At 66.2% G+C, this 108,665-nt stretch carries 116 protein-coding genes, 1 other RNA gene and 1 pseudogene (2 of these 118 cut by a window edge); 68 read left to right on the top strand and 50 right to left on the bottom strand.

All coding sequences use genetic code 11. From position 1 onward, the window contains the following. From BOO69_RS04945 to BOO69_RS04960, 4 genes are all read right to left on the bottom strand, one after another. Positions 1-907, bottom strand: the 5' portion of a protein-coding gene (locus BOO69_RS04945; protein ID WP_071970848.1) for a toxic anion resistance protein. The gene continues 290 nt to the left of window position 1, outside the view; 907 of the gene's 1,197 nt are visible here — the first part of the coding sequence; the start codon lies at positions 905-907; its stop codon lies off the left edge, out of view. Positions 908-946: 39 nt separating this feature from the next. Further along, positions 947-1,837 carry a 5-bromo-4-chloroindolyl phosphate hydrolysis family protein gene (locus BOO69_RS04950; RefSeq protein WP_071970850.1) on the bottom strand — a complete coding sequence of 297 codons (891 nt, stop codon included), beginning with the start codon at positions 1,835-1,837 and terminating at the stop codon, positions 947-949. 2 nt (positions 1,838-1,839) lie between these two features. Then, complete coding sequence (locus tag BOO69_RS04955; protein ID WP_071970852.1) at positions 1,840-2,070, bottom strand: hypothetical protein; 231 nt, start codon at positions 2,068-2,070, stop codon at positions 1,840-1,842. A gap of 282 nt (positions 2,071-2,352) precedes the next feature. Next, entirely contained in the window at positions 2,353-3,183 is an 831-nt protein-coding gene (locus BOO69_RS04960; protein ID WP_071970854.1) for a pseudouridine synthase, read from the bottom strand. Between the two features lie 62 nt (positions 3,184-3,245). Between BOO69_RS04960 and BOO69_RS04965 the strand changes: the two genes are divergently transcribed. Genes BOO69_RS04965 through BOO69_RS04975 form a run of 3 tightly spaced genes read left to right on the top strand, consistent with a single transcriptional unit; the run spans position 3,246 to position 4,774 of the window. Next, the gene (locus BOO69_RS04965; protein WP_071970856.1) at positions 3,246-3,704 is read left to right on the top strand and encodes a nucleoside deaminase; all 459 of its coding nucleotides are present in this window, start codon (positions 3,246-3,248) and stop codon (positions 3,702-3,704) included. Further along, entirely contained in the window at positions 3,705-4,325 is a 621-nt protein-coding gene (locus BOO69_RS04970) for a DUF5671 domain-containing protein (RefSeq protein ID WP_071970858.1), read from the top strand. It abuts the gene before it with no gap. After that, positions 4,322-4,774: a hypothetical protein gene (locus BOO69_RS04975; RefSeq protein WP_071970859.1), complete on the top strand. Its 453-nt coding sequence runs from the start codon at positions 4,322-4,324 to the stop codon at positions 4,772-4,774. The genes BOO69_RS04970 and BOO69_RS04975 overlap by 4 nt, the downstream gene beginning before the upstream one ends. Here the strand turns inward: BOO69_RS04975 and BOO69_RS04980 are convergent. Continuing rightward, on the bottom strand, positions 4,764-5,456 hold the full coding sequence (locus tag BOO69_RS04980) for a metal-dependent hydrolase (protein WP_071970861.1): 693 nt from the start codon (positions 5,454-5,456) through the stop codon (positions 4,764-4,766). The genes BOO69_RS04975 and BOO69_RS04980 overlap by 11 nt on opposite strands. Before the next feature lie 146 nt (positions 5,457-5,602). On the opposite strand from BOO69_RS04980, the gene gatC reads away from it, so the two are divergent. The 7 genes from gatC to BOO69_RS22970 all read left to right on the top strand — a co-directional run bounded on the left by gatC (position 5,603) and on the right by BOO69_RS22970 (position 10,003). Next, complete coding sequence (gene gatC, locus BOO69_RS04985; RefSeq protein ID WP_071970864.1) at positions 5,603-5,890, top strand: Asp-tRNA(Asn)/Glu-tRNA(Gln) amidotransferase subunit GatC; 288 nt, start codon at positions 5,603-5,605, stop codon at positions 5,888-5,890. Next, positions 5,890-7,377, top strand: coding sequence for an Asp-tRNA(Asn)/Glu-tRNA(Gln) amidotransferase subunit GatA (gene gatA / locus BOO69_RS04990; RefSeq protein ID WP_071970868.1), 1,488 nt, complete (start codon positions 5,890-5,892; stop codon positions 7,375-7,377). Before gatC ends, gatA begins: the two co-directional genes overlap by 1 nt. A gap of 38 nt (positions 7,378-7,415) precedes the next feature. Further along, the gene (locus BOO69_RS04995) at positions 7,416-8,165 is read left to right on the top strand and encodes a hypothetical protein (protein ID WP_071970870.1); all 750 of its coding nucleotides are present in this window, start codon (positions 7,416-7,418) and stop codon (positions 8,163-8,165) included. Positions 8,166-8,177: 12 nt separating this feature from the next. After that, positions 8,178-8,819 (top strand): N-acetylmuramoyl-L-alanine amidase, encoded by a 642-nt coding sequence (locus BOO69_RS05000; protein ID WP_071970872.1) that lies wholly within the window; start codon positions 8,178-8,180, stop codon positions 8,817-8,819. Positions 8,820-8,914: 95 nt separating this feature from the next. Beyond that, an RNA gene (gene rnpB, locus BOO69_RS05005) (RNase P RNA component class A) lies at positions 8,915-9,336 on the top strand. Between the two features lie 190 nt (positions 9,337-9,526). Then, positions 9,527-9,694: a 50S ribosomal protein L33 gene (rpmG, locus tag BOO69_RS05010; RefSeq protein WP_007119221.1), complete on the top strand. Its 168-nt coding sequence runs from the start codon at positions 9,527-9,529 to the stop codon at positions 9,692-9,694. A 162-nt stretch (positions 9,695-9,856) separates the two neighbouring features. After that, on the top strand, positions 9,857-10,003 hold the full coding sequence (locus BOO69_RS22970; protein WP_156874861.1) for a hypothetical protein: 147 nt from the start codon (positions 9,857-9,859) through the stop codon (positions 10,001-10,003). A gap of 92 nt (positions 10,004-10,095) precedes the next feature. On the opposite strand, the gene BOO69_RS05015 is transcribed toward BOO69_RS22970, so the two are convergent. Continuing rightward, positions 10,096-10,872 carry a Bax inhibitor-1/YccA family protein gene (locus BOO69_RS05015; RefSeq protein WP_071970874.1) on the bottom strand — a complete coding sequence of 259 codons (777 nt, stop codon included), beginning with the start codon at positions 10,870-10,872 and terminating at the stop codon, positions 10,096-10,098. Between the two features lie 680 nt (positions 10,873-11,552). Here BOO69_RS05015 and BOO69_RS05020 point away from each other — a divergent pair. From BOO69_RS05020 to BOO69_RS05030, 3 genes are all read left to right on the top strand, one after another. Then, positions 11,553-11,927, top strand: coding sequence for a helix-turn-helix domain-containing protein (locus tag BOO69_RS05020; RefSeq protein WP_071970876.1), 375 nt, complete (start codon positions 11,553-11,555; stop codon positions 11,925-11,927). Positions 11,928-11,991: 64 nt separating this feature from the next. Continuing rightward, a complete protein-coding gene (hisN, locus tag BOO69_RS05025) occupies positions 11,992-12,792 on the top strand; it encodes a histidinol-phosphatase (RefSeq protein WP_071970878.1) in 801 nt (266 codons plus the stop codon). A 112-nt stretch (positions 12,793-12,904) separates the two neighbouring features. After that, positions 12,905-14,245, top strand: a complete 1,341-nt coding sequence (locus BOO69_RS05030; RefSeq protein ID WP_071970880.1) for an 8-oxoguanine deaminase — start codon at positions 12,905-12,907, stop codon at positions 14,243-14,245. A 120-nt stretch (positions 14,246-14,365) separates the two neighbouring features. Here BOO69_RS05030 and guaD read toward each other — a convergent pair whose 3' ends face one another. Further along, positions 14,366-15,670 (bottom strand): guanine deaminase, encoded by a 1,305-nt coding sequence (guaD, locus tag BOO69_RS05035; protein WP_071970882.1) that lies wholly within the window; start codon positions 15,668-15,670, stop codon positions 14,366-14,368. Positions 15,671-15,770: 100 nt separating this feature from the next. Between guaD and mgtE the strand changes: the two genes are divergently transcribed. The 5 genes from mgtE to BOO69_RS05060 all read left to right on the top strand — a co-directional run bounded on the left by mgtE (position 15,771) and on the right by BOO69_RS05060 (position 21,816). Further along, positions 15,771-17,177: a magnesium transporter gene (mgtE, locus tag BOO69_RS05040; protein ID WP_071970884.1), complete on the top strand. Its 1,407-nt coding sequence runs from the start codon at positions 15,771-15,773 to the stop codon at positions 17,175-17,177. Continuing rightward, positions 17,174-17,737, top strand: coding sequence for a 5-formyltetrahydrofolate cyclo-ligase (locus BOO69_RS05045; protein ID WP_071970886.1), 564 nt, complete (start codon positions 17,174-17,176; stop codon positions 17,735-17,737). The genes mgtE and BOO69_RS05045 overlap by 4 nt, the downstream gene beginning before the upstream one ends. A gap of 135 nt (positions 17,738-17,872) precedes the next feature. Then, complete coding sequence (locus BOO69_RS05050; RefSeq protein ID WP_156874862.1) at positions 17,873-19,063, top strand: hypothetical protein; 1,191 nt, start codon at positions 17,873-17,875, stop codon at positions 19,061-19,063. 49 nt (positions 19,064-19,112) lie between these two features. After that, positions 19,113-19,925, top strand: coding sequence for a TIGR00282 family metallophosphoesterase (locus BOO69_RS05055; protein ID WP_071970888.1), 813 nt, complete (start codon positions 19,113-19,115; stop codon positions 19,923-19,925). A 118-nt stretch (positions 19,926-20,043) separates the two neighbouring features. Then, complete coding sequence (locus BOO69_RS05060; RefSeq protein WP_071973646.1) at positions 20,044-21,816, top strand: SLC13 family permease; 1,773 nt, start codon at positions 20,044-20,046, stop codon at positions 21,814-21,816. Here BOO69_RS05060 and BOO69_RS05065 read toward each other — a convergent pair. Continuing rightward, on the bottom strand, positions 21,813-22,847 hold the full coding sequence (locus tag BOO69_RS05065) for a hypothetical protein (RefSeq protein ID WP_071970890.1): 1,035 nt from the start codon (positions 22,845-22,847) through the stop codon (positions 21,813-21,815). The two genes, BOO69_RS05060 and BOO69_RS05065, sit on opposite strands and share 4 nt — an antisense overlap. Before the next feature lie 333 nt (positions 22,848-23,180). Between BOO69_RS05065 and BOO69_RS05070 the strand changes: the two genes are divergently transcribed. Next, positions 23,181-24,677 carry a serine-rich family protein gene (locus BOO69_RS05070; RefSeq protein ID WP_071970892.1) on the top strand — a complete coding sequence of 499 codons (1,497 nt, stop codon included), beginning with the start codon at positions 23,181-23,183 and terminating at the stop codon, positions 24,675-24,677. Between the two features lie 68 nt (positions 24,678-24,745). On the opposite strand, the gene BOO69_RS05075 is transcribed toward BOO69_RS05070, so the two are convergent. After that, positions 24,746-26,518 carry an SLC13 family permease gene (locus BOO69_RS05075; RefSeq protein ID WP_071970894.1) on the bottom strand — a complete coding sequence of 591 codons (1,773 nt, stop codon included), beginning with the start codon at positions 26,516-26,518 and terminating at the stop codon, positions 24,746-24,748. 152 nt (positions 26,519-26,670) lie between these two features. Here BOO69_RS05075 and BOO69_RS05080 point away from each other — a divergent pair, with 152 nt between their 5' ends. Continuing rightward, positions 26,671-27,417 carry a YebC/PmpR family DNA-binding transcriptional regulator gene (locus BOO69_RS05080; RefSeq protein ID WP_071973647.1) on the top strand — a complete coding sequence of 249 codons (747 nt, stop codon included), beginning with the start codon at positions 26,671-26,673 and terminating at the stop codon, positions 27,415-27,417. An 84-nt stretch (positions 27,418-27,501) separates the two neighbouring features. Here the strand turns inward: BOO69_RS05080 and BOO69_RS05085 are convergent, their stop codons facing one another. Together BOO69_RS05085 and BOO69_RS05090 are read right to left on the bottom strand one after the other, a co-directional pair. Beyond that, entirely contained in the window at positions 27,502-27,747 is a 246-nt protein-coding gene (locus BOO69_RS05085; protein WP_071970896.1) for a hypothetical protein, read from the bottom strand. Between the two features lie 73 nt (positions 27,748-27,820). Further along, positions 27,821-28,734 (bottom strand): annotated as a pseudogene (locus tag BOO69_RS05090) (LysR family transcriptional regulator ArgP). A 91-nt stretch (positions 28,735-28,825) separates the two neighbouring features. Between BOO69_RS05090 and BOO69_RS05095 the strand changes: the two are divergent. The 7 genes from BOO69_RS05095 (at position 28,826) to BOO69_RS05125 (ending at position 36,681) form a co-directional block, all read left to right on the top strand. Then, complete coding sequence (locus tag BOO69_RS05095) at positions 28,826-29,422, top strand: LysE/ArgO family amino acid transporter (RefSeq protein ID WP_071970898.1); 597 nt, start codon at positions 28,826-28,828, stop codon at positions 29,420-29,422. 37 nt (positions 29,423-29,459) lie between these two features. Then, on the top strand, positions 29,460-30,362 hold the full coding sequence (locus BOO69_RS05100) for a DMT family transporter (protein WP_071970900.1): 903 nt from the start codon (positions 29,460-29,462) through the stop codon (positions 30,360-30,362). 86 nt (positions 30,363-30,448) lie between these two features. Continuing rightward, positions 30,449-31,024 carry a choline-binding transcriptional repressor BetI gene (gene betI, locus BOO69_RS05105; protein ID WP_071970902.1) on the top strand — a complete coding sequence of 192 codons (576 nt, stop codon included), beginning with the start codon at positions 30,449-30,451 and terminating at the stop codon, positions 31,022-31,024. Next, positions 31,021-32,529 carry a choline-sulfatase gene (gene betC, locus BOO69_RS05110; protein WP_071970904.1) on the top strand — a complete coding sequence of 503 codons (1,509 nt, stop codon included), beginning with the start codon at positions 31,021-31,023 and terminating at the stop codon, positions 32,527-32,529. Before betI ends, betC begins: the two co-directional genes overlap by 4 nt. A 60-nt stretch (positions 32,530-32,589) precedes the next feature. Beyond that, positions 32,590-34,047 carry a betaine-aldehyde dehydrogenase gene (betB, locus tag BOO69_RS05115; RefSeq protein WP_071970906.1) on the top strand — a complete coding sequence of 486 codons (1,458 nt, stop codon included), beginning with the start codon at positions 32,590-32,592 and terminating at the stop codon, positions 34,045-34,047. Between the two features lie 261 nt (positions 34,048-34,308). Then, positions 34,309-35,967 (top strand): choline dehydrogenase, encoded by a 1,659-nt coding sequence (betA, locus tag BOO69_RS05120; protein ID WP_071970908.1) that lies wholly within the window; start codon positions 34,309-34,311, stop codon positions 35,965-35,967. Positions 35,968-36,045: 78 nt separating this feature from the next. After that, positions 36,046-36,681: a thermonuclease family protein gene (locus BOO69_RS05125; protein WP_472573270.1), complete on the top strand. Its 636-nt coding sequence runs from the start codon at positions 36,046-36,048 to the stop codon at positions 36,679-36,681. Here the strand turns inward: BOO69_RS05125 and BOO69_RS05130 are convergent, their stop codons facing one another. Further along, positions 36,682-38,082, bottom strand: coding sequence for a helix-turn-helix domain-containing protein (locus BOO69_RS05130; RefSeq protein ID WP_071970912.1), 1,401 nt, complete (start codon positions 38,080-38,082; stop codon positions 36,682-36,684). Positions 38,083-38,157: 75 nt separating this feature from the next. After that, entirely contained in the window at positions 38,158-39,393 is a 1,236-nt protein-coding gene (locus BOO69_RS05135; protein WP_071970914.1) for a multidrug effflux MFS transporter, read from the bottom strand. A 171-nt stretch (positions 39,394-39,564) separates the two neighbouring features. Between BOO69_RS05135 and BOO69_RS05140 the strand changes: the two genes are divergently transcribed. The 9 genes from BOO69_RS05140 (at position 39,565) to BOO69_RS05175 (ending at position 46,530) form a co-directional block, all read left to right on the top strand. Continuing rightward, complete coding sequence (locus BOO69_RS05140) at positions 39,565-41,097, top strand: acyl-CoA carboxylase subunit beta (RefSeq protein ID WP_071970916.1); 1,533 nt, start codon at positions 39,565-39,567, stop codon at positions 41,095-41,097. 137 nt (positions 41,098-41,234) lie between these two features. Beyond that, on the top strand, positions 41,235-41,489 hold the full coding sequence (locus tag BOO69_RS05145; RefSeq protein ID WP_071970918.1) for a DUF7218 family protein: 255 nt from the start codon (positions 41,235-41,237) through the stop codon (positions 41,487-41,489). A 31-nt stretch (positions 41,490-41,520) separates the two neighbouring features. Then, complete coding sequence (locus BOO69_RS05150) at positions 41,521-41,916, top strand: cupin domain-containing protein (RefSeq protein WP_071970920.1); 396 nt, start codon at positions 41,521-41,523, stop codon at positions 41,914-41,916. Beyond that, entirely contained in the window at positions 41,913-42,293 is a 381-nt protein-coding gene (locus tag BOO69_RS05155; protein ID WP_071970922.1) for a DUF6497 family protein, read from the top strand. Before BOO69_RS05150 ends, BOO69_RS05155 begins: the two co-directional genes overlap by 4 nt. A gap of 214 nt (positions 42,294-42,507) precedes the next feature. Beyond that, complete coding sequence (locus BOO69_RS23195; RefSeq protein WP_172839498.1) at positions 42,508-42,654, top strand: hypothetical protein; 147 nt, start codon at positions 42,508-42,510, stop codon at positions 42,652-42,654. A 78-nt stretch (positions 42,655-42,732) separates the two neighbouring features. After that, entirely contained in the window at positions 42,733-43,080 is a 348-nt protein-coding gene (locus tag BOO69_RS05160) for a hypothetical protein (RefSeq protein ID WP_071973648.1), read from the top strand. 313 nt (positions 43,081-43,393) lie between these two features. After that, the gene (locus BOO69_RS05165; protein WP_237267564.1) at positions 43,394-43,627 is read left to right on the top strand and encodes a hypothetical protein; all 234 of its coding nucleotides are present in this window, start codon (positions 43,394-43,396) and stop codon (positions 43,625-43,627) included. A 117-nt stretch (positions 43,628-43,744) separates the two neighbouring features. Next, positions 43,745-45,745 carry an acetyl-CoA carboxylase biotin carboxylase subunit gene (locus BOO69_RS05170; protein WP_071970924.1) on the top strand — a complete coding sequence of 667 codons (2,001 nt, stop codon included), beginning with the start codon at positions 43,745-43,747 and terminating at the stop codon, positions 45,743-45,745. An 8-nt stretch (positions 45,746-45,753) separates the two neighbouring features. Then, on the top strand, positions 45,754-46,530 hold the full coding sequence (locus BOO69_RS05175; RefSeq protein ID WP_071970926.1) for a hypothetical protein: 777 nt from the start codon (positions 45,754-45,756) through the stop codon (positions 46,528-46,530). An 85-nt stretch (positions 46,531-46,615) separates the two neighbouring features. On the opposite strand, the gene BOO69_RS05180 is transcribed toward BOO69_RS05175, so the two are convergent. Continuing rightward, positions 46,616-47,077: a DUF4174 domain-containing protein gene (locus BOO69_RS05180; RefSeq protein ID WP_071970929.1), complete on the bottom strand. Its 462-nt coding sequence runs from the start codon at positions 47,075-47,077 to the stop codon at positions 46,616-46,618. Between the two features lie 99 nt (positions 47,078-47,176). Here BOO69_RS05180 and BOO69_RS05185 point away from each other — a divergent pair, with 99 nt between their 5' ends. Both BOO69_RS05185 and scpA read left to right on the top strand, forming a co-directional pair. Continuing rightward, complete coding sequence (locus BOO69_RS05185) at positions 47,177-48,169, top strand: hypothetical protein (RefSeq protein WP_237267566.1); 993 nt, start codon at positions 47,177-47,179, stop codon at positions 48,167-48,169. Then, positions 48,138-50,261, top strand: coding sequence for a methylmalonyl-CoA mutase (gene scpA / locus BOO69_RS05190; protein ID WP_071970933.1), 2,124 nt, complete (start codon positions 48,138-48,140; stop codon positions 50,259-50,261). Before BOO69_RS05185 ends, scpA begins: the two co-directional genes overlap by 32 nt. Positions 50,262-50,321: 60 nt before the next feature. Here scpA and BOO69_RS05195 read toward each other — a convergent pair whose 3' ends face one another. Both BOO69_RS05195 and BOO69_RS23200 read right to left on the bottom strand, forming a co-directional pair. Next, complete coding sequence (locus BOO69_RS05195) at positions 50,322-50,960, bottom strand: phage tail protein (RefSeq protein ID WP_216637007.1); 639 nt, start codon at positions 50,958-50,960, stop codon at positions 50,322-50,324. 94 nt (positions 50,961-51,054) lie between these two features. Beyond that, entirely contained in the window at positions 51,055-51,252 is a 198-nt protein-coding gene (locus tag BOO69_RS23200; protein WP_172839499.1) for a hypothetical protein, read from the bottom strand. Between the two features lie 45 nt (positions 51,253-51,297). Here BOO69_RS23200 and BOO69_RS05200 point away from each other — a divergent pair, with 45 nt between their 5' ends. The 4 genes from BOO69_RS05200 to BOO69_RS05215 all read left to right on the top strand — a co-directional run bounded on the left by BOO69_RS05200 (position 51,298) and on the right by BOO69_RS05215 (position 54,107). Continuing rightward, positions 51,298-51,912, top strand: coding sequence for a VOC family protein (locus BOO69_RS05200; RefSeq protein ID WP_083545454.1), 615 nt, complete (start codon positions 51,298-51,300; stop codon positions 51,910-51,912). A 67-nt stretch (positions 51,913-51,979) separates the two neighbouring features. Next, positions 51,980-52,660 carry a molecular chaperone DjiA gene (locus BOO69_RS05205; RefSeq protein WP_071970935.1) on the top strand — a complete coding sequence of 227 codons (681 nt, stop codon included), beginning with the start codon at positions 51,980-51,982 and terminating at the stop codon, positions 52,658-52,660. After that, positions 52,660-53,703 carry an endonuclease/exonuclease/phosphatase family protein gene (locus BOO69_RS05210; RefSeq protein WP_071970937.1) on the top strand — a complete coding sequence of 348 codons (1,044 nt, stop codon included), beginning with the start codon at positions 52,660-52,662 and terminating at the stop codon, positions 53,701-53,703. The genes BOO69_RS05205 and BOO69_RS05210 overlap by 1 nt, the downstream gene beginning before the upstream one ends. Positions 53,704-53,732: 29 nt before the next feature. After that, a complete protein-coding gene (locus BOO69_RS05215; protein WP_071970939.1) occupies positions 53,733-54,107 on the top strand; it encodes a hypothetical protein in 375 nt (124 codons plus the stop codon). Between the two features lie 34 nt (positions 54,108-54,141). Here the strand turns inward: BOO69_RS05215 and BOO69_RS05220 are convergent, their stop codons facing one another. The 8 genes from BOO69_RS05220 to BOO69_RS05255 form a co-directional block, all read right to left on the bottom strand. Next, positions 54,142-55,710 (bottom strand): Ppx/GppA family phosphatase, encoded by a 1,569-nt coding sequence (locus tag BOO69_RS05220; protein WP_071970941.1) that lies wholly within the window; start codon positions 55,708-55,710, stop codon positions 54,142-54,144. 84 nt (positions 55,711-55,794) lie between these two features. Continuing rightward, positions 55,795-57,969 (bottom strand): RNA degradosome polyphosphate kinase, encoded by a 2,175-nt coding sequence (locus BOO69_RS05225; RefSeq protein ID WP_071970944.1) that lies wholly within the window; start codon positions 57,967-57,969, stop codon positions 55,795-55,797. Between the two features lie 51 nt (positions 57,970-58,020). Continuing rightward, positions 58,021-58,701 carry a P-loop NTPase family protein gene (locus BOO69_RS05230; protein ID WP_071970946.1) on the bottom strand — a complete coding sequence of 227 codons (681 nt, stop codon included), beginning with the start codon at positions 58,699-58,701 and terminating at the stop codon, positions 58,021-58,023. Between the two features lies 1 nt (position 58,702). Next, positions 58,703-59,773: an AI-2E family transporter gene (locus BOO69_RS05235; protein WP_071970948.1), complete on the bottom strand. Its 1,071-nt coding sequence runs from the start codon at positions 59,771-59,773 to the stop codon at positions 58,703-58,705. 58 nt (positions 59,774-59,831) lie between these two features. Beyond that, positions 59,832-60,443: a ferric reductase-like transmembrane domain-containing protein gene (locus BOO69_RS05240; protein ID WP_071970950.1), complete on the bottom strand. Its 612-nt coding sequence runs from the start codon at positions 60,441-60,443 to the stop codon at positions 59,832-59,834. Between the two features lie 3 nt (positions 60,444-60,446). Then, entirely contained in the window at positions 60,447-60,944 is a 498-nt protein-coding gene (locus BOO69_RS05245) for a peptidase associated/transthyretin-like domain-containing protein (RefSeq protein WP_071973652.1), read from the bottom strand. Between the two features lie 194 nt (positions 60,945-61,138). Then, on the bottom strand, positions 61,139-63,193 hold the full coding sequence (locus tag BOO69_RS05250; protein ID WP_071970952.1) for a response regulator: 2,055 nt from the start codon (positions 63,191-63,193) through the stop codon (positions 61,139-61,141). 7 nt (positions 63,194-63,200) lie between these two features. Next, positions 63,201-63,731 carry a methanogen output domain 1-containing protein gene (locus tag BOO69_RS05255; RefSeq protein ID WP_071970954.1) on the bottom strand — a complete coding sequence of 177 codons (531 nt, stop codon included), beginning with the start codon at positions 63,729-63,731 and terminating at the stop codon, positions 63,201-63,203. A gap of 201 nt (positions 63,732-63,932) precedes the next feature. On the opposite strand from BOO69_RS05255, the gene pepT reads away from it, so the two are divergent. Next, positions 63,933-65,168: a peptidase T gene (gene pepT, locus BOO69_RS05260; protein WP_071970957.1), complete on the top strand. Its 1,236-nt coding sequence runs from the start codon at positions 63,933-63,935 to the stop codon at positions 65,166-65,168. A gap of 149 nt (positions 65,169-65,317) precedes the next feature. On the opposite strand, the gene BOO69_RS05265 is transcribed toward pepT, so the two are convergent. Continuing rightward, on the bottom strand, positions 65,318-66,958 hold the full coding sequence (locus BOO69_RS05265) for an ABC transporter substrate-binding protein (RefSeq protein WP_071970959.1): 1,641 nt from the start codon (positions 66,956-66,958) through the stop codon (positions 65,318-65,320). Between the two features lie 179 nt (positions 66,959-67,137). On the opposite strand from BOO69_RS05265, the gene proS reads away from it, so the two are divergent. The 7 genes from proS (at position 67,138) to BOO69_RS05300 (ending at position 73,577) form a co-directional block, all read left to right on the top strand. After that, positions 67,138-68,478, top strand: a complete 1,341-nt coding sequence (gene proS, locus BOO69_RS05270) for a proline--tRNA ligase (protein WP_071970961.1) — start codon at positions 67,138-67,140, stop codon at positions 68,476-68,478. 59 nt (positions 68,479-68,537) lie between these two features. After that, positions 68,538-69,494: a serine hydrolase domain-containing protein gene (locus BOO69_RS05275; protein WP_071970963.1), complete on the top strand. Its 957-nt coding sequence runs from the start codon at positions 68,538-68,540 to the stop codon at positions 69,492-69,494. Further along, complete coding sequence (locus tag BOO69_RS05280; RefSeq protein WP_071970965.1) at positions 69,491-69,985, top strand: DUF2937 family protein; 495 nt, start codon at positions 69,491-69,493, stop codon at positions 69,983-69,985. Before BOO69_RS05275 ends, BOO69_RS05280 begins: the two co-directional genes overlap by 4 nt. 47 nt (positions 69,986-70,032) lie before the next feature. Beyond that, positions 70,033-71,322 (top strand): lipoprotein-releasing ABC transporter permease subunit, encoded by a 1,290-nt coding sequence (locus BOO69_RS05285; protein ID WP_071970967.1) that lies wholly within the window; start codon positions 70,033-70,035, stop codon positions 71,320-71,322. Then, positions 71,315-71,998: an ABC transporter ATP-binding protein gene (locus BOO69_RS05290; protein ID WP_071970969.1), complete on the top strand. Its 684-nt coding sequence runs from the start codon at positions 71,315-71,317 to the stop codon at positions 71,996-71,998. Before BOO69_RS05285 ends, BOO69_RS05290 begins: the two co-directional genes overlap by 8 nt. Positions 71,999-72,091: 93 nt before the next feature. After that, on the top strand, positions 72,092-73,072 hold the full coding sequence (locus BOO69_RS05295; protein ID WP_071970971.1) for an Ldh family oxidoreductase: 981 nt from the start codon (positions 72,092-72,094) through the stop codon (positions 73,070-73,072). A 94-nt stretch (positions 73,073-73,166) separates the two neighbouring features. Then, a complete protein-coding gene (locus BOO69_RS05300; protein ID WP_237267569.1) occupies positions 73,167-73,577 on the top strand; it encodes a c-type cytochrome in 411 nt (136 codons plus the stop codon). Here BOO69_RS05300 and BOO69_RS05305 read toward each other — a convergent pair. The 4 genes from BOO69_RS05305 to BOO69_RS05320 all read right to left on the bottom strand — a co-directional run bounded on the left by BOO69_RS05305 (position 73,574) and on the right by BOO69_RS05320 (position 77,905). Next, positions 73,574-74,251: a hypothetical protein gene (locus tag BOO69_RS05305; protein ID WP_071970973.1), complete on the bottom strand. Its 678-nt coding sequence runs from the start codon at positions 74,249-74,251 to the stop codon at positions 73,574-73,576. The genes BOO69_RS05300 and BOO69_RS05305 overlap by 4 nt on opposite strands. Before the next feature lie 49 nt (positions 74,252-74,300). Next, the gene (locus tag BOO69_RS05310; RefSeq protein WP_071970975.1) at positions 74,301-74,702 is read right to left on the bottom strand and encodes a PaaI family thioesterase; all 402 of its coding nucleotides are present in this window, start codon (positions 74,700-74,702) and stop codon (positions 74,301-74,303) included. A gap of 525 nt (positions 74,703-75,227) precedes the next feature. After that, positions 75,228-75,947 (bottom strand): hypothetical protein, encoded by a 720-nt coding sequence (locus BOO69_RS05315; RefSeq protein ID WP_156874864.1) that lies wholly within the window; start codon positions 75,945-75,947, stop codon positions 75,228-75,230. Next, positions 75,944-77,905 carry a DNA gyrase/topoisomerase IV subunit B gene (locus BOO69_RS05320; RefSeq protein ID WP_071970979.1) on the bottom strand — a complete coding sequence of 654 codons (1,962 nt, stop codon included), beginning with the start codon at positions 77,903-77,905 and terminating at the stop codon, positions 75,944-75,946. The genes BOO69_RS05315 and BOO69_RS05320 overlap by 4 nt, the downstream gene beginning before the upstream one ends. 138 nt (positions 77,906-78,043) lie before the next feature. Here BOO69_RS05320 and BOO69_RS05325 point away from each other — a divergent pair, with 138 nt between their 5' ends. Then, positions 78,044-78,727 carry a dimethylsulfonioproprionate lyase family protein gene (locus tag BOO69_RS05325; RefSeq protein WP_071970981.1) on the top strand — a complete coding sequence of 228 codons (684 nt, stop codon included), beginning with the start codon at positions 78,044-78,046 and terminating at the stop codon, positions 78,725-78,727. Position 78,728: 1 nt separating this feature from the next. Here the strand turns inward: BOO69_RS05325 and BOO69_RS23545 are convergent, their stop codons facing one another. The 4 genes from BOO69_RS23545 to BOO69_RS05340 form a co-directional block, all read right to left on the bottom strand. Continuing rightward, positions 78,729-78,860 carry a hypothetical protein gene (locus BOO69_RS23545; protein WP_257786727.1) on the bottom strand — a complete coding sequence of 44 codons (132 nt, stop codon included), beginning with the start codon at positions 78,858-78,860 and terminating at the stop codon, positions 78,729-78,731. Positions 78,861-78,958: 98 nt separating this feature from the next. Further along, positions 78,959-79,837, bottom strand: a complete 879-nt coding sequence (locus BOO69_RS05330) for an alpha/beta fold hydrolase (protein ID WP_071970983.1) — start codon at positions 79,835-79,837, stop codon at positions 78,959-78,961. Positions 79,838-79,859: 22 nt separating this feature from the next. Further along, positions 79,860-80,996 carry an alpha/beta hydrolase family protein gene (locus tag BOO69_RS05335; RefSeq protein WP_071970985.1) on the bottom strand — a complete coding sequence of 379 codons (1,137 nt, stop codon included), beginning with the start codon at positions 80,994-80,996 and terminating at the stop codon, positions 79,860-79,862. A gap of 54 nt (positions 80,997-81,050) precedes the next feature. Further along, a complete protein-coding gene (locus BOO69_RS05340; RefSeq protein WP_071970987.1) occupies positions 81,051-81,911 on the bottom strand; it encodes a LysR family transcriptional regulator in 861 nt (286 codons plus the stop codon). Between the two features lie 100 nt (positions 81,912-82,011). On the opposite strand from BOO69_RS05340, the gene BOO69_RS05345 reads away from it, so the two are divergent. Both BOO69_RS05345 and BOO69_RS05350 read left to right on the top strand, forming a co-directional pair. Then, positions 82,012-82,398, top strand: coding sequence for a DUF4260 domain-containing protein (locus BOO69_RS05345; protein WP_237267571.1), 387 nt, complete (start codon positions 82,012-82,014; stop codon positions 82,396-82,398). A 55-nt stretch (positions 82,399-82,453) separates the two neighbouring features. Then, positions 82,454-83,812 (top strand): MATE family efflux transporter, encoded by a 1,359-nt coding sequence (locus BOO69_RS05350; protein WP_071970989.1) that lies wholly within the window; start codon positions 82,454-82,456, stop codon positions 83,810-83,812. Positions 83,813-83,841: 29 nt separating this feature from the next. Here the strand turns inward: BOO69_RS05350 and BOO69_RS05355 are convergent, their stop codons facing one another. Both BOO69_RS05355 and BOO69_RS05360 read right to left on the bottom strand, forming a co-directional pair. Next, complete coding sequence (locus tag BOO69_RS05355; protein ID WP_071970991.1) at positions 83,842-84,243, bottom strand: hypothetical protein; 402 nt, start codon at positions 84,241-84,243, stop codon at positions 83,842-83,844. An 11-nt stretch (positions 84,244-84,254) separates the two neighbouring features. Next, a complete protein-coding gene (locus BOO69_RS05360) occupies positions 84,255-85,457 on the bottom strand; it encodes a pyridoxal phosphate-dependent aminotransferase (protein ID WP_071970994.1) in 1,203 nt (400 codons plus the stop codon). A gap of 97 nt (positions 85,458-85,554) precedes the next feature. On the opposite strand from BOO69_RS05360, the gene BOO69_RS05365 reads away from it, so the two are divergent. The 3 genes from BOO69_RS05365 to BOO69_RS05375 all read left to right on the top strand — a co-directional run bounded on the left by BOO69_RS05365 (position 85,555) and on the right by BOO69_RS05375 (position 86,911). Then, positions 85,555-85,953 carry a helix-turn-helix domain-containing protein gene (locus BOO69_RS05365; protein ID WP_071970996.1) on the top strand — a complete coding sequence of 133 codons (399 nt, stop codon included), beginning with the start codon at positions 85,555-85,557 and terminating at the stop codon, positions 85,951-85,953. Next, positions 85,946-86,221 carry a succinate dehydrogenase assembly factor 2 gene (locus BOO69_RS05370; protein ID WP_071970998.1) on the top strand — a complete coding sequence of 92 codons (276 nt, stop codon included), beginning with the start codon at positions 85,946-85,948 and terminating at the stop codon, positions 86,219-86,221. The genes BOO69_RS05365 and BOO69_RS05370 overlap by 8 nt, the downstream gene beginning before the upstream one ends. A gap of 189 nt (positions 86,222-86,410) precedes the next feature. After that, positions 86,411-86,911, top strand: a complete 501-nt coding sequence (locus BOO69_RS05375) for a MarR family winged helix-turn-helix transcriptional regulator (protein ID WP_071971000.1) — start codon at positions 86,411-86,413, stop codon at positions 86,909-86,911. Here the strand turns inward: BOO69_RS05375 and BOO69_RS05380 are convergent. From BOO69_RS05380 to BOO69_RS05400, 5 genes are read right to left on the bottom strand one after another with little or no spacing between them, the layout of a single operon-like run. Beyond that, positions 86,905-87,633 carry a DUF1194 domain-containing protein gene (locus BOO69_RS05380; protein ID WP_071971002.1) on the bottom strand — a complete coding sequence of 243 codons (729 nt, stop codon included), beginning with the start codon at positions 87,631-87,633 and terminating at the stop codon, positions 86,905-86,907. The genes BOO69_RS05375 and BOO69_RS05380 overlap by 7 nt on opposite strands. Continuing rightward, positions 87,630-88,331: a DUF1194 domain-containing protein gene (locus tag BOO69_RS05385; RefSeq protein WP_071971003.1), complete on the bottom strand. Its 702-nt coding sequence runs from the start codon at positions 88,329-88,331 to the stop codon at positions 87,630-87,632. Before BOO69_RS05385 ends, BOO69_RS05380 begins: the two co-directional genes overlap by 4 nt. Then, positions 88,325-88,759 carry a VOC family protein gene (locus BOO69_RS05390; protein ID WP_071971005.1) on the bottom strand — a complete coding sequence of 145 codons (435 nt, stop codon included), beginning with the start codon at positions 88,757-88,759 and terminating at the stop codon, positions 88,325-88,327. The genes BOO69_RS05385 and BOO69_RS05390 overlap by 7 nt, the downstream gene beginning before the upstream one ends. Positions 88,760-88,783: 24 nt before the next feature. Further along, positions 88,784-90,124, bottom strand: coding sequence for a surface lipoprotein assembly modifier (locus BOO69_RS05395; protein WP_071971007.1), 1,341 nt, complete (start codon positions 90,122-90,124; stop codon positions 88,784-88,786). After that, on the bottom strand, positions 90,124-91,005 hold the full coding sequence (locus tag BOO69_RS05400) for a hypothetical protein (RefSeq protein ID WP_156874865.1): 882 nt from the start codon (positions 91,003-91,005) through the stop codon (positions 90,124-90,126). Before BOO69_RS05400 ends, BOO69_RS05395 begins: the two co-directional genes overlap by 1 nt. Before the next feature lie 200 nt (positions 91,006-91,205). On the opposite strand from BOO69_RS05400, the gene thyX reads away from it, so the two are divergent. The 4 genes from thyX to BOO69_RS05415 all read left to right on the top strand — a co-directional run bounded on the left by thyX (position 91,206) and on the right by BOO69_RS05415 (position 94,961). Continuing rightward, entirely contained in the window at positions 91,206-92,120 is a 915-nt protein-coding gene (gene thyX / locus BOO69_RS05405; protein WP_071971011.1) for an FAD-dependent thymidylate synthase, read from the top strand. A 268-nt stretch (positions 92,121-92,388) separates the two neighbouring features. Further along, positions 92,389-93,051 (top strand): hypothetical protein, encoded by a 663-nt coding sequence (locus tag BOO69_RS22975; protein WP_156874866.1) that lies wholly within the window; start codon positions 92,389-92,391, stop codon positions 93,049-93,051. A gap of 347 nt (positions 93,052-93,398) precedes the next feature. Then, positions 93,399-94,598 carry a cytochrome P450 gene (locus BOO69_RS05410; RefSeq protein WP_071971013.1) on the top strand — a complete coding sequence of 400 codons (1,200 nt, stop codon included), beginning with the start codon at positions 93,399-93,401 and terminating at the stop codon, positions 94,596-94,598. A gap of 69 nt (positions 94,599-94,667) precedes the next feature. Then, positions 94,668-94,961 (top strand): hypothetical protein, encoded by a 294-nt coding sequence (locus tag BOO69_RS05415; RefSeq protein WP_237267572.1) that lies wholly within the window; start codon positions 94,668-94,670, stop codon positions 94,959-94,961. Between the two features lie 56 nt (positions 94,962-95,017). Here the strand turns inward: BOO69_RS05415 and BOO69_RS05420 are convergent, their stop codons facing one another. Then, on the bottom strand, positions 95,018-95,224 hold the full coding sequence (locus BOO69_RS05420) for a cold-shock protein (protein ID WP_071973656.1): 207 nt from the start codon (positions 95,222-95,224) through the stop codon (positions 95,018-95,020). A 164-nt stretch (positions 95,225-95,388) separates the two neighbouring features. Between BOO69_RS05420 and BOO69_RS05425 the strand changes: the two genes are divergently transcribed. Next, positions 95,389-95,709 carry an arsenate reductase family protein gene (locus BOO69_RS05425; protein ID WP_071971014.1) on the top strand — a complete coding sequence of 107 codons (321 nt, stop codon included), beginning with the start codon at positions 95,389-95,391 and terminating at the stop codon, positions 95,707-95,709. Positions 95,710-95,720: 11 nt separating this feature from the next. Here the strand turns inward: BOO69_RS05425 and BOO69_RS05430 are convergent, their stop codons facing one another. The 5 genes from BOO69_RS05430 to thrS form a co-directional block, all read right to left on the bottom strand. Then, entirely contained in the window at positions 95,721-96,269 is a 549-nt protein-coding gene (locus BOO69_RS05430) for a DoxX family protein (protein ID WP_071971016.1), read from the bottom strand. 13 nt (positions 96,270-96,282) lie between these two features. Then, entirely contained in the window at positions 96,283-97,023 is a 741-nt protein-coding gene (locus BOO69_RS05435; RefSeq protein ID WP_071971018.1) for an HvfC/BufC N-terminal domain-containing protein, read from the bottom strand. Continuing rightward, positions 97,020-97,868, bottom strand: coding sequence for an MNIO family bufferin maturase (gene bufB / locus BOO69_RS05440; protein WP_071971020.1), 849 nt, complete (start codon positions 97,866-97,868; stop codon positions 97,020-97,022). The genes BOO69_RS05435 and bufB overlap by 4 nt, the downstream gene beginning before the upstream one ends. Positions 97,869-97,930: 62 nt before the next feature. Then, positions 97,931-98,233, bottom strand: a complete 303-nt coding sequence (locus BOO69_RS05445; protein WP_071971023.1) for a BufA1 family periplasmic bufferin-type metallophore — start codon at positions 98,231-98,233, stop codon at positions 97,931-97,933. 199 nt (positions 98,234-98,432) lie between these two features. After that, complete coding sequence (gene thrS, locus BOO69_RS05450) at positions 98,433-100,418, bottom strand: threonine--tRNA ligase (protein WP_071971025.1); 1,986 nt, start codon at positions 100,416-100,418, stop codon at positions 98,433-98,435. Positions 100,419-100,608: 190 nt separating this feature from the next. On the opposite strand from thrS, the gene BOO69_RS05455 reads away from it, so the two are divergent. The 3 genes from BOO69_RS05455 (at position 100,609) to BOO69_RS05465 (ending at position 103,070) form a co-directional block, all read left to right on the top strand. After that, positions 100,609-101,418 (top strand): creatininase family protein, encoded by an 810-nt coding sequence (locus BOO69_RS05455; RefSeq protein ID WP_071971027.1) that lies wholly within the window; start codon positions 100,609-100,611, stop codon positions 101,416-101,418. 67 nt (positions 101,419-101,485) lie between these two features. Continuing rightward, positions 101,486-102,739 carry an MFS transporter gene (locus BOO69_RS05460; RefSeq protein WP_071971029.1) on the top strand — a complete coding sequence of 418 codons (1,254 nt, stop codon included), beginning with the start codon at positions 101,486-101,488 and terminating at the stop codon, positions 102,737-102,739. An 85-nt stretch (positions 102,740-102,824) separates the two neighbouring features. After that, positions 102,825-103,070 (top strand): hypothetical protein, encoded by a 246-nt coding sequence (locus BOO69_RS05465; RefSeq protein WP_071971032.1) that lies wholly within the window; start codon positions 102,825-102,827, stop codon positions 103,068-103,070. A 2-nt stretch (positions 103,071-103,072) separates the two neighbouring features. On the opposite strand, the gene BOO69_RS05470 is transcribed toward BOO69_RS05465, so the two are convergent. Further along, complete coding sequence (locus BOO69_RS05470) at positions 103,073-103,507, bottom strand: MAPEG family protein (protein ID WP_071971034.1); 435 nt, start codon at positions 103,505-103,507, stop codon at positions 103,073-103,075. Positions 103,508-103,537: 30 nt separating this feature from the next. Further along, positions 103,538-104,284 carry an ArsR/SmtB family transcription factor gene (locus BOO69_RS05475; RefSeq protein WP_071971036.1) on the bottom strand — a complete coding sequence of 249 codons (747 nt, stop codon included), beginning with the start codon at positions 104,282-104,284 and terminating at the stop codon, positions 103,538-103,540. A gap of 111 nt (positions 104,285-104,395) precedes the next feature. Here BOO69_RS05475 and BOO69_RS05480 point away from each other — a divergent pair, with 111 nt between their 5' ends. Genes BOO69_RS05480 through BOO69_RS05495 form a run of 4 tightly spaced genes read left to right on the top strand, consistent with a single transcriptional unit; the run spans position 104,396 to position 107,014 of the window. After that, on the top strand, positions 104,396-105,148 hold the full coding sequence (locus BOO69_RS05480; RefSeq protein WP_071971038.1) for an alpha/beta hydrolase: 753 nt from the start codon (positions 104,396-104,398) through the stop codon (positions 105,146-105,148). Between the two features lie 4 nt (positions 105,149-105,152). After that, complete coding sequence (locus BOO69_RS05485) at positions 105,153-105,581, top strand: VOC family protein (RefSeq protein ID WP_071971040.1); 429 nt, start codon at positions 105,153-105,155, stop codon at positions 105,579-105,581. 17 nt (positions 105,582-105,598) lie between these two features. Next, positions 105,599-106,270 (top strand): hypothetical protein, encoded by a 672-nt coding sequence (locus BOO69_RS05490; protein WP_071973657.1) that lies wholly within the window; start codon positions 105,599-105,601, stop codon positions 106,268-106,270. Between the two features lie 33 nt (positions 106,271-106,303). After that, positions 106,304-107,014: an alpha/beta fold hydrolase gene (locus BOO69_RS05495; protein ID WP_071971042.1), complete on the top strand. Its 711-nt coding sequence runs from the start codon at positions 106,304-106,306 to the stop codon at positions 107,012-107,014. On the opposite strand, the gene BOO69_RS05500 is transcribed toward BOO69_RS05495, so the two are convergent. Together BOO69_RS05500 and phaZ are read right to left on the bottom strand one after the other, a co-directional pair. After that, entirely contained in the window at positions 107,011-107,601 is a 591-nt protein-coding gene (locus BOO69_RS05500) for a DUF6151 family protein (protein WP_071971043.1), read from the bottom strand. The two genes, BOO69_RS05495 and BOO69_RS05500, sit on opposite strands and share 4 nt — an antisense overlap. Further along, positions 107,598-108,665, bottom strand: partial view of a polyhydroxyalkanoate depolymerase gene (phaZ, locus tag BOO69_RS05505; RefSeq protein WP_071971045.1) — the 3' portion only. The gene runs 267 nt beyond the window's last position; the window shows 1,068 of its 1,335 coding nt (coding positions 268-1,335); its start codon lies off the right edge, out of view; its stop codon occupies positions 107,598-107,600. Before phaZ ends, BOO69_RS05500 begins: the two co-directional genes overlap by 4 nt.

A 108,665-nucleotide genomic window follows, 5' to 3' on the forward strand; every position in this document is an offset into this window, starting at 1 on the left:
TCAGGTCGTTCGCCTCGCGCACGGCGCCCGCGGCTTCGGCGGACCGCTGGATCGTCACCGCCTGCGCCAGCTGGGTCTCCCACAGCGGCACCGTGTTCACGAGGGTCGAGTTGATCTTCGTCACCAGCGACTTGTCGTTCTCCTGAACCAGCCGGATCGAGGGCAGGGACTGCATGGTGACCTGCCGCGTCAGCTTGAGGTCGTGCACCCGGCGTTCCAGGTCGTCGCGTGCGGCGCGGATATCGCGCAGCTCCTGTGCCAGCATCACCTGGTCGTCCTCGGCGGCGGCGTTCATCTCCTGCTCCTTGGCGGGGATGTCGGTGCTGTCGATCTCGGCCAGCTTGGCCTCGCCCGCGGCGATGTAGAGCGCGAGCTCGTCGTAGAATTGCAGCGTCTTCTCATAGAGCATGTCGAGCGACTTGATGTCCTTGAGCAGCCTGTGCTCGTGCGTGAGCAGGTTGTCGGTGATCTTGTCGATCTGGGCCTGGACCTGCTCGAATTGGGCGGTGAACTTGGCGAAGGGCGCGGCGCGGCCCAGCAGTTTTTCCCACCAGCTACGCTCGCGGCGCACGTCGAGTTCCGAGACGGAGAATCCGCGGATGGTGGTCACGATGCTGCGCAGGCTGTCGCCCGCGGGGCCCACGTCCTTGTTGCGCACGTCGGCCAGCATCGCCTGGCTGATCTCCTGCAGTTCGGCCTGGGCGGCCGAGCCGAAGGAAACGATGGACTGCGTGTCCGTCATGTCGATCTCGGCCATGCGCGACCGGATCTCGTCGCCCAAGGGCTTGTCGGCCTGCTCCAGCGGCACCACCGCGTTGGCATCAGATGGCTCCGGCAGGACCAGCGCCGTCACCTCTTCGACCATTTGCCGCGATTGGTTCGCTTTTTCTTTCACACTATCAGACATGTACGGGCCTTCCTTGAGATTTTGAATGAATGCGCCGGATCATTTCAGCCGGACGCCTTCGCGCGACAGCCGCTCGCGCAGCACGTCGATTTCGACGGTCAGGTCGCTGCGGTCGTCCAGCAGCGATTTCTCGGTTCTGGCGGCAAAGTTCCGTTCCAGATCCTCGAGCAGTGCGAGGTAGTCGTCGCGCGCGTCCGCGTCGCCGGTTCGGGCATAGATGTCGGCGAACTTCACCGTCGCGTCCCGCGCGCCGCGCAGGTAGACGCTGAGATACTTGCGCGCGGCAGTAAGATCGCGCGGATCTTCCTCGACCGTGCGGATCAGGGTGCGGGCCGTCTCCTGAAACCCGGCCAGCCGCGACTCGGCCCTGCGATCGTTCGCGCGGGCGATGGCGTCGGACATTTCGGCGAGGGTCTTCTCCGCCTCGTCCACGACCCGCGCCACGCGGTCCTGCTGAAAGGTGTCGATCCCTTCCATGCCCTTGGACCTCAGCGGGTCGATGCCGAAAGCGGCGACGTGCAGGGCGCCGCCGCAGAGGCCGAACAGCACCGGCGCCATGACCTCGGACAGGCCGGACTGGTGTGCCGCGACGGCCAGCGCGGTGCCCACGCCGGTCACGACCCCCGCAAGGATCTTTCGCGGCAGGGCAGGGCGGTGCGCCACCTTGCGTTCGGCATAGGCCGCTTCGGCGCGCAATCCTTCCCGCAACAACCATGCGCCGAGCGCCAGCGCGCCGGCACCCGTCAATCCCAGTGCAAGGCTCGCAGCCCCGCCGCCGAGGGTGGTGGCGATCAGCACGACGGGGGGCACGAACATCAGGTTCGCGCGGCCACCGACCGGATCGACCGTGACCCTTGCCTTGGGCGAGGGCCGCGCGCCTGCCTGCGCCGCGCCATCGGGGCTGTACTTGCCGCCAAAACGTCTGGCCATGCCTACATGCCCCCCAAAAGGCCGGACGCCGTACCAAACAGCAGGGCGATCAGCGCCACGTAGGCGACTTTCTGCAGTCCGTTGGGTGCCATCACACCATCCTTGGTCGGGCCGAAGACCGGTTTGAGGGCACGGCGGCCCTGATCCATCGTGCTGTTCCAGATTGATCCCAAAATGACAACGATGGCAACGATAACGCCCACGAAAAGCGCGAATAGAAGCACTCTGCCCATATCGACCTCACTGAGTTGAACATAGGTCCTTTTCCCCGGTCTTGCTAGGGACGCACCGCCAGGCAAGGTCGCGGGAGAGTTCTGCCGCCGCACCGCCGGCCGGGTGGTGCCGTCGGGGGGCAGGGATTGGTTTTTCAGGCGTCATACTGGCCTCGCTTCGGGGGTGCGCGCCTGTCGCGGGCCAGCACCGATCAATGTGATGTGCCGTTCCGGGGTTCACGGCGATGTGCCGGTGTCGAGGTCAGGGAAGGGCGCAAGACCTTCCCGCCATCCGGCGATCGCTCAACGCCGTGGGGGCCGGTTCGGTTTCTTGCGGGGCGGGCGCTGCACCGATTTCGGCTTCTTCACGGCGGTGCCGCTGTTGTCGGGCAATTCCAGTCCCAGCTGGTCGCGCACGATCTTGCGGCGAATCTCCTCGACCTCCCCGGCTTTCAGCTCGCCCAGCTGGAAAGGGCCATAGCTGACGCGGATCAGGCGGTTCACGGTCAGGCCCACGGCCTCCATCGCGCGGCGGATCTCGCGGTTCTTGCCCTCGCGCAGGCCGACTGTCAGCCATGCGTTCGCGCCCTGCTGGCGGTCAAGCGTGACCGACATGGGCTGGAAACGTTCGCCTTCGATCACCAGCCCCTTGCGCAGCGGCTCCAGCGTCTTGTCCTCGGGCCGGCCGTTGACCCTGACGCGGTACTTGCGCAGCCAGCCCGTGCTGGGCAGTTCCAGCTTGCGCTTGATGCCGCCGTCGTTGGTGAGCAGCAATAGCCCCTCGGAGTTGATGTCGAGCCGTCCCACGGACATGACACGCGGCATGTCATCGGGCAGGGCGGCAAAGATCGTCTCGCGGTCTTTCTCGTCCCGGTCGGTGCTGACCAGTCCGACGGGCTTGTGGTAAAGCCACATGCGCGGCGGTTCGGGCGCTGAAACGTCCTTGCCGTCCACGGTGAGTTGATCGGTGGAGGTGACATTCAGCGCGGGCGAGGTGATCTGGGTCCCGTTCACGCTGACCCGGCCCGCCTCGATCATGCGCTCGGCCTCGCGGCGCGAGGCGACGCCGGCGCGGGCAAGCACCTTGGCGATGCGGTCGCCCTTGGGGGGATCGGATGGCGTTGACCTGTTCATCGCTTCCGCTTAACCGGTTTGCGCCGCTTGCGAAAGGGCGGCGTTTGCAGACATGGTGCGGCATGACATTCCGGTCCTTCATGGAGGTCGCCCTGGCGGAGGCCCGTGCCGCCGCCGTGCGCGGCGAGGTGCCCGTGGGTGCCGCCGTCGTGGCGCCCTCTGGCCGGGTCGTCTCGCAGGCCGGCAACCGCACGCGCGAACTGCACGATCCCACCGCGCACGCTGAAATTCTGGCGATACGGGCCGCCTGCGCCGATCTCGGGTCGGAGCGGTTGGTGGGGCATGATCTTTACGTGACCCTCGAACCCTGCGCGATGTGCGCCGCCGCCCTTGCAGCGGCCCGGATCGGCCGGTTGTATTACGGTGCCGCCGATCCCAAGTCCGGCGGGGTCGGGCAGGGCGCGCGTGTTTTCGCGCATCCGCAGTGCCACCACGTGCCCGAGGTCTATGACGGGATCGACGCCGTCGCGTCGGAGAAATTGCTGAAGGCATTCTTTGCCGACAGAAGGGAAGGAAACTGAATGGCCGTGAACAAGCAGCTTTCGCGTTTCGTGCGCGACGCCCTCTCGGCGGGCAAGACGCGGGCCGAAATATCGCAGGCCCTGACAGACAGCGGCTGGAGCAGGTCCGAGGTGGCGGATGCGCTGGACGCCTGGGCCGAGACCGTCTTTGCCCCGCCGGTGCCGCGCCCGCAGGCCACCGTCTCGGCGCGGGATTTCTTCATCTATGCGCTGACATTCGGGGTGATGATCTTTGCCGCCATCCACGTCGTCCAGCTTTTTCACGCGCTGATCGACTTCGTGCTGGAGGAAAACCGGTACCGCTGGGCGGGCGGCATCCGGTGGTCCATGTCCGTGCTGATCGTCACGACGCCGGTGTATCTGTGGCTCACAGTGCGCGAGCGGCGCAAGCTTGCCGAAGATCCGGCGCTGCACCGTTCCGCCATCCGGCGCTGGCTCATGTATGTCACGCTGCTGCTGTCGGCGGCGGTGATGCTGGGCGACGGTGTCGCGGTCATCTACGCTTTTCTCAGTGGTGATTTCACGCTGCAGTTTTTCCTCAAGGCCTTGGTCGTGGGCGGTGTCGCCGGGATGATCTTCCTGTTCTATCTGTCCGACATCCGCCGGGGGGACAGGGCATGAACCGGGTGCTGCTCATCGTGGCCGTGCTGGTCGTGGGTGGCGGCCTGATCGCGGGCTTCGCCATCGTGGGCGGGCCGCAATACGCCAGAATGGAACGGCACGACAACGAGCGCGCGAACGATCTGCGCGCGCTGGCGGACTACCACCGTTGCAGGATCGCGGCAGAAGACGGCAATGCGGGCACCGCCGCAACGCCGGGCTGCCTCGGCTATGAACGGGCGCCCGATCTCGTGGACCCGGTCACCGGCGCCCCCTACCGCTACGAAGACACGGGCCGCGACGGGTTCCGCATCTGCGCCACGTTCGAGACCGAAATGCTGCGGCGTGAAACGGCAGGGCCGCCGTCCTCCTTCCTGACCTTCGATGGCCGGGAAGGGTGCGTGGAGCATGGAGTGCGCTCCGGTGACGATGCCGCCACCGGTACAACGCCCGACCGGTCTAGAGACTGATCGGCTGCATCACCTGCGGCTCGATCACGTCGACGCCCGGAAGCCCTTCTGCCAGCGCCTTTGCATCCTGTTCCAGCGCGGGGAAGGTCCGGTAATGGCAGGGGATCACGGTCTTGAAGTCGAAGTACCGCTTCGCCGCATAGGCGGCCTCGGCCATGCCCATCGTGAAATGTCCGCCCGCCGACAGGATGCCGATGTCGGGTTTGTAGTAATCGCCGATCCAGTCCATGTCGGCCATGATGCCGGTGTCGCCCGAGAAATAGATCGTCCGGCCTTCGCCCTTCAGGATGAACCCGGTTTCGCCGCCCGTGTAGACCGGGCCGCTGTCGCTGCTGATCGACGACGAATGCGATGCCGGGACCATCGACACGGCCACCTTTCCGCAGGTGATGGTGCCGCCCTTGTTGAAGCCGGTCGTGTTCTCGATGCCCTGGCCCTCGAACCAGCCCATCAGCTCGACCATCCCCGCCATCGGCGCGCCGGTCTTTTCCGCCACCATCTTGAGGTCGTTGGTGTGGTCGAAGTGCCCGTGCGTCACCAGTATCTGCGTGGCACCTTTCAGGGCCGCGTCGTACTGTCCCTCTTCGATCAGGGGGTTGTCGGTCAGCCAGGGGTCGATCAGGATGATCTGGTCTTCGATCTCGATGCGAAAGGACCCGTGGCCCAGCCATGTGATATTCATGTTCAGTCTCCTCTTTGCCTGCAAGACTAGCGCGGTGATGCGATTTGGGGAGCAATTTTTCCCCCCGTGTCGCAGATGGGCAGGCCGCGCCCTTGCGAGGCGGGGACAGCAAGGGTACATGCACCGCAAAGAGATGGAGAGCGTTCATGTCAATCGACGAGAGCACCGCCGCCCGCGTGGCGAAACTGGCACGGATCAAGGTCGACCCCGAGGCGCTTCCGGCGCTGGCGCAGGATTTCAACGGCATCCTCGGGTTCATCGAACAGCTGAGCGAAGTCGACGTGGACGGGGTGGAGCCGATGACTTCCGTAACCCCGCAGCGGCTGAAGCGGCGCGAGGACGTGGTCACGGACGGCGACCGGCAGGACGCCGTTCTCAAGAACGCGCCGGACGCGCGCGAGGGTTTCTTTGCCGTGCCGAAGGTGGTTGAATGATGAGCGATCTGAACAAGATGGGCCTTGCGGAAGCCCGCGATGCCCTGCGTGCGGGCGAGACCAGCGCGCGGGAACTGACCGAAGCCTGCCTGAAAGCGATCGAGGGCGCGGGCGCGCTCAACGCCTTCGTGCATCATACGCCCGACATCGCCATGACCCAGGCCGATGCCGCGGACAAGCGGATCAAGGCGGGCGATGCGCCGGCCATGTGCGGCCTGCCGATCGGGATCAAGGATCTCTTCTGCACCAAGGGCGTGCCGAGCCAGGCCGGATCACGTATCCTGCAGGGCTTCCTGCCGGAATACGAAAGCACCGTCAGCCAGAACCTGTTCGACGCCGGTGCGGTCATGCTGGGCAAGCTCAACATGGATGAATTCGCCATGGGGTCGTCGAACGAAACCTCGGTTTACGGCAACGCCGTGAATCCCTGGCGGCGCGGCAACGATGACAGCGCGCTGACGCCGGGCGGTTCGTCGGGCGGCTCCGCCGCCGCGGTGGCGGCCGATCTCTGCCTTGCGGCCACGGGAACGGACACGGGCGGGTCGATCCGCCAGCCCGCCGCGTTCACCGGCACGGTCGGGATCAAACCGACCTATGGCCGCTGCTCGCGCTGGGGCATCGTCGCTTTCGCCTCCAGCCTCGACCAGGCCGGACCGATGACCAAGTCGGTCCGCGACGCCGCCATCATGCTGGGCACGATGTGCGGGCACGACCCCAAGGACAGCACCTCCGCCGATCTGCCGGTCCCGGACTTCGAAGCGGCCCTGACCGGCGACATTCGCGGCAAGAAGATCGGCATTCCGAAGGAATACCGGATGGACGGCATGCCCGAGGAGATCGAGAAGCTGTGGTCCGACGGGATCGCCATGATGCGCGACGCGGGCGCCGAGATCGTGGACATTTCCCTGCCGCACACCAAGTACGCGCTGCCGGCCTACTACGTGATCGCCCCCGCCGAAGCCTCTTCGAACCTCGCGCGGTACGACGGCGTGCGATACGGCCACCGCGCCAGGCTCGAACAGGGTGACGGCATCACGCAAATGTACGAAAAGACCCGCGCCGAAGGTTTCGGAGCCGAGGTCCAGCGCCGCGTCATGATCGGCACCTACGTGCTTTCCGCAGGTTTCTACGACGCCTACTACAACCGCGCCCGCAAGGTCCGCACCCTGATCAAGCGTGACTTCGAAAACGTTTTTGCCGAGGGCATCGACAGCATCCTGACCCCCGCGACCCCCTCGGCCGCCTTCGGTCTGGGCGAGATGGCTGATGCCGATCCCGTGGCGATGTACCTCAATGACGTGTTCACCGTCACCGTGAACTTGGCGGGTCTGCCCGGAATCGCGGTGCCGACGGGGCAGGACAGCCGGGGTCTGCCGCTGGGACTTCAGCTGATCGGGCGTCCGTGGGAGGAAGCCGACCTGCTGTCTTCCGCCTATGCGCTGGAACGCAGCGCCGGGTTTGTGGCCAAGCCCGACAAATGGTGGTAGACCGCCCCTCGTTCTTTCCGAAATGCGAAGCTGAGCCCATGATTGCACGTTCCCTTATTCTTGTCGCCACTGGCGTGGCGCTTGCCGCCTGCCAGCCCGCCGTGCCCGATTCCGGCCGCGGGGTGGGCTTTGGCGACAGCGACCGCGCCCAGCGGCAGGCCCGTGACGCCGCGCTGGCGGGCGGCACCGTGCCGGCCCCGGCGGCCGTCACCGCCGCCCCGCTTCCGACACCTGCCGAAGGGTCTGCCGAAGCGACGGCCGCCGAAACCGCGCGCGTGCTTGCCGCGACGCGTCCCGGCGCCGGCAATGGCATCGGCAACGACGCCGCGACCAATTCCGGCGTGGCGCCGGTGAACGCCAGCCCCTCGAACCCGCCGCCCGCCGTCCTGAACAGCGCGGGCATTTCCAACGAGAACAACTTCGACGCCGTGTCGGGACAGCGCAGCATCGGCGATGACGCCGCGCGTCTGGCCGCCAACCGCGCGCAGTACCAGGTCGTCCAGCCCCAGGCGCTGCCCGACCGTGCCGACGCGGGCCCCAACATCGTGGCCTACGCGCTGCGCACCACCAACGCGCGCGGCACGCAGGTCTACCGCCGCATCGGCCTGAACAAGGCGTCCAAGTTCGCCCGTGCCTGCGCGCAGTATTCCCACCCCGATCAGGCGCAGATCGCCTTTCTCGAGGCAGGCGGACCGGAAAAGGACCGCAACGGCATGGACCCCGACGGCGACGGTTTCGCCTGCAACTGGGATCCGACACCGTTCCGCCGGGCAGCCCGGGCCGGCTGAGCCCGCGCCGGGATGGCGGTCGCCTCCTCTCCGAACTTCGGGCCGCGGCGTGACGGGCTCACGCCCCGGCTGATCGTCATCCACTATACCGCGATGCAAAGCGCCGAGGCCGCGCTGGCGCGGTTATGCGATCCGCAGGCCGAGGTCTCGGCCCATTACCTCATCGCCGCCGATGGCCGCTGCCTGCAACTGGTGGCCGAGGAGATGCGCGCCTGGCACGCCGGCGCCGGGGAATGGGCGGGACAGCAGGACATCAATTCGCGCTCCATCGGCATCGAACTCGACAACCGGGGCGACCACCCGTTTTCGGAACCGCAGATGCAGGTGCTGGAAAAGCTGCTGCGCGATCTCATGGACCGATGGGGTATTCCCGCCGCCGGGGTGCTTGGCCATTCCGATATCGCGCCCGGGCGGAAACAGGATCCCGGCCCCCGCTTCGACTGGCAACGCCTTGCCCTGAGAGGGCTCGCCGTGCCGACCCCGGCACCAAGGGAGACACGGGTCAGCGAAGCTGCCTTTCGCGCGGCGGCCCGGGCCGCCGGCTACACCGCCGATGTGCCGTTCGACACGCTGCTTGCCGCGACACGCCTGCGGCACGGGCCCTGGCGCCACGGGCCCCTCTGTGACGCCGATTTGGCGCTGCCGCCGGTCTGAGACGCGACTCCTCGCTTCTTTATGCTGCAAATACTCGAACGCCCGGCTTCCCATCCTTGACGCGGTCGGCATGATGCGCCTATTCCGAACGTCGCGCGGAAGGCTGGATGGCCGCTTCGCCGCATTCGCTCCGGCGGATGCGCGGGGAGGAAAGTCCGGACTCCGAAAAGTGACGGTGCCGGGTAACGCCCGGGCGGGGCAACCCGACGGAAAGCGCCACAGAGACGAAACCGCCCCGCCGCAGGTCGGGTGACCGAAACCGCTGCGGGGTAAGGGTGAAAAGGTGGGGTAAGAGCCCACCGCGCCGCTGGCAACAGGGGCGGCATGGCAAGCCCCACCGGGAGCAATGCCAAATAGGGACCGCGCGCCACCGGCCTTCGGGCCGGGGCGGGGCCGCTTTTGCCCCAGCAGGTCCGGGTTGGCAGCTGTAGCCCTGCGGGCAACCGCAGGGTCAGAGGAATGGTCATCCAAGGGGGCAACCCCGGGACAGAATCCGGCTTACAGGCCTTCCGCGCGTTTGTGTCGGGGTCCGGATTTTTTCAAGAAATCCGGACCGGAAAATTGCAATTTTCCGCCCCCGCGCGGGCCCGGCGCCGAGATTGGAATTCTTGCGCCTTTTGCTGTTGACTCGGGGGCGCATCCGGGTAAAAGCCGGGGTTCAGAATTCACGCCTGACCCCCGGAGCGGTCGGCAGCAGGAGAAGCAAGATGGCAAAGCCAACCACGATCAAGATCCGTCTGAACTCGTCCGCGGGCACAGGCCATTTCTACGTCACCAAGAAGAACGCGCGCACCATGACCGAAAAGATGGTCATCAAGAAATACGATCCCGTTGCGCGCAAGCACGTCGAATACAAGGAAGGCAAGATCAAGTAAGATCGCCTCGACCAGGGTTTGCAGGGCCGCGCGTTTCGCGCGGCCCTTTGCATTTCCGGGTGCCACGTCCCGGTCCGGTGGCGGGGCCTAGGACGACTGTGCTTGCGGTCTACGGGGCAAGCGGCGATAGTCGCGGGGTCCCTAGCTGCCAAGGAACGTCACATGAGCAAGATGATCGCTGTCCTGACCCTTGTGGGTCTGGTGTCCGCCTGCAACGGAAAACTCGGCGGTCCCCCGCCGGCGCCGATCTACGGTGGTGCCTATTCCCACAGCATCGGTTTCACGGGTGTCGGTACCGAACCCTTCTGACCCGGGTGAGGGCGCCACACCTTTGGGCGTGGCGCAAGAAAAAGGGCCGGCCCTTTCAAGGCCGGCCCCGCATCGCACCATGTGCGTGTGGATTATTCGCGATTGCCGAACAGCTGCAGCAGCATCATGAACATGTTGATGAAGTTCAGATACAGGCTCAGCGCGCCCATGATCGCGGCCTTGCCAAGCCACTCGCTGTCGCCGTGGCTGGCATGGGCCAGGTACTCGGACTTGATCCGCTGGGTGTCGTAAGCGGTCAGACCGGCGAAAATCAGGACACCGATCGCCGAAATGGCGAACATCAGCGCAGGCGAGCCGAGGAAGATGTTCACGATCGACGCGACGATCAGGCCGATGACGCCCATGATGAGGAAGCTGCCCCAGCCGGAAATGTCCTTCTTCGTGGTGTAACCCCAGAGCGACAGGCCCGCGAACGCGATCGAGGTGATCAGGAAGATCTGCGCGATGGAGTACCCCGTGAAAACGAGGAAGATCGAGCTGATCGACACGCCCATGACGGCGGCGAAGATGTAGAAGACGGTCTGCGCGGTCGCAGCCGACATCTTGTTGATCGCGGCACCGAAGCCGAAGACGAACAGGAGGGGGGCGAACATCACCAGCCACTTGAGCGGCGAGGCGTAGAGCGCGTAGCCGAAGTCCGTCAGGTAGCGGTCCGCACCGATCTGGCCTGCCGCCCCGGATGGATCATTCGTGACCGCAAGGCCCGAAATCGCCCAGGCGGCGGCAAAGGTGATCAGCATGCCTACGGACATCGTGCCGTAGACCTTGTTCATATGGGCGCGCAGCCCCTCGTCGATTGCGGCGGCGCGGGTTCCGGTCTGTGTCCGGATTGTATTCACGTCGGCCATTCATGGACCTCCAATTGGCTAAGTGTGTCTTACCACGCGGGATGCGGACGGTATCCCGTCGAATATCGGGACTGCCGCCCGGCATTTCAAGTAGCAATCGCGTGTCCGGCAGGCGCGATTTATGCAGGCATTCGTTGTTTTTAGCGCGGATTTGGCCCGTGCGACGGAACGTCCCAGTGGGCGGTGTCGCCGCCATCCGGCCAAGGTCGCTGCCCTGCGGGCCCCCGACGACCGACCGTGCGCCGCGGAAAGTGGCGCGACCACGGCAGCTCCTTGGCGGTGCTGACCGGACCTCGCATCAGCGCTTCGGGGGCGAATCGGAGGCACATCGAAGGGCACGGTCGATCCGGCTTCGTGCTGCCTCGCCCCGGCAAGAGGGGCGCGAAGGCGCGATTGGTCGCCATAACCATCCGGGGAATTTGCCAAAGGCCGCTGCCGGGAAAGATGTTTTTATTGCGGCAAAACGGTGTCAGCGCGAAAAATGTAACCAGCATGTGAACCAAATCGGCTCGTTTCCATTATGTTAATAGCGTAGATGGCAGATGGTGAGAATTCCTTTCCAAGGAAAGCAAAGTTGCATAGGGTACCCTGCAGGAACGACAAGTTGTCGTCTTGATATGTGTAATCAGCGTGGTGCCGCCAGGCGCGTGTTAGCAAGTGAAAAGTAAGGAAGAAGCGAGATGGCACATAAAGTAGACGTGCATGTCGGGAAGAGAATTCGTCAGCGCCGCTGGCTGACGGGTATGACGCAACAGAAATTGGCCGAACTGGTCGGCATCAAGTTTCAGCAAATCCAGAAATACGAAACGGGCGCCAACCGGGTCAGCGCATCGCGTCTGTGGGATATTGCAGACGCCCTCGACGTGACGGTCGCGTACTTCTTCGACGGTCTCGAACAGGGTGAGGCCTCCGCCGCGACGCAGGATAGCGCCGTGCCTGTCGATCTGCTGAGCGACAAGGAAGCGATGGATCTCATCCGCTCCTACTACGCGATCCCGCAGAACCAGCGCCGCCGCCTTTTCGAGCTGGCCCGCGTCCTGAGCGACGTCGCCTGACCGGAGCGTCGCCACCCGACATCAGAGGCTTGCGCGTCCCGATCCAAGCTGGCACTGACGGCGCATGACCACCCGCACTTCCTTCGATACCGATATCCGGCGCGTGGCGCACCTGCTTGCGGATGCGGCACGCGAGGCGATCCTGCCGCATTTCCGCGGCAGCGCGCTGCTGGCCGAAAACAAGCTGGATACCGGTTTCGACCCGGTCACCATCGCGGACAAGGCGGCGGAACACGCAATGCGTGACATCCTGCGCCGGGAAAGGCCCGACGACGCCATCCTGGGCGAGGAATTCGGCCAGCAGGAGGGGCAGTCCGGCCTGACCTGGGTGCTCGACCCCATCGATGGCACGCGTGGTTTCATCAGCGGAACGCCCACCTGGGGCGTGCTGATCGCCGTGAGCGATCTGCAGGGGCCGTTCTATGGCATCATCGACCAGCCCTATATCGGCGAACGTTTCGAGGGCGCACCTGACGGCGCGGGGATGAGCGGGCCCGCGGGACCGCGCGCGCTGGTGACGCGGCCCCCCCGGGACCTGTCCGAGGCGGTGGTCTTCACGACGTTTCCGGAAGTCGGCGCCGACAGCGATCGCGCGGGTTTCCACGCGGTCGCGGCCCGCGCCCGGCTGACCCGCTACGGGATGGACTGCTACGCCTACGCCCTTCTTGCGGCGGGGCAGGTGGACCTCGTGATCGAGGCCGGTCTGGCCCCTTATGACATACAAGCGCCCATCGCCGTGGTGCAGGCGGCCGGCGGTATCGTCACCGACTGGCAGGGCGCACCGGCGCATCTGGGCGGACGCGCCCTGGCCGCGGCAAACCCCGAGATCCACGCCCAGGCGCTGGAGATCCTGCGCGGCTATTGAGCATCGTCTTGACCGGCGGCAGGGCGCGCTGTTATCTGGTCGCCTGTCGGTTCTCGGGCCCGCTTTCCATCGGCAGGAAGTCACCCCTGAGGCGGGCACGAGAGATCCGACCTTGTCCGAAACCCTGATCCGGAATGCCGGCCACATCCTCACCATGGATGACGCCCGGCACGAATTGCGCGATGCCGACCTGCGCCTGGCAAACGGCGAGATCGTCGAGATCGGTCGCGGTCTGCATACCCAGGGAGAGGTGATCGATGCCTCCGGCTGCCTCGTGACGCCGGGTCTGGTGAACACGCATCACCACCTCTATCAGACGCTGACCCGGGCGGTTCCGGCGGCGCAGGATGCGCTGCTGTTCGGGTGGCTCAGCGCGCTCTATCCGATCTGGGCGCGGTTCACGCCCGATCACGTCTACACCTCCGCACTGGTGGGGCTGGCGGAACTGGCGCTTTCGGGATGTACGCTCAGTGCCGATCATCTCTATCTCTATCCGAACGGATCCCGGCTCGACGATACGGTGCAGGCCGCGCGCGACGTTGGGCTGCGCTTCCAGCCGACCCGCGGCGCCATGAGCATCGGCGAAAGCCAGGGAGGGCTGCCGCCGGACGTGCTGGTGGAGGACGAAACGGCGATCCTCGCGGACTGCATCCGCGTGATTGACGCGTTTCACGATCCTGCGCCCGGTTCCATGTGCCGGGTGGCAATTGCCCCCTGTTCGCCGTTCTCGGTCAGCCGGGACCTGATGCGCGAGGCGGCGCTTCTGGCGCGGGACAAGGGGGTGATGCTGCACACGCACCTGGCGGAGAATGACGAGGACGTCGCCTATTCGCTGGAAAAATTCGGCTGTCGGCCGGGGCAATACGCGCAGGACCTTGGCTGGACCGGGCCGGATGTCTGGCACGCCCATTGCGTGAAGCTGGACGAGAGCGAGATCGCCCTGTTCGCCGCGACCGGTACGGGTGTCGCGCATTGTCCCTGCTCCAACTGCCGGCTGGGATCGGGCGTGGCGCCTGTCAGGGCCATGCGGCTGGCCGGGGTCCGCGTGGGGCTGGGGGTGGACGGATCGGCCAGCAACGACGCGGGCAACCTCGTGGCCGAGGCGCGCCAGGCCATGCTTCTGCAGCGGGTGGTGTCGGGAGCCGATGCCATGTCCGCCCGCGAGGCGCTGGAAATCGCGACCCGGGGCGGGGCGGACGTGCTGGGTCGCCCGGAGTGCGGCCGGCTGGCGGTCGGCAAGCGCGCGGATGTCGCGATCTGGGACATGCGGTGGATCGAAGCGGCCGGAAGCTGGGACCTTGCCGCCCTGCTGCTGGCAGGTCCGACCACGGTCCGCGACCTCCTGGTCGAGGGGCGCGCGGTGGTGCGGGACGGGCAGATCACCCGTTTCGATCTGGGCGCGGCCATCGCCCGCCAGAACAGTCTCGCGCGGGCCCTGCAGCAACAGGCGTGACCCGGCGGAGCGGCTGTGCCGCACGCCATTCCGGGTGCCTGTTGCGGGCCTGAGCCCCGGGGGCCGTATGTGCCGCACGTTTGGTGGCGTCGTGCCGGTGTATTTAAGGAACAATGAAGGCTAGGGGCGCGCCCGGACCTGCCGGCCCGAGACCCAGACATCCGCGATGGCGCGGTCGTCGCCCATCATGATCGTGGCGAAAAGGCTTTCCCACATGTCGGCGGCACGGGCATGGCGCTGCGCGATGGCCGGGCTCGAGGCGAGGTTCAGCACCGCAAGGTCGGCGTCATGTCCCGATTCGATGCTGCCGATCCGGCCCTGCAGGTGCAGGCTCCGCGCGGATCCCGCCGTGGCGAGCCAGACAAGCTGCGCCGCGTGCAGGGGCGTGCCGCGCAACTGTCCGATCTCGTAGGCGGCGGCCATGGTGCGCAGCATCGAGAAGGAGGAGCCGCCGCCGGTATCCGTCGCCAGCCCCAGGGGCACGCCGCGCGCCGACAATCCCGCCAAGTCGAACAGGCCCGAGCCGATGAAGGTGTTCGACGTGGGGCAATGCACAAGCGCCGCCCCCGTTTCCGAGAGGCGGTCGATTTCGCGGGGCTCCAGGTGAATGGCGTGCCCGTAGACGGCGCGGTCGCCCAGCAGCCCGTGCGCCTCGTAGGTGTCGAGGTAGTCGCGCGCCTGCGGGTAGAGGCCGCGCACCCAGGCGATTTCGTCCGTCTGCTCGCTGAGGTGGGTCTGCATCAGGCAGCCGGGATGCGCCTGCCAGAGGGCACCGAGCGCCGCCAGCTGCTCCGGCGTGGACGTGGGGGAGAACCGCGGCGTGATCGCGTAGGTCGCGCGCCCCCGCCCGTGCCAGCGGCCGATCAGGGCGTTGCTGTCATCGTAGGCCGATTGCGGTGTATCCCGCAGCCCTTCGGGGGCGTTCCGGTCCATGCAGGTCTTGCCCGCCACGACCGCCATGCCCCGCGCCGCCGCCGCCTCGAAAAAGGCATCGACGCTGTGGGGGTGGATCGTGCAATAGCTCGCCACCGTGGTGGTCCCCTCCGCGAGGACGAGGTCGAGGTAGCGCGCGGCGATTTCCCCGGCATAGTCCGGATCGGCCAGGCGCATTTCCTCGGGAAAGGTATAGCTGTTCAGCCAGTCGATCAGGCGCTTGCCCCATGACGCGATGATGGCGGTCTGCGGATAATGCACATGGGCATCGACGAAACCGGGGCAGATCAGGTGGTCTGCGCTGTACCGGACCTGCCGCGCCTGCGGGTTCGCCGCGATCAGCGCGGGGGCCTGTCCGACCTGCGCGATGCGGCCGTCCCGCAGCAGCACTGCCCCTTCGGTGTCGATCCGGACCGCGTCGGACCACGGGGTCGCGAACGGGTCGGCGGCATAGCGCAGGAGGGGACCGATGAGGAGGATTCCGGCTGTCATGTCGGCACATTAGGCAGGTCGCACCCCATGCACAACGCCCAAGCATTGTGTCCCCCGGACCGCTTGAATATGGTCCTCCGAGGCAAGGGGAGTCACCGGTATGTCTGATCAGGTCGAGTTGCAGGAAGACGCCCCCGAAGAGGAGGCGGAGCGCACGGATTACGCGCTCGAGCCCAAGAAGGTCGCCGCGGTTCTCTATGCCGTGGACATCGAGGATCGCGACAAGCTCGTCGAGTTGATGGAGCCTCTGCACCCGGCCGATATCGCCGACCTTCTGGAGCAGGTGAACGCCTTTGACCGCAGCCGGTTGATCCGGCTTTACGGGATGGAATTCGACGGCGACATCCTGTCGGAGCTGGATGAGAGCATACGCGAGGACGTCATCGCGGTGCTGACGCCGCAGGTGCTGACGCAGGCGGTGCGCGACCTCGACAGCGACGACGTGGTGGACCTGATCGAGGACCTGGAGGATGCGCAGCAGGAAGCGATCCTCGGCGCGCTGGAAGACACCGAGCGTGCGGCGGTCCAGCAGTCGCTGAGCTATCCCGAGTATTCCGCGGGCCGCCTGATGCAGCGCGAGGTCGTGATGGCGCCGGAACACTGGACCGTGGGCGAGGCCATCGACCATCTGCGCAATACGCCCGAGGAAGACCTTCCCGACCAGTTCTACCACATCATCATGGTGGACCCGCGCCTGCATCCGGTGGGCAACGTGACGCTGGGCAAGCTGATGCGGTCCAAGCGCGCGACACCCCTCAAGGACCTGCTGGAGCAGACCTTCCAGGTCATTCCGGCGATGCGGGACGAGGGGGACGTGGCCTACGCCTTCAACCAGTATCACCTGATTTCCGCCCCTGTCGTCGATGACGAGGGGCGCCTGATCGGGGTCATCACCATCGACGACGCCATGGCCGTGCTGGACGAGGAACACGAGGAGGACATCCTGCGGCTGGCCGGTGTGGACGGTGAATCGACCCTGTCGGACTCGGTGCGTGCGACCACCCGCCGCCGGCTGCCCTGGCTGGCGGTCAACCTCGTGACGGCGATTGCCGCGTCGATCGTGATCTCCTTCTTCGAGGAGGCGATCGCGCAGGTCGTGGCCCTTGCCGTGCTGATGCCCATCGTCGCCTCCATGGGGGGCAACGCGGGCACCCAGAGCCTGACCGTGGCGGTGCGGGCCATCGCGACCAAGGACCTCACGGGGTCGAACGTCTGGCGGGTCATCCGCCGCGAATGCGCGGTCGGGCTGATCAACGGCGCGGTGTTCGCGGTTGTCATGGGGATCGTGGGACTGGTCTGGTTCGGCTCGCCCGCGCTGGGCTACGTGATCGCGGCGGCCATGGTGATCAACATGGTGATCGCCGGGCTGGCTGGCACCGGGATCCCGGTGCTGCTCGAGAAGGTCGGTGTGGACCCGGCGCTCGCCTCGGGGGCCTTCGTCACCACGGTGACGGACGTCGTGGGCTTCTTCGCCTTTCTCGGACTGGCGGCGGCGGTGCTTCTGTGACCGATCTGGCAGCGGTCAAGGCGGCGGCGCGCAAGGCCGCCTTCGCCCGGCGCAAGCCGCTTTACGACAGCGCGACCGCCGCGCAGGCAGGCTACCTCAGCGAAGTGCTGGCAGGCTATCGCGGTGTGCCGCTGTCAGGTTTCATGCCGATCCGGACGGAAATCGACCCGACGCCGGCCATGGCCGAGGCGGCGGCCCACGGACAGGTGGGCGTGCCGGTGATCGAGGCGGCAGCACAGCCGCTGAAATTCGCCTCCTGGCAGCCGGGAACAGAAATGGTCCCGGGCGCCTTCGGGGCGCTGATCCCGGCGCTGCCGGCATTCTTCGAACCCGAGATCCTGATCGTGCCCCTGCTGGCGTTCAATCGCGCGGGCGGTCGGCTTGGCTATGGCGGCGGCTTCTACGATCGCACGCTGCAGATGCTGCGCGACCGGCGTCCGACGATGGCCATCGGCTTTGCGTTTGCGGGGCAGGAGGTGGATGACCTGCCGCTCGAACCCACCGACGAGCGGCTGGACCTCATCGTGACCGAAGCCGGCGTGATCGAGATCTCCGGCTGAACCGGACAGGCCGCGCGCGGACCGGGCAGGGCAGGGACCGCGACAGGGGGCGACCCCGCGGGGGATTGCATCAGCCGAAAACCGGGTTCAAGAACACGCCGCAGGGACCGCCCTGCGGAATGTCCGGTCGCCCTCATGCTGCTCAATCTCTTGATCTTCGCCGCCGTCGCCGCTGCCTCCGCGATCCTGTGGTGGCCGCGCCTGCGGTCCTCGGCCATCTGGCGGGCGATGACCACGCCGCTGGCCTCCATCATCGGCAGCGGCTTTCTGGTGCTGGGGCCGATCCTGACCAACGCCTACGGCGCCTATGCACCTGCCGTCATGGCAGCGCTCTGCCTTGGCAGCTACCTGCTGGGCGGTGCCATACGCTACAACATGCGCGCGGCCGACGCCCGCGATGCCCCGTGGCCGGACGGGATCGAAACCGTCGCCTCCTGGGCGCTGGCGTTCGCCTACATCGTGTCCGTGGCCTATTACCTCAATCTCTTCGGTGCATTCGCCGTCAGCTTGACCCGCTTCGACGATCCGATCTTTGCCCGATCCGTCACGACGGCGGTCTATGCCATCATCTGCGGTGTCGGCTGGACCAGCGGGTTCCGCTCGCTCGAGGCGATGGAGTACCTTTCCGTCAGCATCAAGCTGGCCATCATCGCCGGTCTGCTGGTCGGACTGGGCTTCTTCTTTGGTGACAAGGCGGCGCGGGGCGGGCTGGTCTTTCTCGAGACCGGCGTGACCGGCTGGGGCGCGATCACCCTCGGTTTCGGCCTGATCGTGACCGTTCAGGGTTTCGAAACCTCCCGCTATCTCGGCGCGACCTACGACACCGAAACGCGGGTGCGGTCGATGAAATGGGCGCAGTGGCTGTCGTCGGCGATCTACCTGACCTATATCCTGCTGATCGGCTTTACCTTCCGGCGCGACCAGCTGGCTTTCAGCGAAACGGCTATCGTGGACATGATGGGGGTGATCACCCCGATCCTGCCGCTGCTGCTGGTGGTGGCCGCGCTCGCGGCGCAGTTCAGCGCGGCGGTGGCCGATACCAGCGGCTCCGGCGGGCTGATGTCCGAACTGTCGGCGGGGCGCATCCGGCCCCGGGCCGGCTATGCGATCCTGACGGCGACAGGGGTGGCGCTCACCTGGGCGACGGACGTGTTCCGGATTATCAGCCTCGCCTCACGTGCTTTCGCGGTCTACTACGCCCTGCAGTGCGCCGTTGCCGCGCTGGCCGCTGTCCGGCGCGGCGACAGGGCGCGCGCCGCGGGCTTTGGCGGTCTGGCGATCCTTGCCGCGTCGATCGCCGTATTCGGACAGGCGGTCGAGGGGTAGGGCGGCGCTGGCCCTTGCCCTCGGCACCGTGTAGGCCTATCGCAGGGGTATGAACATACTCTTTCTCGGCGATGTGATGGGCCGCGCTGGGCGCCGTGCCATCACCGAAAACCTCGACCGCCTGCGGACGGACTGGAAACTCGACTTCATCGTCGTGAACGGCGAGAACGCGACCGGCGGCATGGGCCTGTCGGGCGCGCATGCCAAGCTGCTGCTGGATGCCGGCGCCGACTGCCTGACGCTGGGCGACCATGCCTTCGACCAAAAGGACATGCTCAGTTTCATCGAGCAGGAGCCGCGTATCATCCGGCCGCTGAACTTTTCCAAGTCCGCGCCGGGCCGGGGCGCGCGCCTGTTCTCGGCGCGCAACGGCAAGAAAGTGCTGGTCACGCAGGCGCTCGGGCAGGTTTTCATGAAGCGGCCCTTCGACGATCCCTTCTCGGCGCTGGAGCCGGTGCTGAAGACCCATCCGCCCGGCGGGCTGGCACAAGCCGTCATCGTGGATTTCCACTGCGAGGCGACGTCGGAGAAGATGGCGATGGGCCACTGGTGCGACGGGCGGGCGTCGCTGGTGGTGGGCACCCACACCCATGTGCCAACGGCGGATGCGATGATCCTGCCCGGTGGTACCGCCTACATGACCGACGCGGGCATGTGCGGCGACTACCATTCCGTCATCGGGATGGAAAAGACGGAGCCGCTGCGGCGGTTCATCACCGGCATGCCGAAGGAACGGTTCGTTCCCGCGAACGGCGAGGCGACGCTTTCGGGCATCTACATCGAGACGGACGACCGCACCGGTCGGGCCACGCGGGTGGTTCCCGTCCGGACGGGTGGCACGTTGCAGCAAAGCGCGCCCTGAGCCCCACCGCCTGTGCCGTTTCGGCACCCATTCCACACCGAGACTCCACGCGCGCTTGCAGGGCGCCGCGTGTTGGATCACAGTGCCCGATGATCCATCAAAAGGTTGCAACACCTTGCTGAACTTCCTGAGTTTTTCACCCACCGAAAGTGCCGTTCTGACGCTGACCGTCGTCGTGATCATGTTCGTGCTGTTCCTGCGTGAATCCTTCCCGACCGAGGTGGTCGCGATCGCGGGGGCCGCGACCTTGCTGGCGATCGGTGTGCTGCCCTACGAGGACGCGCAGGCGGTGCTGTCCAATTCCGCCCCGTGGACCATCGCCGCGATGTTCATCGTGATGGGCGCGCTGGTACGCACCGGGGCTCTGGACGTGCTCACGCAGACCGCCGAACGCTACGCCCGCAGCCATCCCAAGTCCGCGGTGGTGGGTGTCATTCTTTCGGTCATGGGCGCTTCCGCGATCATGAACAACACGCCGGTGGTGGTGGTCATGATTCCGGTCGTGGTACAGCTCAGCAAGACGCTGGGCGCCAAGGCGTCGAAACTGCTGATCCCGCTCAGCTACGCGGCGATCATGGGCGGATCGCTCACGCTGATCGGCACCTCGACGAACCTGCTGGTGGACGGCGTGGCGCGGTCACAGGGGCTTGCGCCCTTCGGCATCTTCGAGATCCTGCCGATCGGCCTCGTGGTTTGCGTCACGGGCCTGCTCTACATGGGGCTGCTGGGTCGCAAGCTGCTGCCCGATCGCGACAGCATGGCCACGATGCTCAGCGACCGGTCCAAGATGAAATTCTTCACCGAAGCGGTGATCCCGCCCGAGAGCAACCTGATCGGTCGCGAGGTGCTGGACGTGAACCTGTTCAAGCGCGAGGGCGTGCGCCTGATCGACGTGATCCGCGGCGATCAGTCGCTGCGCCGCGCGTTGCAGGGGGTCGAATTGCAGGTGGGGGACCGGGTGGTCCTGCGGACCGAGATGACGGAACTGCTCAGCCTGCAGAAGAACAAGGAACTCAAACGGGTCGACCAGCTTTCGGCCGTGGAAACACGCACAGTCGAGGTGCTCATCACGCCGGGATGCCGCATGGTGGGCCGCTCGCTTGGGTCCATGCGCCTGCGCCGGCGGTATGGCGTCTATCCGCTGGCGGTTCACCGCCGCAACCAGAACATCGGGCGCCAGCTCGACGACCTGATCGTCAAGGTCGGCGATACGCTGCTTCTGGAGGGGGCCCCGGAAGACATCCAGCGGCTGGCGGCCGACATGGACATGGTCGATGTAAGTACGCCGTCCGCACGCGCTTTTCGCCGGGGACACGCGCCCATCGCCATCGGCGCGCTGATCGGGATCGTCGTGCTGGCGGCGCTGAACGTCGCCCCGATCCTGCTTCTGGCGGTGATCGCCGTGGCGCTGGTGCTGGTGACCGGCTGTATCGACGCCGAAGAAGCCTTCTCCTTTGTCGACGGTCGGTTGCTCGCGCTGATCTTTGCCATGCTCGCGGTGGGGGCGGGGCTGCAGAATTCCGGTGCCATCGCGCTCATCGTCGACGGGATCGCCCCGACGCTGGCGACCCTGCCGCCCGGGGCCGTGATCTTTGCCGTCTTCCTGCTGACGACGCTGCTGACAGAGGTCGTGTCCAACAACGCGGTGGCAGTCATCATGACACCGATCGCGATTTCGCTGGCGACGGCGTTGGGGCTGGACCCACGCCCGCTGGTCGTGGCGGTGATGATCGCGGCGTCCTGCGCCTTTGCAACGCCGATCGGATACCAGACCAACACGCTGGTCTACGGTCCGGGCGGCTATCGCTTCACCGACTTCCTGCGCATCGGCGGGCCTCTGAACCTGCTGATGTCCGTCGTGGCGAGCCTCGCGATCCCGTTTCTCTTCTAGGCGCTGCGTTTCTCCAGCCGTTCCTTCAGGATCTCGGCAAAGCCGTCGCGGGCGGCGAGGAAGTTGCGGGTAAGCGGCGCGGTCAGGGTCGTCTGATCCGAGAAGTAGGCCCCCACCTCTGCGATATGGACGGCAAACGCGGGGTTGCGCCCCGCGTCGTCAAACCTGCGGATATGCTGCTTGCTGGCCCAGCCGCGTTTCTTCGCTTCGCGGGCGACGAGGTTCAGGCGCTGCGTCGCGTGAAAGGTCATGTAGATGGCGAGGTAGTGCATGTATTCATCCAGCGGGATGCCGCAGGATGGGTCGAAGGCGTCGATCATCATGTCCACCATCCGGTCCGGTTCGACCGGCCACGCCTCGTCCCCGATCAGCCATGCGAAATCCTCCGCCCCGTGACGCATCCCGGCATATTCGAAATCGAACCAGCGCAGTCGGTCGTCGTCACCGAGGGCCGCGTTGCCTGAACGGCAGTCCCACTTGACGAACTGGTAGCCGGTCACGGCCACCGCCGCGCAGGCGGCGTTGCGGTCGAAGTCGTTCGAGATCCCGCCGGTCAGTTCCTCCAACTGGTCGATCCCGCCGATGAAGGTCTCCACCCAGGATTCGGTCGCGCCGAGGTGTGGCATGATCTCGTGCAGTTTCGTCTTGCGGGCCGCCGCGTGGATCCTGAAAAGCGCCGCCACGGCCTCGGCGGCAAGGTCGATCCTGCGGCTCTTGTCCACGGCGGCGATCAGCGTGTTCAGCCGCCGGGATCCCACGTCGGACTGGAACATCACTTCTCCCGACACCCCGAGGCAGACCGGCAGATCGTCGCAGTGCTCTCCCAGTTCGCGCAGCACGTGGGCCTCCAGATGGGTGCGGCGGAAATTGGGGCGCAGGGTCGCGATCAGGCTGCGGCCGCCGATCCGCAACCGAAAGCTCGAACGGCTTTCGCCGCCCGGTGCGGTCACGTCCTCGACCGGTCGGTCAAAGAAGGCTTCGGCGGTCCGGACGATGTGGTCGCGCGTGGTGGTGCCGGCGGTATCGGTCATGAAACGGTCCTGTCAGGTTGTACCCTCCGACCGCCCATACCAGCGCTTCGTGTTCACAATATGGCGCGGGCAGGGCGGGTCGCGCACTGATTCGGAAGCGCGCCGGCGCCATTGGTCGGCAGGGCGGAACAATCATTCGAGGGACTTCCCGACTGTTTCCCGGATGGCGCCCTTAACCAGTAAAACAAGGCGAAAAATGTCAAAATGTTTGTCCGGTACAAGGCAGTCGGGATAGAAATTCCCATCGCCTGACGTTCAGGAAACCAGCCCGCGCGCCGAACCCATTTGGCACGCCCTTGAGCGTTGTCCAGTTACGATTTGAAGGAAGCGGATATGACATTCAGATTCTCGAGTTTCGGTTCTTGGGGGAAATCCCACACGAAGAGCACGTGGAACAGCAACAGCCACACCAACAAGTGGTTCGGCAACACCTGGGGGCACGGCTCCGACGGGACCGGCAAAGGGTCTGACGGCACCGGCAAGGGGTCGGATGGGTCCGGCAAGTCGTTCGACTGGTTCAACGGCAGCGGCAAGGGTTCCGACGGCACGGGCAAGGGCAGCGGCAAGGCGTCCGACGGGACCGGCAAGGGCAGCGGCAAGGCATCCGACGGCACGGGCAAGAGCGCAGACGCGACCGGCAAGGGATCCGGCAGCGACGCCTGCGGGGGAGATTCCTATCACAACGGCGGCGTCGAGGGATCGAAGTTCGCGAAGTGGTACGACAATCATCTCTCAGATCATTTCGGCAAGTCCCATTTCGCCGACAAGTTCGACAAGTGGTTCAACGGTCATGACGGCACCGGCAAGGGCTCAGACGGGACCGGCAAAGGCTCCGACGGCACGGGCAAGGGTTCTGACGGCACCGGCAAGGGCTGGTCGTGGGGTTCCGACGGCACCGGCAAGGGCTCCGATGGCACTGGCAAAGGTTCCGACGGCACTGGCAAAGGCTCCGACGGCACGGGCAAAGGCTCTGACGGCACCGGCAAAGGCTCCGACGGCACGGGCAAAGGCTCCGACGGCACTGGCAACGGTTCCGACGGCACCGGCAAGGGCTCTGACGGCACGGGCAAAGGCTCCGACGGCACGGGCAAAGGCTCGGATGGCACCGGCAAGGGCTCCGACGGCACGGGCAAAGGCTCCGATGGCGCCGGCAAGGGCTCCTGCGGCACCAAGGGCAGCGAAGAGCCCGAAGAACCGACCACGCCCGAAGAACCGGATGACGGCAAGGTCACCTATCACTACACGATGGGCGACGACGGCCAGATCGACATCTCCGTCACGCAGGATCTGCAGGGTCAGCTGTTTGTCAGCATCAGCCAGACCGGGTATGACGGTGCGCCCACGGACATCGACGGTCTGTTCTTCAACCTGACCGACGACAGCGAACTCGACTCGCTCAACTTCTTCCCGGACGAGAATGCGCCGGGCTACCAGTTGACCGATGTCCAGACCGAGGCCGACAACGTCACCGCGCTGCCCAACGGCGCCGGGGTCGATCAGCCCTACGACGTGGGTCTGCAATTCGGTCAGGTCGCGGACAGTGCGGAAGGGGTCGTCAGCCAGACGAACTTCACGCTCTGGTCCGACAGCGGCCCGGTCAACTTCGAAGACATCGACTTTGCCGGCATGCGCCTCGTGGTCGACTCCGAAACCGGTTCCGGCGAAGTTCTGGGCGTCAGCGCCAGCGACGATCCTTCCTTCGACCCGGCCGATGGCGCCGACGACAGCGAGATCACGCTGGAAGACGTGATGGGGCTGATGACGGTCGAACTGGACGAGGAAGAGGAACTGGAAGAGACCGAAGAGGAAGAGGACCTGATCGAGGTCTGATCCGGATCATCCGGTCGAAGCTCGGGGCGCACGGGAAACCGTGCGCCCCTTTCGCGTTCGCGGGTGGATCATAGGGGCCAGAAGAACAGGATCGCGGGGATCGACACGGCGACCACGATGATCTCGAGCGGCAGGCCCATGCGCCAGTAGTCGCCGAAGGAATAGCCCCCGGGCCCGAGGATCAGCGTGTTGTTCTTGTGCCCGATCGGGGTGAGAAACGCCGATGACGCTGCCACCGCGACGGCCATCAGGAACGGGTCCGGCGAGACGTTCAGCGACTGCGCCATCTGGATGCCCACCGGCGCGGCCACGATGGTCGTGGCCGTGTTGTTCAGCACGTCCGACAACGACATGGTGACCACCATCAGCACTGTCAGCACCAACCATGGGGCCATCCCTTCGGTCAGGGACACCAGCGCGCCCGCGATCAATTCCGTCCCGCCCGAGGTTTCCAGCGCCGCACCCAGCGGGATCATCGAGCCCAGAAGCACGACCACCGGCCATTCGATGTGGGTGTAGAGTTCGGAGAGCGGCACAATGCGGGTCAGGACAAAGGCCACCACGACCAGCCCCAGCGCGATGGGCAGGTAGATCAGCCCGAGGCTGGCCGCGATCACGGCACCGCCGAACAGGCCGATGGCCACCCAGACCTTGGCATTGTCGGTCACGGTCAGTCCCCGGTCCGCGAGGGGCAGCACGCCCAGCCAGTCGGTGACATGGGCCGCCGTTTCGCGCGGCACGAGCAGCAGCAGGATGTCGCCCGGCTGGATCACGGTGGTGCGCAGGGACGACGTGATCTTGCGTCCCTTGCGCGAGATGCCCAGCAGGATCGTGCGCTGCCGCCAGGCCAGCCCGACCGTCTGCGCGGTGCGTCCGGTCAGGCGTGTGTTCTCGGGCACCACCACCTCGATGATCTCGACTCCTTCGCCACCCGCCCTGAGCTGTTCCTCCCGGTTCTCGTCGGCCAGGGCCAGGTCGAGCGTGGTGCGGAATTCGTCGAGCGCATCCGGCGTCGCTTCGAGTACCAGCGCATCGCCCGCCTGCAGGACCACGTTGCGCGACTGGCCGTAGCGGCGCTTGCCGTCGCGGATCAGACCCAGAATGGCGACGTCCGATTTCTCCGCCGTTTCGAACAGTTCGGACAGGCGATTGCCGATCTGCTTGTTGCCCTCGGGCACCGTCAGTTCGGCGATGTACTGCGAGATGTCCTCGGGGTCGAGCGTCGCATCGTCCCGCGCGGGGATCAGCCGCCAGCCGATCAGCGCGACAAAGGCGAGGCCCGCAATCGCGGCCAGCCCGCCCACCGGTGCGAAATCGAACATGCGAAAGGGCGCGCCCAGCGATTCCTGCCGGATGCTGGCGATGATGATGTTGGGTGGCGTGCCGATCAGCGTCGCCATCCCGCCGAGGATGGTGGCAAAGCTCAGCGGCATGAGGCTCAGCCCCGGTTTGCGCCCGGCCTTGCGCGCGGTCTGGATGTCCACCGGCATCAGCAATGCAAGGGCCGCCACATTGTTCATGAAGGCCGACAGGACACCGCCCAGGGCCCCCATCAGGGTGATGTGGGCGCCCAGTGACCGCGAGGAATCGACAAGCGTGCGGGTGATGAGGTGAACCGCCCCCGACCGCACGAGCCCGGCCGAGACCACGAGCACCAGCGCGACCACCAGTGTTGCCGGGTGGCCGAACCCCGCGAAGGCGGTTTCGCTTGGGACCACGCCCAGCACGACGCCCGCCATCAGGGCGGCGAAGGCCACGAGATCATAGCGGAACCGCCCCCAGAGCAGGAGGCCGAACACGGCGCCGAAAAGGGTGAAGAGGATGATCTGATCTGTTGTCATGAGACCCGTGTAGCTTGGATGAGGGGGCCGGGAAAGCGGCCTTGATCGACGGTGGCTGGCAAAGCTGCGGCGGGCCGGTGCTGTGGCTTGTCCGGGACAGTGGCCTGTTTTATAGAGGCGCGATATCAGCTTTCATCGAACATGAGGTTTTCATGGCAGGCCATTCCAAGTGGGCAAACATCCAGCACCGCAAGAACCGGCAGGATTCGGTTCGCGCCAAGGTGTTTTCCAAGATGTCCAAGGAAATCACGGTCGCAGCCAAGATGGGCGACCCCGATCCGGACAAGAACCCCCGCCTGCGTCTGGCGGTGAAGGAAGCCAAGGCGGTTTCCGTGCCCAAGGACGTGATCGACCGCGCGATCAAGAAGTCAACGGTTCAGGACGGCGAGGATTACGAGGAAATCCGCTACGAGGGTTACGGCCCCAACGGGGTGGCGGTGATCGTCGAAGCTATGACCGACAACCGCAACCGCACTGCCTCGAACGTGCGGTCGACCTTCACCAAGAACGGCGGCAACCTCGGCGAGACGGGGTCGGTGGGCTTCATGTTCGACCGCAAGGGGCAGGTGACCTATCCCGCGTCCGCGGGGGATGCGGACACTGTCATGATGGCCGCCATCGAGGCCGGCGCGGAAGACGTCGAGAGCTCCGAGGAAGGGCACATCATCTGGTGCGCGGATACCGACCTCAACGAGGTGTCCACGGCGCTGGAGGCGGAACTGGGCGAATCCGAATCCACCAAGCTGGTCTGGCGCCCGACGACCACCACGGAAATGGACCTCGAGAACATGGAAAAGCTGATGAAGCTCGTGGACGCGCTGGAGGATGACGACGATGTCCAGCGGGTGACCACCAACTTCGAAGCCTCCGACGAGGTCATGGAAGCGCTCAACGGCTGACGGGCTCGGTTCCGACAGGATGGATCAACAAAAAACCGCCCTCTCGGGGGCGGTTTTTTCATGTTAGGGACTCGTGCGGCGGGGTTACTCGACGCTGCGGGCCGCCCTGAACCATCCAAGGCCGCCGCGGCTGCACCTCTGGTCCTGCGCGGCCGGTTTGTGCTGTGACAGTTGGGCCAACAGGCGCTTCACCTCGTTCAGCCGCCGGCGCGCGGCATCTCCGCCCGCTTCGGCCTGAACGTTCAGAATCTTGGACTGGGTGTGCAGCGCGGACTCGATCACTTCGAGTTGCTCGGCGCTGACTTCGATCTTTTTGTTGTTATCCAGCATGGCGTGTCCTTTGGTGCTGCGTGTTATTTAGAGGCACGGGTGGGATGCGCCAGAAGTTTCATAGCCGGATCACTCACATGTGTACGTTTTGTGACATGGTCTTTCGGCGCGGCGGGTGCAAGCGGTCTGCTGCGATTTTTCTCACCGCGTCTGTCAGAGGTTTCAGGGCAGGGTCCATCACCCGCGTGACCTGCCAGTAGAGCGGCACGTCCAGCGGTGTGTCGGGCAGCAGCGTCACGAGGTCGCCGCGCGCAAGGTGGTCTTGCACCAGCGCCACCGGGTTCATCCCCCAACCGAGCCCGCCCAACGCCGCGTCGACGAAGCCATGGCTCGACGGCAGGTGGTGTACCGGCGGGTTGAAGCGGGTCGCGCCCCGCGCTTCCGCCCAGCGATGCTGGAGCCGATCCTTGGGATTAAACACCAGCACCGGCGCCGCCGCCAGCGCGTCAAGCGAAACGCCGCTCGCGAAATGCCGCGCCATGAAGGCGGGGCTGGCGGTCGCCACGTAGCGCAGGCTGCCCAGCGGATACACGTCGCAGCCGGGCGCCGCGCGGGCGTTGCCGGTCACCGCCGCGTTGACCTCGCCCCGCCGCAACCAGTCGTCCGACGTGTCCTGATCGTCCAGCGCAAGGTCGAACAGCAGCCCATCGACCTGTGCCAGCGCAGGGATCAGCCATGTGGCGAGGCTGTCCGCTGGAACGGCCAGCGACACGCGGGGCGTGGCGGCAGTGCGTCCGGCCACGTTGGCCAGTGCCGCCGCTTCGAGCAGGGCCACGTCCTCCGCATGGCGGGCCAGCCGGGTGCCGGTGGGCGTTCCGGTACAAGGCTGACCGCGGTGAACGAGGGTCGTGCCGACATTCTCCTCCAGCGCCTTGATCCGCTGCGACACCGCCGAGGGCGTGACCCCAGTGCCGCCGCCGCGGCGTCGAAGCTGCCGGTGCGTAGAACCGCTGAAAGCGCGGCAAGCTGGTGCGGATCGAGGGGCATTAAAAATTCTTAACATAAGTTACAGGGATTAATTTGCGTAATTTCACCCCCGGCGCTAGTCAAGCGGCGCAATCACATCAGGTTTTCCACGATGTCCTCATTTCTCCCCGGTTTCGCGCTCAGCCTCACGCTGATCCTGGCCATCGGTGCGCAGAACGCATTCGTCCTGCGGCAGGGGCTGCGGCAGGCGCATGTGTTCTGGGTCTGCATGACCTGCGCGCTGTCCGACGCCGTGCTGATCGCCGCGGGGGTGGCCGGTTTCGGCGGGCTGGCGGAGCATCTGCCGTGGTTCGAGCCCCTGATGCGCTACGGCGGCGCGGCGTTTCTCATTTGGTATGGCGCGCAGAACGCCCTGTCCGCCTGGCGGGGCGGCGCGGCCCTCGCCGTCGCGGGCGGCGACGGGGCCGGGCTGGGGGCCACGATCCTCACGCTACTGGCGCTGACATGGCTCAATCCACATGTCTATCTCGACACCGTCGTCCTGCTGGGATCGATCTCGGCCCAGTATCCGGACAGGCTCGCCTTCGGGGCCGGTGCGGTTCTGGCCAGCTTCTGTTTCTTCTTCTCGCTGGGCTTCGGCGCCCGGCTGCTCGGCCCGCTTTTCGCCAACCCGCGCAGCTGGCAGGTTCTCGACGCGGTCATCGCGCTGACCATGTGGGCGATCGCGCTCAGGCTGCTGCTGATGTGACCTTGCCCTCGGCCCCCGGCGGGGCCATGGTCGCGCCATGACAAGCCCGCGCCCCCATCGTCCCTTGATCGGTATCTTCTGGATGCTCATCACCGGCTTCTGCTTTCTCGCCGTGACGGCACTGGTAAAGTACATGGGGCCGCGCCTGCCCTCGGCGGAGGCGGCGTTCATCCGGTACGGCATCGGGCTGATCTTTCTGCTGCCCGCCATCGGGACGCTCCTGCGGGCGCGCCCGACGGGACGCCAGTGGTCGCTCTTCGGCATTCGGGGGCTGTGCCACGCGCTGGGCGTGATCCTGTGGTTCTTCGCCATGCCCCGGATCTCGATCGCCGAACTGACCGCCCTCAACTACCTGGCGCCCATCTACGTGACCATCGGCGCGGCCCTTTTCCTCGGGGAGAAGCTGGCCGCGCGACGGATCATCGCGGTCCTTCTCGGACTGGCGGGGGCCGCGATCATCCTGCGCCCCGGCTTTCGCGAGGTCAGCCCCGGCCATCTTGCGATGCTGGCGGCAGCGGTCGTCTTTGCCGGGTCGTATCTGCTTGCCAAGGTCCTCGCAGACGAGGTGCGTCCGGCGCTCGTGGTCGCCATGATGTCGATCTTCGTCACGATCGGGCTTGCGCCCTTCGCGCTGCCGGTCTGGATCGCCCCCACGGGGCGGGAGCTGATGCTGCTCACGGCGGTCGCGGTCTTCGCGACGGCGGGGCACTACACGATGACGCTCGCCTTTGCCGAGGCGCCGGTCATGGTGACCCAGCCGGTCACGTTTCTCCAGCTTGTCTGGGCCACGGCGCTGGGCGCTGTCGCCTTCGCGGAACCGGTCGACATCTGGGTCGTGCTGGGCGGTTTCGTCATTCTCGGTTCGGTGACCTTCATCACCTGGCGCGAAGCGATGCTGAAGCGGGAAATCACCCCCATCAAGTACCAGACCAAGGTCTGAAGCCGCCCCGGCGGCGGTTAATTGATTGACGGGTCAATAAACTCGCCTTTAGGAAGGGACAGTACCAACCGAAAGGTCGAATCCCCATGCCCAAAGTCGGAATGGAACCGATCCGCCGCTCCGCACTGGTCGAGGCGACCATCGCCGAGATCGGTGCCGCGCATTCGCTTGACGTGACCGTGGGCCAGATCGCACGCCGCGCTGGCATGTCCACGGCACTGGCGCACCACTATTTCGGCGGCAAGGACCAGATCTTTCTCGCGGCGATGCGCCACATCCTTGCGGAGTACAAGGAAGAGGTCGGCAAACGTCTTGCCGGGGCAGGGGGCGGCAAGGCCCGGGCGGTGGCGATCATAGAGGCGAGCTTCGACGAGACCTGCTTCGCACCCGATACGGTCTCCGCCTGGATGACGCTCTACGCCGCCTCTCGGACCCAGCCGGAAACCCGCCGTTTGCTCCGCATCTACCAGCGCCGGCTCCGGTCCAACCTGACCCATGCGCTGCGCGGGATCAGCACCCGGCCGCAGGCCGACGCCGATACCCTCGCCGCCCTGATCGACGGGCTCTACCTGCGCGCCGCCCTTTCAAGGGACGGGCGGCCCGACATCGCGCGCGAAAGCGCGCTTTCCACCCTGGACCTGCTGTTGAAGGCGAGCACATGACCCGACCGAATATCCTCATCCTGATGGTGGATCAGCTGAACGGCACGCTGTTCCCCGACGGCCCTGCCGACTGGCTACACGCCCCGAACCTCAAGCGGCTCGCGGCACGCTCCACGCGGTTCCGCAACGCCTATACCGCCTCGCCGCTCTGTGCGCCGGGGCGGGCGGCCTTCATGTCCGGGCAACTGCCGTCGGCAACCGGCGTCTACGACAACGCGGCGGAATTCGCCTCTTCCATCCCGACCTACGCGCACCACCTGCGCCGGGCGGGATACCGGACCTGCCTGTCGGGCAAGATGCACTTCGTCGGCCCCGACCAGCTGCACGGGTTCGAAGAACGGCTCACCACCGACATCTACCCCGCCGACTTCGGCTGGACCCCAGACTACCGCAAACCGGGCGAGCGGATCGACTGGTGGTATCACAACATGGGGTCGGTCACCGGGGCAGGGGTGGCGGAGACATCCAACCAGATGGAATACGATGACGACGTCGCCTACAACGCCGTGCGCCAGATCTACGAATACGCGCGCGGGGGCGACACGCGGCCATGGTGCCTGACCGCCAGCTTTACCCACCCGCACGATCCCTACGTCGCGCGGCGCAAGTACTGGGATCTATACGAGGACTGCGAACATCTGCTGCCGACCGTGCCCGCGATGGACTACGCCGACCACGATCCGCATTCGCAGCGCATCTTCGATGCCAACAACTGGCGCGAGTTCGACATCACCGAGGATGACATCCGCCGCTCCCGCCGGGCCTATTTCGCCAACATCAGCTATCTCGACGACAAGATCGGGGAGATCCTGCAGACGCTGGAGGACACCCGGCAGGCAGCGATCGTCCTCTTCGTCTCCGACCATGGCGACATGCTGGGCGAGCGGGGGCTCTGGTTCAAGATGTCCTTCTTCGAGGGATCGTCGCGGGTGCCGATGATGATCGCGGCGCCGCAGATGGAGCCGGGCCTGAACGTCACCCCGGTCAGCAACATCGATGTCTGCCCGACACTGTGCGACCTGGCGGGGGTCAGCATGGACGACGTCATGCCCTGGACCACCGGGCAGAGCCTTGTGCCGCTGGGGCAGGGCGCCGACCGGGCGGAACCCGTGGCGATGGAATACGCCGCCGAGGCATCGCAATCGCCCATGGTGGCGCTGCGGCAGGGCCGGTGGAAATATACCAACTGCGCCATCGACCCCGAGCAGCTCTTCGACCTCGACAGCGACCCCCACGAACTGACGAACCTCGCGGAAGACCCGGCGCATGCCGACACGCTGGAACGGTTCCGCATCGAAGCCGCGGGCCGCTGGGACCTCGAGGCCTTCGACGCCGACGTGCGCAAGAGCCAGGCCCGCCGCTGGGTGGTCTACGAGGCACTGCGCGAAGGCGGTTACTACCCTTGGGACTATCAGCCGCTGCGTCGCGCGTCCGAGCAGTACATGCGCAACCACATGGACCTGAACATCCTCGAGGAAAGCAAGCGCTTCCCTCGCGGGGAATGACCGCCCCGGGACTTCATTGTTCCAAAAATACACCTGCACGCACATCAGGAAAGAGCCGACATGCCCTATGAGACGCAACCGCCAGCCAGCCATTTCATCGACGGCGCCTACGTCGAGGAAAAGGCGGGCACGGAGATCCCGGTGATCTATCCCGCGACCGGCGAGAAGATTGCCACCCTGCACGCCGCGACCCCGGCTATCGTCAAACAGGCGATCACCGCGGCGCGCAGGGCGCAGGTTGAATGGGCCGCGATGACCGGCACCGAACGCGGCCGCATCCTGCGCCGCGCGGCCGACATCATGCGCGACCGCAACCACGACCTGTCGGTGCTGGAGACCTTCGATACCGGCAAGCCGTACCAGGAAACCAGCGTGGCGGATGCGACATCGGGAGCCGATGCGCTGGAATACTTCGGTGGCATGGCCGCGACCCTGACGGGCGAGCATATCCAGCTGGGTGAAAACTGGGTCTATACCCGCCGCGAACCGCTGGGGGTCTGCGTCGGGATCGGCGCCTGGAACTATCCCACGCAGATCGCCTGCTGGAAGGGTGCGCCCGCGCTCGCCTGCGGCAACGCGATGATCTTCAAACCCTCCGAGACGACCCCGCTCTGCGCTCTCAAGGTGGCCGAGATCCTCTGCGAGGCGGGGCTGCCTGCCGGGCTCTACAACGTGGTGCAGGGCATGGGAGACGTGGGCGCGGCGCTTGTTTCCGACCCGCGCGTCGACAAGGTCTCGCTGACCGGTTCGGTGCCCACGGGGCGCAAGGTCTATGCCGCCGCCGCCGCGGGGATCAAGCACGTCACCATGGAACTGGGCGGCAAGTCGCCCCTGATCGTCTTTGACGACGCCGATATCGACAACGCGGTCGGCGGTGCGATCCTGGGCAACTTCTACAGCTCCGGGCAGGTCTGCTCCAACGGCACGCGGGTCTTCGTGCACAGCGCCATCAAAGAGAAATTCCTGACGCGGCTGGCCGAGCGGCTGGACAATGCGGTGATCGGCGATCCGATGGACCCCGCCACCAGCTTCGGCCCGATGGTGTCCGAGCGGCAGATGAACATCGTGCTGGATTACATCGAGAAAGGCCGCGCCGAGGGCGCGCGCCTTGTGACCGGCGGGGCCCGGATCGACCGCGACGGGTACTACCTGCAACCCACCGTGTTCGCGGACGTCACCGACGACATGACGATCGCGCGGGAAGAGATCTTCGGCCCGGTCATGGCGGTGCTCGATTTCGACGACGAGGCCGAGGTGCTGGCGCGGGCCAACGACACCGAGTTCGGCCTCGCCGCCGGGGTCTTCACGCGCGACCTCGGGCGCGCGCATCGCGTCGCTGCGGCCTTTCAGGCCGGCACCTGCTACATCAACACCTACAACGATGCGCCGGTCGAGGCGCCTTTCGGCGGGTCCAAGATGTCCGGTGTCGGGCGCGAGAATTCGAAGGCGGCAATTGAACATTACAGCCAGCTGAAGTCGGTCTTCGTGCGGATGGACGACGTCGAGGCGCCGTTCTGACCGGGCGTGATCCCGATGCGCGCTGACGCGCACGACATGCCTGGCGCCCGTTGCGGCGCGAGCCCGAGAAGCCGGGCCGCCCGCGGGCGGGAACGGATTGAAGTTTTGCCGAGAGGTGCCTGAGCCCACATGCCGTGGCTCAGGACACCTCGACGATTGTGAGGGTGCGATTCCGCGCCGCGTCAAGGACAGGCCGTGCTGCGCACGGGGCTTCGCCTCCTTGACCCGGCCCGGAATCACGGAAGGAAGAAGAGGCGGGCCATGCAGGCGGAATTCGTGATCGTGGGGGCGGGGTCGGCGGGCTGCGCGATGGCCTACCGGCTGGCCGAGGCCGGGCGCAAGGTCATCGTGATCGAACATGGCGGGTCGGACGCTGGCCCCTTCATCCAGATGCCCGCGGCCCTCAGCTATCCGATGAACATGAAGACCTATGACTGGGGTTACCGGTCCGAGCCCGAGCCGCATCTGGGCGGGCGGCGGCTGGCCTGTCCGCGGGGCAAGGTGATCGGCGGGTCGTCCTCGATCAACGGCATGGTCTACGTGCGCGGGCACGCGATGGATTTCGACCACTGGCAGGAAACCGGCGCGCGTGGCTGGTCCTATGCAGACGTGCTGCCCTACTTCAGGCGCATGGAGAACTGGCACGACATGGGGCACGGCGGCGATCCGGCCTGGCGCGGGACCGACGGGCCGCTGCACGTCAGCCGCGGCCCCCGCAAGAACCCGCTTTTCGACGCCTTCGTGCGCGCGGGGGAACAGGCGGGGTACCACGTCACCGACGACTATAACGGCGAAAAGCAGGAAGGCTTCGGCCCGATGGAACAGACCGTCTGGGGCGGGCGGCGCTGGTCGGCGGCGAACGCGTACCTTCGGCCCGCGCAGCGCACGGGCAACGTGCAGGTGATCCGCGCGCTGGCGCAGCGGGTGGTCATCGCCGAAGGCCGGGCGACCGGGGTCGAGGTGATACGCCGGGGACGGCGCGAGGTGATCGGGGCAGAGCGCGAGGTCGTGCTCGCCGCGTCCTCGCTCAATTCTCCCAAGCTGCTGATGCTGTCGGGAATCGGCCCGGCGGCGCATCTGGCCGAGCACGGGATCGAGGTGATCGCCGACCGGCCGGGCGTGGGCCGCAATCTGCAGGACCACCTTGAGCTCTACATCCAGATGGCCTCCAGCCAGCCGATCACGCTCTACCGGCACTGGAACATGCTTTCCAAGGGCCTCATCGGCGCGCAATGGCTTTTCACCAAGACCGGGATGGGGGCGTCGAACCAGTTCGAAAGCGCCGCCTTCATCCGGTCGCGCGCGGGCGTGCCCTACCCGGATATCCAGTACCATTTCCTGCCGATCGCGGTCCGCTACGACGGGCAGGCCGCAGCCGAAGGGCATGGCTTCCAGGCGCACACCGGACCGATGCGGTCCAAGTCGCGCGGCACGGTGACCCTGCGGTCCGCCGATCCGGCGGCGGAGCCGGTGATCCGGTTCAACTACATGTCTCATCCCGAGGACTGGGAGGATTTCCGCACCTGCATCCGCCTGACCCGCGAGATCTTTGCCCAGGACGCCTTCAAACCCTTCGTGAAGCACGAAATCCAGCCGGGGGCCGCCCTGCAGTCCGACGCGGAACTGGACGGCTTCATCCGGGAGCACGCGGAAAGCGCATACCATCCCTGCGGCACCTGCCGCATGGGCCGCGCGGACGATCCGCAGGCCGTCGTGGACCCCGAGGCGCGGGTGATCGGCGTCGACGGATTGCGGGTGGCCGACAGTTCGGTCTTTCCGCGGATTACGAACGGTAACCTCAACGCCCCCACGATCATGGTCGGCGAAAAGGTGTCGGATCACCTTCTGGGGCGCGATCCGCTGGCCCGGGCCAACGACATCCCCTGGATCCATCCGGACTGGGAAACCGCCCAGCGTTAAACATTCTTAACGAAAGCCGTTGCGGGGACAGGTTACTGCTGTCACGTTAACGAAATGTTAAGGATTTGTTCATGGTTCGTGCTGGCCCTCGGGCTGGCCGGGGCGGCACTGGCCGACAGCATCGACGGCACCCTTCGCGTCGTTGACGGCGATACGGTGGACGTAGCGGGCGTGCGTGTCCGTCTTCATGGCATCGACGCGCCCGAGCGGGACCAGCCCTGCACCACGCTGTCGGGGCAGAACTGGGCCTGCGGTGACTGGGTCACGCGCCGGGTGCATGACCTTTTCGACGGGCGCGCCGCCCGCTGTACGCCGCTGGACGTGGACCGCTACGGGCGCACGGTGGCGCGCTGCACCGTCGGGCAGCGCGACATGGGCCAGGTGCTTGTCCAGGAGGGTCTGGCCTACGCCTACCGCAAGTATTCTATGGCCTATGATCTGGATGAGAAGGCCGCCGTCATTGCCGACAGGGGCATCCACGGTTTCATCATGGACTCCCCCGCGCGCTACCGGCTGACGCGGATCGAGGGGCGCAGCGCGCCGGATCCGGACTGCCGGATCAAGGGCAACATCAACGCCGACGGCGTGCGGATCTACCACCTGCCGGGGCAGGCGTTCTATGAACGGACGGGGATCAGGCCCGAGAAGGGCGAACGCTGGTTCTGTTCCGAGGCGCAGGCGCGCGCCTCGGGCTGGCGACCCGCGCGGCGCTGATCATTCGAGCCGGTAGGGCAGTGTTTCCCGGCGGTTGGGGTCGACCACCAGGTTCCGCTCCAGCGGTGGCACAGACCGCTGATGACAGTTCTTGCGCTCGCAGATGCGGCAGGAGATGCCGATGGGCTCGAATGCCGAATGGCGGGTGACATCCAGCCCGTCGGCATAGACAAGCGCCGCCGCGTGGCGGACCTCGCAGCCCAGGGCGATGGCGTAGCGCCGGACCGGCGCGCCGAACCGGCCCGCCGGCTTGGAGATGTCCCTCGCCAGGCTGATGTAGCGCACGCCGTCCGGTGTTTCGGCAAGCTGCCGCAGGAACCGGCCCGGTGTCTCGAAGGCGCGGTGCACGTTCCACAGCGGGCAGGCCCCACCGAAACGGGCGAATTGCAGCCGTGTGGCGGAATGCCGTTTCGTGATCGTTCCGGCCTGATCCACCCGGACAAAGAAGAAGGGGATGCCCTTGGCGCCGGGACGCTGGAGCGTGGAAAGCCGGTGCGCGACCTGTTCGATCGAGGCGCCGAAGTGCCCGGCGAGAACTTCCAGATCGTGCCGGCAGGCCTGCGCCTTGGCCAGGAAGGCGTTGTAGGGCATCAGGACGGCGCCGGCGAAATAGTTGGCCAGTCCGATCTTTGCGATGTCCCGCGCCGGGCCGGGTTGAAAGCGCGCGAGGTCCAGCGTCGCCTCGAGCAGCTGATCCTGTCGGGTCAGGGCGACCTGAAGCAGAAGCTGGAAGGTCTGGGTTTCCGGGGCGCTGCGGTCTGACAGGGTCAGCACCTTTTCCGCCGGGTCGAAGTGGCGCAGCGCGTCGGTATCGGCGAAGATCACGCTGACACCGGCATTCGACAGGGCGGATACCGCCGCCACGCGGGTGTTCCGCGGCCCGCCCGGCTGGCTTGCGAAATGTTCCGCCGCGCGATCCACGGCATCGATGTAGTTGTCGCAGTAGTGAAAGAAGTCGCGCACTTCTTCCCAGGGGGAGGGGGCGGCGCGCGCGTCCTCCCGACCAAGCGCCTCGTCGAGCGAGGCCAGACGCTCGTGGGCCTGGCGATATTGTTGGTGCAGTTCCAGAAAGGCCCGCGCGAGGGCAGGGGCGTTGGATGCCGTCAGGCGGAGGTCCGCGACCGGCGGTGCGGTCCCGGCAAAGATCGGGTCGCTCAGGGCCTCGCGCATGTCTGTGACCAGCCGCTCGCCGTCACCGGCGCTGAGTTCCGTCACGTCCAGCCCGAATTCTGTCGCGAGGGCGAGCACGACCGTCGTGCTGACCGGCCGGTTGTTGTTTTCCATCTGGTTGAGATAGGGCAGCGAGATGTTGAGCCGCGCGGCAAAGTCCTTCTGCGTCAGCCCGATGCGGCTGCGCAGTTCGCGCAGCTTGGCCCCGGCGTAGAGTTTCTTGACCGCCATCGCGCTCCCTTTGCAAATTTGCAGTTTGGGGCAGCCTAGCTTTGCAAACCGATCTCGGCAAGGTCGGCCGGTGGGTCAGCGCGGGGTCAGTCCTAGGGCCTTCTCGCGGCGGATCACCACCATGATCGATGCGACACCGGCGATTGCGGTGCCGAGCATCAGGAGCAGCAGCGGATAGGCGCCGGTTTCGGGGGTCAGGAGGACACCGGCCAGCACGGCGAGGGCCGATCCGCCACCGATCATGATCGCGCCGCCGAGGCCCGAAGCGGTGCCGGCCAGATGCGGCCGTACCGAAAGCATGCCGGCGGTCGCGTTGGGGATGCACAGCCCGTTGCCCAGCCCCACCAGCGTCATCATCCCGAAGAACGTGAGCGCAGAGCCGTTCCCGCTCAGGAAGATCAGCAGCGACACCGACCCCCCGATGGCATTCGCCATGCAGCCCCAGAGCACCATGGCGTTCACCCCGAACCGGGTCGCGAACAGGCCGGTGAGGAAATTGCCCACGAAATAGCCGATGGCCGGCGAGCCGAAATAGATGCCGAGCCAGAAAGGATCGAGCCCGAAGACGATGGAGCCGACGAACGGCGCGCCGCCCAGATAGGCGAAGAACGCCCCCGAGCAGAAACCGGCGGCGAGCGCGTATCCCCAGAACCGGGGAGAGCGCAGCAATTCGGGGTACTCGCGAAACTGACCGATCAGGGACTTGCCCGATGCCTGTGCCGTCTCGCCCATGTCCGCCACCACGAGAGCGAGGATCGCGCCGCCGATCGCCAGCATGACCCAGAACGTCATGTGCCAGTCGAACTGCTGCTCGATCGCCCCGCCGACGGCGGGCGCGACCATCGGCACCAGCGCCATGCCCATGGTGACATAGCCGATCATGGATGCGGACTGGTCCTGCGTGTAGAGGTCGCGGATCACGGCCCGGCTGAGAACCATCGCCGTGGCGGCCACGGCCTGTCCGATGCGGAACATCAGGAACACCGTGGCGTTGGGGGCAAGGATGCAGCCAAGGGTGGCCAGCATGAACAGCGCAAGGCCCCAGATCATCACCTGCCGGCGCCCAAGGTTGTCCGAGATCGGACCGATGAACAGTTGCAGGATGGCCGAGAACAGAAGGTAGAGCGGGACCGAAAGCTGCATGACGGCATAGGACGTGCCGAAATATTCGGCCATCTGCGGCAGGCTTGGCAGGAATATGTTCATTGCCAACGCGGACAGGCCGGCCAGCATGATCAGGGTCGCGATATGTGGCGGTGTACGCCGGTCCAGAAAACGGATCACCGGCGTCTCGGGTTGGACTTCAATCATGCAAATGCAATTAGTCCTGCCGCGACAGATTGTCCATCGCGATGCCGATCTTTGCTGATTTGCAATTAGCTTTCACTAGCTTGCATAGACTTTGCAAATATGCACAAAGGGTCTTTCCCTCCGGGCGCGGGCACACATACACTGGCGCAAACCAGCACTGGGAGACCGTCCATGAAAGATATTCTCGAACAGCTCGAAGAGCGCCGCACCGACGCACGCCTTGGCGGCGGGCAGGCCCGGATCGACGCGCAGAACGAGCGCGGCAAGCTGACCGCCCGCGAACGCATCGAGCTGCTGCTGGACGAGGGCAGCTTCGAGGAATACGACATGTTCGTCGCCCACCGCTGCACCGACTTCGGGATGGAGAACAACCGCCCCTACGGCGACGGCGTCGTGACCGGCTGGGGCACGATCAATGGCCGCATGGTCTATGTCTTTTCGCAGGATTTCACCGTGCTCGGCGGTTCGGTTTCCGCGACCCACGCGCAGAAGATCTGCAAGATCATGGACATGGCGATGCAGAACGGCGCGCCCGTCATCGGCATCAACGACAGCGGCGGCGCGCGCATCCAGGAAGGCGTGGACAGCCTTGCAGGCTATGGCGAGGTGTTCCAGCGCAACATCGAGGCATCCGGCGTGGTGCCCCAGATCAGCCTCGTGATGGGCCCCTGCGCGGGCGGGGCCGTCTATTCCCCGGCGATGACGGATTTCATCTTCATGGTGAAGGACACGTCCTACATGTTCGTGACGGGACCGGACGTGGTCAAGACGGTGACCAACGAGCAGGTCACCGCAGAGGAACTGGGCGGCGCCGTGACGCACACGCGCAAGTCCTCGGTCGCAGACGGGGCCTTTGAAAACGATGTGGAGGCGCTGGCGGAGGTCCGCAGGCTGATCGACTTCCTGCCGCTGAACAACCGCGAGAAGCCGCCGGTGCGGCCGTTCTTCGACAACGTGGACCGGATCGAAAGCAGCCTCGACACGCTGATCCCGGAAAATCCGAACCTGCCCTACGACATGAAGGAGCTGATCCTGAAGGTCGCGGACGAAGGCGATTTCTACGAGATCCAGGAAGAATTCGCCAAGAACATGATCACGGGGTTCATCCGGCTGGAAGGCCGGACCGTCGGTGTGGTCGCCAACCAGCCGCTGGTTCTGGCGGGCGTGCTGGACATCGACAGCGCGCGAAAGGCAGCGCGCTTCGTCCGCTTCTGCGACTGTTTCGAGATCCCGATCCTGACGTTCGTGGACGTGCCCGGCTTCCTGCCCGGGACGGGGCAGGAATATCGCGGCGTCATCAAGCATGGGGCAAAGCTGCTGTTCGCCTACGGCGAGGCGACGGTGCCAAAGGTCACCGTAATCACCCGCAAGGCCTATGGCGGGGCCTACGTGGTCATGGCGTCCAAGCATCTGCGCGCCGACGTGAACTATGCCTGGCCCACCTCCGAGGTCGCAGTGATGGGCGCCAAGGGCGCGACGGAGATCATCCACCGTGCGGATCTGGGTGACCCGGACAAGATCGCGGCCCACGCCAAGGAATACGAAGATCGCTTCGCCAATCCCTTCGTCGCCGCCGAGCGGGGATTCATCGACGAGGTCATCATGCCCCATTCCACCCGCAAGCGGGTTGCACGGGCCTTTGCTTCGCTGCGTAACAAGAAGGTCGTGACGCCGTGGAAGAAGCACGACAACATTCCGTTGTGAAGGCAGGGCGATGAACGTGTCGGCATCGATTTTCCAACCGGGGGGCCTCGCGCCCCGGCCCGGCCTGTCCGGGGGGGGCTGCGCCCTCGGCGGAACCGCGTCGGCCCCCGCGCGTTTCCCCGCCAAAGGAGAACGCCATGCCCAACTCATCCATCAAGGACGAAGAGACCTACAAGGAACTCCGCAAGGACGGCGCGTCCAAGGAAAAGGCCGCCCGCATCGCCAATGCGCAGGCCAACGACGACATGAACCCGTCCAGGAAGGGCGGCAAGGCGCCGCCCTACGAGGAATGGACCAAGGACGAGCTCTACGAACAGGCCCAGGAGGTCGGGATCGACGGGCGGTCGGACATGTCCAAGGACGAGCTGATCGACGCGCTGCGCAACCACTGACGGCACCTGCGCCCCGATCCGGGGGGCAGTCATGACGCTGTGGAAGAACCAGGTATTCACCATCGCCCATGCCGATGACGGGCGGTTCGAAGGGGCCGGGTTGCGCCCGTTCTTCGAGTATCGCGATCTGGGCATCAGGGATGCGACACAGGGCCGGTATGGGGCGCACGTGATCCGGGCCGTGCCGGGCATGGAAAGCCCCGGCACATGGCATTCCCACGATCTCGATTTCCAGATGGTCTATGTCACCAAGGGCTGGGTCGTTTTCGAATACGAAGGGCAGGGCGAGCACGTGTTGCGCGCCGGGAGCAGCGTCCTGCAACCGCCCGGAATAAAGCACCGTGAAGTTCGTCACTCCGACGACATGGAACTGATCGAGGTCGTGTCGCCAGCGGATTTCAAGACCGCGGAAGAGGCGGCGCCATGAGGGTTGCAGCTCTGGCCCTGATGCTTGCCGCGTCGCCCGCGCTGGCGCTGGAGGTTCCCTCCGGACAGCCCGTAACCCTGCAGGAAGTGCTGGTCGATTCGGTCGGCCCGCAAAGTTTCCTGCGTTTCCGGCTGGTCGCGCCTGCCATCGCGCGGGAGACTTCCGATCTGGATTACGAGACCGTAGCGGCGGACCTCATGTACCTGTGTCAGGACCTCGCGATCCCCTACATCGCCGAGTTCGAGCTGACCGGCGACGTGATCGTGATCTCGCTGGCCGACCGGGAAACCGAGTTCGGTGTTGCGGATCCCGAATCGACACAGTTCTTCGAGGCTTTCCGGATCGAGGAAGGCCGCTGTATCTGGGAGGGCCTGTGATGCAGACCCCATATATTGCGGGATCGGGCGGTATTTTTAAGGAATATGATGCTTTGGAGTCACATAAGCGCCGATTGACGCTGGACCCATATCATTGCGGATTTCTTTGCCGTAATCTTCGCACAAGGAATACCCAGGTATCCCTTACCTCTGAACCGGGGCGTGCGAGGCATGTAGCAGTGCCGCGCCCCATCAACAACGACAGGAGACTTAGATGTCCAAGAGCATCAAACTCATCGCCGCGTTCGGCTTCATCGCCGCAATCTCGGCATGCACCAGCGGCCAGACCGACGAAGAATATGTCGTCGTCGAGCCCGAGCCCATCTCTGTTGAGCCGACCTACACCGGCAAATACAAGTAAGCTATTCCCGGGGCAGGCGTTCGCGGCTGCCCCGACCACGCTCCGTCCGGCAAGGAGGGAGGCGTGATGCCCGCTTACATGTTGAAACATCGCGGGTTTCCGGGCCGTCTGCCCGGCACTGATTTCCAGTTCACCATCCGAAGACCGAACCCGAGGGGTGTCACGCCGCTGACCCGGCGCGAGCGCCGATCGGACCGCAAGCCCGCCGACCGGCGCGCCGACGCCGCCTTCATGAAGGCGCTGTGGGAGTGTTTCGGCCCCGAGCCGTTCGAACGCGGCAACCTCGATGCCGGGCGGCTGTCGTGGCTCTTCGGCCGCGAGGTGGTGCCCGCGACGGACCCCTTCGATCCGGCCGATTACGAGGCGATGCTGGTCATCGACGAGAGAATCGCCCGTGCCTCCTTTCCCGAAGCCTTCGAGGATTGATCGGCATGAACTCGCCTGTGATTCCCGTAATTCAGCGGTGCATGGCCGATATCGCGCTGCCGTGCGATCCGGGCTTCCGGCGCACGCGCGCTTGCGGCAACCTCTCTGGCGAGGGCCGGTTGGAACACGATGGCTGGCCGGCCTCGCACCGAAACCAAACCCCTTCCCCCTTTGGGCGGCAGCGGCCCAGGCCCCTGCTGCCCGCTTTTTCTGCAGGGACGGAGCGGGTCGGCAATAATGTCGGGGCGCGACGGGAACCGGTTCAGGGATGCCGCGTTGTTGCTTCGAAAACAAGGATGGAAGGAACAGGCAAGTGTTCGAACGTATTCAGAATTCTTCGAGGACCGCGCGCAACGTCGTGCTCGCCGTCGCGGCGTGCGGCGCGTTGGCCGCATGCGGTGACACCATTGGCGAACAGGCCCTTGGTGGCGGTGCCGTCGGCGCCGGCGCTGCGGCCGTCACCGGTGGCAGCCTGCTGCAGGGCGCGGCCATCGGCGCGGGTGCAAACCTCGCCTATTGCCAGCTCAACCCGGGCAAGTGCAACTGACGCTCACCTGACGCAACGCCGGCGCCCCTCGGGTGGCCGGCCCCGCTCAATCAGCCCCGCGCAGCATCCGCTGTCGCGGGGTTTCCGCGTTTTACCCAAGACCAAGAAGGACAGTGCATGTTCAAGAAAATCCTGATCGCCAACCGGGGCGAGATCGCCTGCCGTGTCATCAAGACCGCGCGCCGGATGGGCATCACCACGGTCGCCATCTATTCGGACGCCGACGCGAATGCGTTGCATGTCCAGATGGCGGACGAGGCCGTCCACATCGGGCCGGCGCCCGCAAACCAGTCCTACATCGTCATCGACAAGGTGATGGAGGCGATCAAGTCCAGCGGCGCGGAAGCGGTGCACCCCGGCTACGGTTTCCTGTCCGAGAACGCCAAGTTCGCCGAAGCGCTGGAGAAGGCGGGCGTGGCGTTCATCGGGCCGCCCAAGAAGGCCATCGAGGCGATGGGCGACAAGATCACCTCGAAGAAGCTCGCGAAGGAAGCCGGCGTCAGCACGGTGCCCGGCTACATGGGGCTGATCGAGGACGCGGACGAAGCGGTGAAGATCTCGAACGAGATCGGCTACCCGGTCATGCTCAAGGCGTCTGCCGGGGGCGGTGGCAAGGGGATGCGCATCGCGTGGAACGACGAAGAGGCCCGCGAAGGCTTCCAGTCGTCCAAGAACGAGGCGGCCAACAGTTTCGGCGACGACCGTATCTTCATCGAGAAGTTCGTGACGCAGCCGCGCCATATCGAAATCCAGGTGCTGTGCGACGCGCATGGCAACGGTATCTACCTGGCCGAGCGGGAATGCTCGATCCAGCGCCGGAACCAGAAGGTCGTGGAAGAGGCGCCCAGCCCGTTCCTCGACGAGGAGACCCGCAAGGCCATGGGCGACCAGGCCGTCGCACTGGCCCAGGCGGTGGGATACACCAGCGCGGGCACCGTCGAATTCATCGTGGACGGCGACAAGAATTTCTATTTTCTCGAAATGAACACCCGCTTGCAGGTGGAACACCCGGTGACCGAGCTCATCACCGGGGTCGATCTGGTGGAACAGATGATCCGGGTGGCGGACGGCCAGAAGCTGGAGATGTCGCAGAGCGATGTGAAGATCAACGGGTGGGCCATCGAGAACCGGCTTTACGCCGAGGATCCCTATCGCGGGTTCCTGCCCTCCATCGGGCGGTTGACCCGCTACCGCCCGCCGGAGGAGGTGGTCGAGGGCGACCATATCGTGCGGAACGACACCGGCGTCTACGAGGGCGGCGAGATCAGCATGTACTACGATCCGATGATCGCCAAGCTTTGCACCTGGGCACCGACCCGCGGCGAGGCGATCGAACGGATGCGGGTCGCGCTCGACAGCTTCGAGGTGGAGGGGATCGGCCACAACCTGCCGTTCCTGTCCGCGGTGATGGACCACCCCAAGTTCGTCTCGGGCGACATGACCACGGCGTTCATCGCCGAGGAATATCCGGAAGGCTTTCAGGGCGTGGATCTGCCTGAGTCCGACCTGCGCCGGATCGCGGCGGCCACCGCCGCCATGCACCGCGTGGCCGAGATCCGGCGGGCCCGGGTGTCCGGGCGGATGGACAACCACGAGCGCAAGGTCGGCAGCGAATGGAACGTCGCCCTTCAAGACCAGTCCTTCGACGTGACCACGCAGGCCGACCAGACCGGCGCAACCGTCCGGTTCGCCGACGGAGAGGAGATGCGCGTGAGCGGCGACTGGCGTCCCGGCGACCAGCTGGCCAAGATGAAGGTCGGCGATGCACCGCTGGTGCTGAAGGTCGGCAAGATCTCGGGCGGGTTCCGCATCCGCACTCGGGGCGCGGACCTTCGCGTGCACGTTCGCAGCCCGCGGCAGGCCGAACTGGCCCGCCTGATGCCGGTCAAGGAAGCGGCGGATACCTCCAAGATGCTGCTGTGTCCGATGCCGGGGCTCGTGGTCAAGATGTCGGTCGAACAGGGCGACGAGGTTCAGGAGGGGCAGGCGCTCTGCACCATCGAGGCCATGAAGATGGAAAACATCCTGCGTGCCGAGCGCAAGGGCGTCGTGTCCAAGATCAACGCGGGCGAGGGCGACAGCCTTGCCGTCGATGACGTGATCATGGAATTCGAATAGGAGACCCCGTGCTGGCGACCCCGACCTTCCCCCTCGTTCTGCTGGCGGCTGCGGTCTTTTGTGCCGTGCTGCTGGCGGTGTGGGCGGAAGCGCGGGTCGCCGGGCGCATCATCGCGCAATTCTTCCTGACCATCGGCCTGCCGGTGGTGGTCGTGCTTGGCGTGGTGATCTGGCTGACGCTGCCGTTGATGGGGCAGATCGACCCGCGGGTGAGCCAGGCCATCATCGCCGGTCTGGTGATCGCCACCGGCTGGCTGACCACGGCCATCTTCGCCGAGGGCGGCAAGGCCCGGGCGCGCGCGGAGAAAACCCGCGATTACCACAAGGCACTCTACGCCGAGATCGGCAATACGCTGGAATCGCTCTGGGAGGCGGACAGTTCGGAGCAGTACGTCACGGCGCTGATCGAAAGGATGCGCGAAGAAGAAGGTTATGTTCCCTTCCTGCCGCGTGAACAGCACGACCACGTCTACAATGCGGTCATCGCCGAGATCGATGTGCTGCCGCGCCAGACCATTGACGCGATCGTCGCCTATTACAGCGTGATAAAGGCGATGTCCGCGCTGGTCGACGACATGCGCGGCGAGACCTTTCGCACCCTCGATGCGGACCGGCGGATCGCGATCTATTCGGACTACGTGGGAATGCGGAAACAGGCGTTCGTCTTTGGCAAGCACGCCCTGCGGCTGATCCGCGCCTATTCGGACGGCGGCCGCAAGGCCGCCGATCGGATCATCAGTAACCCGGACGCGGGCCGGTCCGCCATGTCACGGGGATCGGTGTGAACGGGATGTCGGCGTCTTTGTCCATGGTCATGTTCCCAACCTCTTGCCCCTTCAATATAGGGCAGGGGGACGTGTCTCACAAGCGTCACTGGATGACGACGCCCTCGGCTTCCTTGCGTTCGCGGATTTCGCGCTGGCGCATGGGCATCTTGTCGATGCTGCGGGTGATCTCGCGCACGTCCCACGGAAACGGCTTCCGCAACTTGATCTCGCCGTCCTTGCCCACCAGCACGAGCATGAAACCACGGGGGCGCATCCGCAGCCGCAGCGGTGCGCGGGCGTCCGGATCCGTATCGCTCAGCACGATGACGTCCCGCGTGGCAAGGTCTTCGGGCTGGGCGCGCAGCAGTTCCATCTGTTCGATATATGCCGGATCGTCGGGGCTGTCGGCAAAGACCACGACGGGACGCTTTTTCCAGCGGAATTCGCTCAAATCCTCCATTTCGGCGGGTGCGAACAGCAGCCCGCCTTCACCGAAGGCATTGGACTGGGCGGTGGCCTGCGTGGCGAATACCCCAGCAAAAACAAGCGTCAGCAGATATTTCACAACTCTTTCCATGTTCGTGAATATAGGGGCTGCATCCGCAAATGCGATGCACATTCTCGGGACTGCGCCCATTAAGCACACTTCAAGGGTTTTGGCAGCATGACGGGCACGTTCCCCGTGACATGGCCGGACCGGGCGGCCGCTTCCAGAAAGAACGGCCAGAGCATCATGGATGTCATTCTGCACCTCGGTGCACATCGCACCGGCACCACCACCTTCCAGCATTACGTTCGGGATCATCTCGACACGCTCGCCCAGGGCGACATCGGCTACTGGGGGCCGGCACGCACGCGCAAGTCCGTCTTTCCGGGCCTGTTTCACGCCGTCAACCCGCGCAGGCCCCAGCGTGCGCAGGGCCGGGTGCGGATGCTTGCGGCCAAGGCCGAGGCACGGGGGGTGCGGCGGCTTCTGATCAGCGACGAGAACATGCTGGGCAGTTGCATCGACGCGTTTCGGCGCGCGGCGCTATACCCGGCGGCAGGGGAGCACATGGCGCGCCTTGCCGCCGCTCTCGGCGGGCGGGTGTCGCGGGTGGTGCTGACGATCCGGGCGCAGGACATGTGGTGGGCCTCCGCCTCCGCCTTGACGGCCGCGAGGGGGCACCGGGTGCATGACGCCGCGAAATACGCCCAGATCGCGCGCGGCGCACGCGGCTGGCGGGACGTCATCACCGATCTCGCCTGCGCCTTGCCGGGGGCCGACATCAGGGTGATGCCCTTTGAAACCTTCGCGGGCCGTCCCGAATGCACCCTGCGCGAGGCGCTCGATCTCGACCTGCCGGGCGACGGCAGGCTGCGCTGGCTGAACCGGTCGCTGCCCCTGACCGAACTGCGGGACGTCCTGCGGGAACGGGGCGGCGACCCGACGGTGCTGCCGCGCGGCGAGGGCCGCTGGCAGCCTTTCACCCTCGCGCAGGCTGCGGCGCTGCGCGAGAAATACGCCGACGATCTGCACTGGCTCGCCGCCGGGGCAGACGGGTTGGCGACACTGACACAGGACGAAATCCGGGCAAGAGCGGGCTCGAACCTGCCACCGGGGCACATGACAGAAGGACATACCCATGAGCAAAGACAAGTGGCGCAGCATCGCTGAGAAGGAACTGCGCGGACGCAAGCTGGACGATCTGACCTGGCGCACGCTGGAGGGGATCGACGTGCAACCGCTCTACACCGCGGAAGACACCGAAGGGCTGGCGCACCTCGGCTCCATCCCGGGCGAGGCGCCGTTCACCCGCGGGGTCAAGGCCACCATGTACGCGGGCCGTCCTTGGACCATCCGGCAATACGCCGGTTTCTCGACGGCCGAGGAATCCAACGCCTTCTACCGCCGCAACCTCGCGGCGGGCCAGCAGGGTGTCTCCGTCGCTTTCGACCTGGCGACGCACCGCGGCTACGACAGCGACCACCCAAGGGTCGAGGGCGACGTGGGCAAGGCCGGGGTCGCCATCGACAGCGTCGAAGACATGAAGATCTTGTTCGACGGCATCCCGCTGGAAAAAGTCTCGGTCTCCATGACCATGAACGGCGCGGTCATTCCCATTCTTGCCAGCTTCATCGTCGCGGGCGAGGAACAGGGCGTGGACCGCGGGCAGCTGTCGGGCACGATCCAGAACGACATCCTCAAGGAGTTCATGGTCCGCAACACCTACATCTATCCGCCCGAACCCTCGATGCGGATCATCGCGGACATCATCGAATACACCGCGAACGAGATGCCGCGCTTCAACTCGATCTCGATTTCGGGCTACCACATGCAGGAAGCGGGCGCGAACCTTGTGCAGGAACTCGCCTTTACCCTCGCGGACGGGCGCGAATATGTCCGCACCGCCATCGCCGCCGGCATGGATGTCGACCGTTTCGCACCCCGCCTGTCGTTCTTCTTCGCCATCGGCATGAACTTTTTCATGGAAGCGGCCAAGCTGCGGGCGGCACGCCTGCTGTGGAGCCGGATCATGGAGGAATTCGCGCCCAAGGATCCCAAGTCGTCCATGCTGCGCACGCATTGCCAGACGAGCGGCGTCAGCCTCGCCGAACAGGATCCCTACAACAACGTCGTGCGCACTGCCTACGAGGCGCTCTCGGCCGTGTTGGGCGGCACCCAGTCGCTGCACACCAACTCTCTCGACGAGGCGATCGGCCTGCCCACCGACCATTCGGCCCGCATCGCGCGGAACACCCAGCTGATCCTGCAGGAAGAAACCGGGGTCACGAACGTCGTCGATCCGCTGGCCGGCTCCTACTACGTCGAGAAGCTTACCGCTGACCTTGCCGAGGAGGCATGGAAGCTGATCGAAGAGGTCGAGGAGATGGGCGGCATGACCAAGGCCGTGGCCTCCGGCATGCCCAAGCTCAGGATCGAGGAAGCCGCCGCCCGGCGTCAGGCCAACATCGACCGGGGGGACGAGGTCATCGTCGGGGTCAACAAGTACCGCCGCGACAAGGAAGACCCGATCGACATCCTCGACGTGGACAACGTCAAGGTGCGCGACAGCCAGATCCAGCGGCTGCAAAAGATCCGCGCGGAACGGGACGAGGCGGCCTGCACGGCCGCGCTCGAGGAACTGACACGGCGCGCCGCGGACGGCGGCAACCTTTTGGAAGCAGCGGTCGAAGCGGCGCGCGCACGCGCCACCGTGGGAGAAATCAGCATGGCAATGGAAAAGCAGTTCGGTCGCCACCGGGCCGAGGTAAAGACCCTGGCGGGTGTCTACGGGGCCGCCTACGAGGGCGACGAGGACTTCGCCGCCATCCAGAAATCGGTCGAGGACTTTGCCGAGGCGGAAGGCCGCCGCCCGCGCATGCTGGTGGTCAAGATGGGGCAGGACGGTCATGACCGGGGTGCCAAGGTCATCGCCACCGCCTTTGCCGACATCGGTTTCGACGTGGACGTCGGCCCGCTTTTCCAGACCCCGGCGGAGGCCGCGCAGGATGCGGTGGACAACGACGTGCACGTGATCGGCATCAGTTCGCAGGCGGCCGGGCACAAGACCCTCGCGCCCCAGCTGGTCAAGGCGCTCAAGGACGCGGGTGCCGAAGACATCCTCGTGATCTGCGGCGGCGTGATCCCGCAGCAGGACTACAAGTTTCTCAGGGATGCCGGGGTCAAGGCGATCTTCGGTCCCGGCACGAATATCCCGGCAGCGGCGCAGGATATCCTCAAGTTGATCCGCGAAGCCCGGACCTGAACGTGCAAGGGGCCGCCGGAAACTCCGGCGGCCCCTTGATGTTGCTGGCGGTCCGGACCGTCAGCTCCGCGACGGGTAGATGCCATTTACGACGATGCAGTAGTAGGCGGCCAGGGACGGCTGCATGTTGCTGTGAGGCAGGTTGCCGCCCGTGTTGGTAATGGCGTCCTGCTCCATGTAGTTGTCCGGCCCCACGGGCAGTTCGTCCGCGTACATCTTGATCCGGTCTTCCGGCGGCAGCGTTTCGTTGACGTTGGGCCGCGCGAGGTAGTCGTTCGCCGGGCGCTGCTTGTCGCCGTTCTCGGTGCTGACGCGCATCAGGTGGTTGTGGGCGGGGATTTCGCTCACCGTCAGGGTATGCGTTTCGGCACCGACCTTCTGGCCCCAGAAGCGCGGCGAGAGCCCGGGCCCGGTTCCAACGCCCATCGGCACCCGCCCCTGCAGGTCCGGCAGGCCAAAGGTCGTCCGGCCGTCGCCGCCGAACGTCGTCCCGACGATGGAGAAGAGCGCGGTATTCTGGCTGATCGCCATCAACGCGCCATTCGCCAGCGCCGTGTTCCGTGGGCAGAAGTTGCCCCCGAACAGGAATATCTCGCCTATCACCCAGTCCTGCGCGGCCGCGGGCGCGGCGGAGGTCATCATACCCAGCGTCAGGGCAACCGGCGCGGCCAAGGCTTTCAAAGCTTTGAATTTAGACATTTTTTTGTCCCTCTGTTAAAATTTGGTGCCAACGGGCCACACTCGCTATGCTGGAAAAGTTACGTGGCGACATTCGCGATTTGAACGCGCCGCGTCAAACGTTAACGGTTCGGATCCTGAAAAGTCTGTTCCCTGCTGCGGCATAAGTGCCGCTAAAATCCTGCGGCCCGGGCACTTCGGCATGGGCATTTTCAATGCGGGGGAAAGAGGTGCCCACGCGGTTCACATCAATTTCTTCCGAACGTCGAAGAACGCGCCGCACCGCATTGCACGCGGTTTCTTCTTTCGCCAATCTCGAAGTGCTTCCGGAATGTGCCGGTCGCCGGAAAGGGAACGGATGATGGAACTCGATCACCTTGCAGTTGCGGGCGAGACACGCGATCTCGCGACCGCCCATGTGGCGCAGGCTCTCGGGGTGGCGCTGCAAGCGGGCGGCGAACACGCCGTCTTTCACACGCACAACACCCTGCTGGGGCTGGAGGAGGGCCTCTACCTCGAGGCGATCGCGATCAATCCGCAGGCGCCCGCACCGGACCGGCCGCGCTGGTTCGACCTCGACCGGTTCGCGGGGCCGCCCCGCCTGACGAACTGGATCTGCCGTTGCGACGATCTGGACGCGACGCTGGCCGCCTTGCCCGACGGCTTCGGCGCGCCGGTCAGCCTGCAGCGGGGCGACCTGCGCTGGCGGATGGCGGTGCCCGCGTCCGGCATCCTGCCCTTCGACAACTGCGCGCCCGCGCTGATGCAATGGGACGGCGACACGCATCCGGCCGCGCGGCTCGCCCCCTCGGGCTGCCGGTTGCGCCGGCTGACGGTGACCCACCCCGAGGCGACGGTGCTGGCCGGAATGCTGGCCCCCTTGCTGATCGGCGGCCATGTCCGCTTAGAGACGGGACCGGCTGGCCTGACCGCCGCCTTCGATACGCCCTCCGGCACGCGAACGCTGACGTGATCCGATTTTGATGCAGAAAACGTTTTCCGCATCCTGACTTCCCCTTGGCGCCGCCCTATGATGCGGCATGTCGATCTGGACCCGCATCACCGAAGCCCTGTCTGCGCTCGCCTCCGGCGAAGGGCTGGCTGCGGTCTTTGACAGGCTGCGCAGCCCGCCGGAGCGGTCCGTGGCCTTTACCATCGCGGTCATCGCGCTGGGTGCCAAGATGGCCAAGGCGGACGGGCTGGTCACCCGCGACGAGGTCACCGCCTTTCGCGAGGTGTTCAAGATCGCCGAAGGCGACACGGCAGGCGCGGCACGGGTATTCAACCTCGCGCGTCAGGATGTCACCGGTTTCGACGACTACGCGCGCCGGATCGCGGACATGTTCAGCGCGCAACCCGACATGCTGCGCGACCTGATGGAGGGGCTGTTCCACATCGCGATGGCGGATGGCACCTATCATCCGAACGAGGACGCGTTTCTTGCCGAAGTCGCCGGGATCTTCGGTCTGCCGGAGGACGATTTCGCCGCGCTCAAGGCCCGCTTCGTGCCGGACACCTCGCCGCTGCCCCACACGGTTCTGGGCATCAGGCCCGGTGCGACGCTGGAAGAGGCGCGGGCGGCATGGCGCAAGCTGGTGCGCGAGAACCATCCCGACGCGCTGGTCGCCCGTGGCCTGCCCGAAGAGGCCGTGCGGATGGCGGAGAAGCGGCTGATCGACATCAACCGCGCCTGGGAAACGCTGTCGAACCGCGCCGCCTGATGCGCATCGCCACCTATAACGTCGAGTGGTTCTCGGCATTGTTCGACACGCGCAACCGGCTGTTCGACGATGGCGAGTGGTCGGCGCGGCACAACGTGACCCGCGCCGCCCAGACGGCAGCGCTGGGGCGGGTCTTCCGGGCTCTGGACGCCGACGCCGTCATGATCATCGAGGCACCGGACCAGAGCCGCAGCCATTCGACCGTCGCGGCGCTCGAATATTTCGCCGAAACCTTCGCGCTGCGCACGACCCATGCGATCATGGGCTTTTCCAACGATACCCAACAGGAAATCGCCCTGCTTTACGATCCGGCGATGCTGACACCGCGCCACGACCCGCGTGGTGCCTTCGCCGGTCCGGAAGGGGCGGTGGGCGCGCCGCGGTTCGACACCGCGCTGCGCATCGATCTGGACATCGACGCGCGGGAGGATCTGGTGGTGTTCTCCAAGCCGCCGCTGGAGCTGTCCGTCGAGACGCGCGGCGGGTTTGACTTCCACATGATCGGTGCGCACCTCAAATCAAAGGCCCCGCATGGCGCAAGAACCCCGCAGGAAGTGCTGAGCCTTGGCGTGGCGAACCGGCGCAAGCAACTGGCGCAGGCGGTCTGGCTCCGGCGGCGGATCGACATGCTGCTCGACGAGGAAAGGCCGCTAGTCGTGCTCGGTGACCTGAACGACGGACCGGGGCTCGACAGCTTCGAGAGCCTGTTCGGCAAGTCGTCGGTCGAGATCGTGATGGGGCAGGAGGGCGAGGCCGGCGCGCTCTTCGATCCGCACGCCCGTCAGGCCCTGTTGCGCAAGCTGGGCGCGGCGCCGACCACCGCGCGTTTCTGGATCAGGCCGGAACAGCGGTTCCTTCAGGCCCTGCTGGATTACGTGATGGTCACCCCGGAGTTCACGGCACGCCACCCGCGATGGCGCATCTGGCACCCGATGGACGATCCCGAATGTTGGCGCGACCCGGTCTTGCGCGACGCGCTGGTCACCGCCTCGGATCACTTCCCGGTGACGCTCGATTTCGATGACGGTCCGCCGGGGGTGTAAAGCGCGCAAGTCGTGCTACATTGCCTGTCATGAGACATCTCGCGCCCCTTGCCCTGCTGATCTGCCTTCCCCTTGCTGTCCATGCCCAGGAGGACGAGGGCGAGCGCGGGCTTTCGCTGATGGAGCGCGGTGCGCAGATGTTCATGGAAGGCATCATGAAGGAAATGGCGCCCGCCATTGACGAATTGGAAGGGCTGGCAGACGATGTGGCCCCGGCGCTGCGCAGCTTTGCGGATGAAATGGGCCCGAAACTCGCCGAGATCCTTGAGCAGGTGAAGGACTGGAGCGTCTACGAAGCGCCGGAGATGCTCCCCAACGGAGACATCATCATCCGGCGCAAGCCCGACGCCCCGATGGAAGAACCTGCCGAACCGACCGAACCTGCGCCGCAGATCGACCTCTAGGCGATCCTCCGGCGCCCGCAGGTTTGCCCGCCTGTCAGGTCCTGGCGGTTTTCAGTTCCACCGTCGCCTGCAAGGATGCGGCAAGCGAATTCAGCCGCGCCTCGGCCACCTCGCCGAACAGCGGCATCATGTCTTCGGTGATCCAGAGCTGAAGCAGCTTCTTCTTGGGAAACCAGCGCAACTCGCCGCGATCCTCGTCCTTGTTCATCCACAGCATCGCGCCGAAACGCATCGCCTTGCCCAGTATTTCCGCCTCGCGCCGCGCGCGTTCGTCGATCATCTCGTATAGATCCTCGAACCGGGTGTTCTCGCGCTTGTTGGAATACCGGTGCAGCAGGGCGAGGCCGAGAAAGACGCGCTCGTAATGTTTCAGTCCGCCAAGGTTGGCGCGGGTGGCATTGTCGAAACAGACCTCGGCGCGGTAGTCCGGGTGGGCGCGCCAGCTCACGTCGTGCAGCAGGCAGGCGGCCTTGACCAGCCGCTTGCGCTGCGGCGTGCTGGATTTGTAGAGCGGCAGGATGAAATTGTAGAGCACCTTGCCGAACCCCGGCGTGCGGGCGTCCTTCGCCTCTGCGAAACGGCAGGCCTCGATCAGCGGGTCGCGGTCGCGCAGGCGCTGGGGCATCTGTTCGTAAAGCATCCCCTCGCGGATCCCGTAGCTGGAAATCGCGATGTCCTTGGGCTTGAAAGTCTTGACCAGACGGCCCAGCACCTCTGACGCATAGGGGACCAGCGCCATCCGCGTGGAGGACACGCCCGCCTCGGCGCGCAGTTCGTCGAGGTTGGATTGCTTGATGAACTTGATGGTCGCGCTGACCGCACGGGGCGTCATGCGGTATTCGTGCAGGACATGCAGCGGGTAGCCCCGGCGTACCATGTCGATGCGGGCGATGGCCCGCCATGACCCGCCCACCAGGAACAGCCGGTCGCGCTGGACGCCCATCCGCTCCTGAAGGCCCTGCATCACGTCCTTGATGTGCGCATTGCGGGCCTTGGCGCCGCCCTTGATGTCGCGCAGCTTGAGCGGGCCCAGTTGCGACGACACGCGCCGCCCCACGCGCCCGCCCGAGATTTCCGCCAGTTCCATCGAAGACCCGCCGATGTCGCAGACCAGCCCATAGGCGCCGGGCCAGCCCAGCAGGACACCCTGTGCCGACAGGCGGGCCTCTTCCTCGCCGTCGATGACCCAGATGCGCAGACCCGTTTCCTGGCGGACCTCGTCGCAGAATGCCTGTCCGTCGCTCGCGTCGCGCACCGCCGCCGTGGCGACGACCGTCAGTTCGCTCAGGCCCATGCTGTCGGCCAGCTTGCGGAAACGCCGCATGGCCGACAGGGCGCGGGCGCGGCCCTCGGGCGACAAGTGGCCGGTCTCGGCCATGCCCGACCCCAGCGCGCACATGATCTTCTCGTTGTAGAAATACGCCGGAGAGCGGGCGGCCCCGTCGAACACCACCAGCCGGACGGAGTTCGAGCCCACGTCGACGACACCGACCCGCGACAGCTTGCGTGCGCTGGGATCCTCGAACAGCGGTTTCGCGAAAAGGCCCAGATCAGCAACGCCGGTTTCAGGCACCGTCGTGTTGGTCTCCGTTAGGTTAGCCATGCGGTCTCCTGGCGGTCGGCTCAACTGCGCGTAAGATGCGGCACGCGGTTGCGAGGGTCAATGTCCGATCCCGTCGGGCGCACGTCAGTCGTCGGTATGGGTCAGCACGGGCACGTCCGATGCCCCGGCCGACCCGCGCCCGGAAAGCGACGGGTTCTCCATGAAGAACCGATGGCAGTTGAAACTGAACTGCCCCTCCACCATCGGGGGCCGCGTGAACTTGCCATCCGGCGCCATGACCCAGCTTTGCGCCACATCCGCGAGGTTGGCCGCCATGATCTGGCTGGTGATCTGGGCCTTCACGGTCGCGTTCTCGATCTCCACCAGGGTTTCGACCCGGCGGTTCAGGTTGCGCCCCATCCAGTCGGCGGACGATATGAAGACCCGTGCCTTCTTGTGCGGCAGGCCGTGACCGTTGCCAAAGCACACGATGCGCGAATGTTCGAGGAAACGGCCCACGATGGATTTGACCCGGATGTTCTCGGACAACCCCTTGATGCCGGGGCGCAGGCCGCAGATGCCGCGCACCACGAGGCTGATCTTCACGCCGGCCTGGCTGGCGGCGTAGAGCGCATCGATCACCTCGGCGTCGATGATGGAGTTCATCTTGGCCCAGATCGCCGCGGGTCTGCCCGCTTCGGCGTGGGTGGCCTCCGCCGCGATCAGTTCCAGCAGGCGGGGCTTCAGCGTGGTCGGCGAAATCGCGAGGTTGTCCAGCTTCTCGGGCTGCGCGTAGCCCGACAGGAAGTTGAAGACCTTGGTCGCGTCCCGCCCTAGCTTCTGGTCGCAGGTGAACAGCGACAGGTCGGTGTAGATCCGCGCCGTGATGGGATGGTAGTTGCCCGTGCCGTAATGGGTGTAGGTCACCAGCTGGTTGCCCTCGCGCCGCACCACGGTGCTGATCTTGGCGTGTGTCTTGAGGTCGAGAAACCCGTAGACCACATGCGCGCCGGCCCGTTCCAGCCGCCGTGACTGCCGGATGTTCGCCGCTTCGTCGAAGCGCGCCTTGAGTTCCACCAGCGCGGTGACCGACTTGCCGTCTTCCGCCGCCTCGCAAAGCGCCTCGACTATCGGGCTGTCGCGAGAGGTCCGGTAAAGCGTCTGCTTGATCGCCACCACGTTGGGATCGCGTGCCGCCTGCGACAGGAACCGCACCACCATGTCAAAGGTCTCGTACGGGTGATGCAGAAGCATGTCCTTCTGGCGGATCGCCTCGAACATGTCGCCGTCGTGGTCGCTGACCCGCTCGGGCACGCGCGGCGTGAACGACGGCCACAACAGGTCCGGGCGCGCGTCCGTCACCAGTTCGCTCAGGTCGTCGAGACCGATCATGCCGTCGATCTCGATCACGTCGCGGTCGTGCACGCCCAGTTCGGCCATCACCACCGCCTTGAGCTTTTCCGGCGCCCCTGCGGAATGGGTCAGGCGGACAACCTCCCCGCGGCGGCGGCGCTTCAGCGCGACCTCGAACTCGCGCACGAGATCCTCGGCCTCTTCCTCGACCTCGAGATCGCTGTCGCGCAGCACCCGGAACTCGAAATGGTTCTTCAGCTTGTAGCCCGGAAACAGCTCCGGCACCTTGAGAACCAGCAGGTCCTCCATCGGCAGGTACCGCAGCACGCCGTCCGGCGCGGGCAGTTGCACGAAACGGTCGATCTGCGCCGGGATCGGCAGCAACGCCTGCAGCGGGCGCTTGTCGCGGGTGCGTTCAAGCTGCAGCGCGAGCGCGTAGCCCGTGTTGGGTATGAAGGGAAAGGGGTGGGCCGGGTCGATGGCCAGCGGCGACAGCACGGCGAATACCTGCGTCAGGAACATCTCGTTCAGGTACTCGTGGTCGGCCTCCGTCAGGTCGGGTCCGTGTTCGAGAAAGATGTTCTGGGCGTCCATTTCCGCCATCAGGTCCACCAGCACCCGCTGCTGGTTCATCATCAGGTTGCGCGCGTCCTCGTTGATCAGAACCAGTTGCTCGGCAGGCGACAGCCCGTCGGCGGCAGGGGCGGTGTTGCCCGCCTGTGCCAGTTCGCGCAGGCCCGCGACCCGCACGGTATAGAATTCATCGAGGTTCCCCGCGCTGATCGACAGGAAACGCAGCCGTTCCAGCAACGGCACGCGGGGGTTCTCGGCCTCTTCGAGGACACGCCAGTTGAACCCCAGCCAGCTCAGCTCGCGGTTGAAGAAGCGGCCCGGTCCCGCGGTATCGAGCTCGGGCAGGTCGGTGGCGGGCGGAAACGGGGCTTCAAGGAAATCTGATTGGGTCATGGCGGCCTTATGGCGCTGATGTGTAACGAAGTTGCGACAACGGGCGGAGTATCAGCCCCCGGCGGGGGGCTTGTCCAGCACCTGCGCGGCCAGGTGCCGGGTCAGGGGCTTCTTCTGCGCAAGGCTCGCCGCGTCGAGCCGCCTCACGAGGTCGATCGCGGCGGCGAACGACCGGTCCATCCTCGACAGCAGATAGGGGATCAGGTCCGCCTTGGGGGTCAGCTGGCGATCGGCCAGCAACTTGGCCAGAAGCGCGGTCAGCAGCATGTCGTCGGGCGCCTCCAGCGCCACGGCGGTCGTGCCGCGCATCCTGCTGGCGAGATCGGGCAGGGTCAGCCCCCAGTGCTTCACCGCCGGCGTCCCGGTCAGCAGCAGGCTGTGGCCCTCGGCCAGAACGAGGTTGTGAAGGTGAAAGAGCGCGGTCTGCGCGTCAGAGTCCTGCGCGATGTCGGGCACGTCCTCCACCGCGAGGGGGCCGGAGGCCAGTGCGGGCACGTCAGCGCCCGGCAGCGCCGTCGCCTGAACGATGCGCGCCCGCGCCTGTGTCGCCCAGACATGGGCGAGGTGGGTCTTGCCCGCGCCCGTCGGACCGGTCAGCGCCAGCTTGCCGCCCGACCAGTCCGGCCAGCGGTCGATCATCGCCAGTGCCATCGCGTTCGATGGCGCGACGAAAAAGGCGTCACGCCCCAGCGCGGTGCGGCTGGGCAGGTCGAACCCCAGTTGTCGGGCCATGTCAGTCGTCCATCGTCGTCGGATCGGTACCGAGGTACAGCATGCTGTGTTTGTAGCGGTCGATGGCAAATCGTGCCAACACCCCCAGGGCGGCGGCCAGCGGCACCGCCACCAGCATCCCGACAAAGCCGAACAGCGTACCGAAGACCGACAGGGCGAGGATCAGCCAGACCGGATGCAGCCCGACGGAATCGCCCACCAGCTTGGGCGTCAGCACGTTGCCTTCGACCACCTGACCGATCACGAAGATGCCCGCGACCAGCCCGATGGAGACCCAGTCGCCCCAGAACTGGAACAGCGCCAGCCCGATGGCCAGCGCCCCGCCAAGAAGCGCGCCGAGATAGGGGATGAAGGTCACCAGACCGGCAATGAACCCCACGACCAGGCCGAACTGCAGCCCCACCAGCATCAGGGCGAAGGCATAGTAGGTGCCGAGGATGAGACAGACGGTCCCCATGCCGCGGATGAACGAGGCCAGCGTCTGGTCCACGTCCCGCGCCAGTTGCCGGATCGTCGGGGCGTGGTCGCGCGGCAGCAGCCGGTCGATGGCGGCCACCATGCGGTCCCAGTCCAGCAGCAGGTAGACCGACACCACCGGAACGATGACGAACAGGATGATCACGTTCAGGATCGACGCGAACGAGGCGATGGCGGTTTCAAGCAGCTGGCCACCACGTTCCTGGATCGTCTCTCCGACCGAGGTGAGCGAATTGCGCAGGGTCGAATCCTCTTCCAGCAACGCGGGAAACCGCGTCGTCATGAAATCGGTGAAATCCCGGAAGAGCCGTGGCGCCGTCTCGACCAGCGATGTGGCCTGGGACACCAGCGTCGGGATCACGAGCAGCGCCATGATCACGAAGATCAGGATCGCGACGAAGGTGATGACGGCGGTGGCAAGGGTCCGGCTCAGCCCCAGCCGTTCCAGCCGATCCGCGATCGGGTCGAGGAAATAGGCGATGGCCCCGCCCAGCAGGAACGGCACCAGGACCTGGCCCAGGAACCACAGCGCCACCATGAACACCACTGCCGCGATGCCCCAGTATTTCAGTTGCTCTCGGATCGGCAGGGCCATGGGTCTCTCCGGAAATGATGGCATATCCCTTCGCCCATGGCGCGGCGATTTTCAAGTGTCAGCGGCGCGCGGCCCGCGATTTGACCAGCCGCAGATGCAGGATTGCAAAGCCGGTCACGCAGGCGATGGCGATGCACAGAACCCATTTGGAGCGGGTTTCCATCGTTCCCTCGATCAGCAGCGCGTGCACGATGCTGCCCAGAACCACCACCGCGGCCAGCAGGTTGTGCAAGACCTTCCACTGGGTCGAACGCAACGGCAGCAGTCGGCGCAGCGCCACCAGCGCGACGGTCGCGACCAGCGCCCACATCGCCATCACGCCATAGACGGAAAACGGCGTGGGCGACACCAGCATCAACGCGTCCAGCGTGTCCGGGGGGCTGGTCAGGTACAACCCGCCGATATGCACGATGACGGCGGCGCACAGCACGGCCCCCATGCGCCGGTGCCAGCGCCGGGCGGCGGCGGCGCTGAGGCCGGGCAGGTAGTTGCCCGCCAGCAGGGGCTGGACGAGAAGAACCGCCAGCGCCGTGGCCCCGGCCACGCCCGCGGCGATGTAGACGGGCGCGCGGCCCGCGAGATAGGGGCTGGTCCAGATCAGACCGACCGGGATCAACGCCGCCAGCGTCACCGCGGCCCAGGCCGCCGCTCGGGGCAGTCCGGGCAGCATCGGTCAGGCGGGGGCCAGAACGAAATCCGCGGTCAGGCTGGTGTCGCTCGCGGAGGGCATCACCGGCCGCAGGAAGACCGTCCTGTAGGCACCGTCGTCATACGCCAGATGCGCGTGCGGCTGACCGAAATTCGGCACGATCTGCTCCATCTCCAGCCGGTAGGATCCGTCGGCGCGTGTCAGGACGCTGCCGTGGTTGGAGGGCTCGCGCTCGCCGCCTCGGGTCGTGGCCGCCCAGATCTGGATGCGGACGCCTTCCAGCGGCGCGCCGTCTCCCGCGCGGCGCACGGTGCCCGACATCTCGAAACCCTTCCCAAGGCTGTCGACAAGCGGCGCGTTCGGGCGGTAGTTGTTGCTGCCGCCGCGCATGGTCTCGGTGGGCGAAAGGCCTTCCTGCGCCCATGCGGCGCCGATCAGGCCGCGCGGCGCGGTCGCAAGGGCGAGGCCGCCGAGGCCCGCGGCAATCAGAAAGGACCGGCGATTGTAGAACGGGGTATTCATCAGGGTCTCCTTCATCGTCAGGATATCTTGCTGACCGACGATATAGATCACACGCCGATGCAACAAACCCACGCGTGCACGCTCCGGTCGGGCATGGGCGAACAATTTTCGTTTTAACAACAGGATGTTCCGGCGTGATGTTGGCAGCGGTTGGTCTCGCCGTCACGCAATCGTGACCCCCGCGCCGGGGCCGATCACGTCCGGGGCATCAGGTCGTTCAGCCGCCGCACGAGCTGGTCGCGGGTGAACGGCTTGGAGATGAAGTTGACCCCCGGATCGAGGCGCCCGTGGTGAACGATCGAATTCTCGGTATAGCCTGACATGAACAGGACCGGCAGATCGGGCATCAGCGTGCGCGCAAGCTCGGCCAGCTTCGAGCCGCTGATCTCTCCGGGGAGGACGACGTCGGTCAGCAGGATGTCGAAACCGCCGCGTTTCACGCGCTCCAGCCCTTCCTCGCCGGTCTGAACCCCTTCGACATCGAACCCGACGCGGGCGAGGCTGCGGCTGAGGTAGCGCAGCACGCCGGGGTCGTCCTCCACCAGCAGGATGCGGCCCGAACCGCTGTCGGCCGTCTCCGCGCCGCTGCCTTGCAAGGTCCGCTGCGCCTCGTCCTCCGAGATATGGCGCGGGAAATACATCCGCACCGTGGTGCCCATTTCTCCTTCGGAGTAGATCTTGACGTGGCCGAGTGACTGTTTGACGAACCCGAATACCATGCTCAGGCCCAAACCGCTGCCCTTGCCGACCTCCTTGGTGGTGAAGAAGGGGGTGAAGGCTTCCTCGATGGTCTCGGGGTCCATGCCATGGCCCGTGTCGCTGACCGCGATCATGACGTATTGACCCGGTTCCACCTCCGCATGGCGTGCGGCATAGTCGTGGTCGAGCCTCGTGTTTGCGGTCTCGATCGTCAGCTTGCCGCCATTGGGCATGGCATCGCGGGCGTTCAGTGCGAGGTTCAGCACCGCGTTCTCGAGCTGGCTGCGGTCGATCTGCGTTTCCCACAGACCGCCGGAACTGACGAGCTCGACGTCTATGTTTTCAGTGACGGTGCGGCGGATCATCGGATCGAAGGCGCGCAGGAGCGCGTTCACGTCCGTGGGCTCGGGCCGCAGCGGCTGCTTGCGGGCAAAGGAGAGCAGCCGCGATGTCAGGGTCGCGCCCCTGAGCGCGGCATCGCGGATCTCGCCGGCCAGTTCCAGATCGAGCTTGCCCATTTCCTCGAGCAAGAGTTCGGCGTTGCCCATCACGACGGCGAGAATGTTGTTGAAATCATGCGCGATTCCGCCCGTGAGTTGTCCGATCGCCTGCAGTTTCTGGGCGTGGATCAGCCGGGCCTCGATCTCGGCCCGCGAGATGACGCTGCCGAGTGCCTCTGCGATCAGGTCCCATTCCAGCCGGGCGTTGTCGTCCTTGACCAGATCGGGCCGCCCGCTCACGACAAGGGCCCCGCGAAACTCGCCCGATACCGCGAGCGGCAGCGCCACGGCCTCCTCCACCGCGACCCGATCGGCCCAGGCCGCCGCCGCCGCCGACATGAACTCCCTGCGCCAGCCCTTTTCGGGATACTGTTGCTGGTAGGCGGTCAGCGACCCGTTGAGCCTGGCCCCCCGAACGCCATCCACGGCCAGTTCGCCGGTCACGGCCTGCACCTGCAGCCGGTTCCGGACGCCGACCACGATGGCGATGCCTGCGCTGTCCATGGCTCCGTGGATGATCGTGCCCGCCTGCTCGAGGTAGTCTCCGCTGGAGATGTCGACAGCAGACAGACGGTGGATCACGGAAACGGCCCGGCGCAGGGCGGAGATGGTGTGCGACAGGTGCAGTTCCGCGCGCACGCGGCGGCCGACCTCGGCATTCAGTTCACCGATCGTTTCCGCCAGAAGCCGGAAGCGCGTGGAAAGTTCCGGCTCGGGATCGAGCAGCAGAAGCACCTGCGGCGGGGCGTCCTTGAGGGCCAGCCGCATCGCCTTTGCCGCGAGGGGCGGGTTGCCCGCGTGCCGGCGGACGCTCGACATGATCGGCGAGGTCACGGTCAACGCATCCCGCATGAAGGCGTCGAAGGCGCCGTCCTCGATCAGGAACGCGTCCGATACCGGCACATCCCGCCGGTTCAGCACCGGGCCCAGCAGATCCACCGCGTGCGCGCTGGCATATCGCACGACCCCCGCCGCCGGGTCGATGATCAGCGTGGCGTTTCCCGTCAGTCGGGACAGCGTGTCGAGGGTTTGCCCGTCGGTGTCGGTCATGCCCGTGCTAAACCGCGCTTCCGAAGAACTCGCTTTCCCCGGTGGCGGGCGCGTGGTCGGGGGGGACGAGACGCACGATGACACGGCATCCGGGATCGCCGCGCGCGATGGACTTGTCGATGGTCACCCGTGCATAGCCGAGGTTTTCCGCCGTGACATGACCGAAGATGTTGGCCGTCATCCGGCAGATCGAGGGCAGGCCCACCACGCTTTCGCCGAAGGGGCAGGCCGTGTTCACGAGCACGATCTTCTCGGCATCGATCGATTCGATGGAGAAGCCGCCTTCGAGCCGGGCCTTCAGGTCGACCAGCGTCGCGGCCACCTGCCGCGTGTCCAGCTGCTGTACCGCATAGGCGGCGCGATAATCCGCGTTGATGATCCGCCCCAGCGAAACCCCGACGTAGTTCACGTAGGCTTCCGCCTCGCTTTCGCCGATGGTCTGTTCAAGCAGACCCATGAGCTGGCGCAGGACGGAGCGCATGAACGCGTCCTTTTCGACCGCCGGCGCGCGTTCCGGTTCGGGTAGATCGTGGGTCATGGCACGCTTCTCCGGCTGCGACGCGCCTCGGTGTCCGTCCTTGCGTCCGGCAGCGGTCGTCGCACGTTCAATACCGCACCATACCCCAAACGCGGCCAAAATCCAACCGGCAGACAGCGCGCGCGCCCGCCGGTGCGGGGCGCGGTTGACTGCACCGGCTTTGGGCATACTCTGCCGCCGACACACCGGCAGGAGATCCCCATGCGCAGCGACTTCGACGAGGAACTGGAAGGGCGGCTCGTCCGCTACGCCGCCATAGACACGCAAAGCGACGCGGCATCGCCCGACCAGCCCAGCACGGCGATCCAGCTCGACCTGTCGCGGTTGCTGGTCGAGGAGCTGGAACAGATGGGGGCGCAGGATGTCGTCCTGACGGACTACGGCGTGGTGCTGGCGACCGTGCCGGGCACCGCGCCGGGGCCGGTGATGGGGTGGTGCGCCCATGTGGACACCGCGCCGCAGTACAACGCCACCGGGGTCAAACCGGTGGTGCACCGCCGCTACAACGGCGGCGACATCTCCTTTGCCGATGCGCCGGACCTGAAGCTCAACCCGGAGGTCTCGCCCCACCTGGCGGGCAAGGAGGGCGAGGACATCATCACCGCGAGCGGCCTGACCCTTCTGGGCGGGGACGACAAGGCGGGGGTGGCCATCGCGATGACCGCCGCGCGGCACCTGCTGGAAAACCCCGACATCCCGCATGGTCCGATTCGCCTGGCCTTCACCCCGGACGAGGAGATCGGGCGCGGCGTGGATCCCCGCCTGCCGGCCGACCTCGGCGCCGATTTCGCCTATACCTTCGATGGCGGCAAGCCCGGCGAGATCGAGTACGAGACCTTCTCGGCCGATGGGGCCAAGGTGACGGTGACGGGCGTCTCGGCGCATCCGGGCTTTGCCAGGGGCAAGATGGTGAACGCCCTGCACCTCGCCTCCAAGATCGTGATGACCCTGCCGCATGTGACCATGACGCCCGAGACCACGGAGGGAACGGAGGGCTTTCTCCACGTGGTGGAGATGCAGGGCGGGTCGTCCGAGGCGGTGATCACCCTGATCCTGCGCGACTTCGAGCGCGCGGGGCTGGAGGCCAAGGGTGCGCTGCTGCGGCAGGTCTGCGATGCCGTGGCCGCGACCGAGCCGCGCGCGCGGATCACCTGCGAAATCACGCCGCAGTACCGCAACATGCGCTACTGGCTCGAAAAGGACATGACCCCGGTGGATCTGGTGCGCGCGGCCGTCGCGGACGTGGGGCTCACGCCCGTCTCGGTACCGATCCGGGGCGGGACCGACGGCTCGCGCCTGACCGAGATGGGCGTGCCGTGCCCCAACGTCTTTACCGGGATGCAGGAAATCCACGGCCCGCTGGAGTGGATTTCGGTGCAGGACATGGCGTTGGCGACACGGGTGGCGATCGCGCTGGCGCGGCGGGCGGTGACCTGACGGCGCGGGCCTGCGGCCCGCACGCGATGCCTGCGATTTGGCGGGGCCAAATCGCGATGCGAGACGCTGTCTCGCGCTCTGGTGTATTTGGGGAACAATGAAGGGGCAGGGGGGCGACCGGCAGGCAGCTGCGTGCCGGTCGCGGATCGTCAGCCGGCGAGGCCCAGCTTGGCCACGTGGATCTCGAAGGTGGGATGCATCTCGGCACCCACCACGCCGGGACGGTAGTGACGGTAGATCGAGCGCCAGTAGGGCTGGATCACGACGCCTTCGTCCTGCATCAGCTTCTCGATCTTCGCCATGACCTCGCGGCGCTGGTCCGCGTCCGCGATGGCCAGCGCTTCCGTCAGCAGCGAGTCGAACTCTTCGTTGGAGAAGGCGGTCTCGTTCCAGGCTTCGCCGGACCGATACGCCAGCGCCAGCACCTGCACGCCCAGCGGCCGCTGCGCCCAGTCGGTGGAGGAGAACGGATAGCCGACCCAGTCGTTCCAGAAGGTGGCACCCGGCAGGATCGTCCGCTTGACGTTGATGCCCGCGTCCCGCAGCTGGGCGGCCACGCTGTCGGTGGTGTTCTTGCGCCATGTGTCGTCGATCGAGATCAGATCGTGCTCGAAATCGGCCATGCCGGCCTCTTCCATCAGCGCGACCGCCGCGGCGGGGTCGTAGACCGGCTTGCCCACGTCCGCGTATTCCGGGTGCAGCGGCGCCACGTGGTGGTTCTCCGCCACGAGCCCGTTGTCGTTGAAGCCCAGTTCGAGGCAGACGGCGTTGTTCACCGCCATCGCCAGCGCGCGCCGCACCCGCACGTCCGCATAGGGCTTCGTGCCGTTGACCTCGGCCTCCTGGTTGGTGCGGATCACGATCGTGTTCGCGGTCACGGCCTCCGACTTCTCCCAGCCGAAATCGTCGAAGAGCGTGATGTAGTCGCCCAGGGATTCATAGAGCATGTCCACTTCCTCGGACTCGACGGCCGCGAGAACGGCCGACTGCTCGGTCCCGTAGTCGATGTATTCGATCCGGTCGAGATAGGCGCCCTCACCCCACCACTGGTGATCGGGATTGCGTTCGAGTACGGCGCGCACGCCCACCTCGAATTCCGCCGGAAGGTAGGGGCCAGTCCCGATCGGATTTTCCAGCGGGTTGCCGGTGGACGAGCTGTGGACCACGGCGGCCGGGTAATCGGAAAAGCCCGCGATCAGCGTGATGTCGGCGTTGTTCAGGGTCAGCTTCACGGTGCGGTCATCCACCACTTCGATCGCCCCCTCGCGCGCCTGGCCGGTTTCCGCGTCCACCAGCGACGCCATGCGGGAGGCCATGGAATTGCCTTCGACCCCTTTGTCGCACCAGCGTTCGATGTTCATCGCGACATCCTCGGCCGTGAAGGGCTCGCCGTTGTTCCAGGTGACGCCCTCGCGCACCTTCAACGTGTATTCGGTGGCATCCTCGTTGATCTCCCAGCTTTCCAGCAGCGAGGGCGCGAAGGAGCCGTCGGTCTGGTATTCGACGAGGTATTCCAGCCAGCCGCGGGTGAAGTTCGACATCTGCGGCCAGTCGAAGGTGCGCGGATCTTTCAGCGCCTTCACGCTGCTCTGGATGCGGAGGGTTCCGCCCTGCTGGGCATGGGCGGCGGCCCGCACGGGGCGCGACAGGCCGATCAGGGCGTAGGCCGCCGTCGCCGTCAGCCCCAGCGAGGTCGCACGGGTGAGGAATTCGCGCCGCGACAGGCTGCCGTCGGCGACTTCGCGGGCGTAGGCACGGGCGGCGGGGTGGGTGGAGTGGGATGGCATCATGAGGGTCTCTTGTCCAGGAAACGTCAAAGGGTGCACGGTCGAGCGGCGCGGGCCGGTCCGGTCACCACATAGCGCGTGCCCCGGGATATCAAACACGTTCCGGTCCGCGCATCGCGATTGCGGGCGGCGCGGACATGGCATAGTCAGGCCGCAGAAGTCGTCCAACAAGGGAGCCCGCCATGCGTCTGAGCCGATATTTCCTGCCCGTGCTGAAAGAAACGCCCAGCGAGGCGCAGATCGTCAGCCACCGGCTGATGCTGCGGGCTGGCATGATCAAGCAGGCCAGCGCGGGTATCTATTCCTGGCTGCCGCTGGGCTACAAGGTCCTGCGCCGGATCGAACAGATCGTCCACGAGGAACAGCAGCGGGTCGGCCATATCCCGATGCTCATGCCGACCCTGCAATCGGCCGACCTGTGGCGGGAATCCGGCCGGTACGACGCCTATGGCCCCGAGATGCTGCGCATCCGCGACCGGCAGGACCGCGACATGCTCTATGGCCCCACCAATGAAGAGCTGATCACCGACATCTTCCGCAGCCACGTGGGCAGCTACAAGGACCTGCCGCTGACGCTCTACCATATCCAGTGGAAGTTCCGTGACGAGATCCGCCCCCGCTTCGGCGTGATGCGGGGCCGCGAGTTCCTGATGAAGGACGGCTACAACTTCGACCTGACAAAGGAGGACGCGCTGCACGCCTACAACCGGCACCTGGTCAGCTACCTGCGGACCTACGAACGCATGGGGCTTCAGGCGATCCCGATGCGCGCCGACAGCGGCCCCATCGGTGGCGACGACACCCATGAATTCCTGGTCCTGGCGGAAACGGGCGAGTCGGAGGTGTTCTACGACAGCGAGATCACGGACCTGAAGTTCGGCGACCGCGAGATCGACCACGACGATCACGCCGCCTGCGCCGCCGTGCTCGAGGAGTTCACCTCGCGCTACGCCCGCACCGACGAGACCCACGACGAGGCGCTGTTCAGCCAGATCCCCGAGGAGCGCCGCCGCAGCGCGCGGGGAATCGAGGTGGGGCAGATCTTCTATTTCGGCACCAAGTACTCCGAGCCGATGGGCGCCACGGTACAGGGGCCCGACGGCAAACCGGTGCCGGTGCATATGGGCAGCCACGGCATCGGGGTCAGCCGCCTTCTGGGGGCGATCATCGAAGCCAGCCACGACGAGCGCGGGATCATCTGGCCCGAAGGCGTGACCCCGTTCCATTGCGGCATCGTGAACCTCAAGCAGGGCGATGCCGAGGCCGACGCGGCCTGCGACGCGCTCTACCGGTCGCTGCGGACCGTCGGGCTGGACCCGCTCTATGACGATACCAAGGGCGGGGCCGGGGCAAAGTTCGCCACCATGGACCTGATCGGTCTGCCCTGGCGGATCACCGTCGGGCCGCGCGGGCTCAAGAACGGGGTCGTCGAACTGACCTCGCGCCGCACCGGCGAGAGCGAGGAAATGTCGCCCGAGCAGGCTGTCGAGCGGGTTGCGCAGGTTTACGCCGCCATTCACTGAGGGTTCGCGCGTCCACGGCCCGCGTGCTAGCATGGCACCAAGAGGTCGGGAGCAGGCCCATGAAGACGATCACGCTGACCGCCGCCATCCTGTTGATGGCGCGCGCCGCGTTCGGGGACGTGCCCGAACGTGTCGAACAGGCCTTCCGTGACTGGGCCGAAGAGACCGGGACCGGTACCGCCGTCCTATCCCTGTGGCGGGACGGCGTGCATCGCCGCGACGTGACGCTGGGCACGGAGGCCGGGATGCCGGTGGTGCTGGGCAGCCTCAGCAAGACGGTGACCGCGCTTTGCGCCGTGACGCTTGTGCAGGACGGGTCGTGGACGTGGCAGACCACGGCGCGCGAGGTGCTGGGCCACGGCAGCGCGGATGTCACGCTGGCGGGCTTGATGACCCATTCGGCGGGGCTCGCCCCGGACGAGACGCAGGGGCTCGGGCTGCGCGACATCCTCGACAGGCCCGACGCGCAGGCCCGGATCGCCCGACGCGCCCTCGACCGGGCCGCGCAGGAAGGCACGCCGGGCCGGTTTCACTACAACAACGAGAATTACGAGATCATCGGCGCGATGATCGCCACCGAGACCGGCAGCGACTACGCTGACCACTGCACCGACGCGGTTCTCGGACCCGCCGGCGTGAGCGGCGCCGCGACGGTGCCGGGCATGGCGGGCCTGCTGCCGGCGGGGGGCTGGCAGATGCCGGTGCAGGATTTCGCGCGGCTCATGGAATGGGGCTTTGGCCCCGAAGGACCAATCGGCAGCGATCCCGACGCATGGCCGGCGGTGGATGCCGGTGGTGGCGCCAGCTATGGCGCGGGCATGATCTCGCGCCCGTTCGGGGGCGGGCGCAACTACTGGCACTTCGGACTGCTCTGCTATCCTGGCAGGGCCGAGGCCGCAGCCTACGCCGTGCGCTTTGCCAACGGCTGGATGGCGGTGGCGGGCGTCGACGGCTGCCTAGGGTGGGACCGGCTCTTTGCCCTCGATGCGGCGATCGGGGGCGCGGTATTCGAATGATCCTGCGCATGCTTACCCTGGCCGGGGGCCTTGCGGGCGCGGCGGGCCTGTCGCAATTCCCCGAGTTCTCGCAGCAGTACACCCAGCGGCTGGGCGGGGCCGTCGATGCCCTGGCCGAGGTGGTCGCGGATTTCGACGCATCGGCGGCTGCCGTCGGCCTCGGGCGAGAACAGGCGCTGGCGCAGATGCAGGGCACCGAATTCCTCGACCGCCGGCGGGCGGACATGGCCGCCACGTTCCGCCGCTACGACCGGCTGCGCGCCGATCTCGCCGCGATCGAAGGGCAGGGCCCGTTCATGCGGGCCTACCATGCGGCGCGCCTGACCGACCGCCAGATCGCCCGCGCCGCATGGGCTGCCTACCGGCCCGCCGTTCCCGTGCATTTCGCCGGTCTTGTCTTTGCCGCCGTGGGTTTCGTGCTGGGGGTCGCCGTCTGCGGCGCCCTGTGCCGCCTTCTGGCCGCGCCCTTCCGCCGCGCAAAGCGCGCTTGACGCTGCAGGCGCAAAGCCCCAGTTTGCGCCAAATCTCAGGAGCCCGCATGGCGCAGAACAGCACCGCCCCCTTTGCCCCCTTCGAATGGATGATCGCCTGGCGCTACCTGCGTGCCCGGCGTGCCGAGGGGGGCGTCAGCGTCATGACATGGATCAGCCTGATCGGCATCACGCTGGCTGTCTTTGCCCTGATCGCCACGCTGTCCGTGCGCTCGGGTTTTCGTGCCGAGTTCGTCGATACGATCCTTGGCGCCAACGCCCACGTGACGGTCTACCAGCTGGGCGAAGTGGCGCAGAACGGCCAGATCGACCGGTCGATTTCCAACTACGAGGACATGGCCACCGCCATCGCCGGTGTGGCGGGCGTGACCCGCGCCGCGCCGCTGGTGCGCCAGCAGGTCATGGCGAACCGCGGACAGTCCAACGCGGGGGTCGAGGTCTTTGGCATCGCGCTGGACGACCTCAAGACGATACCGCGCATTGCGGGATCCGAAAATGCCGTGGGCGACATCGACCGCTTCGACGAAGGCATGGCGATCGGCGCGGGCGTGGCCCGGACGCTGGGTGTCGACGTGGGCGACATGGTCAAGCTGATCTCGCCCAACGGCGTCAAGACCGCGTTCGGCACCAGCCCCCGCGTGAATGCCTACGAGGTGGTCTACATCTTCGAGGCGGGCCGCTACGACATCGACCGCACCCGTGTCTATCTTCCCCTTGCCGAAGCGCAATCCTTCTTCAATCGCGAGGGGTTGGCGGACGAGATTGAAGTGATGGTCGAAGATCCGGAAGCGGTGGACGACCTGACCGTGCCGCTGCTGCAGGCCGCGGGCGACCGCGCACAGGTCTGGACCTGGCGCGATGCGTCCGGGTCCTTCCTCAACGCGCTGGACATCGAGGACCGGGTGATGTTCGTGATCCTGTCGGTGCTGGTGCTGATCGCGGCGATGAACATCGTGTCGGGCCTCATCATGCTGGTCAAGAACAAGGGCCGCGACATCGGCATCCTGCGCACCATGGGCCTGACCGAAGGATCCGTGCTGCGCGTCTTCTTCATCTGCGGGGCCTTTACCGGCATCATCGGCACCGTGATGGGGGTGATCCTGGGGTGCCTCTTCGCGATCTACGTCGACCAGATCTTCGCCGCGGTGAACTACCTCTCCGGCGGCACGGCCTGGGACGCGTCGATTCGGGGCATCTATTTCCTGCCCGCCAAGCTGGAGCTTGCGGACGTGCTGTCGGCCGTTGCGCTCTCGCTCGGGCTCTCCTTTATCGTCACGATCTTTCCCGCGCGCCGCGCCGCGCGGATGAACCCGGTGGAGGCGCTGCGCTATGAGTGATCCGGCCCTCGACCTGAAAGGGATCGCCAAGTCCTACAATCCCGGCGCCCCGAACGAGGTGCAGGTCCTGCGCGGCATCGACCTGCAGGTCGCGCCCGGCGAAGTGGTGGCGCTCGTGGCGCCGTCCGGTGCGGGCAAGTCGACACTGCTGCACATCGCGGGCCTGCTCGACACGCCCGACACCGGGACCGTCGGGATCGGCGGCGAAGACATGACCGGCCTCGGCGACCGGCGCCGCACGGCCGTCCGCCGCGCCGACGTCGGTTTCATCTACCAGTTTCACCACCTGCTGCCGGAATTCACGGCGCTCGAGAACATCGTGCTGCCGCAGCTTGCCAACGGGACCGGCCGGGGGGCGGCGGAGACGCGCGCGCGGGCGCTTCTGGCCGAGGTCGGCATCGAACCGCGCGCGGATCATCGCCCGGCAGCCCTGTCGGGCGGCGAACAGCAGCGCGTCGCCTTCTGCCGGGCGCTGGCCAACGCACCCCGCCTGCTGCTGGCCGACGAACCCACCGGCAACCTCGATCCCAACACCTCGGACCAGGTCTTCGCGGCGCTGATGTCGCTGGTGCGCGGCACCGGGCTGGCCGCCCTGATCGCGACCCACAATCTCGACCTCGCCGCGCGGATGGACCGCCAGATCCGGCTGGACGCGGGGCGGCTGGTGCCGGCCTGATGCCGCGTGCCCCGGCGGGGCCGCGTCATCGCGCTTGACGGTCCTTCCATGTGCGTCCCACAGTGACCTTGCCGCACTTGGAGATCGTCGCGCATGGCAGAGGTTTCGCTCAAGGATATCGCCGAAACGGTCCAGGCTGCCCTGATGGGTCACGGGGCCGATACCTTTGCCGCCGCCGAAGTGGCGCGCGCGGTCGCGGCGGCTGAATCCACGGGCAATCGGATCTGCGGCCTTGCCTATGTCGAAAGCTACTGTCGGCAGCTGACCACCGGGCGGGTTCGGGGCGACGTGACCCCGGCGGTCACCACGCCCCGGTCCGCCGTGGTCCACGTCGACGCCCGGTTCGGATTTGCCCAGCCCGCCTTTGCCTACGGGCTGACAGTGGCGCTGGATGCGGCCCGCCAGCACGGCGTCGCGACCCTCGCCGTCAGCCATGCCCATACCTGCACGGCGCTCGGATATTTTACCGAACAGATCGCCCGGGCCGGGCTGATCGGCATCGGTTTCACCAATGCCTCGCCCGTCGTGGCGGCCCCGGGCGGGCGCCGCCCGGTGATCGGCACCAATCCCGTCGCCTTTTCGGTGCCGGACGGGCGGGGCGGCATCGCGCTGCAGGTCGATCAGTCCACCACCACCGTGGCCCTGGGCAAGATCGCCATGGCCCGGGCGGCCGGCGAACCCATCCCCGAAGGCTGGGCGCTGGATGCCGAGGGCAATCCCACCACCGACCCCGAGGCGGCGCTGAAGGGCACGCTGACGTCGGCCGGGGGCTACAAGGGGTGGGGCTTCGGCCTGATGGCGGAGATCCTCGCGGCGGGCATGGCGGGCAGCGTCCTGTCGAAGGACGTGCAGCCGCTGAAGGCGCCGGAGGGGCCGCCGCACGACCTGGGCCAGTATTACATCGTGATCGACCCGTCCGCCTCGGCGGATTTCGGCGATCGGCTCGCGGCACTGGCCGAGGCGGTGGCGGCGGACCCGGGCGCGCGGATGCCGGGCCAGCACAAGAGCCCCGCCGCCAGCGTCGACGTGCCGGACGCCCTGTGGACGACGATCCGGACGCTTGCCGGGGCCTGACGCCCGCAGGGTGCAGGGCGCGCGCCCTTGATCTGGATCATGGCAACCGCGGGCGAAGGATGCGACAAGGGGGCAAACCAACAGGAGCTTTCCCATGTCCAAACCGATCAAGACCCTGACCCTGCTTGGCCTGCTCGGCACGCTGGCCGCCTGCGCGCCCGAAACCATGCCGACGGAAAGCGACGGCGCGGCCTTCTTTGCCGCCAATTGCACGGCCTGCCACGGCACCACCGGGCGCGGCGACGGCCCGCTTGCCGCGGGGCTGACGCCGCGCCCCAACGACCTGACGGTCCTCACCCGCGAAAACGGCGGCACGTTCCCCCGCGCACGCGCGCTCAGCTACATCTACGGCGACCCGGAGCAGGGGCACCTCGCGCGGGTGATGCCGCAGTTCGGCGGTGCGATGGCGGATGACCTCGTGCCGGTGGAGGTGGACGGCGTGATGACGCCGACCCCCCGCGTGCTGGCGGGGCTGCTCGCCTACCTCGAAAGCATCCAGCGCTAGCGGCAGATCGTCTCCAGCTCGACCCCGTCCCACGGCAGGCGCACGTCCGACTGGGGGCGTGCGGGCAGGGGGGCCACCGGCATCACCTGCGAGATCAGCGCGTGCAGCCGCTTGGTCCGCGCGCCCTGCGGGGCGAGTGCCCGGCAGCAGACGAATTCCTCCACGATGGAGCCCTGCTGTTCGTAGCCGAACTTCAGAAAGTCGCGATCGGTGGAAATGTCGAACAGGTAGGGGTCGTCCTGCGTCAGGCTCTCCGATCCGGCCCGCAGCGGCGAATAGCCGGTGACCTTGCGGTTCTGCCACTGCCAGACATGGGTCAACTCGTGCGCCAGAAGCATCGCGGCGACCAGCCCGATCTCGTCGGGGTAGTCCGGAAGGTAATCGTCGAGGTACCAGTCCTTGTCGAACAGGACGGTGTTGAACAGGGCCACCGCGGCGGGCTTGGTCGTCACGATCTCGTCCTTGACGGGCGGCAGGATCAGCTCGCGGCAGGTGGTGCGCGGGCGCGGCTTGCGGCGGAAGGTCACGGCGCGCAGCGGGGCGCCGTCGTGCAGGCGCACGGTGCTGACATCCAGCGTGTCGCCGTGGATTCCGGCCATGAAGGCGCGTTCGTTCTCCGTCAGCGGACGCCCGCAGGAGGCCAGCAACAGCAGGATGAGAAACAGCCGGATCATGCGCGCAGTAAGGCGCGGCGCGGGGCCGGGATCAAGCCCGGATTTGGGGCTATCGCGCGAATGTCGCGGTCACCAGCGCGACCGGCTTGCCCGAGGGTTCGGCGATCAGCGTGCAGCGGGCGAACAGCATCGACTTGCCCGCGCGCGTGACCTCGGCCTCGGCGCGGATGCTGTCGCCGCTGGCGGGGCGCAGGAACTGGGTGTCGAGGGTCACGGTCCCCACCGGCGCGGGGGCGTCGAGGTGGCCGAAACAGGCGAATACCATCGCTGTATCCGCCAGCGCCGCCAGCGCCTGCCCCGACACGATCCCGCCGACACGCAGGATGTCGTCGGTGATCGGGATGGTCATGACCGTCCGCTCCGCCCCGATCTCGGTGATCGTCGGCTGCAGGGCGCGCACCCACGGGGCGAAGGCCTGTTCAAGGATGTCCTGCGCGGCGTCTGGTGTCATGGAGGCCTCCGGGGCGTGGTGTGCCCCGATCCTAGGCAAGAGGCGCGCGGGCGCAAGCCCCGGCAGGGTGGGCGGGCCCGGTCACCGTAAATCTCATCCTCGCAGAAACGCGCGTATTGATCCCAAACCATCGTTCCGTCGTAGCCCCTTCCCCATGGGGGAAGGGAAGGGGCTATGCGCCAAAGGCGCATGGGATACTGAACAGATGTCGCTGGGAAGAGGATGTGAATAGCGCGCATCTCACAACAAAACACAACAACAGGGCCACGCCCGACCTCGGGCCGGAGGGATGCGTCAGCATCGGGGTGCAGTGAAAGCAGCGAGAAGCCGGTTGACGTGAAATGAGTGGGCCCCCTGCGCGCGTGTGGGGGTCTTACTTGTGGGGTGCGTATAGGACGGTGGTGCGGTCCCAAAGATGATAGCACTTACGGTTTCTTGCTGAAGTTCCGCCCTATTGCACCAAGCGGCCTCGCTATGGCTGAGGGCAACTTTTACATGCTTTGGCCTGCGTATGTCTTGCGGATTCTAGGGACCCAACAGCAGGAGCACGTACAGGTCGGGGAAAAGGAGCGGAAGAAATGCCTTAATAAAGCTAGTTGCTACTTGCGCAGTAAGCATGATCAGTATTCCCGCGGCCAACCAAGGTTTAGGTAGCAACGGATCAATTCGGCGCAAGTTAACCCACAGGATGACCAATGCAACGATTGCGATCAAGATCGACAGTAAGGTATCTATGCGTTCGGAAAAACTATCGGGCCAAAATGCCAGCGTGATCAGAGATAAAGTGGCCGAAAAAATATAACCGAGTGCAGTTAGGCCGATGAGTATACACCAGTAGAGATTTGGGTCTGTCTCCTGAGAACCCTTTCTTTTCCATAGCTCAATTGCAGGCCAGCAGATCGTCATCACTACAATCGTCTGAACGAGCACGAGCACCTCGCTCCAGAACGGATTCTGCGCAGCCTCGAAGAATTCTACCGAATTGGAGAGCTTACCTTCAGAGCTTGATATCTGTTCAAGAAAAACTGCGGAAATCGAACTCTGTGCAAAATACCCAAACAGCAGGGCCCAAGCAAACAACTGAGCAAAAAACTCTGGGCCATCTTCAGATCGGGCAATTTTGTCGAGTGACAGAATATTCCTAGCTGACCGCCACAGCATCGGAGCAAGCGAGAATATCACTCCGAAAGTTTTGAGGAAGAAAGGTAATGGTGAACTCGTAGCACGTAATTTTCCGTGTCTCAAACATCCAACTCCTCCACGAACCGCGCGTTCTCCTGGATATACTGGAACCGCAACTCCGGCTTTTTCCCCATCAGCCGCTCCACCAGGTCGCCGGTCTCGCCCGGGATGTCCTCGTCCACGGTCACCCGGATCAGCTTGCGTGTCGCCGGGTCCATCGTGGTCTCTTTCAGGTCCTTCGCGTCCATCTCGCCCAGACCCTTGAAGCGTTGCAGGTCGATCTTGCCCTTGCCGCCAAGGCCTTTCTCCAGCCAGTGGTTCTTTTCGGCCTCGTCCGCCACGTAGAGCCGCTTGGCCCCCTGCGTCAGCCGGTAGAGCGGCGGGCAGGCGAGGTAGAGGTGCCCGTTGTCGATCAGCGGGCGCATCTGGGTGTAGAAGAACGTCATCAGCAGCGCCGCGATATGCGCGCCGTCCACGTCCGCGTCGGTCATGATGATGATCTTGTCATAGCGCAGGTCGTCGAGGTTGAACTTGCTGCCCATACCCACGCCCAGCGCCTCGCAGAGGTCCGATATCTCCGCGTTGGTGGTCAGCTTGCCCGAGGCCGCCCCCAGCACGTTCAGGATCTTGCCCTTGAGCGGCAGCAACGCCTGTGTCTCGCGGTTGCGCGCGCCCTTGCCCGAGCCACCCGCGCTGTCGCCCTCGACGATGAACAGTTCCGTCCCCTCGCGGGATTTCGAGGTGCAGTCGGTCAGCTTGCCCGGCAGGCGCAGCTTCTTAGTGGCCGTCTTGCGCGCGGTTTCCTTTTCCTGCCGTCGGCGCAGGCGTTCCTCGGCCCGCAGGACAAGGAAGTCGAGGATCGCGCCGGCCGATTTCGTGTCCGCCGCCAGCCAGTTGTCGAAATGGTCGCGCACGGCGTTCTCCACCATGCGCTGCGCCTCGGTGGTGGCCAGCCGGTCCTTTGTCTGGCCTACGAATTCCGGTTCGCGGATAAAGCACGACACCAGCGCGCAGCCGCCGGTGATCAGGTCCTCGCGGGTGATCGTGCCCGCCTTGCGGTTGCCCACCAGTTCGCCGTAAGCCTTGATCCCCTTGAGGATCGCGGCCCAGAAACCGGCCTCGTGGGTGCCGCCCTCGGGCGTGGGGATCGTGTTGCAGTAGGACTGGATGAAACCGTCGCGCGAGGGGGTCCAGTTGATCGCCCATTCGACCTTGCCGGGGTTGCCAAACTTCTCCTTGAAATCGACCATGCCGCCGAACGGGGCCTCGGCATAGGTGGTGGACCCTGTCAGGGTCTCGTTGAGGTAGTCCGACAGCCCGCCGGGAAAGTGGAACGTCGCCTCCATCGGCGTGTCGCCGTCGGGCAGGGCGGATTTCCAGCGGATCTCGACGCCCGAGAACAGGTAGGCCTTGGACCGCGCCATCGCGAACAGCCGGGCGGGCCGCAGCTTGAGCGCGCCGAAAATCTCCGGGTCGGGGTGAAAGGTCACGGCGGTGCCGCGCCGGTTCGGGGCCGCGCCGATCTTTTCCAGCTTGCCCTGAGGCAGCCCGCGCGAGAATTCCATGGCAAAGAGCTCGCGGTTGCGCGCCACCTCGACCCGCAGGTGGTCGGACAGCGCGTTGACCACCGACGATCCCACGCCGTGCAGACCGCCCGAGGTCTCGTAACTGTCGCCCGAGAACTTGCCGCCCGCGTTCAGGGTGCAGAAGATGATCTCGAGCGCCGACTTGGAGGGATCCTTCGGGTGCGGATCGGTCGGAATGCCGCGCCCGTTGTCGCGCACCGTCACATGGCCGTTCCCGTGCAGTTCCAGTTCGATCCATGTGGCATGTCCCGCCACCGCCTCGTCCATGGAGTTGTCCACGATCTCGGCGACCATGTGGTGCAGGGCGCGGTCGTCCTTGCCGCCGATGTACATGCCGGGCCGCAGCCGGACGTGCTCCATGTCCTCCAGCACCTGGATGGAGGAGGCATCGTATTCTTTGCCGCTGGGCTGGGCACCGGAAAGCAGATCGGTCATGGGGCACGCCTGTTTTTGTTGGTTTTGTTGGGGGTCGAGTATGCCAGACCGGGGCAAGCGGGGAAAGGGCGATCACCGCTTTCATTTTCGATTTTGCCGCCTATGGTGGCCTGACCGTTTCAACTTTCGGAGTTGCGGATGACCCCGACACCTCTGCCTTCCAGCCCCGCGCCGACATTGGCGGATCGACCGGACTGGCGCTACCTGTTGCAGGAATTCGACGAGCTTTACCGCTATCTGCCCGCGGGGGGCAGCGACCGTATCGCGGGCCACCAGCGCAAGGTGCGCGAGGCGATCGCGCGGCTGCTGCGCAGCCAGCCCGAGCTGCGCCTGCAGCCCCGCGCCGAAAAGCCGGTCACCGCCCATCTGCGCCGGGCGCTGGACGAGGGACGGCAGGGGGTGCTGGCCCCGGCCGTGCGGGCGCTCGACGCGGTCAACGGGGATCTCAGCTGGCAGTACGGCTACGAGAAGGTGCCAAAGGGGCTTCAGAACAGCTACGCCTACGCCGAGTTCGCCGGGCCCAACGGCCCCGTGGTCGGGCCCGAGATCATCCTGGGCGTGGTGCTATTCGCCCCCGGCTGCACCTATCCGGCCCATGCCCACAAGGGCATCACCGAAAGCTATGTCTGCCTGTCCGGCGCGGTGTCCGAAAACCATCAGGGCGTGTACGTGCCCGGCTCGATGATCTTCAATCCGCCCGACCACCTGCACCGGATCACGGTGGGCAAGCGGGAACCGGCATTGCTGGGCTACGCCTGGATCGGCGCGCCCGAGGATCTGCACCAGCAGAAGATGGTCTTTACCCGGACGCGCAAGGCCTGAGTCAGAACAGCCCGGAATAGTGGTGCGCCGGCGCGTTGAGGCCGTCGATGTCATGGGGCCGCAGGGCAGGCGACAGCAGCAGGGCGGCAAGGGTGATGGCGACGGCGAGGTAAGGTACGATACGAAGCAGCATGGCAGAAATCCCGTTCTTTAAATGCGGAAATTCTGCGTCTCCGTGCCAAATCGGACAAGTCAGGTATTCCTGACCGACCGGGCCGCCGGGCCGCAACCTCAGCTCACGCCCATCCAGTGCAGAACGGCCTCCGCCACCTCCCGGGGTTTCTGGTGGTGCAGCCAGTGGTCCGCGCCCGCGATCTCCACCCGCGTGAGGCCGGGGGCGAAATCCTCGAGCCCCGCCGTCGCCTCGGGCAGCAGCGCGCGGTCCTCCTTGCCCCAGATCAGCAGATGCGGGCAGCGCACCATCAGCCGGTCGAGCGGCAGGTCGGGCATCTGCGCCGTCTGGCCCGCCGCAGGCACCACCAGCGGCGAGGCGCGGTACCAGTTCACCATGCCGCGCAGCCGGCCGGGCCGCGACCATTCCGTCACGTAGGCCTCGCGTGTGGGGCCGCTCAGCCAGCTCATGTCCATGTGCGCCGAGAACATGGTCAGCAACTTGGCGCAGCCGTCCCGGCCCAGCCGGTCCTCGGACCCTTCCGCACGCAGGTAGTGGATGTACTGCGAGGCGTCGGTCTGCGGGCCGCCCGCCGCCAGCGCCCGCTGGAAGGGCACGGGATGCACGCCGTTCATGATGATGAGCCTGTCCACCAGGTCGGGCCGGGACATCGCCAGCCCATAGGCCACCGCGGCGCCCCAGTCGTGCCCCAGTACCGTCAGCGGCTCATCTCCGATCAGCGCCACCATGTCGCCGACCAGCTTGCCGGTGGCATAGTCCGACACCGCCTCGGGCGCCCAGCTCTGGCCATAGCCGCGCTGATCCGGGGCGATGCAGTGGAAATGTTCCGCCAGCAGCGGGGCCAGTCTCTCCCATGCGCCGCCGTACTCGGGAAAGCCGTGCAGCAGCAGAAGCCGGGGCAGGCCTTGGTCGCCCCAGTGTCGCACGTAGAAGGGCTTGCCGTTCAGCATCACGGTTTCGGTGCGGGGATCGGCCATCGGTGTCGTCCTTTCGGAATGGTCAGAATGTTTCGCCCGCCCGCAAGTGTTCCAGCGTCAGGCCGCGGGCGGTTTCGGGCGGAAAGCCCGCCCAGCCGGGGGCAAGGTAGCGGGCCATGCTGGCGTCGCCCTGCAGGTGCAGGCCCATGAAGGCGCAGGCGAAATGCTGCGCGATGTTGTTCATCCGCAGCGTATCCCACACCGGGTCGGCATAGTGCTGGAAGGGCGGCCATCCCAGAATGTCGGAATGGGCCCAGCTTTCGTCCGGTGCGGGCACCGGGGCCGCGGCGTTGTGGCCCGCGTTCTCGAAGCTCAGCAGGATGCGGTCAACGCCGGTGGTCTCCGCCACGATCTGGCGCATGGCGGCGCCGCCCGATACCTCGTCCGCCGTGCCCGCCATGAGCAGCATCGGCACCCGCAGACCGGCCATGCCCGCTTCGGTCCAGAACCCGTGGTTGCGGCCCCAGGGCCCGATCGGCAGGATCGCCTTGATCCGCGGATCGGCCAGCGCCCGGTGCTGCGCCGCGCCAGCGCGGTGCCGCGCCAGGCTGCCGTCGCTTGGCGCACGCGCGTGGGTCATCGCCGCGTCGCTCAGCCCCGCGCCGGCCAGCACCAATGCCCCGTAGCCGCCCATGGAATAGCCGATCACGCCGACCCGGTCGGTGTCCGTCACGGCGCCCAGCGGCCCCGGCAGCGCCGCCATGGCGTCGATCACACCCCGCTGGTCCATCGGGCGATGCACCAGCGTCACGGCGAATTCCTGCTGGTCGTCGTAGGTGCTGCCCGCGTGATCCGGCGCGGCCACGACATGGCCCCGCGCCGCCAGCGCCTCGGCCAGGTGGGCCATCAGGTAGCGGTTGCCGGGATAGCCATGCGACAGCACGATCAGCGGGGCAGGCTGCGCGTCCGGCGCGGCATCGCGGCAGGCGTGACCAAGGTAGCGCACCGGGGTCACCCCGTCGCCCAGCAGCGTATCGTAGGCCGTGCCGGGTGCTGTGCCCGTGGCGGCAGGGTACCAGACGTCGGTGGTCAGCGCGCGGTCGGGCAGGCCGTCCGCCCCCGGCACCTGCAGGACCAGCGTCTGCACGCCCACCGGGTGCGGCCCCCGCTCCGCCAGCGCGGGCGCATCCGGCCTGATCCTGTCAATCCTGCTGGCCATGTTCGCCTCCCCCTCGGGGCCAGTCTGAGCCCTGCGCGGTGGCAAGGCAATGGATCACAGAAGGTGACGCAGCGCGCTTTTGAGCCGGTCAAAGACGAATCGGATGCGGGCGATCCGGGCCTGATCTTCGTGTACCACCAGCCAGACCGGCATCGGATGTACGATCAGGGGGGCAACCCGGTGCAGCCCCAACCGCTCGCCCAGCTTTACCTGGCAGAAACCCACGCCCACCCCGGCGCGTATGGCGGCGATCTGCGCCAGCGGATCGTCGCAGCGCAGCGCGATGCGACGGGGGGCCTCCACCCCTGCCGCCGCCAACGCGGGCAGGATCACGTCCTCCCGGTCATCGGCGACAAAGGGCAGGTCCTGCCAGGGCGTGCCCGCCGTCTCCGTGTCCAGCGGGGTGGCGGCGAACAGGCCCACGGCGCAATCCGGCAGGCGGACGGCCACCAGCGCCTGCTGGCGCGGCGGGGTAAAGCGGATCGCGATGTCCGCCGCGCGGCGGGTCAGATCCTCCGCCCGGTCGGTTGCCGCCACTTCGAACCGCAGACCGGGCGCGTCCCGGCGCATCTCTTCGATGAGCGGCGGCAGCACGTGCCCCGCGACCACCCGGCTGGTGGTGATTCGGACCACGCCCTCCAGCGCCTCCGCCTCGGCGCTGGCGACCCGCCCGAGTGCGGCGGCCTCGGCGAGGACCGAGGCGGCCAGCGGCAGCAGTGTCTGCGCCATGCCCGTGGGGGTCAGGCCATTGGCAGACCGGGTGAAAAGCTGGGTGCCCAGTTCCGCTTCCAGCGCTTCGATCTGGCGGCGGACGGTCGGCTGCGCCAGCCCCAGCGCCCGCGCCGCCGCCGACAGGCTGCCGTGCTGCATGACCGCGTGAAAGGCGGGGATCAGGTCAAGCGAGGGTGTGCTCATAAGAAAGTGTTAGGTGGGTAGACGCAATTGGTCAATTCATGTCAGGCGGGGGATCGGTCACTCTGGGGTAACCCTGCAACCGACCGGAGGCTCCCACGCCATGACCATGTCCGCTCACCGCCCCGCCGGGGCCATGACCCCGCAGGAGATCACCCTGCGGCTGGAAGGGCTGGCCCTGGCCGGCCTATGCGTCCTGATCTATGGGCTCCAGTCCGGCGCCTGGGGGCTTTTTGCCCTGCTGATCCTTGCGCCGGACGTCTTCATGCTGGGCTATCTCGTCAACCGGCGGGCGGGGGCCCTGTGCTACAACATCGGGCACAGCTGGCTCGCGCCGTTGGCTCTGGCCGGGGCCGGGATGATGACAGGATGGCCCTCTGCGCTGCCGGTGGCGCTGATCTGGGGGGCGCATATCGGCCTCGACCGGGCGTTGGGCTATGGTCTGAAGTATGGCTCCGGTTTCCGTGACACGCATCTGTCGCGGGTGTGACATCGGGGCGCTTCGCCTCTTCACCTTTTCCGGGGCCGGGCGTATGGCATGGCCCATGACTGCCCCGATGACATACGGCCGCCATGTGCGCGCGATCCTGACGCTCGGTCTTCCGCTGATCGGCGGGCACCTCGGGCAAGTGGCCATCGGCGTGACCGATACCGTGATGATGGGCTGGTACGGGATCGAGGGGCTGGCCGCGGTGACGCTCGCATCGACCTTCTTCTTCGTCCTGTTCATCTTCGGCTCGGGCTTCGCCTGGGCGGTGATGCCCATGGTCGCGGCCTTCGAAGCCGAGGGCGACGAGATCGGCATCCGCCGGGCGACCCGCATGGGCCTCTGGCTGTCGCTCGGGTTCGCCCTGCTGTCGCTCCCGGTGATGATCTGGGCCGAACCGCTCCTGCGCCTGATGGGGCAGGGCGACGCACTGGCCCGTGACGCGGGGCGCTACCTGTCCGTCGCCGGCTTCGGCATCTTCCCGGCGCTTCTGGTGATGACGCTGAAAAGCTATCTCGCCGCGCTCGAACGGACACAGATCGTCTTCTGGATCACCCTGATGGCGGCGGCGGTGAACGCGCTGGCGAACTACGCGCTGATCTTCGGGAACTGGGGGGCGCCGGAACTGGGCGTCGTCGGGGCCGCCATCGCCTCGGCCTCTACGCAGACGGTCTCCCTGATCGGGGTGGTGCTCTACATCGTGCTGGTGGTCCCGGAACACAACCTCTTCGTGCGCCTGTGGCGGGCGGACGGCCAGATGCTGTCGCGGGTGTTCCGGCTGGGCGTGCCGATCGGCGTCACCGCGCTGAGCGAAGTGGGCCTCTTCGCCGCCACCGCCGTGATGATGGGCTGGCTGGGCACGGTGCCCTTGGCCGCGCATGGCATCGCGGTGCAGCTCGCCTCGATCACGTTCATGGTGCACCTCGGCCTCAGCAACGCCGCCACCATCCGCGCGGGCAACGCCCACGGCCGGCGGGACGCCGAGCGGCTGGGACGGGGCGGGATCACCGTCACCGTGATGTCCGTCGTCTTTGCCCTCGTGACCTCGGCGGTCTTCGTCGGCTGGCCCGAACCGCTGCTGTCGGCCTTCATGCAAAAGGGCGAACCCGCCCGCGACCAGATCCTCGGGATCGGCGTGGGGCTCTTGGTGATGGCGGCGCTGTTCCAGTTCGTGGACGGGGCGCAAGCCATCGCCCTCGGCCTGCTGCGCGGCGTGCAGGACACCCGCGTGCCCATGTGGATGGCCGCCTTCAGCTACTGGGGGGTGGGGATGCCGGTCTCATACCTCTTCGGCTTCGTGCTGGACGGCGGCGGTATCGGCGTCTGGACCGGGCTGGTGCTGGGGCTGGGCATGGCGGCGGTCCTGCTGAACGCCCGCTTCTGGGGCGTGATCCTGCATCAGGTCCGCCGGGCCTGATCCGCCGAACGCGCAGGCACGCGCGCCCGCTAGTCCTTCAGCAGGCGGTCCGCCTTCTTGCGGACCAATGTGCTCCGCAGGTCGTGCATCGCCAGCAACAGCGCGTCCGTCACGGCCTCGAGCTGGTCGTCCGTCGCCTTCGATTGCACCCAGTGGGTCGTCAGGTTCAGGTAGTCCACCGCCCGATGGATGTCGTCGATGTCGCGATGCGCCAGCACGTTCCGGCGCTGTTCCATCCACGCCCGGATCTCCGTCAGGTCGGCTTCCGTCAGCGTGCGATCGCCGTGCGGCTTGATCTCGCCGTTGCGGATGTTGGCCACCGCGATCTGGTCCATCTCGATCCGGCGCTGACGGTTCTCCGTGTCGAGGCGGAACACCGCCGCGCCGTTCTCGCGCACGCGGAAATAGTACTCTGGCAGTTCGGTCGACATGGCCCCTCCGCTTACACGCACCCCGCGCAGAAGGCCTGGATGCGGCCGCAGGCCTCCTTCAGTGCCGCGTCGGACGTAGCGTAGCTGACCCGGAAGTTTGGCGAAAGGCCGAAGGCCGCGCCGAACACCACGGCCACGCCGTTCTCCTCCAGAAGCGCGGTGGCAAAGGCCTCGTCGTCGGTGATCTTCGCACCGCCCGCCGAGGTCTTGCCGATCAGCCCCGCGATGGAGGGATAGACATAGAATGCCCCCTCGGGCACCGGGCAGGTCACACCCTCGATCTCGTTCAGCATGGACACCACGAGGTCGCGCCGGCGCACGAACATCTCGTTGTTGGGCGCGATGAAGTCCTGCGTGCCCTCCAGCGCCTCGACCGCCGCCCACTGGCTGACGGAGCAGGGGTTGGACGTGCTCTGGGACTGGATCTTGCGCATGGCGCCGATCAGTTTCTCCGGCCCGGCCGCGTAGCCGATCCGCCAGCCGGTCATCGCATAGGCCTTGGACACGCCGTTCACCGTCAGGGTCCGGTCGTAAAGGCCCGGCTCCACCTGCGCCGGGGTGCAGAACTCGAACCCGTCGTAGGCAAGGTGCTCGTACATGTCGTCGCTCATGACCCAGACGTGCGGATGGCGCATCAGCACATCGGTCAGCCCCTTGAGCTCCTCGCGGCTGTAGCCCGCGCCGGTGGGGTTGGACGGCGAGTTGAAGATGAACCACTTGGTCTTCGGCGTGATCGCGGCCTCCAGCGCCTCGGGCGTCAGTTTGAAATCGTCCTCCAGCGTCGCCGGGGCGATCACCGGCTCGCCACCCGCCAGCAGCACCATGTCCGGATAGCTGACCCAGTAGGGGGCGGGAATCACCACTTCCTCGCCGGGGTTCAGCGTCGCCATCAGCGCGTTGTAGAGAATCTGCTTGCCGCCGGTGGCCACGCTGACCTGCGCGGGGATATACTCCAACCCGTTGTCACGCTTGAACTTCTTGCAGATCGCCTGCTTGAGTTCCGGAATGCCGTCGACTGCGGTATACTTGGTCTTGCCGGCGGCGATGGCAGCGACCGCGGCGTCCTTGATGTTCTGCGGCGTGTCGAAGTCCGGCTCGCCCGCGCCAAGGCCGATCACGTCGCGCCCCGCGGCCTTCAGCTCCGCCGCCTTCGTGGTGACGGCAATGGTGGGGGACGGTTTGACGCGGTCAAGTGTCGCAGAGAGCAGTTCCATTACGGACCTCGGTATGTGATGTTTGCGCGACCCTCTTAGGGGGGACGGGCACACCGATCAAGACGGAACGCCCCGGTTCTGAGGAAAGGGATGACGAATGGACGACGAAACGGATTGGTACGGCCCGGATGCGGCCACCTTCGGTGACAGGCTTGCCGCCGCGCGCGAAAGCGCCGGGATGAGCCAGGGCGATCTGGCCAAGCGGCTGGGCGTCCGGCTTTCCACGCTGCGCGGCTGGGAAGACGATCATGCCGAGCCGCGGGCGAACCGTCTGTCGATGCTCGCGGGGCTGCTCAACGTGTCGATGATGTGGCTCATCAACGGCGAGGGCGAGGGGATCAGCCCCCCCGACACCAGCGGGACGGACACCGCCGGCCTGTCTGAGGTCATGGCCGAACTGCGCAGCCTTCGTGCCGACATGCTGCGCAAGGCCGAACACGTGGGCCGGCTGGAAAAGCGCCTGCGCCGCATCATGACCGATACCGGCAATGTCTGAAACGGCCGAACTGCCCGAACACCGGCTGAAGCGGCTGCACATGCGCTCCATGCGGCGCGGGATCAAGGAGATGGACCTGATCCTGCCGCCCTTCGCCGCCGCCCGGCTGCCCCGGATGGATGACGCGGAACTGGCGCTTTACGAGGATCTGCTCAACGAAAGCGACCACGACCTGTACCAGTGGGTCTCCTCTCAGGCGGCACCCCCCGACCGTTACGCCGACATGATCGGCCAGATCCGCGAACAGCTGGCCGGCGGGGTGCGCTAAGGCCCCCCGTCGCCCCCGGCTTCGTGCCCGCCGACCCTCCGCCGGGGGGCGTCGGCGCGGTCGGTAAGTCCCTGTTTCCGAAATAAGATCGGCGAAACCCGCACCGTACGCACCCTTCACGGTCCGTTTAACGAAATATTCTGCTTTTTTGCGCAGTTTCCCCTCCAACGTAGCCAAGCGGAGAGAGAAATGAGCATCCAGGCACCCATCGGTCTGCCCTGCGGGGACAAGGGTTTCATGAACGGTTACCTCGAGGCGTTGTCGCTGGTGGAGCGGTTGCACCGTCTGCTGCTGGACGTCATCAAGGACGAGTTCGAGCGCGTCGGCGTGCTCGAGATCAATGCGGTGCAGGCGCTGCTGTTGTTCAACATCGGCGACAACGAGGTGACGGCGGGCGAGCTGAAGTCGCGCGGCTACTACCAGGGGTCCAACGTCAGCTACAACCTCAAGAAACTGGTCGACATGGGCTACATGCACCATAACCGGTGCGAGATCGACCGCCGTTCCGTCCGGGTGCGGCTGACCGAAAAGGGGCGTCACATCCGCGACGTGGTGGCGACGCTTTTCGCGCGTCATGCCGTCGGGCTCGAGGATCGCGGCGTTCTCGGGCCGCAGGGCATCACCGACATCACCGGCGCGCTCAAGCGGGTGGAGCGGTACTGGTCCGACCAGATCCGCTATATCTACTGACGGGGCAGGGGGGCGGCGTCCGACACGACCAGCCCCTCCATCTCCTCCAGCAGCTTTTCCTTCATCGCGCGGGCATAGTCGGCATAGCCGATCGCCGTGCGGACAAAGGCGCCGGGACCCATGATGACTTCCGCCCGGAAGTACGAGGACAGCTCCGCGATCTCGGCCTGGCGGATGTCGCCCGTGGCCGGGTCGTCCACCCCGATCACCAGCGCGTTGATGGTCACGCCGCTGTCCTGAAGGGTCGGCTTCACGCTGCGCGGGCGGGGGCCGAGGTTGGACTTCCCGTCGCCCGAGATGTCCAGCGTCCGTTTCCAGCAGCCGCCCTGGCCCTGCAACCGGCGCACACCGTCGGCCATCGCGACACCCAGCGCGGTGCCGGGGGTGGCGTCCCGCCGCTCGGTGCCGCGCAGGTGTGCGATCACCCCGTCCAGCGCCGCGGCACCGTCCAGCGTGACCCAAGGCACCAGTTCCGTCTGATCCTGCGGCCCGCTCCACTCGAATACCGTCAGGCGGATCGGCGCCTCCGGCATGGACAGGATGCGGGCGCGCACTTCCGGGCTGTCCAGTGCCTCGGCCACACCGTCGATCTGCTGGCGGTACTCCCGCGCGTCCACCGACCCCGAGACATCCAGCGCCAGCGCCAGCGCCTGCCGGCACTCCGCCTGCGCCACCGCCGGGGCCAGCGCCAGCAGCAGGCCAAGGACGGGCAGGCATTTCATCCGTCCCGCTCCGCCTGCGTCAGCCCGCCGATGGCCGCCGGTGACAATTCGCGCACCAGTTTCTGCCGCATGGCGCGGGCAAAATCCTCGAACCCGTCCGCCACCACCAGAAACGCGCCCGGCCCATGCAGCACTTCGCGCCGGTAAAAGGCGATCAGCCCCACTTCGCCTTCGAAATCCGCCGCGTTCACCGCCAGCCCGTTCACGGTCACCCCCTCGAAGGGGAACTCGCGGTAGGCATTGGCGGGGGGAAACCCTTCGTTGTTCTGCCCGTCGCCGGCCATGTCCAGCGTCTTGTCCAAACAGTCGGGCGCACGCGCGAGCATGCCCGCCCCATAGCCCAGCGCATACCCCATCGCGGTCGGAAACTCGCTGTGGCTGCGGTCGCTGGCCGCCACCGTTTCCGCCGCGCGGGTCAGGGCATCGGGGCTGTCGATCAGCGTCCAGTCCAGCACGACCGACTGGTTCCAGCGCCCCGACCATTCATAGACCGCCAGCGCTACCGGCAGATCCGAGGCGAAGAACGCCTCGATCACCTCGGGCGCGACGAGCGCCGATGCGGTGCCGCCGCGCTGCAACCGGTCCTCGCGCGCGTCGACCGAACTCGACACGTCAAGCGCCAGCAGCAGCGCAAGCCGGCACTCCGCCGCGCCCGCCGGCGCCGCGAGCAGCGCCAAGAGGGCGGCGGCCCTTACCAATGGCCGGTGTTCTCCATGCTGGCCCAGGGTTCCTGCGGCGGCAGGGCATCCCCTTCCTGCAACAGTTCGATCGAGATGTTGTCGGGGCTGCGCACGAAGGCCATGTGCCCGTCGCGCGGGGGGCGGTTGATGGTGATGCCGGCGTCCATCAGGCTCTGGCACATGTCATAGATGTTCTCGACCGTATAGGCGAGGTGGCCGAAATGCCGGCTGTCGCTGGGCAGGCCGTCGTCGCCGTCCCAGTTGTAGGTCAGTTCGACATCTGCGTGACCGTCGTCCATGCCCGGCGGGCAGAGGAACACCAGCGTGAACCGGCCGCCCTCGTTGTCCATCCGGCGCCGTTCCACGAGGCCCAGCTTCTTGTAGAAGTCGATGGAGGTATCCAGGTCTTTGACGCGCACCATGGTGTGCAGGTATTTGATCGGCATGCGGTTTCCTTTTGTTCGCCGGACCTAAAACAGCGATTGAAACCCGATGTTCAGTCCGAAATTCCGTGTCTCGAAGCGGCTGACGTTCGAATTGGTGCGGCTCGCCTCGAGTGTAAGTTTAGGGGCGAAGCCATAAGTGTCAAAATCCACGAAGAGCAGCGAGCCCGAAACCGTCGCCTTGATGTCGCGCCGCGCCTCGGGCGTGTACAGCGGATCGTCGTACTGGCGCAGCTCTCCCGATACCGAAAGCAGCGCCTGCGCCCCCATGAACGGCTGGGAAAACGCGTATTGCAGCCCCGCATCCAGCCGGGTGTGCGCGATGGCGCGGCTGTCGCTGTCCGTCCGGCTGATCCGCGCATCCCAGCTGAGCCGGTCGCCGGTGGCCACGGGTCTGCTCCAGCGTCCGCCCAACGCGTAGGTGTTGTTCGATCGGATGGCCGCATCTTTTCGGTCCGAATGACCCAGCCGCGCCTCCCAGGCAAAGCTGCGCCCCGCGTCGCGCTGAAAGGCCTGCCGCCACTCGATCTCGTATTCGTCGGCGAACTGGCGGTCCCCGGACCACAGCTGCCCGAAGCTGAAGGCGATGGTCTGGCGCGGCGCATCCGGGCCGGTGGTCCAGTCACGGCCCACGCGGGCCTGCAACTTGCGAAACGCATAGTCCGAGGCATCGACGCCCGCGGGCACATTGTCGTCGGTAAAGACGACATGGCTTTCGGTCCAGCGCAGGGCGGCGAAGTTGCGGTGCGTGGTGGTCACGCCGAAATTGTAGCGCAACGTGGTGTCAGAGGTGACCGAAAACCCCGAGATCGGCACCGCCGCGGGGTTGGTGAAGATCAGCCCGCCCAGCACGAAGGTGTTGTCGCGCGGGGCGTTGTTGACGTTGTCGCTGGGATTGATCCCGAAAGAGACGTCGACCGACCACGGGTTCGTCGTGCGCACGAACTGGTAGTCGCGCACGGCCCTGTTGCGCATCCGCGCCGTCGGCGCCACGTCCGCCGCACGGCGCAGCCAGAACTGCGCGCGGGTCTTCTTGCCGTCCGATGACAGCGCCTGCGCCATGGCAAGCGCGGCGCCGTACTTCTCGATGTCCCGCTCCGTCGCGCGCCAGGCGTCCCGGGCCGCCCGCTGCGCCGGGCCATAGCGTTCGAGCACGCGCAGGGCATGGGCATGGACGATCAGGCTGGGGGCGTCCTGCGGATCACGGGCGATCAGCACGGTGGTGATCTCGGCCGCCGCCCGCGCCTGACCGGTCGACAACAACCGCGCCGCCGCCAGCCGCGCCTCGTCCGGGTCCAGCGTCGTCTGGGCGCCCCCCGCGCTCGCCAGCACCAGGCCGAGGATGCCGGACAGGACGAGCCGTTTCATCACTGCTCCGCGATGAATCCACCCGTCTCGCGGATGCCGTTGTTGTTGTTGCCGGGCGAGCCCTCGACAAAGAGGATGCCGGCGATCTCGCTGCCGTTGGGGCCCGCCAGCACACCTTCCCAGTTGCCCGAGCGGATCACCTGGCCGCCCACCACTTCGGAGGCATCGCCCGTGCCGATGGTGGCGTTGGTAAAGTCGATGGTGGAATCCTGCAGCGAGATGAACCCGTCCAGCGCGCCGATGGGCTGGCCCGCATCGTTGTAGAGCGCCCGGTTCGTCACGAAGCCGCCCACGGTGCCGGTGTCATCGAAATCGTCGAAATCCACCGCCAGTTCCACCTCGCCGGTCACGTAGGTGATGACGTTCTCGCCGCTCGGTCCTGCGTTCAGGTTGGTCCGCACCCCGGCATATTCACCCGAGTAGGAATAGATGCCCGTCGCGGGCAGGTTCGGCGCGCCGCCCAGCCGCTGCGCCCCGGCCCCGCCATAGCCGAACTGGATGTAGGCGGGCGTGCCCACCGCCGCCACCTGCGACGCGCCGCTGTCCGAGCGGCGGAAGACCGCGAAATACTGCACCTCGTTCGACCCCGGCGCCGGCGCGCTCTGGTAGGCGTCGAAGCCGTTGCTGAACTGTTCGGTCGGGATGCGCTGATAGGCGTTCTGCGGATCGTCGAAGGGGATGTTGTTCAGCGTCAGCGTGTCGGTCGCGGCGTCGTAGGCGATGTTGTTCAGCGTCAGGAACTGGCCCTGCTCGTCGAGATACACGCTCCCCGATGCGCCGTCGGCGCCGCCCTCGTCCACGGCGTCCCCGCCAAAGGGGGGTGTGCCGCCACAGCCTGCAAGGCCAATCCCGAGCGCAAGGCCCATCCATAGACGTGTCACGTTATCTGCCCTCAAAATATATCTTTGTTTTGTGCGACCTTTCCAAACCGGGGCGCGGCTTGTCAACGCGCGATGGCGCGGGCGGGGCACTTTCCACGCACAGTGCTACCGAAAAACAATACCCTATATCGCGGTTCCGATGCCGCTGCCCCGCAGATATAGTGAATCGCGAATCCCAAGCCCATCACAGGACCGCCCGCATGACCCTCACGCCCGAGCAACAAGCCGAAATCGACGCCCTGCGCAGCCAGACCCAGCAGACCCTGCGCGCCACCGTGCCGGGGATGGAGGCGCATCTCTACAAGGCGTACGAGGTGCTCGACCACGGTTTCATCCGGGTGATCGACTACATGGGCGACGATTCCGCCATCTGTCAGGCGGCGCGCGTCAGCTACGGCAAGGGCACCAAAAGCGTCCAGAACGACGAGGGGCTGATCCGCTATCTCATGCGCCACTGGCACTCGACACCTTTCGAGATGTGCGAGATCAAGCTGCACGTCAAGCTGCCGGTCTTCGTCGCGCGCCAGTGGATCCGCCACCGTACCGCCAACGTGAACGAATACTCGGCCCGCTACTCGATCCTCGACCGCGAATTCTACATCCCCGCGCCCGAACACATCAACGCGCAGTCGGTGGTCAACAACCAGGGCCGCGGCGGCGTGCTGGAGGGCGAGGAGGCCGCCCGCGTGCTCGAGATCCTCAAGGCCGACAGCAACCGCGCCTACGACCATTACGAACAGATGATCAGCCAGGAAGGGCAGGACGGTCTGGCCCGCGAACTCGCCCGCATGAACCTGCCCGCCAACGTCTATACCCAGTGGTACTGGAAGGTGGACCTGCACAACCTGTTCCACTTCCTGCGGCTGCGCGCTGACGCCCACGCGCAGTACGAGATCCGCGTCTACGCCGACGCGATCTGCAAGGTCGTGGCCGACTGGGTGCCCGCCGCCTACGGCGCGTTCGAGGATTACCGCCTGGGGGGAGCCACCCTCTCCGGCAAGGCGCTGGACTGCGTGCGGCGGATGCTGAAGGGCGAGGAGGTGACGCAGGAGAACTCCGGCATGTCCAAGGGGGAATGGCGGGAGTTTGAGGGGGTTTTGAACGACCCCGCGTAGCGGGGGCAAAACGCTCCAGTGGAGTGTTTTGAGTGAAAAACGGGCGCGCAAACTTGCGCGGCCAGGGCAAATCGGAAATGCCATGTGCGCGAGAAGGATAGGTACCGCAGAGTTTTTTGAGGCCAACCCGTTCTGCTGTTTTTGTGGTGGAACTGTAATCGCGACTACTATTGAACACGCACCCCCAAAGGTCTTGTTTAGGAATAAGTATAGGCTCAAGGGATTGGAGTTTGCTGCCTGTGAACGCTGTAATATGGGGCGCTCCGACTTGGACAACGTCGCGGCATTCTTTTGCATACTTTCTGGGGCTGGTTTTGACACTGGTCTTATCGACGACTATTGGGAACGCATCGCTCAAGGCGTTAAGAACAACACGCCCGAAGTCCTGGACTACATTGGTACTCTTGATGCACCGGAGGTCTGGGATATTGGCTCTGGCCCGGAGCATTTGCATAAAGTCGGTATAAATAAGAGACTCTATGTCGATTGGCTAAATCCTTGGGTTGCGAAGCAAGCCTGTGCGCTTTGGTACCATCACACGAGAAAAACAATCACAGAAACCATGTGCATCTTAGTCAGATGGATGGATATGGAGGGAATACTTAAGGATGGAATTCCCGAAAGTTTGATTGAAGTCGCGCCATCTCGTGGCGCTTTACAAATGGGTAAAATGAACTCTTCGGATCAATTCGCTTACCGTTATAATCTTAATCCAGCCGAAGGCATTGGTATAGTTATTTTGGGTGCTCACGGAAGTTCGGTTGCGTATGCGTTAATAATGTCGAAAGGTCATATGTTGGAAAGATATCGCACACGCTATCGTGGCGACCTCTTTGCGACGTCAGCTCAAAGGGGGATCGAATTGTGGAGCCCCTATGAGACCGGGTTCATTCGAGCGGATAGCCAAATGGGACCATTTCAGGGCATTTAACGTTGGAATACATGCCAAATCTCCGATTTGGCAGCGCCCGAACCGCCCCCACGGGGCGGGCGCTTCTCGCCCACCCCTCGGTTCGGGCGCGGTGTCATACTTATAGCGATCCGCTTGATGCAAAGGCCCCCGGGGCTCCGCCCGTCCCAACCTCAATTGGTCCCCCGGACCAATTGCCGGGCAAGCCCGGACCGGTTGTGACCCCCTCGGTCCGGGCGCCGGCGTACGCGCCCACCGACCGCCCCATAAATCAAAAATAAACCAGTATTAACAAAGATTTACCGTTACCCATGGGTAACCCCGACACGACAGATTGACACCGCCGGAAATCCCCCCAAACTCCGCACATGTTCGACCTGTCGCATCCCCCCGTGGATTTCCTCGAAAATCCCTTCCCGCATTACGACCGGCTGCTGGCCGAGGCGCCCGTCTGCCCGCAGCCCGACGGCTCGGTCCTCGTCAGCCGCCATGCCGATCTGAACGCGATCTACCGCGATACCGGCCTCTATATCTCCGACAAGAAGCAGGCCTTCGCGCCCAAGTTCGGCCCCGGCTCGCCGCTCTACGAACACCACACGACCAGCCTCGTGTTCAACGATCCGCCCCTGCACACCCGCGTGCGGCGCATCATGACCTCGGCGCTCACGCCCAAGGCGCTGGCGCGGATGGAACCGGGGCTGATCGCCACGGTGGACACGCTGCTTGATTCCATGCCCGAGAACCCCGACCTGGTGGAGGATTTCGCCTCGACCATCCCGATCCAGATCATCGGCAACCTGCTGGACGTGCCGATGGCCGAACGCGCGCCCCTGCGCGACTGGTCGCTCGCCATCCTCGGCGCGCTGGAGCCCACCCTGACCGACGCGCAGCTCGAACGGGGCCATGCCGCCGTGCGCGACTTCAAGGCCTACCTGCAGGACCTCATCGCGCGCCGCCGCGCCGCCCCCGGCGACCCGGAGACCGACGTGCTGACCCGGCTCATCAAGGGCGATGACACCGGCAGGCTGACCGAGGTGGAACTGATCCAGAACTGCATCTTCATCCTGAACGCGGGCCACGAGACGACGACGAACCTGATCGGCAACGGCCTTGCGCTTCTGCACGACCATCCCGATCAGAAGCGCCGCCTGATGGACGATCCCGCGCTGATCGACACCGCGGTCGAGGAAGTGCTGCGCCTGCGCTCGCCCAACCAGTTCGGCAACCGCGAGACGACCGCCCCGGTCGAGATCGGCGGCCACGCGATCCCGGCGGGGACCAACCTGCACCTGTGCATCGGCGCGGCCAACCGCGACCCGGCAGTGTTCGACGCCCCCGGCACCTTCGACATCGCGCGCCGGCCCAACCGCCACCTCGCTTTCGCCGGCGGGCCGCACGTCTGCGTGGGGCTGACACTGGCGCGGATGGAGGGGCGGATCGCCATCGCCCGCTTCCTGCGCCGCTATCCCGGTTACGCGCTGACGGGCGATCGCGTGCCGGGCGGGCGCATCCGGTTCCACGGATACCGTCACCTGCCGGCGCGGCTGGGCAAGGCGCGCGGGCAATAAACGCTGGACAGGTCGCGGTGCCCCGGTCAAACTCGGGCCGTGACACAGCTACGATACACGAGGGGAAACATGCGTCTTTCAACCGGGGCGATGGCGGCAGTCGCCATGACACTCACCACGCTGGTGCCTTCGCAGGGCGCGGCGGACGCCAAGATCTACGCCTACCCGTCGAAGGCGAACTATTGCCCTGCCGGGCTTCAGCCGATCACGATTTCAGGGGTGATCTGCTGCGGCACGCCGAACCAGAGCGTGACCTATCAGCAGGTGATGGCGCATCCGGTGCGCCGGCACAAGCCGGTCAGACATCATTACGTCCGCTCGGCCCGCGCCCATTGTCAGGCGGGCCTCAAGGGCTGCGACTGATCCGGTCGGCACGGTCCCGGCATGCGCATCCCGGGACCTGATCGGATCCGCGATGGTCAGAGAAGGCTGAGATCCGTCGCCATCTGGCGACCGTCGCGGCCTTCGGTCAATTCGTAGCTCACCTTCTGGTCATCAGCCAGACCTGTCAGCCCCGACCGTTCCACGGCCGAAATGTGTACGAAAACGTCGTTCCCTCCACCTTCGGGTGCGATGAAACCGTACCCCTTGGTCGTGTTGAACCATTTCACGGTGCCAGTTGGCATGATGTCCGTGCCTCCTTTGATCTTTGCGTTCCCGCCGCAGCAGGGCAGGCCCCGCAACAGGCGGCGCCCACAGGTAAAAAGATTGAGCGTCGGCACGGAAAATCAAGTTTCGGCGCCGAATTTCCTGCAATAAACTGGCCGGGAACGAGGAAAGGGCCCGTGAAATGCGCATCTACGGATTGAAGAACTGCGACACCTGCCGAAAGGCGCTGAAGGCGCTGCCGGGGGCGGAACTGGTGGACGTGCGCGCCGACGGCATGGACCCGGCGGTGCTCGATGCCGCGCTCGCGCAGTTCGAGGGGGCGCTGGTGAACACGCGGTCGGCGACCTGGCGGGGTCTGGACGAGGCGGATCGCGCGCTGCCCGCGCGCGACCTGATCCTCGCGCATCCCGCGGTGATGAAACGCCCGGTGATCGCGGTGGGGGATGCGCTGTTCCTCGGCTGGTCGCCGCAGACCCACGCGCAGATCAAGGCGCTGTCCTAGCGCCGACCGGCTCAGGCGGGCCGTCGCGCGCCGCGCAGCGCCCGGTCGAACGATACCGGCCCCGCGCCCTTGATGATCAGCACCACCAGCAGGAACAGCCAGAGCGCGCGCTGGTCCAGCAACAGGGCGTCGGGAAACCGGTCGAACCACGCACCCAGCGCGGCAGACTGCCCGTGTCCCAACAGATCGGTGATGGATTGCACCACGACGAAACAGGCCATCCCCAGGGCCGCGAGGCGGGTGAAAAGGCCCAGCACGATGGCGACGGGCAGGACGAATTCCGCCCATGTGCCCGCGACGACCACGAGGTGATGGAACAGGCCCAGCGCCTCGGTGTCATAGCCTGCCGCCTCGAAGGCCCGGGGAAAGATCTGCGCGTAGGCCCCGGGGGCTGGCACGAACAGGCCGGTGGGGCCGTCGCCCAGCTTGGTCAGGCCGGAATTGAGGTAGTAGACCAGCAGCACCGCGGCAAAGAGAAACCGGGCCAGCGTCGGCACCAGCCAGTCGGCCTGCGTCAACCGAAGCGCAAGGGCATCATAGCGTGAAACAAGCGGCGACATGTCTGTTCCTTTGTCAGGGGGCAGCGAAGGCCCCGGCCGTCAGGGCAGCGGCAAGGCTGGTGCCAAGATCGAAGCCCGGTGTGCGCAGCAGGGCGGCATCCACCGCGTCGCCCAGTGTCCGGCCCGCTGCCAGCGCTTCCAGCCAGTCGGCAGCACCTTCGGGCAGGGGATGCGGTGCGGGATCGTATTCGGGCCGGGTGACCAGCACGTCCTGCGCCACGTTGGCGGGCTTGGGCGCATCGGGTTGCAGGTTGTAGCGCCAGATGTCGTAGAGCGGCCAGCGCGAGCGGAGGATGCGGGTGGCGGGCGCGAGCGTCAGGGTCAATGCCGGAAGGTCTTCGGGCGGCATCGAGGACAGCGGGGCCGGGTCGAAAGGGGCCGCGTCCGCCGCGTGGTAGGACTGCCGCAGCGCGAGGTCGAGCCTGGCGGCGTCGGACAGGTAGCCGATATGGGCAAGGGGCGCGACACCGCGGATGAAGTCGGGAAGCGCCGCGCCGTAATGCATCATCACCGGGGATGTGGGCGGATGCGCCCGGACGAAATCGGTGGCGAGGCGGTCGAAGGCCTGTGGGCCGATCAGCCTGCGCACGAGCGGGAAGGCGGTGGTCATTGCCTCGACCAGCGACACCGTGACGTTGTTGCGGTAGACGGCATATCGCCGTTCTGCCGATGCCGACGCGCCACCGGACAGGCCGGGCGGCACCGGCGACGCCGGGTCCAGCAGCGCGGCGCGGAATGCGCGTTGCGAGGTCATCCGGCCAGCGCCCGGGCGGCGCGTCCGGCTTCGGCGCGCAGGGTCGGCCAGTCGGGAACGTCGTTGTCCCATTCCACCAGCACGGGCTGCGGGCCGGTCTGGCGCAGGGCGTGGTCAAGCAGGGCCCAGACCGGGTCGGCCACCGGTCGCCCGTGGCTGTCGATCAGCAGCGGGGCGCCATGATCGTCGGTATCCGTGTCGTGACCGCCCACGTGAATTTCCTTCACCCGGTCGGTCGGGTAGCTGTCGATGTAGGCCTGCGCGCTGATGCCGAGATTGGTGGCGGAAATGAAGACATTGTTCACATCCAGCAAGAGACCGCAGCCCGTTCGCCGGGTCAGCGCGGCAAGAAAGTCGCATTCGGACAAGTCGGACTCCTCGAATACGAGGTAGCTGGAAGGGTTTTCCAGCAGCATTTGCCGCCCCAGAACCTCTTGCACCTGGTCGATGTGGTCGGCCACGCGGTCCAGCGTCCCTTGGGTATAGGGCAGGGGCAGCAGGTCGTTCAGGTATTCGGCCCCGTGGGTCGACCACGCGAGATGCTCGGAGAAACTGGCCGGCTGCGCCCGGTCGCAGAGCCGTTTCAACCGGGCGAGATGATCGCGGTCGAGCGGCCCTTCTCCGCCGATGGACAGGCCGACGCCGTGCACGGACAGGGCAAAGCGTTCGGACAGCGCGCGCAACTGTGCCATGGGGCGGCCACCGTCGCCCATGTAGTTCTCGGCGTGGATCTCGACCCATTCGACGGGGCCGGGATCGGCCATCAGGTCAATGAAATGCCGGGGTTTGTATCCCACGCCGGGGGCATTCGGCAGCGGGTCTGCGAGGCGGGCCGCGTCGAGCATCCTGTCGCTCCGTCGTGTCGGGGGAAAGACCCCGGACGCGGCGTCCGGGGCCGGGGGCCGGGTCAGGCGGGCAGGTCGCGATCCAATGCCTCGAGCGAGCCGGTACGGGAGGTTCCGTCCGCCATGTCGGGCAGTTCGATCTCGGCGCAGGTGCCCTGATCCACGAGGGTCCAGGCGTTGCCCTGATAATCCTTGACGGAGGTTCCCGCGCAGGTGGTGCCGGGGCCTGCGGCACAGTCGTTTTCCCCCGCGAGGCTGACGCCGTAGCACTTTTCCTTGGAGGCGGCGTCGGCGCTGGTGGCGTGGGCGGTCATCGCGGCGGCGACGGCGCCCGCGATTGCGAATGATTTCATGGCGTTGGACATGGTTCCTCCTGTTGATGCAGCCAAAGACGGTGTGCCCCGACTAAAGCAGGCAGCCGGGACACGCGCCATTCACGACCGAGTGTGTCACGATTCTGTCAGGAACCGGATCGGATTCTTACGGTTCATTGCGTGAAACCGGGCCCTTGGGGGCGCCATTGTTTCAATCGGGGTCCGGGCGGCGTGGGCCGCCCGGCAAATGTTACATACCGCGCAGGTCGGGCGGGGTGGCTTCAAGCCCGAGTGTTTCAGCGATCTCCGTCAGGGCCGCGACGCTGGTCTGCTTTTCGCCCAGCCGGCGGACCGAGACCGTGCGTTCCTCGACTTCGCGGGCGCCCACGGCAAGGATCACCGGCACCTTGCCGACGGAATGTTCGCGCACCTTGTAGTTGATCTTTTCGTTGCGCATGTCGGCCTCGGCGCGGACGCCCTTGGCCTTGAGCGCCGCGACGACCTCGGCCACGTAGTCATCCGCTTCGGAGGTGATGGAGGCGACGACGACCTGGCGCGGGGCCAGCCAGAAGGGCAGCTTGCCCGCGTGCTCTTCGACGAGGATGCCGACGAAACGCTCGAAGCTGCCCAGCGTGGCGCGGTGCAGCATGTAGGGCCGGTGTTTCGCCCCGTCCTCGCCCACGTAGGTCGCGTCGAGCCGTTCGGGCAGGTTCGGGTCCACCTGGAAGGTGCCGCATTGCCAGACCCGACCGATGGCGTCGGTCAGGTAGAAGTCGAGCTTGGGGCCGTAAAAGGCACCGTCGCCCGGCTCAAGCGTGTAAGTGCGGCCGGTCTTGCGGATCGCCTCTTCGAGCGCGTTTTCGACGTAATCCCAGCTTTCCTCCGTCCCGACCCGCTTTTCCGGGCGGGTGGCGAACTTGATCTCGAACGTCGGGAAGCCGAGTTCGGCATAGATGTCGGCGAGGAATTCGATGAAGCGGGCACATTCGCTTTCGATCTGGTCCTCGGTGCAGAAGATGTGCGCGTCGTCCTGGGTAAAGCCGCGCACCCGCATGATGCCGTGCAACGCGCCCGAGGGTTCGTAGCGCGTGCAGGACCCGAATTCGGCCAGCCGCAGCGGCAGGTCGCGGTAGGACTTGAGCCCCTGGTTGTAGACCTGCACGTGGCAGGGACAGTTCATCGGCTTGAGCGCGTTGATCCGGGTTTCGGCCTTGTTGACCGCCGCCGCATCGTCGTTCTCGCCGTCGCGGCTTTCGTCGACTTCGACGATGAACATGTGGTGCTGGTATTTGTCCCAGTGCCCGGACATCTCCCACAGTTTGCGGTCGACGATCTGGGGCGTGTTGATCTCGTTGTAGCCGCCCGCGCGCTGCTTGCGGCGCATGTAGTCCTGCAGCGTGGTGTAGATGGTCCAGCCGTTGGGGTGCCAGAACACCTGGCCCGGCGCTTCCTCCTGCATGTGGAACAGGTCCATCTCGCGGCCCAGCTTGCGGTGGTCGCGCTTGGCGGCTTCCTCGAGCATGTTGAGGTGCGCGCGCAGCTTTTCCTTGCCGGTGAAGGCCACGCCGTAGATGCGCTGAAGCATCTGCCGCTTGCTGTCGCCGCGCCAGTAGGCGCCCGCGATGGACATCAGCTTGAACGCGTCGCCGGGCACCTGCCCGGTGTGTTGCAGGTGCGGGCCACGGCACAGGTCCTGCCAGTCGCCGTGCCAGTACATGCGCAGCGGCTCATCGCCCGGGATCGCCTCGATCAGCTCGACCTTGTAGGGCTCGCCGTTGTCCTCGTAGTGCTTGATCGCGCGCTCGCGGTCCCAGACCTCGGTGCGGACGGGATCACGGGCGTTGATGATCTCCTTCATCTTCTTTTCGATCGCACCGAGATCCTCGGGGGTGAACGGCTCCGCCCGGTCGAAGTCGTAGTACCAGCCGTCCTTGATGACGGGGCCGATCGTGACCTTGGTGTCGGGCCAGATCTCCTGCACGGCGCGGGCCATGATGTGCGCGAGGTCGTGGCGGACCAGTTCGTTGGCCTGTTCCTCGTCCGCCATGGTGTGGATCGCGATGTCGGCGTCGCCGTCGATGGGCCATGCCAGGTCGAAGTGCCGGTTGTTCACCGTCGCGGAAATGGCCTTCTTCCCCAGAGATTTGGAGATGTCGGACGCGACTTCGCCCGCAGTGATGCCTGCGTCGTAGTGCCGTTCTGCGCCATCGGGAAGGGTAAGAGTGATCTGGGCCATCTGGGCCTCCTCGTCGGTTTGGCGCCTACGAGACGCCCGGTTGCGGGTATGTGTCCGCGCGTTCTGGCAAGCGGGGGGAGGCGCGTCAAGGGGCCGTCTGGCCCGGCAGATTGCAATCCGGGGACGCAGGCGGTCTATTTCCGGCAGGAACCGGTCCGGTCGTCGGGCCGGCGCAACGGAGGATGACCCGATGGTGGAAGTGGAATGGCAGCGGCTCAAGGCACATGAGATCCGGAGGCTGGCAGCGGCGGACGCCGTGGTGATCCTGCCCGTCGCCTCGATCGAGCAGCACGGCCCGCACCTGCCGACGATGACCGACACGCGGCTGGGGCACGAGATCGCCATCCGGGCGGCGCGGCGCGCGTCTGAGACACGCCCGGTGGTGGTGGCGCCGGTGGTCTGGACCGGGTTGTCGGAGCATCACATGGCGTTCGGCGGGACGCTGACCATCGGGCCGGACACCTTTCGCGCGCTGCTGGGCGATCTGGTCGCCGCGCTGACGCGGCAGGGGTTCCGGCACGTCCTGATCGCCAATTCCCACGGCGGCAACACCATCGCCCTGCAGCAGATCTGCAACGAGCTGGCGGTGACCTCGCCCGCGACGCTGGTGATGACGAGCTATGCGTCGGAGGCGGCGGCCGAGATTAAGGAGCTTCTGGAGGATCAGGACGGGCTGCAGCACGCCTGCGAGGCCGAGACGTCCATGATGCTGGCCTGCGAAGGCGGACTGGTGGACGCAAGCGATCTCGCGGCGCTGGCCAGCACGCCGGGCAGGGCGTTCCTGAAGGCGGGAAAGGGATCCTATCGGTGGCGGCCCTTCACCCATCTGACGGGCAACGGGGTCGCCGGAAACCCGGCGCGGTCGAGCGCCGAGAAGGGCGAGCGGCTGCTGGAGGCCGGCGCGACGCAGATCGCGGCGCTCATCACGGACCCCGAGACATGGGCGGATCCGGAAGACCTGCGCCCCGGCGCGGTGGGCGGGGTGCCGTTCGGGGATTGAGTTCGGTCCGGGCCGCCCTATCTGCCGTTCTTGCCGACCCGAACCGCCACTGACGAAAGACCGCCGCATGTCCGCAACGCCCGCCCAGGACTCCTTCAGCACCATCGCAGGAACGGAGGAGGGCGACCGGCCGGACCCGCAGGAGGGGCGCAACGGCCTGCGCCACATCGCGTCCCTGTCGATGACCAAGGTCGCGGACGGATTGATCGACCCCAAGCTGGTGCTCGCGTGGCTGGTGACGGCACTGGGTGCGCCCGCCGTCTTTGCCGGGGCGCTGGTGCCGATCCGGGAGGCCGGCGCGCTGCTGCCGCAGATGCCGCTGGCGGCGGTGCTTCAGCGCATGTCGCGGCGCAAGTGGATCTGGGTGCTGGGCAGCGCGGGGCAGGGTGCCGCGGCGGCGTTGATCGTCCTCGCCGCGCTGACGCTGAAGGGCGACGCAGCGGGATTCGCGATCTGCGCCGCCTTGGCCTTGCTGGCGGTCTGCCGGGCCGCCTGTTCGGTGTCCTACAAGGATATCCTTGGCAAGACGGTCACCGAGACGCGGCGCGGCGCCGTCACCGGGCTGGCGGGGTCCGCGTCCTCTGTCGGGGTTCTGGTCTTTGCTGGGGTGCTGATCCTCGGGCCGGGGCAGAGCCGTGGCGTGATCGTCGCAGCCATTGCGCTGGCGGCGGTGTTCTGGGGGCTTGCGGCACTTCTGTTTTCCACCTTGGAAGAGGAAAAGAGCGAAAAGGGCAGCGGCACGGACGCCGATTTTTCCGTTCTGAAGGACGACCCGGCCCTGTGGCGTTTCATCATCGTCCGGGGCTTGCTGGTCTCGACCGCGCTGGCGCCACCTTACCTTGTGGTCCTGTCGGGCGAAGGGACGCTGAACAAGCTGGGTGCGTTGGTGCTGGCCTCGGCGCTGGCGTCGCTTGTCAGTTCCTACGTCTGGGGGCGGCTGTCGGATCGGTCCAGCCGGCGGGTGCTGATGTTCGCGGGGCTGCTGGGGGCGCTCGCGATGGCGGCCGCTGTCGTGCTCTGGTTCGTGGGGCTTGCGGCGCACTGGGCTGCCATGCCGCTGGTTCTGTTCGTGCTGATGATCGCCTACCACGGGGTGCGGCAGGGCCGGTCCACATACCTCGTGGATTTCGCCCCCGAAGAGAGGCGCGCGGCCTATGCCGCCGTCACCAACACCGTGATCGGGGCGCTCTTGCTGGGCGCCGGGGTGCTTGGGGGCGGTGCGGCCCTGATCGGGGCGCAGGCGACGCTGATGCTCTTTGCCGCGATGGCGGTTGCCGCGTTTTTCATCGGGCGGGGCCTGCCCGAGGCGGAAGCGCGATGAATACCGAAGTATACGTTGACTGCGACGCTTAACGGCGTAAATACGACTTGTGGACCTTGCACTTATACCCGTGAAGGAGAGCGGTATGCCTAGCTACAACCGGACATTCGATCTTTCGGTCGCGGACCTGGACATGATCGAGGAATCCCTGCGCGCGCGCGGGCGCGAACTGTCCCGGATGCGCCTTGCGCTGAGCGGCGACAATCCCGCCGACATGGAATCGATTCGCGTGATCGAGGAAGATCAGCGCGAGAACGAGGAACTGCTTGGGCGGCTTCACGATCAGAAGATCTTCTACCGGCCCAAGAAGTCCACTTACATCGGCGGTTGATCTCAGGCGGCCCGCGCGGCGAAGACCGCGTAGGCCATGAGCAGGCAGCAGACCCATCCGGCGGAGAAGATGATCGGGCGCAGCGGCAACCGCGCGGCCCCCGTGATGTATCCAACGGCATGGGCCACCCGTAGCCAGAAAAAGACGATTGCGGTCCAGTAGGTCAGCGGGCCGAAGCCGTCGAGCCGGTCCACGATCAGCACCAGAATGGCAAATGGAATGCCCTGTTCCAGCAGGTTCAGGTGCGCGCGGTATGCGCGCTGGACCCATGGCCGGTGCAGGGCCGGGTTGCCGATGCGCACAAACCCGTCCGGCGCGTCGGCGGGCAGGGAGCCGGGCGGCGCGGTGTTCACGCCGACGATGTAGGGGATCCACAGCGATGCGGCGAGGACCATGAGGCCGGTCAGCACGGCCAGTTCTGTCGGGAGATTTTCCATCTCGCGTATCCTTTCAACAGGATGGGTTGATCACATCGCCGCCTTGATCGGCGTGCCGGTTTCCAGCCACGACTTGAGCGACGAGGCGAGGCGCGCCCAGCCTTCGGCGACACCTTCCTGCCCCGCGGGTAGGTCGTAGTGTTCGATGGTCAGCTTGCAGGTGTCGCCCTGTGGTTCGATGATGAAAGCCATCCGCGAGGCGGCGGCATCGGGGCCGAAGAACAAGGGTTCGAATGTGGCCTCGATCCTGGTCTTCGGCGTCACCTTGACGGGCCGCTGGATCAGCATGGTGCCGCCATCGGGGGTGAGCCAGCTCAGCCTTCCGCCCTCGCGGGCTTCGCCTTCCACCCGGTCGCACATGAAGTGGTAGGCGGCCATGCTGTCGGGGTTGCTGAGCGCGTCCCAGAGCGCGTCCTGGGTACATCTGATGAATGTCTGCATCACGAAATCGGGTTTGGTCATGTCAGTGTTTCCTTCGAGGGTTGCTTTGAGGTCGATCACCGCTCGGGCCACCGGTTTCGCGCGCATCGGCTCGATCCAGCGGTCAATGGTTTGTTGGAGAGGGACGGCGTTCAGGTAGTGGTATTTGAACCGCCCCTTCTTGTGGGTCACGACCAGCCCGGCCTCTTCGAGCTGGTTGAGGTGCTTCATCACGCCAAAGCGGGTCATATCCAGGTGTTCCGTCAATTCCTGCAGCGTCTGCCCGTCGCGCTGGCGCAACGCGTCCAGCAGGGTGCGGCGGGCAGGATCGGCAAGTGCCTTGAAGATATCGTCCATGAAAACCTTATAGGTGATTAATAGGTCACGTGACAATATGGTAACTTGATAATCTGGCGGTTGTCCTTCGCCGGCGCCCCGCGCATGATTGCGGCGAGACACGGAGGACCCATGACAGAGACCGCATTTCTGGAAACGAAATCAGGGCGTAAGCTGGCCTATCACCGTATCGAGGGGGTAGGCCCCTGCATCGTCTTTCTGGGCGGTCTGAAATCCGACATGATGGGCACCAAGGCCGTGTTTCTCGAAGACTGGGCGCGGCGCAACGGCCGGGCCTTCCTGCGATTCGACTATTCCGGGCACGGCGAGTCCTCGGGCGATTTCACGGATGGCTGCATCGGCGACTGGGCCGAGGACACGGCCGAGGTGGTGGCGGCGCTGACCGAAGGACCGATCCTGCCGGTGGGGTCTTCTATGGGGGGCTGGCAGGCGCTGCTGCTGGCCCGGTCGCAGCCGGAGCGGCTGGCGGGTCTGGTGACCATCGCGGCGGCGCCTGATTTTACCGAAGACGGCTACTGGGCCGGTTTCACGCCCGCCCAGCGCGCCCGGATCGAGGCGGGGCAGACGGTGGAACTGCCGTCGGATTACATGGAACCCTACAAGGTCACGCCGCGCATGATCACCGACGGGCGCAACCAGCTGGTGCTGCGCAGCCCGCTGCATCTGCCGTTCCCGACGCGTTTCCTGCAGGGCACCGCCGATACCGCCGTCAGTGTCGCGACAGCGACGCGGTTGCTGGAACATGCCACGGGGCCGGACATGCGGCTCTTGCTGGTCAAGGACGCCGATCACCGCTTCTCGGACGGTCCCTGCCTTGATCTGATCGTTCAGGCGATACATGAGGTATTGGCGTCAAATGTCTGAAAGAATGAAACAAAGGGTTTCCCTGATTACACTTGGAGCGCGCGACCCGGCGGGGCTGGCCGCCTTTTACGACGCGATGGGATGGCAGCGGGTGGAAAGCCCCGACGGGATCATCGCCTACGACCTGATCGGGCAGGCACTGGGGATCTACGCGATCGAGAAGCTGGCAGAGGACATCGGCGTGCCGGTCGAGCGTCTGGGGCACGGGGCCGCCACGCTGTCCTACAACGTCCGGGACAAGGCGCAGGTCGCCCCGCTGCTGGCGCGGGCCGAGGCCGCGGGAGGCCGCATCCTGCGGCACGCGCATGACATCTTCTGGGGCGGATACGTCGGCTATTTCGCGGACCCCGAAGACCATGTGTGGGAGGTGACACACAATCCTTACGCCCCGCTGTCGGCGGAGGGTGCCTTTCGCTGGAACGGCTACGGCTGATGCGCAAACCCGCCAGCATGTGGAGCCTTGAAACGCTCGGGCGGGTCCGACTGTCGAAACACTTCTTCATGCGCGATTTCCTCTATTCCGAGATCTCGGGCTTTCACGGCATCCCCAACGTGCCGGACGATCCCGATCTGGCGATCGCGAACGGGCGGGCGTTCTGTACCGCGTTGATGGACCCGCTGGAGGAAACCTTTGGCCGGGTCGCGGTGCGGTCCGGATATCGAAGCCGGACGCTGAACCGCTATGGCAACGAGAACGGGCTGAACTGCGCCAGCAACGACAATCCGATCGAGTGTCACATCTGGGACCGGGGCGCCGGCGCGGATGCGGTGGCGGGCGCCAGCGTGGTGATCCCCTGGTTCGCAGACCAATATGCCGAAGGGCGCGACTGGCGGGATCTGGCGTGGTGGGTGCATGACCATCTGCCCTATTCCGAGATGTGGTTCTTTCCCAAGCTCTGCGCGTTCAACCTGGCCTGGCGCCCGACGCCGAGGCGCACGATTTCCAGCTACATCGCGCCGCGGGGCACCTTGCTGCGCGCGGGGGCGGAACCGGAAGAAGATGCCGCCGCCCGTGCGCGGCGTTATGCCGATTTTCCGCCGCTTCGGGGCATCATCCTGCCGCAGGTTGCGGCAGCGCGCGCCCGTGATATAGATGATGCGGCGGGCAGGGGTCCGGATTGAAATACTTTTGAGATCAACAAGGTGCGCTGATTTATGGCCGAGCCTCTGGTCCTGTTGCCCGGCATGATGTGCGACGCGCGGCTGTTCGGCCCCCAGATCGCGGAACTGTCGGCGGATACCGCCGTGATGCTGGCCCCGATCACGCGGGGCGAACGCATCGAAGAGATCGCATCGGGCATCCTCGACCTGCTGCCCAAGCGCTTTGCCGTGGCCGGGCAGGGCATGGGAGGGGTCGTCGCCATGGAACTGCTGCGGCGGGCCCCCGATCGGATTACCCGAATATGCCTGATGGGCACCAACCCGCTGGCCGAGACGCCCGCCACTGCTGCCGACCGGGAGCCGCGGATCGTGCGGGTCCGTTCCGGCCGTCTGCTGGAAGTGATGCGCGAAGAGCTTCCGGCGTCGACGCTGGCACCGGGGGCGCAGCGGACCGATGTGCTGGAACTGGCTCTGGATATGGCTGAAACACTGGGATCCGAGATCTACATCCGTCAGGCGCGCGCCCTGCAGCGGCGGCGCGACCAGCAGGCAGCGCTGCGAAAATGCCGCGCGCCCGCGCTGATCCTCTGCGGCCAGCACGACACTGTCAGCCCGGTCAAGCGCCACAGTTTCATGGCCGAGCTGATCCCCTATGCCAAGCTTGTCGTTCTGGAGAACGCGGGGCACCTGCCGACGCTTGAGCAGCCGGGCGAGACCACGGCGGCGCTGCGGGAATGGATGAACCAGCCGCTGGTCCTGCGCTAGGGGCGCGACCGTTCGTTCAGCAGGCGGCTGCGGGTGCCCTGGGCAAGTACCGTGACAGGGCGGACCGGCGTGGCGCTATCGGTGTCGAACAACGGATTGTCCCGCCAGCGCCCGGTGATGCGCCGCAGCGCGATGCGCGCCACCGCCGCGCCGACCAGCCGTATGATGCCCTTGTGCCGTGTTTTGTCGTTGCCGGCAGGGATGAACGCCTGCGCCGTGACGGGGCCGAGCGCGGCAGTGTCGGCGATTGCGGCGGTCCGGATGGCAACAAAGGACATCCGGGGATCGCGCGGCGTGTTGAAGAGGGGTGTGCCGCAGCACGACGCGTACCAGCGCAGCAGGTTCTTTTCACCGAAGGAAAAGACCGCCAGATGTTCGCTGCCCTTCGTGAGGATCAGATGGTCGGGCGTGGACTGGAAAACGCCGACCGCACCGGGGGCCGGGTCGGGCTGATGCAGGTACAGTTCCGCCGCGCGGCAGTCCTTGCAGAAACATTCCGCGTGCGTGCCCATGCGGGGGGAGAAGTTCCGCAGATGCCCCTCGATCTGGCCACAGGTGCAGGTCAGATCGAGGGGCGCGCGGGTCATACCGGGGTGGAGGCCGCGGAATTGCCCTTCGGCTTGTCGGAGGCCTTGGCCGGTGCATTGGCGTTCGCCGTCTTTTTCTTGCGATATCCCGGCGGCGTGCGGTCCTCGTGGTCGTCGATGAAGTCGAGCACGAGCGGGCGGATGTTGTCGCGCCAGCTGCCGCCGGCGAAGATCCCGTAGTGGCCCGCACCCTGTTCGAGGTGGCTGGCCTTCTTGCTGTCGGGCAGGCCCGTCAGCAGGTCAAGCGCCGCGACGCACTGGCCGGGCGCGGAAATGTCATCCTTGGAGCCTTCGACGGTCTTGACCGCGACGGTGGTGATCTTGCCGATATCCACCCGCCGACCGGCAACGGTGAAGCTGTTGTTGGCGATCTCGTGGCTCTTGAAGATGCGTTCGACGGTGGAGAGGTAGAATTCCGCCGTCATGTCCATCACGGCGAGGTATTCGTCGTAGAACTTGTTGTGCTTGTCGTAGTCGTGCGCTTCGCCCCGGGCAACGCGGGCGATCTGGTCGCTGAAGGCCTTGAAATGGGTTTCGCCGTTCATGGAAATGAAGGATGCCAGCTGCAGCAGGCCGGGATAGACCTTGCGCCCGACGCCGGCGTACTTGAACCCGACGCGCTGGATCATCATGTGCTCGAGCTGGCCCATGGTGACGCTGTGGCCGAAATCCGTGACTTCGGTCGGGGCGGCGCCCGGATCGATCGGGCCGCCGATTAGGGTCAGGGTGCTGGGCTGTGCCTCGGGCTCTTCCTCTGCCAGGTAGGCGGTCGCGGCGAGGGCCAGCGGCGCGGGCTGGCAGACCGCGATCACGTGGGTCTTGGGGCCAAGGTGGCGCATGAAGTCGACGAGGTAGAGGGTGTAATCCTCGATGTCGAACTTGCCCGCGCTGACCGGGATGTCGCGCGCGTTGTGCCAGTCGGTGATGTAGACATCGCAATCCGGCAGCAGGCTGATGACGGTGGAGCGCAGCAGGGTCGCATAGTGGCCCGACATCGGGGCGACCAGCAGGACCTGACGGCGCGGCGTGCTCCGGCTGGGCGCGGAGAAATGCAGCAGGTCGCC

This window comes from Sulfitobacter alexandrii (genome assembly GCF_001886735.1).
Lineage (GTDB): Bacteria > Pseudomonadota > Alphaproteobacteria > Rhodobacterales > Rhodobacteraceae > Sulfitobacter > Sulfitobacter alexandrii.

Excerpts from the sequence above, each read along its gene's own strand:
- BOO69_RS05280 (WP_071970965.1), top strand. The coding sequence starts at position 69,491 with ATGATCCTGCGCATGCTTACCCTGGCCGGGGGCCTTGCGGGCGCGGCG.
- BOO69_RS05285 (WP_071970967.1), top strand. The coding sequence starts at position 70,033 with ATGGCGCAGAACAGCACCGCCCCCTTTGCCCCCTTCGAATGGATGATC.
- BOO69_RS05350 (WP_071970989.1), top strand. The coding sequence starts at position 82,454 with ATGACTGCCCCGATGACATACGGCCGCCATGTGCGCGCGATCCTGACG.
- BOO69_RS05205 (WP_071970935.1), top strand. The coding sequence starts at position 51,980 with ATGTCGATCTGGACCCGCATCACCGAAGCCCTGTCTGCGCTCGCCTCC.
- BOO69_RS05150 (WP_071970920.1), top strand. The coding sequence starts at position 41,521 with ATGACGCTGTGGAAGAACCAGGTATTCACCATCGCCCATGCCGATGAC.
- BOO69_RS05445 (WP_071971023.1), bottom strand. The coding sequence starts at position 98,233 with ATGTCCAACGCCATGAAATCATTCGCAATCGCGGGCGCCGTCGCCGCC.
- gatC (WP_071970864.1), top strand. The coding sequence starts at position 5,603 with ATGTCAATCGACGAGAGCACCGCCGCCCGCGTGGCGAAACTGGCACGG.
- BOO69_RS05415 (WP_237267572.1), top strand. The coding sequence starts at position 94,668 with ATGCGTCTTTCAACCGGGGCGATGGCGGCAGTCGCCATGACACTCACC.
- BOO69_RS05460 (WP_071971029.1), top strand. The coding sequence starts at position 101,486 with ATGTCCGCAACGCCCGCCCAGGACTCCTTCAGCACCATCGCAGGAACG.
- thyX (WP_071971011.1), top strand. The coding sequence starts at position 91,206 with ATGACCCTCACGCCCGAGCAACAAGCCGAAATCGACGCCCTGCGCAGC.
- BOO69_RS05455 (WP_071971027.1), top strand. The coding sequence starts at position 100,609 with ATGGTGGAAGTGGAATGGCAGCGGCTCAAGGCACATGAGATCCGGAGG.
- BOO69_RS05135 (WP_071970914.1), bottom strand. The coding sequence starts at position 39,393 with ATGATTGAAGTCCAACCCGAGACGCCGGTGATCCGTTTTCTGGACCGG.
- mgtE (WP_071970884.1), top strand. The coding sequence starts at position 15,771 with ATGTCTGATCAGGTCGAGTTGCAGGAAGACGCCCCCGAAGAGGAGGCG.
- betC (WP_071970904.1), top strand. The coding sequence starts at position 31,021 with ATGACCCGACCGAATATCCTCATCCTGATGGTGGATCAGCTGAACGGC.
- BOO69_RS05170 (WP_071970924.1), top strand. The coding sequence starts at position 43,745 with ATGTTCAAGAAAATCCTGATCGCCAACCGGGGCGAGATCGCCTGCCGT.
- BOO69_RS05330 (WP_071970983.1), bottom strand. The coding sequence starts at position 79,837 with ATGGCCGATCCCCGCACCGAAACCGTGATGCTGAACGGCAAGCCCTTC.
- BOO69_RS05335 (WP_071970985.1), bottom strand. The coding sequence starts at position 80,996 with ATGGCCAGCAGGATTGACAGGATCAGGCCGGATGCGCCCGCGCTGGCG.
- BOO69_RS05345 (WP_237267571.1), top strand. The coding sequence starts at position 82,012 with ATGACCATGTCCGCTCACCGCCCCGCCGGGGCCATGACCCCGCAGGAG.
- betB (WP_071970906.1), top strand. The coding sequence starts at position 32,590 with ATGCCCTATGAGACGCAACCGCCAGCCAGCCATTTCATCGACGGCGCC.
- BOO69_RS05160 (WP_071973648.1), top strand. The coding sequence starts at position 42,733 with ATGTTGAAACATCGCGGGTTTCCGGGCCGTCTGCCCGGCACTGATTTC.
- betI (WP_071970902.1), top strand. The coding sequence starts at position 30,449 with ATGCCCAAAGTCGGAATGGAACCGATCCGCCGCTCCGCACTGGTCGAG.
- BOO69_RS05055 (WP_071970888.1), top strand. The coding sequence starts at position 19,113 with ATGAACATACTCTTTCTCGGCGATGTGATGGGCCGCGCTGGGCGCCGT.
- BOO69_RS05390 (WP_071971005.1), bottom strand. The coding sequence starts at position 88,759 with ATGCCGATCAAATACCTGCACACCATGGTGCGCGTCAAAGACCTGGAT.
- BOO69_RS05020 (WP_071970876.1), top strand. The coding sequence starts at position 11,553 with ATGGCACATAAAGTAGACGTGCATGTCGGGAAGAGAATTCGTCAGCGC.
- BOO69_RS05015 (WP_071970874.1), bottom strand. The coding sequence starts at position 10,872 with ATGGCCGACGTGAATACAATCCGGACACAGACCGGAACCCGCGCCGCC.
- BOO69_RS05360 (WP_071970994.1), bottom strand. The coding sequence starts at position 85,457 with ATGGAACTGCTCTCTGCGACACTTGACCGCGTCAAACCGTCCCCCACC.
- BOO69_RS05305 (WP_071970973.1), bottom strand. The coding sequence starts at position 74,251 with ATGATCCGGCTGTTTCTCATCCTGCTGTTGCTGGCCTCCTGCGGGCGT.
- BOO69_RS05465 (WP_071971032.1), top strand. The coding sequence starts at position 102,825 with ATGCCTAGCTACAACCGGACATTCGATCTTTCGGTCGCGGACCTGGAC.
- BOO69_RS22970 (WP_156874861.1), top strand. The coding sequence starts at position 9,857 with ATGAGCAAGATGATCGCTGTCCTGACCCTTGTGGGTCTGGTGTCCGCC.
- BOO69_RS05245 (WP_071973652.1), bottom strand. The coding sequence starts at position 60,944 with ATGAATACCCCGTTCTACAATCGCCGGTCCTTTCTGATTGCCGCGGGC.
- BOO69_RS05145 (WP_071970918.1), top strand. The coding sequence starts at position 41,235 with ATGCCCAACTCATCCATCAAGGACGAAGAGACCTACAAGGAACTCCGC.
- BOO69_RS05430 (WP_071971016.1), bottom strand. The coding sequence starts at position 96,269 with ATGTCGCCGCTTGTTTCACGCTATGATGCCCTTGCGCTTCGGTTGACG.
- gatA (WP_071970868.1), top strand. The coding sequence starts at position 5,890 with ATGAGCGATCTGAACAAGATGGGCCTTGCGGAAGCCCGCGATGCCCTG.
- proS (WP_071970961.1), top strand. The coding sequence starts at position 67,138 with ATGCGTCTGAGCCGATATTTCCTGCCCGTGCTGAAAGAAACGCCCAGC.
- BOO69_RS05070 (WP_071970892.1), top strand. The coding sequence starts at position 23,181 with ATGACATTCAGATTCTCGAGTTTCGGTTCTTGGGGGAAATCCCACACG.
- BOO69_RS05490 (WP_071973657.1), top strand. The coding sequence starts at position 105,599 with ATGTGGAGCCTTGAAACGCTCGGGCGGGTCCGACTGTCGAAACACTTC.
- BOO69_RS05265 (WP_071970959.1), bottom strand. The coding sequence starts at position 66,958 with ATGATGCCATCCCACTCCACCCACCCCGCCGCCCGTGCCTACGCCCGC.
- BOO69_RS05275 (WP_071970963.1), top strand. The coding sequence starts at position 68,538 with ATGAAGACGATCACGCTGACCGCCGCCATCCTGTTGATGGCGCGCGCC.
- scpA (WP_071970933.1), top strand. The coding sequence starts at position 48,138 with ATGAGCAAAGACAAGTGGCGCAGCATCGCTGAGAAGGAACTGCGCGGA.
- BOO69_RS05300 (WP_237267569.1), top strand. The coding sequence starts at position 73,167 with ATGTCCAAACCGATCAAGACCCTGACCCTGCTTGGCCTGCTCGGCACG.
- BOO69_RS04970 (WP_071970858.1), top strand. The coding sequence starts at position 3,705 with ATGGCCGTGAACAAGCAGCTTTCGCGTTTCGTGCGCGACGCCCTCTCG.
- betA (WP_071970908.1), top strand. The coding sequence starts at position 34,309 with ATGCAGGCGGAATTCGTGATCGTGGGGGCGGGGTCGGCGGGCTGCGCG.
- BOO69_RS05425 (WP_071971014.1), top strand. The coding sequence starts at position 95,389 with ATGCGCATCTACGGATTGAAGAACTGCGACACCTGCCGAAAGGCGCTG.
- guaD (WP_071970882.1), bottom strand. The coding sequence starts at position 15,670 with ATGACAGCCGGAATCCTCCTCATCGGTCCCCTCCTGCGCTATGCCGCC.
- BOO69_RS05065 (WP_071970890.1), bottom strand. The coding sequence starts at position 22,847 with ATGACCGATACCGCCGGCACCACCACGCGCGACCACATCGTCCGGACC.
- BOO69_RS05290 (WP_071970969.1), top strand. The coding sequence starts at position 71,315 with ATGAGTGATCCGGCCCTCGACCTGAAAGGGATCGCCAAGTCCTACAAT.
- pepT (WP_071970957.1), top strand. The coding sequence starts at position 63,933 with ATGCGCAGCGACTTCGACGAGGAACTGGAAGGGCGGCTCGTCCGCTAC.
- BOO69_RS05250 (WP_071970952.1), bottom strand. The coding sequence starts at position 63,193 with ATGACCGACACCGACGGGCAAACCCTCGACACGCTGTCCCGACTGACG.
- BOO69_RS05140 (WP_071970916.1), top strand. The coding sequence starts at position 39,565 with ATGAAAGATATTCTCGAACAGCTCGAAGAGCGCCGCACCGACGCACGC.
- BOO69_RS05495 (WP_071971042.1), top strand. The coding sequence starts at position 106,304 with ATGGCCGAGCCTCTGGTCCTGTTGCCCGGCATGATGTGCGACGCGCGG.
- BOO69_RS05255 (WP_071970954.1), bottom strand. The coding sequence starts at position 63,731 with ATGACCCACGATCTACCCGAACCGGAACGCGCGCCGGCGGTCGAAAAG.
- BOO69_RS04950 (WP_071970850.1), bottom strand. The coding sequence starts at position 1,837 with ATGGCCAGACGTTTTGGCGGCAAGTACAGCCCCGATGGCGCGGCGCAG.
- BOO69_RS05340 (WP_071970987.1), bottom strand. The coding sequence starts at position 81,911 with ATGAGCACACCCTCGCTTGACCTGATCCCCGCCTTTCACGCGGTCATG.
- BOO69_RS05220 (WP_071970941.1), bottom strand. The coding sequence starts at position 55,710 with ATGGCTAACCTAACGGAGACCAACACGACGGTGCCTGAAACCGGCGTT.
- BOO69_RS05080 (WP_071973647.1), top strand. The coding sequence starts at position 26,671 with ATGGCAGGCCATTCCAAGTGGGCAAACATCCAGCACCGCAAGAACCGG.
- BOO69_RS05355 (WP_071970991.1), bottom strand. The coding sequence starts at position 84,243 with ATGTCGACCGAACTGCCAGAGTACTATTTCCGCGTGCGCGAGAACGGC.
- BOO69_RS05370 (WP_071970998.1), top strand. The coding sequence starts at position 85,946 with ATGTCTGAAACGGCCGAACTGCCCGAACACCGGCTGAAGCGGCTGCAC.
- hisN (WP_071970878.1), top strand. The coding sequence starts at position 11,992 with ATGACCACCCGCACTTCCTTCGATACCGATATCCGGCGCGTGGCGCAC.
- BOO69_RS04980 (WP_071970861.1), bottom strand. The coding sequence starts at position 5,456 with ATGAATATCACATGGCTGGGCCACGGGTCCTTTCGCATCGAGATCGAA.
- thrS (WP_071971025.1), bottom strand. The coding sequence starts at position 100,418 with ATGGCCCAGATCACTCTTACCCTTCCCGATGGCGCAGAACGGCACTAC.
- BOO69_RS05185 (WP_237267566.1), top strand. The coding sequence starts at position 47,177 with ATGACGGGCACGTTCCCCGTGACATGGCCGGACCGGGCGGCCGCTTCC.
- BOO69_RS04955 (WP_071970852.1), bottom strand. The coding sequence starts at position 2,070 with ATGGGCAGAGTGCTTCTATTCGCGCTTTTCGTGGGCGTTATCGTTGCC.
- BOO69_RS05470 (WP_071971034.1), bottom strand. The coding sequence starts at position 103,507 with ATGGAAAATCTCCCGACAGAACTGGCCGTGCTGACCGGCCTCATGGTC.
- BOO69_RS04965 (WP_071970856.1), top strand. The coding sequence starts at position 3,246 with ATGACATTCCGGTCCTTCATGGAGGTCGCCCTGGCGGAGGCCCGTGCC.
- BOO69_RS05075 (WP_071970894.1), bottom strand. The coding sequence starts at position 26,518 with ATGACAACAGATCAGATCATCCTCTTCACCCTTTTCGGCGCCGTGTTC.
- BOO69_RS05095 (WP_071970898.1), top strand. The coding sequence starts at position 28,826 with ATGTCCTCATTTCTCCCCGGTTTCGCGCTCAGCCTCACGCTGATCCTG.
- BOO69_RS05155 (WP_071970922.1), top strand. The coding sequence starts at position 41,913 with ATGAGGGTTGCAGCTCTGGCCCTGATGCTTGCCGCGTCGCCCGCGCTG.
- BOO69_RS04975 (WP_071970859.1), top strand. The coding sequence starts at position 4,322 with ATGAACCGGGTGCTGCTCATCGTGGCCGTGCTGGTCGTGGGTGGCGGC.
- BOO69_RS05365 (WP_071970996.1), top strand. The coding sequence starts at position 85,555 with ATGGACGACGAAACGGATTGGTACGGCCCGGATGCGGCCACCTTCGGT.
- BOO69_RS05475 (WP_071971036.1), bottom strand. The coding sequence starts at position 104,284 with ATGGACGATATCTTCAAGGCACTTGCCGATCCTGCCCGCCGCACCCTG.
- BOO69_RS05225 (WP_071970944.1), bottom strand. The coding sequence starts at position 57,969 with ATGACCCAATCAGATTTCCTTGAAGCCCCGTTTCCGCCCGCCACCGAC.
- BOO69_RS05085 (WP_071970896.1), bottom strand. The coding sequence starts at position 27,747 with ATGCTGGATAACAACAAAAAGATCGAAGTCAGCGCCGAGCAACTCGAA.
- BOO69_RS05380 (WP_071971002.1), bottom strand. The coding sequence starts at position 87,633 with ATGAAATGCCTGCCCGTCCTTGGCCTGCTGCTGGCGCTGGCCCCGGCG.
- BOO69_RS05240 (WP_071970950.1), bottom strand. The coding sequence starts at position 60,443 with ATGCTGCCCGGACTGCCCCGAGCGGCGGCCTGGGCCGCGGTGACGCTG.
- BOO69_RS05215 (WP_071970939.1), top strand. The coding sequence starts at position 53,733 with ATGAGACATCTCGCGCCCCTTGCCCTGCTGATCTGCCTTCCCCTTGCT.
- BOO69_RS05100 (WP_071970900.1), top strand. The coding sequence starts at position 29,460 with ATGACAAGCCCGCGCCCCCATCGTCCCTTGATCGGTATCTTCTGGATG.
- BOO69_RS05500 (WP_071971043.1), bottom strand. The coding sequence starts at position 107,601 with ATGACCCGCGCGCCCCTCGATCTGACCTGCACCTGTGGCCAGATCGAG.
- BOO69_RS05130 (WP_071970912.1), bottom strand. The coding sequence starts at position 38,082 with ATGGCGGTCAAGAAACTCTACGCCGGGGCCAAGCTGCGCGAACTGCGC.
- BOO69_RS05435 (WP_071971018.1), bottom strand. The coding sequence starts at position 97,023 with ATGACCTCGCAACGCGCATTCCGCGCCGCGCTGCTGGACCCGGCGTCG.
- BOO69_RS05000 (WP_071970872.1), top strand. The coding sequence starts at position 8,178 with ATGGCGGTCGCCTCCTCTCCGAACTTCGGGCCGCGGCGTGACGGGCTC.
- BOO69_RS05230 (WP_071970946.1), bottom strand. The coding sequence starts at position 58,701 with ATGGCCCGACAACTGGGGTTCGACCTGCCCAGCCGCACCGCGCTGGGG.
- BOO69_RS05210 (WP_071970937.1), top strand. The coding sequence starts at position 52,660 with ATGCGCATCGCCACCTATAACGTCGAGTGGTTCTCGGCATTGTTCGAC.
- BOO69_RS05395 (WP_071971007.1), bottom strand. The coding sequence starts at position 90,124 with ATGAAACGGCTCGTCCTGTCCGGCATCCTCGGCCTGGTGCTGGCGAGC.
- BOO69_RS05420 (WP_071973656.1), bottom strand. The coding sequence starts at position 95,224 with ATGCCAACTGGCACCGTGAAATGGTTCAACACGACCAAGGGGTACGGT.
- BOO69_RS05295 (WP_071970971.1), top strand. The coding sequence starts at position 72,092 with ATGGCAGAGGTTTCGCTCAAGGATATCGCCGAAACGGTCCAGGCTGCC.
- BOO69_RS05320 (WP_071970979.1), bottom strand. The coding sequence starts at position 77,905 with ATGACCGATCTGCTTTCCGGTGCCCAGCCCAGCGGCAAAGAATACGAT.
- BOO69_RS04960 (WP_071970854.1), bottom strand. The coding sequence starts at position 3,183 with ATGAACAGGTCAACGCCATCCGATCCCCCCAAGGGCGACCGCATCGCC.
- BOO69_RS04995 (WP_071970870.1), top strand. The coding sequence starts at position 7,416 with ATGATTGCACGTTCCCTTATTCTTGTCGCCACTGGCGTGGCGCTTGCC.
- BOO69_RS05200 (WP_083545454.1), top strand. The coding sequence starts at position 51,298 with ATGATGGAACTCGATCACCTTGCAGTTGCGGGCGAGACACGCGATCTC.
- BOO69_RS23195 (WP_172839498.1), top strand. The coding sequence starts at position 42,508 with ATGTCCAAGAGCATCAAACTCATCGCCGCGTTCGGCTTCATCGCCGCA.
- rpmG (WP_007119221.1), top strand. The coding sequence starts at position 9,527 with ATGGCAAAGCCAACCACGATCAAGATCCGTCTGAACTCGTCCGCGGGC.
- BOO69_RS05410 (WP_071971013.1), top strand. The coding sequence starts at position 93,399 with ATGTTCGACCTGTCGCATCCCCCCGTGGATTTCCTCGAAAATCCCTTC.
- BOO69_RS05485 (WP_071971040.1), top strand. The coding sequence starts at position 105,153 with ATGAAACAAAGGGTTTCCCTGATTACACTTGGAGCGCGCGACCCGGCG.
- BOO69_RS05195 (WP_216637007.1), bottom strand. The coding sequence starts at position 50,960 with ATGTCTAAATTCAAAGCTTTGAAAGCCTTGGCCGCGCCGGTTGCCCTG.
- BOO69_RS05310 (WP_071970975.1), bottom strand. The coding sequence starts at position 74,702 with ATGACACCAGACGCCGCGCAGGACATCCTTGAACAGGCCTTCGCCCCG.
- BOO69_RS23545 (WP_257786727.1), bottom strand. The coding sequence starts at position 78,860 with ATGCTGCTTCGTATCGTACCTTACCTCGCCGTCGCCATCACCCTTGCC.
- BOO69_RS05235 (WP_071970948.1), bottom strand. The coding sequence starts at position 59,773 with ATGGCCCTGCCGATCCGAGAGCAACTGAAATACTGGGGCATCGCGGCA.
- bufB (WP_071971020.1), bottom strand. The coding sequence starts at position 97,868 with ATGCTCGACGCGGCCCGCCTCGCAGACCCGCTGCCGAATGCCCCCGGC.
- BOO69_RS05325 (WP_071970981.1), top strand. The coding sequence starts at position 78,044 with ATGACCCCGACACCTCTGCCTTCCAGCCCCGCGCCGACATTGGCGGAT.
- BOO69_RS05480 (WP_071971038.1), top strand. The coding sequence starts at position 104,396 with ATGACAGAGACCGCATTTCTGGAAACGAAATCAGGGCGTAAGCTGGCC.
- BOO69_RS05375 (WP_071971000.1), top strand. The coding sequence starts at position 86,411 with ATGAGCATCCAGGCACCCATCGGTCTGCCCTGCGGGGACAAGGGTTTC.
- BOO69_RS05050 (WP_156874862.1), top strand. The coding sequence starts at position 17,873 with ATGCTGCTCAATCTCTTGATCTTCGCCGCCGTCGCCGCTGCCTCCGCG.